Origin of the sequence: Gilliamella sp. Choc6-1 (genome assembly GCF_001690385.1) — a bacterium.
GTDB classification, from domain to species: domain Bacteria; phylum Pseudomonadota; class Gammaproteobacteria; order Enterobacterales; family Orbaceae; genus Gilliamella; species Gilliamella apicola_A.
The window spans coordinates 1-91,863 of sequence record NZ_LZHI01000015.1; the positions used below are offsets into that span (position 1 = coordinate 1).

The window sequence follows — 91,863 nt, forward strand, 5'->3', positions numbered from 1 at the left end:
TTGCTTGCGCTAGGTTGTTAAAAAGATATAAATCTAACACTTCAGTTCGATAAGTCCGGTTAAATCGTTCAATGTAACCATTTTGATAAGGGCTACCGGGCTTTATATAATCAATGGCTATATCATGTGATTTAGCCCAGTTTATAAAGGTTTTTCCTGTAAATTCTGGTCCATTATCTACTCGTATTTTTAATGGATATCCATGATATTCGGCCAGTTTATCTAAGTAACGGGTAATCCTTCCTGCTGGTAAGCTTACTGCAATATCAATCCCTAACGCCTCACGATTAAAGTCATCGATGACATTGAATGTTCTAAAGCGACGTTGATTACGACTACTGTCACTCATAAAATCCATTGACCAACATTCACCTTGTTTATTGGGGGCTAATAACCTTTCCGGGCATCGTAGAGGAATACGTTTTTTACGCTTTACCCTGAGGTTAAGCTTTAATTCACAATACACCCGATATACCCGTTTATGATTCCATTTATAGCCGAGCTTTCTGATACGATTAAAACATTTAGGAAAATCCCAGCGTAAATGCCTTTCCGTGATAGCATTCAACACCGAAATAATCACTGAATCATCCGGTAACTTAGGTTTATAATAGTAAGCACAAAGGCTTAAGCCAACAATGGCACAACTCATAGTAATAGTAACTGAATGATTTTGTTGTAGTTGCTGTGCCCACGTTTTACGTGCCTTTGTGGGCACTAAAGCTTTTTTATGATTTCTTCCTGAAGCTGGGATTTTAAGCTCAGTTCGGCAAACATCTGCTTAAGCTTGCGATTTTCAGCCTCCAGCTCCTTTAAGCGTTTGATATCCGAAGTTTCCATTCCGCCGTATTTTTCTCGCCATTTATAGAAAGTTGAATTACCTATGCCATATTTACGGCACAGTTCTTTAACCGGAATACCCGCTTCAGCTTCTTTTAAAATAGCGACAATTTGATGTTCAGTCATTTTTTTCATAATTAAATCCTCTTTTACTTTTATCATAGAGAATTTTCTACTTTTTTGCTGTACTATTTTAGGGGATAGTTACATTCTATATTAAACAATCGATAGTAATTCAGTGGATAATAAACCTTGTATGATAGTGAACGTGTGTAAAAAATATACCATAAATCAGTAGGGCAAAGCTCACGCTAATACGAGAGTAAAAGATAATATTTTTTGTTTAGGTACATTCGAATATTTATATCTTTTTGAATTTAAATTAAAAATTGGTATTTCTTGGTGGAACGATAGAAATTGGAAAAAGCCTACTTACGACTTATTAAAAATCAATAAGTTAAAAATCTTTAAAAATTTAAAAAATCTGGTAGAATTTGTTGGTCGCTATAACTGTAAATAAAACAAATAGCTACAATTAGAGTGTTCCCTGTATACACAGGGATAAACCGCTCGTGTAACGCCGTGAACTTCTTTTGCCCACGTGTTCCCTGTATACACAGGGATAAACCGAGAAATGAAACAAATTCAATTAGCTCATTTATGTGTTCCCTGTATACACAGGGATAAACCGAAAAGCTGATGGCAGCGTGGGATAAAATGTATGTGTTCCCTGTATACACAGGGATAAACCGTTGCAATCTCAAAAGGGGATGTAGTATTTGTACGTGTTCCCTGTATACACAGGGATAAACCGACTACCTCCCGACAAGGATACGATGGAGATAGGTGTTCCCTGTATACACAGGGATAAACCGCAAAATGCGGTAAAATAAGCAAAATAGAAATTGTGTTCCCTGTATACACAGGGATAAACCGATTATTGAGCGATTAACACTGCAAGATTGGTAGTGTTCCCTGTATACACAGGGATAAACCCCTATACAGGTACTCGAGACATAACTGGACGGCGTGTTCCCTGTATACACAGGGTTTCTCAATCCATAAAATCCTTAATACCTATCTATAAAATATCGCATAATGCGGTTATCTACCGTTAACTCAGGGTGAAATGAACAAACCAAGATATTATCTTGTTGTGCCATTACACAATGATCATTAACGAAAGCAAGTTGTTTGACTTGTTTACTTGCTTTTATAATATACGGTGCCCGTATAAAAACAGCAGGAATTTGTTGACCGATTAGTTCAATATTTAAAAGTGTTTCAAAGCTGTTAATTTGTCGCCCAAAGCCATTGCGCTCAACACTAATATCGATTAAGCCAAGCTGTTCTACTTCATTATGTGTTGTGGTTTTACCGCAAAGCACAAGCCCTGCACAAGTTCCTAAAACTCCTTTACCTTGTTTAGCTAATTGTTTTATTGGCTCTATTAATCCATTTTGTTTTATTAAGCGACTAATAGTGGTTGACTCTCCGCCGGGAATAATTAAGCCATCTAAATTAGCTAATTGTTCGGGTTTTTGAACGAGTGTTGCTTGTACATTATCGATACTATTTAGCATCGAAATATGCTCACTAACCGCTCCTTGTAAGTTGAGCACACCAATGTATTTAACTTTGCTTAGTTTGGATGATTTTGCCATTACCAACCTCGATCTTGCATTCTTTCTGATTGAGTAAGTGTGCTGATTTCAATGCCTTTCATGGCTTCGCCTAATCCTTTTGATAATTCGGCTAATCGTGGATAATCATCAAAATAAGTAGTAGCTTGTACAATGGCTTTGGCAAACTTTTCTGGATTTTGAGATTTAAAAATGCCTGAACCCACAAATACGCCATCTGCACCCAGTTGCATCATAAGTGCCGCATCGGCAGGGATCGCAACGCCACCTGCGGCAAAATTGACAACGGGTAACTTACCTAGTTGTTTTACTTGTAATACAAGCTCATAAGGTGCGCCAATTTCTTTAGCAAAAGTCATTAGCTCATCTTTTGATTTTCCTGTTACCAAACGGATTTGTTCATTTACTTTACGCATATGGCGAACAGCTTCAACAATATTCCCTGTTCCTGGCTCGCCTTTGGTACGTAACATTGATGCTCCTTCACCAATTCGACGTAATGCTTCACCTAAATCACGACAACCACAAACAAAAGGCACGGTAAATTCATCTTTTAGAAGATGGTACTGTTCATCGGCTGGGGTTAGTACTTCGCTTTCGTCAATATAATCAACCCCCATTGATTCTAAAATACGTGCTTTAGCCATAACAGGTATGCTAACAGCATTCATGACTTGTTCAACAATAGTAGGATCTGCCATTCGAGCGACACCGCCAGCAGCTCGAATATCTGACGGTACTCGCTCTAAAGCCATTACCGCAACTGCACCAGCTTGTTCGGCAATTTTAGCTTGTTCAGCATTAACAACATCCATAATTACGCCGCCTTTTTGCATTTGTGCCATACCACGTTTAACGGTCTGTGTTCCTGTAATTTGATTCATTTTATACTCCTGATTAAAGTTGGTTTTGCTATGTATTATTCAAGAGTATAGGGCTAGAAGAAACGGCCAATTGGATTATAATAAAGCCATCCAATTTGGGATTTTTAATGCGCTGTATTTAGTGTTATAACATAGAGAAAATGTTTAGATTTATTGATGTTAAAGAGGTAGCCCAACTATCAAGCTTCAATAAGCCATTTTAGTTTGGGAATATCAATAATGATAGATTTAAATAGGTCTAAAATATTCAAAATTTAACTGTAATTCTTTAATAAAAGAGAAAATAATGTGGCAAAAACAAAAATTAACCCAATTTGAAGGACCTCTTTTTAAAAAAATAATTCATTTGATCGAATATTATATCGAGCAAGGTATTTTGATTATTGGTGAGCGGTTACTTTCAGAACGTGAACTGGCTAAAAAATTACAGGTAAATCGCTCGACTGTTGTACATGCATTGGATATTTTAACTGAGCGTGGTGTATTAATTCGCCGCCAAGGTAGTGGCACTTATATTAATAACCAAAAATGGGGAGTACAGGCTTATTCGTCAATTAATTGGCATTTTCCTGCCCACTTTTATCAAAATAAAAAATCATTTTATCATCAAAAAGCTGAACAAATTCGCAAACAGCAAAAAAGGATTTGTGATTTGGCTAATGGTGACTTACCAACTGCAATGATTCCTAAATTGCTGTTACCTGATATTTCATTAAATGAGTTGATAATGTACGAAAAAGACAGCGATGAGATTCAACTAGGGTTGCCTTCTCTTAAACTGCAAATTGCTCGCTATATGCAAATCCAATTTGCCATGCAGTTGGATGTTAACCAGATTTTAATTACTTCAGGCACGCAACAATCTTTATTTCTTATTACTCAAGGTTTATTAAAACCTGGCGATGCGATAGGAATTGAATCACCTTCTTATTTTTATTCACTCCCTTTGTTTCAGGCAGCTGGATTACGTTTATATGGCATTGAATGTGATAAAGAAGGGATCATCCTTGAAAGTTTAAAAAAATTAGTGGAACAACACAAAATTAAATGGATTTTTCTTAACCCGATTTTTCAAAACCCTATGGGATTTGTTATGAGCGATATAAGGAAAAGAGCAGTACTTGCTTTTTGCCGATCTCAATGTATAGGGATAGTTGAGGATGATGCTTACAGTAGTTTAGCATTTAATGATAATTTGACCACGTTACCAATCAAAAAATTTGATTGCTACAATCAAGTGATCTATTTAGGGTCATTGTCTAAATATATTGGACGAAATATTCGAATAGGATGGATGGTTGCACCGCGTGAAATTATTGAAAATTTAGCTAAGATTCGTCAACATATTGATTCAGGTTTAAGCATTTTACCACAATTGTTAGCACAGGAATATTTACAAAGCCATTATAGGACACATCAGCAGTGGCTACGTAATCAATTACAGGTCAAAGCTAATCAGTTAATGCATTGGCTTGATAATCGTTTTGTTGGCAAAGTGAGTTATCACCCCCCATTAGGTGGCTTTCACTTATACGTATCTTTACCCGTAGATACCGCTGTTCAAGAGTTAGTAATACTTAATCAGTTATTATCACAAGGTATTATTGTGTCACAAGGTACAGATTTTGGTGATAACCTTGGTAAGGTGAGATTAAGCTATGGACATTTTGATCAGAATTTGATTTGATACTTTACCTATTTTGTTATTCTGCTTTCACTATGCAAAGTTTTAAAAAATCTTCATTATCGTTTAATAGAATTTTATGGCTAGCTGGTACAGGTTGGCTTTTTGATGCTATGGATGTAGGATTATTATCCTTTATATTAGCAGCATTAAAGCAAGACTGGGGACTTACACCAGCTCAACTAGGATGGATTGGTAGTGTTAATTCTATTGGTATGGCAATTGGTGCTTTTGTTTTTGGTATTTATGCTGATAAAAAAGGTCGTAAAGCTGCTCTCATTTTCACCTTATTTATGTTTAGTATTGCAAGTGGTTTAAGCGCTTTTGCTTGGGGGCTTGGTAGCTTGCTTATTTTACGGTTTTTTATTGGAATGGGGTTAGGTGGTGAGTTGCCTGTCGCTTCTACTTTGGTAAGTGAAATTGTGGAGCCAAAAGTGAGAGGTAAAATTGTTGTACTGCTTGAAAGCTTTTGGGCAATAGGTTGGATTTTTGCAGCATTGATTGCATACTTTATTATTCCCATTTCTGTTGTTGGTTGGCGTGGTGCCATGATTTTATGTGCGATTCCTGCTTTTTATGCGTTGTATTTACGATCTAACCTGCCTGATTCGCCATCTTATAGACAGTTAAATTCTGATTCAAAAAAAGAGTCGGTAATCAAAAAAATTAAGACACTGTTATCGAAAGAATTTCGTTGGCAAACATTAATGTTATGGATTGTTTGGTTTTGCGTGGTCTTTTCTTATTATGGTATGTTTTTATGGTTACCAAGTGTCATGATGATAAAAGGTTTTGATATGGTAAAGAGTTTTGAATATATTCTATTTATGACCATTGCTCAATTACCTGGTTATTTTAGTGTTGCTTGGTTAATTGAGCGAGTAGGGCGTAAATGGGTGTTGGTGATGTATTTATTTGGAACATTAGTTAGTGCTTACCTGTTTGGTATGGCTGAATCAGCTAATCAATTATTATTATATGGTGCATTATTGTCCTTTTTTAATCTTGGTGCTTGGGGAGCAATGTATGCTTACACGCCAGAGCAATATACAACAAACATTCGTGCAACGGGCTCTGGTATGGCAGCAGCAGTAGGACGAGTCGGAGGAATATTAGGTCCATTAATGGTGGGAGTATTGATGAATAATAAATATTCAATTAGTACGATTTTCACATTTTTCAGTTTATCTGTTTTAATTGCAATAATTTCGATAGTTGCATTTGGTAAAGAAACCAAACAACTTCAATTAAGATGATTACTTTATAAATTGGTTGTTGTATCAATTTAGTAAAACTTATACTTTTATCAATGAATCGCTTTATATTGATTGAGTTGCTTAATATATGAAGTGATGATTTAAAATACGTCATTGATGAGACTGTTTATCAAATCATTTTCTTGACGTATTATAAGTAAGGTAGGTTATAAATATTTATTTTTTTATCGCTCAGATTACTGATAATAAATGTTACTCGTGCTTGTAGTTCAATCCATCGATTCGGTTTTTTAATCAGGAGGTAATTTTGCATCTTTCCGCAAGGGCTTTTCATTATTTGGGTATTATTGCAACTATTGCTTCTTTAGGCTTGTATTTTTCTTATATTCCGCAAATAATAGATAATTTACATGGCATTAAATCAAATCCGACTCAGCCGCTGGCGGCCGCTATTAATTGTGCATTGTGAGTGAGTTATGGTCTTTTACGAGAAAAAAAGGATTGGCCAATTGCAATAGCTAATTTCCCAGGGGTTATTTTTGGTTTAATGGCTTTTATTACGGCTTTATAGTTGTCGAATTGTTTAAAATTAAAATGGTAATCTTTTTCCTACTTTATTCGCTTTTGATTTTGTTTTAAATATTTTTAATTATTTACTTTAGTTATTTTTTATCAATTTAATACTTGATTTTTTCTAAAGAATAAGATTGCTTTGATGGAAGCTCATTATTTGACCTCATTATTAACTTATTGATAGTGAAAGTAATATTGAGTTATCAACAGGTTTGTTAAATACTTATCAAATAGTAAAGTGAATAATTTATGAAGTTAAATACAGTGGGAATTATCATCTGTAATGATATTTGAAACAACTCAGTATTGTGTAATATAGATTTGCTTAAATGGCGCATAAAATTAGTTCAATATGGTTTTAAGTAGAGATGAAAAAATTCAAATAGTTAAAATGCAGCATTCTCCCGCCTTAGCTTAAGGTAGGAGAAGTAAATATACATATTTATAATAAGTTAGTATAATTTTGATGTGTTGATTTGTTCCAAACACTTGCTTGCACTTGACCTATATGTTTTTGCTGCAAAAGTAACATAACCAAACGAGATTGCCCAATTCCTCCCCCAATCGTTTGCAGTAGATCACCATTGATTAAAGCTTTGTGCCAAGTATATTTTAATAGTGATTCGTCATTAGTAATTTTTAATTGACGTTTTAAGGCTTCTGGATTAACACGAATGCCCATTGATGAAATTTCAAATGCACTATTTAATGCAGGATTCCAAACCAAAATATCACCGTTTAAGCCTTTAGAACCCATTTCGTTATCGGAACTCCAATCATCATAATCAGGAGCCCTGACATCGTGCCTTTCATTATTAGATAATTTACCACCAATTCCAATTAAAAAAACGGCTCCTAATTCTTTGGTGATTGCATTCTCTCGTTCTTTCGGCGAAAGGTTAGGATAACGTTTTAACAGTTGCTCACTCTCCATAAATGTAATGGATTCAGGTAAAAATTGTGATGAATGATACCTTTCAGATACTGTTTTTTCAGTGGTTTTGATAGCTGAATAAATTTTTTCAACAGTTTGTTTTAAATAGGCCAATGTACGATCTTCAGGCCGTATTACTTTTTCCCAATCCCATTGATCAACATAGACAGAATGTATTGGTGTAAGTTGATCTTCATCAGGTCTTAACGCTTTCATATCTGTGTATAAACCTTGGCCAACTTGAAAATGGTGATCACTTAAAACTTTACGTTTCCATTTGGCAAGAGAATGAATAACTTCGAATTGAGCATTAGGAATAGCTTTGACTTTGACTTTTACTGCTTTTTCCGTTCCGGCTAAATTGTCTTGGATGCCATCACCAACTAGACTTAATATAGGAGCTTGTACTTCAATAAGTGATAAATTTTCTGCTAATTGCTTAGCAAAAAATTGTTTTATAAAACTTATGCGCTGTTGCTGATCTATAAATGATGTCGTCATGTCCACTCTTTAATTATTCATTAATTAGTACTTCTAAATTAAACTAGAAAACAAAAATATGCAAGTTAGAACAATCAGTGCTTATATGGAGTTTTTTTGATCGACAAAGCCCAAGGTAAGCTAAAATTATTTTGCTTTAATATTGAATCATATTAGGGATTATTTATCGTATAACATAATTAAACTGTGATATTTTTTTAGATTAATTTTTGTTTGTATAGGTAGTAATAATATTGGTTAAATTTGAGTTTTACCATAGCAACAAAATTGGGCACTTTAAATGTCAATTTTTTATTATTAAGGATAAATTCAACTTTTACTTTTTGCCCAACTTTTCTTAAATTTTAAATATTATATCATTGATATTTGAGTAATAATGTGTGTTAGCATTTCCTAATGCAGTTAAACCAATTAGAATCATTTCATTGTGATTAAAATAAGTAATAATATGTCTAATATTAAAAGCTGCTATAGTGCTAAATAATGATATTGCTACATTTTTGTATCAATTGAACCATATCTTATTGAGTAGTCATCAAATTTTGATTTCACGAAACGAAATCTAATTTTTTCTATTTTAAAAACTCAATCATTTGTGTAAATTTATTTTAATGACCTATAATAAAAAACCGTTCAATAAGAACGGTTTTTTATTTGTTGATAAAATCGCAATAGCTTATTAAGCTTTGTATTTTTTCATGACAATGGATGCATTTGTACCACCAAAGCCAAAGCTATTTGACATGACTGTTGTTAGTTCTCGTTCAGTAGGTTCAGTAATAATGTTCATTCCAATTGCAACTTCATCAAGCTCATCAATATTGATACTTGGTGCAATAAAGCCATGTTCTAACATTAATAATGAATAGATAAGTTCTTGCGCACCAGTTGCACTTAATGAGTGGCCAGTCATTGATTTTGTTGATGAAATAGCAGGAATGTTATCACCAAATACTTGTTTGATTGCCCATAATTCTTTTACATCACCAACTGGAGTTGATGTGCCGTGGGTGTTTATATAATCAACAGGTACATCTAAATCTTGAATGGCAAGTTGCATACAGCGCATTGCACCTTCGCCCGATGGAGCAACCATGTCATGACCGTCTGATGTTGCTCCATAACCAACTAGTTCACCATAAATATGAGCACCTCGTGCAAGAGCATGTTCTAGTTCTTCAACAACAACCATACCAGCACCACCAGCGATAACAAAACCATCACGATTTGCATCATAAGCACGTGACGCTTTTTCTGGAGTGTCGTTATATTTTGTTGATAAAGCACCCATGGCGTCAAATTCGCAAGACATTTCCCAGCATAATTCTTCCCCACCACCTGCAAATACAATATCTTGCTTGCCAAGTTGAATTAGCTCTGCTGCGTGACCGATACAATGTACCGAAGTTGCACAAGCTGATGTCATTGAGTAGCTAATACCTTTGATTTTAAATGGAGTCGCTAAACAAGCCGAAATTGCCGATGACATTGATTTTGTTACAGCATAAGGACCAACTCCACGTAATCCTTTTTCTTTCATTCCAGCAACGACATTGTATTGAGTTTTGGTTGAACCGCCATAACCAGCAATTAAACCTGTACGTGGATTAGAGATTTGTTCTGGGGTTAATTTAGCATCTTCGATCGCTTGTTGTAATGCCAGATAGCCATAGATAGAAGCATCATTCATAAAGCGAACTACTTTGCGATCAATTAAACCTGTAGTATCTAATTTGACATTTCCGCATACATGGCTACGCATTCCGCTATCTTTCATTTCTTGTGAAAAAGTAATTCCACTGCGACCTACTTTTAATGATTCTAAAACTTCTTTAGTATTATTCCCAATGCTTGAAAGAATACCTAACCCTGTAATAACAACGCGTTTCATTTAATGTTCAGCTCCTAAATTAAATGCTTTATAAAGACCTTGGTAATTATAGCGTACACTTGTAAGCTGAACAATACCTTAATAATCTTTTTATTTTACCAATTGAATAATATATTGATCGTTTAATTAAAGAGCGTTATTAATATTTTATAGTTTTTAGCTAGTCATGCTTTTAACTGACTTCACTTCTATTATTTACTTGCAGAAAAGAATAATATTATAGTATACTGTATAAATACACAGTATTGGTAGATTCAAAATGAATGAAAAAATAATAGCTAAACTAGAAATATTAGCCGAATCGGCAAAATATGACATTTCTTGCGCTTCAAGTGGATCTTCCCGAAGCAATCGAAATAAAGGTATAGGTAATGCACGTCATTGTGGTATCTGCCATACTTTTACTGCTGATGGAAGATGCGTTTCATTATTAAAAGTTATGCTGACTAATTATTGTATGTTTGATTGTGCTTATTGCATTAATCGACAAAGTAACGATATTCCTAGAGCTGGATTTACGACTAAAGAACTGGCTGACTTAACTATCGAATTTTATCGCCGCAATTATATTGAAGGCTTATTTATTAGTTCCGGAATTGTGAGAAGTCCAGATCATACCATGGAAAGAATGATTCGAGTGGTAAAGATTTTGCGTAATGAGCATGGCTTTAATGGTTATATACATATGAAAGCGATTCCAGGCGCAAGTAACGAGTTAATTAATCAAGCTGGTTTATTAGTTGATAGGATGAGTGTTAATTTAGAAATTCCAACTGAGCAAAATCTCAAATTATTAGCACCAGATAAAGATCACCAAAGCATATACCAACCTATGCGTCAAATTCATCAAAATTTGTTAGAAAATATCGAAGATCGCAAAAAAATTCGATCAACCCCTAAATTTGTGCCTGCAGGGCAAAGTACTCAAGTTATTATCGGTGCAACTGATGAATCGGATAAACAGATTTTGCAATTAACTGCTAAACTTTACAAACGGCCTAGCATGAAGCGGGTTTATTATTCGGGATTTATTCCTGTAAATAGTTATGATAAAAGATTGCCTGTTGTGAAAGAAGTTCCAAGAGTACGTGAAAACCGATTATATCAAGCAGATTGGTTATTGCGTTTTTACGCTTTTGATGTCGATGAAATTGTTAATGATAAATATCCTAACCTTGATTTAGCCGTTGATCCTAAACTTTCTTGGGCTATACGTAATCTGCAGTTTTTTCCTGTCGATATTAATCGCGATAGTTATCAAAAGATCCTGCGTGTACCAGGAATTGGCGTTAAATCAGCTAAATTAATTGTTATGGCAAGAAGACATCGTAAATTAACTCTTGATGCTTTGAAATGTATTGGTGTAGTACTTAAACGTGCACAATTTTTTATTATTTGCCACGAAATGAAAAAATTTAAATTATTAGATTCATCGGCTGAATATATTCGGCTATCTTTACAGGAACCCTCTTTGCTTGAAGATAAATCAACTAATGTACCTACTCAGTTAGTGATGGGATGGTGATATGTTAGCATTTTATTATGATAAAAGTTTTGAAGGACTGCTTTGTGCTGTTTTTGATGCTTTTAAATTAAAAAAAATGCCAGAATGTTTATTAACAGAAGGGCAAGTTGAGCCACTTTTAGTTACTGAGTCTCATTTTGTCGAATTTCGCAATAGTAAATTTGAGCGTGTGCAAACAGCGTTGGAAAAAAAAATAAGCACTACTTCCCTTAATCAGCTAATTTATGTTTGGTTATCGGAATTGCCCGAAAGTGATTTAATTATTTTCCGTTATATTTGTAAAGTTTTTAAGGCTAAGCACTCAATTGAAACAGATTTTGCCGATCCTGATGTACTTTTTGTGCGAGATATAGCAAAAAAAGTGAGTAGGGAAAGGCACTATTTGATGCAATTTGTTCGTTTTACAACTATTGAAAATCCCATTAAATATTCTGGTAATAATCAACCTGACAAAATTTATTTTTCTGTTGTCGCTCCTGTTTATAATGCATTACCTTTAGTAGTGAATTTTTTTAAAGATCGTTTTGCTGATCAGCAATGGGCAATTTATGATGAAAAAAGACAGTATGGATATTTTTATAATTTAGAAAGCATTGAAAAAATATCCCTTGCTGATCCAGATGATCTTATTGTTAATGGTCAAGTTAGGCAAAAATATTTATCGCCTAATGAAACACTTTTTCAAAATATGTGGCTTCGCTATTGTAATGCATTAACAATTAAAGAAAGAGAAAATCCTAAATTACAACGCCGACAAATGCCGAAGCGATTTTGGCATTATTTACCTGAAATGAAAGGCAAATAAAAAAACCGTCAATTATTAGTCGGTTTTTTTTACGATTATTACTATCACAGGTCATTCTGAATCAATATCGTTGATAAAACTATTAATGGACTCTTGGCGTTGTTGCTGTTTTCCTTCATCCACTTTGCCACCAGATACAATAAAATCATGACGTTGGAAGTAGGCATTACGCATAAAATTATATGGATCATCACTATTTTTAATCAGATCTTCAAATTCAATGGCAACAGCTCGTGCCTCTATTCCATCAAAGACACCTCGTACTAATGCCCATTGCCAATCAAGCCAAACTAACGGAGGGTAAAGAGTATCGATCATACTACCTCCTTCATCTCTTAACGTTGCTGAACCATAAAATGGTAAAACAGCGTATGGTCCATAAGGAACTTTGTAATGCCCTAGTACGTCACCGAAAGAATGCCTATTACCTTTTTGTAACTGAGGATCTGCAATGCTTGCGACATCAAACAATCCGGCAAGTCCAAAGACTGTATTTAGAAAGAATCGTGCAAAATGTTTACCAGCTTGTTGAGTTTCACCCTGTAATAAACTATTGACCATTGAAGCGGGTTCAGAAAGGTTAGAAGAAAAATTAACTACACCTTTACGCAATGGTGTTGGAACATAATCTTTCCAAACAACGGCTGCTGGACGTAAAATATACGGATCAAGTGCATAATAGTTGACATTAAACATGACTTTATTGAACCCAGATAGAGGATCACTATATGTGTTCGTTTCTGGTTCATAAGAAGCACAGCTAGTGAGAGCCATTATAGAAAACATAATACCAATTATTCTTTTTTTCATAGTATCTTCAATTAAAAATAATGAGGTCTAAGTTTAAGTAATTGTATCATGTTTACTCAAAATGCAAAATTTTTCGTTATTTAATTGGCATTGTTATTTTAAATTTATTAAAATAAGCAATCTTATGACCTCATAGTTAAATGGATATAACAAGCCCCTCCTAAGGGCTAGTTGCAGGTTCGATTCCTGCTGGGGTCAAAATTTATTGTATTTATCTGATGTCTTACCTTTGAATAATCTTTTGAGTACAGTTCCTAAATAATATTTCTTTCTAAAAAGAAAGTATTATTGCAGCTATAGTGTAAATTAAATTACTTATTGTTTAGTTTGTCGTTATTCATAAGTTTTTATAACTTACGAAAACCAAGAGTGGTTGGTATTAGTAAATCATTTTTATTAATTAATTTTTTTAATAAACTTCCATTATAAAAATAATGAAAGTTTATTCTTAATAGGGAATTGTAAAATATTATATTTGTTGGTAATCAAATTTATATTTAGATTGATTTTATAGTAACCGTTTGATAATTCTGTCTATTTTAACTCGGCTTAACCGTTTTATTAATTTATGTACATGATTAGGATAAAATTGACTGGCTTGAATTTGTTGAAAATGGTTAACTAAAATTGTCTTTTCCCGAATAGTATTGAGCTCTTTAATGAACTGATCCTTTAATTCCTGTTTAGGATCGTGGACTAAAATTCCATTTTCCAGATCTAAACGCCATGCACGAGGATTAAGGTTATTACCGGTAATTAAAACCCATTGATTATCTACCCAAATGCCTTTAAGATGATAAGTTTGATCTGCATCTTTCCATAATCGTATAATAAGTTGTTCTTTATCAATAAATGTCTGTAAACGCTCAATAAAATTTCTTAAATTGATTTCGTACAAATAAGGTAATCCACCAGAAATATTAAAAGGTTTTTCTTCGGGAATGTAAAAGTCATTTGCTACTTTATCCCCTACAATGATTTCAACTTGACGTCCTTTTCGGAGTAGTCGAATAATATCACGCACCAAAATGTTAGGTAAATTGAAATAAGGAGTACAAAAAATCACTTTTTGTTGCGTAGAATTAATCAAATGGCGAATAATTTTATTGAGTGAGTTATTTCGTCCAAGCCCCGAAATAGGTGAGACTGAAAGTGTTTGATTATTTACCTCATTAGTGTATTGATAACTAATATTCGTAAGATGCTGGCGTAAAGCTCTAATTTCAGGCTTAATCTGTTTCCGTGATTTGTGTTTTTCCACATCCAATCGTTGGATTGCTTCAAACGGTAAAAAATTGCTATTAATATATTCTACCATACTATTGGCAAGTACTTTATTGGTAATTAAATGATAGCGATCGTATCGATATTTATTAAATTTATGTAAGTATACATTGTTGATGCTTGCACCACTATAGATCACTGTGTCATCAATAATAAACCCTTTAAGATGAAGCACACCAAGAACCTCACGGCGATTTACTGGCACGCCAAAAATTGGAATGTCAATATTTGGGTTTTCTTTTTTTAATTGATAATAATATCTAGCATTGGTCTTAGTTTTTTCTTCGCCAATTCGTCCTCGTTGTGCTCTGTGCCAATCAACGAACACTTTAATATCTAAATTCGGACGTTGTTTTTTAATTTGATAGAGTGCGGCAAGTATTTCACTTCCTGCTTCGTCTTGTTCTAAATATAATGCAACGATATAAATACGGTATTGCGCATTATTGATCGCATCAAGCAATGCAAGATGATAAGCTTTAGGATCAAATAAAATGCGATATTTATCGGCATCCTGTGAAATTTTTGGTAGCTCATCAAGCTGTTTTTGGTGATTATACTTTATAAATGGTATTTGCATAATTCTTATATCATTATGACTGGTTTAATTTGTAGAATAACATAAATTACACCAGAAAAATAATTCTCCTTTTAATATCAATGTAGAGATATATCTATTGTTGTCAACGAATTAAATTTTATAGTAATTGTTAAAAACTTTAGTTGATGATAATTTTTTTAAGATTGCTCATCAACCCATGTTTGAATTATTTTATAAGTTAATGCCAATACAACAGGTCCTATAAATAACCCCATAATACCAAAGCCAAGCAGACCGCCAATCACCCCAAATAAGATTAATAAAAATGGCAGATCAGCTCCTTTTTTAATTAAATAAGCACGCATTACACTATCTAATGTAGTTAAGATAATGGCAACTATAATTAGTATTATGCCTGAGATTGTATGTCCATTCCAAAATTGCCAGATGATACAGCCAAGCATAACTACTACAGGGCCAATTTGGGCTACACAACAAATAAATAATATTAAAGTTAGTATTCCAGCTATCGGTATTTTTGTTAGAACGAAACTTAATCCACCAATTAAAGCCAAAGTTATAGCAGTCACTACGACGCCTAATGCTACTGCCCTAATTGATTGTCCCGCTAAAGTAATAGTGATTTCGCCATATTGCTTAGATAGGCGGTTAGCAAATAAATAAACATACTTTGCTATATTCTCGCCTTTTAAAAAAAGCAAAAGACTAAATATAATCATTACTCCTGCATGAAAGATAAAAATACCAATATTTGTGGCTTGTTCAATGAGCCATTTTATCATTGTTCCAATATAAGGTTGTGCTTTGGTAATGAGATCTGAACCATCAGTCTTAATGAGATCTAACCATTTTTGATGTAACTCACTTCCAAATGTCGGTACATTTTCCAACCAATCAAAAGTCGGCAGCTCTTGGTGGGAAAGTGTCCTTACCCATTCGATAAGATAGTGCCCATTTTTAGCAACGCTGCTAATAATCAAAAGAAAAGGTATTACACAAACAATGGCTAAAATTAATGCCATTACTAATAGCGACAACCATCGTTTATTGAAAAGTTTTTGTTGAATCTTTATCATTAATGGCCAAGTAGTAATTACGACCATTACAGCCCAGAAAAAACCAAATAAAAAGGCTTCAACAATGCGGTAAGTGATTATAATAAATAATCCTATTAATAAGAGATTTAAGATTAATTTCAATAAATCGTATGTTTTTTTTTCGGTTGACATTTTTTTTCCATAATATTTAATCTATACAGTGCTATTATACGCATTGTAGTTATAAAATCATATGGGACTATATTAATGAAATATAATATTATTGGGAGTAATAAAATGAAAAAATTAGCGTTAATTATGTTTATGGGGATAGCTTTATCAGCCTGCTCAAACACTTCTAAATTACCACAAACAGTGCAAAGTATTAATGATGTTGCACCTTATCCAGAAGCTTCAACAGGTTATACGCGTTATGCTATTCATCTGCCAAAGTTAACAGATGAAAATAGTGCTAAAGTTGAAGTTTTAGTCGGTAAAGAAATGAATGTTGATTGTAATTTTTCGCATTTAGCAACAACCTTAAAGCAGGAGGAGTTAAAAGGTTGGGGGTATAATTATTATGTTGTTGATAAAGTCTATGGTGAAATTTCGACCTTAATGGCTTGCCCAGTATCAACGAATAAAAATCAATTTGTTACTGCTAATCTTAGTTGGTTAGATTACAATAGCCGTCTACCTATTGTGCTTTATGTGCCAAATGATTTGCAAGTTAAATATCGTATTTGGCATCCAAATGCAAAAATTTTGCAAGCTAATGCCGAATAAAATATGAAAATTTATTGTTAATAGACTACTAAATAAGAGTTGAGAGACTAAAATATAGTCAATCAACTCTAAATTTTAAGATTTTTTATATTTTATGTAGACATCTTTGAAAAAGAAGGTATTTTATCCCACGTAATGCAAGGTTAATTCTAATTATTTTTGATTTAATTAATAACTAGTAATTGCTTGCTTACCTAGGTTTCACCATACTATATTTTTTCATAAACTATATTGATATTGGTAAAATTTGGGGGGGTTCATTGTGTCTTTTCAATGGGCTTGTGTTTGACATGTAATATCCCTATAACAATAGGAGAAGTGGTGAGCATGTTTACTCAACGTAAAACAATTCTTTCAATTCTTGCTGGTGTTTCATTAGCATTATCTCAATCAGCTATAGCTAAAGATCGTGTTGTACATTTTTACAATTGGGCAGGTCAAATCGGTTCTAATACTATTTCTGATTTCGAAAAATCAACAGGCATCAAACTTGTTTATGATGTGTATGATTCAAACGAAATCCTTGAAGGTAAATTGATGGCGGGCCATTCTGGGTTTGATGTGGTTTCACCTTCTGATAGTTTTTTAGCCAAACAAATTAAATCAGATGTTTATTTACCGTTAGATAAAAGCAAGTTACCAAATTGGAAAAATCTTGATCCAAATTTAATGAAGTTAATGGCAACGCATGATCCTGATAATAAGTATGCTATCCCTTATGTATGGATGACAACAGGTATCGGTTATAACATTGATAAAGTTAAAGAACGTTTAGGCGAAGACGCACCAGTTGATAGTTGGGATTTAGTCTTTAAACCAGAAAATATGGAAAAATTAAAAGATTGTGGTGTGGCATTTTTAGATGCGCCAACTGAAATCTTTGCAAGTGCACTTCGATATTTAGGTAAAAATCCAAACAGTACTGATGTTAAAGATTATACTGGTGCTGCTTATGAGTTGTTAGAAAAAGTGAGACCAAATATTCGTTATTTCCATTCTTCACAATATATTACTGATTTAGCAAATGGTGATATTTGTGTCATTTTAGGTTGGTCTGGCGATATTTTACAGTCACGAGATAGAGCTAACGAAGCAAAAAATGGTGTGCATATTGGTTATCAAATTCCAAAAGAGGGCGCATTAGTCTTCTTTGATACCTTTGCTATTCCAAAAGATTCAGAAAATCCTGATGAAGCGCATGAGTTTTTAAATTTTGTCATGAAACCTGAAATTGCCGCACAAGTCACCAACGATGTGAATTTTGCTAGCGCCAATAAAGAAGCAAATGACAAATTTGTAAAACTAGAGGTGAAAAACGATCCTGCTGTTTATCCAAAACCAGAAGTGATGGAAAAACTATTCACTTTGCAGGTTAAAGATCCTAAACTTGAACGCGTAATTACTCGTACATGGACTAAACTTAAAACTGGTAAATAGTCGATATTTTGTATATCGAATTTAGATAATAATTCTAGACGGATAGGTTATTTAGCCTTTCCGTCTCGTTTTTTTGGCTTGTTGTTATGAGGGAAATAGAGTGAACAATAAAACAACAAATCAGGTGCAGCCTAAAAAAAAGATGGTAACTCCACTGTTGGAGATCAAAAATTTAACTAAAGTTTTTAATGATGATTATTATGCTGTTGATGATGTCAACTTGACTATCTACGCTGGTGAAATTTTTGCTTTATTAGGTGCGTCAGGTAGTGGTAAATCTACATTGTTACGAATGCTTGCTGGCTTTGAACAGCCTACATCAGGGCAAATTATTCTTGATGGTAAGGATTTATCACAAGTTCCGCCTTATGATCGTCCAATTAATATGATGTTTCAATCGTACGCTTTATTTCCTCACATGACGGTTGAGCAGAATATTGCCTTTGGTTTAGAACAAGATGAATTAGATGAGGATGAAATAAAACAACGTGTTGATGAAATGTTAGCCCTTGTGCATATGGAGCAATTTGGTAAACGTAAACCGCATCAATTATCTGGTGGGCAAAGACAACGTGTGGCACTAGCTCGTAGTTTGGCTAAACGTCCAAAATTGTTATTACTTGATGAACCTATGGGGGCACTTGATAAACAGCTTCGAGATCGAATGCAACTTGAAGTGGTTAGCATTTTAGAGCAAGTGGGCGCAACGTGTGTGATGGTAACTCATGATCAAGAAGAGGCCATGACCATGGCAGGGCGTATTGCCATTATGAATAAAGGCCAATTTGTACAAATCGGTGAGCCTGAAGAGATTTATGAACACCCAAATTGCCGTTATAGTGCTGAGTTTATTGGTTCGGTAAATGTTTTTGATGGTATTTTGCAAGAAACGCAAGAAGATGGTTTGATCATTAGCTGCCCTATGATTAAGCGTCCATTAAAAGTCGATTATGATTCGCCAGCGGTTGAAGGTGTGCCAATACAAGTTGCACTACGCCCTGAAAAAATTAAATTATGCGACGAAATTCCAGAAGACGGCTACAATCTGGCAACTGGTGAAGTGGTCGAAATTGCTTATCTTGGGGATCTATCTATTTATCATGTTAAATTACCAAGCGGGCAAATTATCATCGCTCAGCTACAAAATGAACATCGTTATCGTAAAGGCATGCCAACTTGGGGTGACATAGTTAACTTAAGTTGGGAAGTTGATAGTTGTGTTGTGCTTACTGAATAAACAAAAAAGGATATCATAATGCGATCCATTGTATTAGGATTGTTGTTAAATGCATTTGTGTTGCTCAATGTTTATTGGCGTTTTGTAACAACAGGTGCCTTTGACAATTTATTTTTAGATGCGCTATTTACCGCAATGACATTGAGCTTTTTATTGTCATGCTTGGGGTTATATTTAGCAAATTATAAACCTTCTAAGTTTGCTTATCGGCTGATTATTGCTGGTAGTATATTGTTTGTTCCTGCTGGGCTTGTGGCAATTTATTTTGCCTATAAAAAAATGCAGCAACAACGTTCAGATACTGACCTGATGACACTTTATGGGCGTTTAATTGTTATTGCCATTCCTTATTTATGGATGTTATTGTTATTTTTATTACCATTTTTAATTGTCTTTAGAATTAGTTTTTCTGAAAAAATCTTTGCCATTCCTCCTTATACTGATTTATTTAGTTATGATGATGGGTTACTAAATATTGCTTTGAACTTTGGTTATTATATTAACTTAGTTAATGACAATATTTATTTTGATTCTTATTTAGAATCATTAAAAATTGCGGCTATTTCAACCATATTATGTATTTTAATTGGTTATCCATTAGCATGGGCAATTTCAAAATGTAAACAATCGACACGTAATATTCTGTTATTATTAATTATTTTACCATCTTGGACATCATTTTTAATTAAAGTTTATGCGTGGATCGGTATTTTAAATCAAGAAGGTTTGTTAAATCACTTTTTAATGTGGTTAGGGGTTATTGATCAGCCACTTGTGATTATAAAAACCTATTTGGCTGTTTATATTGGTATTGTGTATTCTTATTTACCGTTTGTGGTATTACCGATTTATACTTCATTAAGTAAAGTCGATTCGACATTAATTGAAGCCGCATTAGACTTAGGTTGTAAGCCAATTAAAACCTTTTTTAAGATTATTGTACCACTCACCAAAAATGGCATTATTGCTGGCGGTATGCTAGTGTTTATTCCAGCTGTTGGTGAATATGTGATACCTGAATTGTTAGGGCCTTCTCGAAGTATTATGATTGGTACGCAAATTTGGACTATATTCTCTCGAGATACTGATTGGCCTGCAGCAGCTGCAGTTGCGACAGTTATGTTGTTGATTTTGATAGTGCCAATTTACTATTTCAATAAATTTCAAAACCGGCAAATGGAGGGTAAATAGATGAATGATTTACCTGTTATTTTGCGATCTTCTGTGATTGTATTTATCTCATTTTTATTAGGCTCGTTATTACTATCGGTACTGATTAGTTCGGCTGGGTTAGATTTACTTACCAATACAAGCTTATATGTCAACAGTTTAATGTTTAGCCTGATTGTGACAGTGGTTGTGACATTAGCACTCATTTTCCGATGCCTTAAAGGGCTTATTTTATTGGTGGCATTTTCGTTTTTATATATCCCAATGATTATTCTAATTGTTTATTCATTTAATAGTTCTCGCTTAGTTACAGTATGGGCTGAATTTTCAACTAAATGGTACTTTGTGCTAATGCATAATGAAGAATTATTTAAAGCTGTAGGTTTGAGTTTAGCAATTGCCGTGTGTGCTGCGACTTTTGCAACAGTATTAGGTACTCTTGCCTCTTATGCTATTGTTCGCTTCAAACAATTTAAAGGCGCAAATCTGTTTTCATTTATGACAACAGCCCCACTGGTTATGCCTGATATTATTACGGGCTTGGCATTATTGCTTTTATTTGTCGGTATGGGGCAGATTCTTGGGTGGCCAAAAGATCGTGGTGCAATTACTATTTGGATGGCACATACTACATTCTGTATGGCTTATGTGACCGTAGTTATTAGTGCAAGGCTCCGCGAACTTGACAAATCAATTGAGGAAGCTGCTTTAGATTTAGGTGCTAATCCATTAAAAGTGTTTTTTATTATTACATTGCCTATGATTGCGCCCGCATTAGTTTCTGGTTGGTTATTAGCTTTTACTTTATCACTTGATGATGTAGTGATTGCTAATTTTGTAACGGGGCCTGGAGCAATGACATTACCGAAATTAATCTTCTCTAAAGTAAAATTAGGGGTCGATCCGCAAGTTAATGCGCTTGCAACAATTATTTTATTGATCGTTGGAATTATTGGGTTTATTTCATGGTTATGGATGCGTAAAACGGAACGACGTAAAATAAATGAAACTGGTATGCATTAACAAGTTGCGCTTTCTATTTTTGCCGCACTTTGCGGCAATATTTCGTTTAAAAATCCCCGTGTTTTTTTTATCATTTTGTATTATAGTGTGATTTGCCAATTTTTTGGCAAAATTCTCAGGGCGGGGTGTAAATCCCCACCGGTGGTATAGCCCACGAGCGCTTAATTTGTCTTGTTAACAATGATGATTTATTTATTGTTCGGTTAGTTTTGATAGGTTAAGGTCAAGCAGATTTTGTGAAATTCCAAAGCCGACAGTTAAAGTCTGGATAAAAGAGAGTTGCTTATCTTTCCAATATTTGCTGAAAGGCAAAGCCATGCTGGTCAAGCACTGCCCTGATTCTGGTATTTTATTTATTTGTACTTAATTAATTTAATAGCTAAATAGTATCACTGCTAAACGGTTAATTAAGTAAATAATGAAATGGGCAAGTTAAAAAAATATAGGTATTTACCATGAATCAGTTTAATTTAAATGAATTTGGAACGCCGATTGAGCGTGTCAAAAAAGCGATTGCCTCTATTAAAGCAGGTCAAGGTGTGCTCGTGTTAGACGACGAAGATCGCGAAAACGAAGGTGACATTATTTGGGCTGCTGAGTCAATTACCCCCGAACAAATGGCTATCACTATTCGTTATGGTAGTGGCATTGTTTGCTTATGTTTGCTACCAAAACATTGCAAACAATTAGATTTGCCTATGATGGTTGCTAATAATACGAGTAAAAATAATACAGCATTTACCATTTCCATTGAAGCTGCTGAAGGAGTAACGACCGGGGTATCGGCCACAGACCGTGTAACAACAATTAAAGCGGCTATAGCTGATAATGCTAAGCCAAGTGATTTAAATCACCCTGGACATGTGTTTCCATTAGTCGCTAAAGAAGGGGGGGTATTGGTTCGGCGTGGTCATACTGAGGCATCGATTGATTTGGTCACATTAGCCGACTTAAAACCTGCTGCCGTATTGTGTGAGTTAACTAATGATGATGGAACAATGGCAAGGGCACCAGAGGTCGTTCAATTTGCTAAAAGATATCATATGCCAGTAGTGACTATTGAAGATATTGTTGAATATCGGAAATTACAACTAAAATAGTAATTTTAGTCATATTTTGCAGATAATGAGTGAAATATGGCTAAATTAATTAACTTATTTAACATAATTGATTTTATAAATTTAGCTAAAATTTCAATTAGCTATTATTCTATTAGCAAATACAATGAAATCACATACTAACAAATATGAAAGTCAAATGGCAGGAACTAGCCTAATCAATATATGGCAAAGCGGTTAAGTTAATACGTGATATATTGATTAATAAAGATTTTAATCTTGTCATTTATACTTCTCCATTATAGAATTGTTCAAGTAGTGGATAAATAAAAATAATACAGTGTAAAGATATTTTAGATAGTATTGGTGTCTTAATATAAAAAGAGCTGTCTTTTCTACACATAAACATTTAGATCTTACGGTGGCAAATAATTTGTTTGCGAACCATCTTCCTTTTATATAGGTTAATATCGCTAAAAGAGCATAATCAAATAATAAATGTAAAAAAATAAATATAGTGGGGTAGCAATGTTTAATATAAATAAGATTTTTAGCATAAATAAAGAATGGGCATTTGTGATCCTAACTTGCTTTTTTGAGTTGTGTTGGATTTTGGGGTTTAGCACTGCAACGGAACTTTGGCATTGGATTATTATTGTGATCCTAATCATTATTGATTTCACACTTCTTACGAATGCTTGTAAAACAATTCCAACTGGTACCGTTTATGCCATATTTTCTGGTGTTGGGGCTGTTGGTTCAGTGGTCATCGATATGTTACTTTTTGGAAAAGAAATAAAATTGATGCAGATTTTCTTTATTGCTTTAATCATTATTGGTTTAGTGCAACTTAAACGCACAGATAGCTGATGAACGATAATAGAGGTAAAAATGGGGTGGTTATTAATATTGACAGCATCTATTTTTGAAGTAACTGGTGCTGTTGGGCTGAAACTATATGCACAGAAAAAAAATTTTTATAAACTAGTTTTATATTGGGGAGGTTTTTTTGTTTCTTTTATATTATTTTACTTATCACTTCATTATCTTGAGTTGAGCATTGCCTATCCGGTATGGGTTGGTCTTGGAACGTCGGGAGCCGTACTGGCCAATATGCTATTATTTAATGAACCTAAAAATCCTTCACGTTTATTTGGGCTTGGCATTATTATTGTTGGTGTTGTTGGCTTGCATATGACAATGTAATTTATTATTGCATTTAAGAAACTAATTCTACTGTAGGTTTAACTATATAATTGAAATAAAAAACCCTAAAATTAAATTTAAAGTTTTGTTAACTTAATTAGTAAAATATTGCAGTTAATTTATAAAAAAACCGGAAAATATCCGGTCATTAATAGGCTATGTGGTAAAATGATTTTTAAACTTTAAATTAATTTAATTATTTGTTTATTTATAAATCATTCGCATGTTGCTTAAGGAAGTTCGCCACGCCGTTAGGATTGCCTTGCATTCCTTGTTTACCTTTATTCCATTGTGCTGGGCAAACTTCACCGTGTTCTTCATGAAATTGGTATGCATCGACGATACGAATCATTTCATCAATGTTACGACCAATTGGTAAATCATTGATGGTTTCGTGACGAACAATACCTGACTTATCAATAAAGAAGGATGCGCGTAATGCAACACCAGCTTCTGGGTGTTCAATTCCATATGCTTGCATAATTGAATGTTTAACATCTGCTACAATTGGGAATTTTACTTCACCAATTCCACCTTTATCTTGTGGTGTGTTACGCCATGCGTTATGCACATATTCAGAATCCATTGAAATACCAATAACCTCAACCCCACGCTTTTTAAATTCTTCTAAACGATGATCAAAAGCGATAATTTCTGATGGGCAAACAAATGTAAAGTCCATAGGCCAAAAGAAAACAACAGCATATTTTCCTTTAATATGTGTTGCTAAATTAAAATTATTAACAATTTCACCAGAACCTAAAACAGCTGCTGAAGTAAAATCTGGGGCTTTACGAGTGACTAATGTCATGGTATTTCTCCTAAAAAATCTATAAAATAATACTAACAAAATTGCAAGATTATTATAACAATTAAAAACAATAGTCCAATTCATTATGAACAATCAATTGTATAAGTTTAAACTATTAAGAAAACAATTATTCTTCGGAATTAATTATTAATTCTTCGTTTCCCTTTATTTTTTTTATCTCGCAAGCGCTCTTTTACTTTTTTCTTATTCGCATCAGATTGCTTGTTTGCTTTATTTTTTAGTTTCGCCTTTTGTGATAGTTTTTTCTTAGTGACTAGTTTTGGGGCTTTAGTTTTTGGTTTCAATCCCTCAATAGTGCGTAATTTAATTGGCTCTTGAATGTAACGTTCAATTTTTTGTAATAATGGATTATCATGTGCTTCAACAAGCATTATTGCTGTACCCTTTTTTCCTGCGCGTGCTGTTCGACCTATGCGATGTAAATAGACATCAGCAGTTCTAGGAGCATCAAAATTAATGACATGACTAATATCATCAATATCTATTCCTCGAGCTGCTACATCTGTGGCAATTAAAACATTAACTACATTGTTTTTAATTCTTTTTATTGCTTCATTACGTTTAGCCTGAACCATTTCACCCTCTAGGTAACAGCTATGTATCCCTGCTTGATGAAGTAAAGTTACTAGCTCATGTACACGTTCCCGCTTACGTACAAAAACAATGGTTCTCTTTACCTCTTCTTGTTTTAGCAAATGGCTTAACAGTGCAACTTTATGTGTTAGATCATCAGCACGATAATAAAATTGTAAAATTTTTTTTCGTTCTTTACGTGATGGCTCAGCTTTAATTTCAATAGGATCGTTCAAAATGCGTCGAGCAAAATTTTCTAAACCTTCACCTTCAAGAGTGGCTGAAAATAACATTGTCTGTTTACGCCAGCGAGTTTCAGCAGATATTGTTTCTACATCTTGCGAAAAGCCCATATCTAACATGCGATCAGCTTCATCTAAAATGAGTATTTCAACAGCTCGACAGTCGAAGTTTTCTTCTTTTATATATTGTAATAACCTACCGGTTGTTGCAATAACGATATCTTGGTTTTTACTAAACACCTCTGCATGATTCATATAAGCTACGCCGCCAGTAATAGTTGCTATGCTTAAATGTGTCGATTTAGTCAATAATTTAGCTTGTTCAGCAATTTGCATAGCAAGCTCACGAGTTGGAGTTAAAATCAAAATACGGGGAGGACCAGGTTTACGGCGTGGAAAATCTAATAAATGTTGAACAGCCGGAATTAAAAAAGCTAACGTTTTGCCTGTACCTGTTGGTGCTGAACCTAAAATATCTTTATCATCTAAAGCAGCAGGAATGGTTTGTGCTTGAATAACGGTTGGTATCTTAATGTTTTGTAGTTGAAGATTTTGAATTAAAATATCATCTAATTCTAAGTCAGAAAAAGTTTGTTTTGTCATAGTAATCTTATTGTCAAAAATTATTTGACACATTATAACCACAAAGGCTATAACTACAATCATTATCCCTGCAACTACTATCACTTTGATTCATTAAATATCGTCGTATTGTTATTATTAGAACTACTGTAATGCCTATTGCCTATTTAAATATTTTTGTGAAATTAAAAACTTTTTAAATTACTTTTAAACAATCAATATATTTTTTATTAATTTATTATCTAAATTATATTTTTCATTAATCATTAATATATGTATGAATAACACTTTAATATAGTGTCTGGACTTATCATCATTCTATGTTTGTGATAGAATCAATTGAAGCCAAGCGCTAGTGAATGATATATTATCTATTCCATCTTTGAGTTGTTTGGATTATCCACAAAATATTCTAATACAAATTTTTATTAGATATTGGTTAGATTTTTATATTTGACTATTTTCCCTTTTATATTAACAATCATATAATTAAAATGACTGAATATTTCTTGAGCAATAAGTATAACCAACAATTAGAAGATAAAAAAAATTATTTAATAGCATTATTATCGGAGTTTAATCTGCCTGATTTAACAATATTTTCATCTCCGATTAATCATTATCGCATGCGCGCTGAGTTTAGAATTTGGCATAATGGTGAAGATATATATCATATAATGTATGATAAAAACACGAAAAAGCGTGTAAGAATTAACAATTTTCCAATTGGGACTAAACTGATTAATCGTGCTATGCAAGCAATTTTACCACTTTTAAAACATAATCAATTACTTCGTCATTTACTTTTTCAGATAGATTATTTTTCCACTTTAAGTGGTCAGCTATTAATTACACTTTTGTATCACAAGAAATTAAATGATGACTGGATTGTTGAAGCGAATAAATTGAAAAGTCAATTGGCTTCAAAAGGAATCGATGCAAATATTGTTGGGCGAGCTAACAAACAAAAAATTGCAATTGATGTAGATTATATTGATGAAGTTTTACCTGTAATGGGTAAAAATTTGATGTATCGGCAAGTTGAAAATAGTTTTACTCAGCCTAATGCTATTGTAAATATTAAAATGTTAGAATGGGCGATATCAGTGACGAAAAATTCAACAGGAGATCTGCTTGAATTTTATTGTGGTAATGGTAACTTTTCTATTGCGTTAGCCCAAAACTTTCGTAAAGTATTGGCTACCGAAATTGCTAAAGCATCGGTTTATTCTGCTCAATATAATATTGTTTCTAATAATATTGATAATCTTATTATTGTGCGTTTATCTGCGGAAGAATTTACTAGTGCAATTAAAAAAGAAAGAAAATTTAAACGGTTAAATGGTATTAATTTGGATGATTACCAATGTAATACAGTACTAGTTGATCCACCTCGTGGAGGATTAGATTTAAATACTATTAATATATTAAAAGATTATCAAACAATCATTTATGTTTCTTGTAATCCTCATTCTTTATATGAAAATTTACATTATCTAACCCAAACACATGTTATTAAGCATTTTGCATTGTTTGATCAGTTCCCTTATACAGAACATATGGAAATAGGGATAGTATTATATAAAAAGTAATTTAACATCATATTTAAATTGAAATGCTTTTATTAAATAGGGATAGTTAGGAAATAATTAATATTGTTTCATGTATATTTGCGATTTTAAGTAAAAAAAAACCCTAGATAAACTAGGGCTGCATTAAATTGCAAGGAATGGATGAAAGGAAATAAAACAATGAAACAATAATGTCTAGCCTCATGAATCATTGTGTGGATACTATAACAAATAAATCTAAACTAATTAATGACCAAAACATTACAAAATAGTCATTAAATTATCATGAATGAATTTGTTCTCTTCGTATATCATATAACAGTGTTATATCAGTTCGATAATCTGATAGGTCAGCAAAGGGAATATTCAAAATGAAATTATTAGTTGTTGAAGACGAGCAAAAAACAGGAGAGTATCTTCGTCAAGGGTTAGTTGAATCTGGTTTTATTGTCGATCTGACTAAAAATGGTTTAGATGGTTATCATCGGGCCATGACTGAAGATTATGATTTAATTATTTTAGATGTAATGCTACCTGATATTGTTGGTTGGAAAATTGTAAAATCGTTACGTGAAGCAGGTAAAGATACCCCAATCATGCTCCTAACTGCTATGGGGAGCGTTGAGGACAAAGTGAAGGGGCTTAATCTTGGTGCGGATGATTATTTAGTTAAACCTTTTTCATTTGCCGAGCTATTAGCTAGGGTAAAATCATTATTAAGGCGAAATGTTCCACAAGTAAATAATTATCAATTAAGTATTGCAGATTTGGTAATGGACTTACCTAAACGAACTGTAATACGTTCTGACAAAAGAATTGATTTGACTAATAAAGAATTTTTATTGTTAGAATATTTTTTACGTTATCCAGGTGAAGTTTTACCACGCTCTTTAATCGCTTCGCAAGTTTGGGATATGAACTTTGATAGTGATACCAATGTTATTGATGTGGCGATTAGAAGATTACGCAACAAAATTGATGCTGGATTTGAACCAAAACTTATCCATACTGTTCGTGGTATGGGCTATAAAATAGATGTATTGGATGAAGCAGAGTAAAATAATTTCATTTCGTTTACCCCTTATTGTTTGCCTACTAACATGTGGGCTACTTTACTGTTTTAGCTATTTAATTGAAAGATCATTTGAAAAATTTTCGATTAGGCAGAATGTCACAGAGTTAAATTCTGTGATTACCTCAATTGAACGTGAGTTATCTTATTATTCTCCCGATGAAAACCATGATGAATTTATACAAAATCTTCTATTAATTCTGACTGGTCATCATCAATTATTTGCCTATATTCTTGATGACCTTGACAAGGTTGTATACCGAACTCGTGGTCCTAACCTATCGATAGCATTAACAAAAGATCAGTTAGAACATTTAATTACGAATAAAAGTAGTGAGATACAGAATATTGATAAATCCTCTTATCGTATAGCTGCATCGAGAGTAATGATTGAAAAAGGTAAACAATTTACCCTGATAGTTGCTGTTCGCCGTGATCTACAAATTGAGTTTATTGGACGATTAAGAAACGGTCTAGGCTTACTTATTATTATATCTTGCTTCATGGCATTAATTGGTTCATTTATCAGTATCTATTTTACGCAAAAACCTATTAATCATTTGATTAAAAAAATTGAACGTATAAACTTAAAAAGTCTTAATTATCGCATTTCTACTTCATCTGTTCCTGTAAAATACGTAAGTTTAGTTGGGGCATTTAACGATATGCTTAATCGCGTAGAGGATGTGTTTCATCGTCAGCGTAATTTTACGGCTGATATTGCTCATGAAATGCGAACACCAATCACTAATCTAACTACCCAAACGCAAATAGTGCTTAGTAATGCTAGAACGACAAACGAATATAGAGAAATTTTATATTCTAATCTAGAAGAATATGAAAGAATGTCACAAATGATATCTGATATGCTTTTTTTGGCACAAGCTGATAATCGTCAATTAATGCCTAATTTAATCGATATTAATTTACCTAATATGATCATGATGGTCTGTGACTATTTTGAGCCACTAACCGATGAAAAAAATATCCTATTTAATATTGAAGGCACATGTTCACATATTCAGGGTGATAAATTGATGTTAGGAAGAGCAATTAGTAATATCTTATCAAATGCGATTCGTTATACACCAATTAATCAAATTATAACTATAACTTTAGGTCAAGCAACCGAAAATCGCGTTAAATTGATCATATCTAATCCGGGTGAAAAAATTGATAGCAAACATTTACCTCACCTATTTGATCGTTTTTATCGTGTTGATAAATCCAGAAATCGTAATGACAGTTCAGGTGCAGGGATAGGGCTTGCGATTGTTAAATCAATTATTGAAACGCATAAAGGCTCAATTACAGTTGAGTCTGATGATAAGTCTACACGTTTCATTATCATTTTGCCTACAGTTATTTAACCTCATAGTCACTAATTAATAGATTAGCTGCCGCATAAGCAGCTTTATTTTTTATCTCTTGTGGAATTTGTTCGTTGCGAACGACTTCATCTAAAATTTGTAGAACCACGCCTAAGGCATCATCAATATAACCCAATTCATTATTACTAATTTGAGCATATTTCTCGCAAATAAGAGCACTATATTTATTCATTAAGTCGATTCCTTTTTATTTTAAAAATGATTTTAACTTATAAAAAATTAGCCAACTGATGATAAACTTGTTCGGCCTGAATTGTTTGCATACTTTTTTGTGGTGAAACAATCTTAAACTGATTTTTCCCATAACTGCCAATTAATTTAGGATCAGTTTTACCAAATAAAGTAATATTAGGGCGGTCTAAGGCCGCAGTTAAATGACTTAACCCAGTATCAACCGATACAACAGCTTTTGCTCCTACAATAACAGATGCAATTTCATAAAGTGAAAGCTTAGGTAATACTTCAACATGGTTAAATCCCTGAGCAAGGCGAATTGAACGTTGTTGTTCATGCATTGAACCCCAAGGTAATTTTATTTTTAAACCTGTTGGCTCAATTAATTTAATTAATTTTCTCCAAGCTTCTTCTGTCCAATGCTTATCATCTCGTGTTGTAGAGTGTAAAAAAATTAAATATTGTTGATTATCGCTAGGTGGTGAAGACAGAAAATGATGAGCAATTGCATAATTTCCTATTGAATCAGGTACAACATATTGCAGGCTTTTTGCAAATAACAGCCTAATACGTTCAATCGCATGCATTTGTTTAGAAACATTATGCTTTACATCATAAAACCAACTAGCAATTGGCTCTTTAATGCTTTTACGATCCAAACCATGTTTAATGCCACGTGCTTTTCGTGTAATTAAAAAAGAACTTTTAATTAATCCTTGTGCATCAATTATGCAATCATATTTTTTCTGACTAAGATTTTGAATAAATTCATAATGTTCTTGGCGAACATTTTTAGCAAACCAATTTTTTCTCCAGCGTCTTATTGCAACAGGAATTACTCTATCGACGGCAAAATGCCAGCTAGGTATTTGAGCAAAATTTTCTTCAACTACCCAATCAAAGGTAATGCTAGGTAAGTTATTGGCTGCATCGGTTAAAGCTGGCAATGTATGCAGTACATCACCCATTGAAGATGTTTTAACAACTAATACACGCATTATTCATTACTCTTTTGGCAACGTACAATAAGATTCATCAATGTTTCAAATACGTTATCTGGTTTAATATTGATTAAACTTTGATCATAGCCTTGTTCGGTATCACCTTTGCGGACACGATGATGGTACCCAGTAATTAAACGAATAATTTCAGCCTTGTCTGATAGTGGAGGTGTAAAGTCAGGACTACTTGGTCCATAAAGTGCTACCAATGGTTTATTTAACGCGGCTGCCACATGCATTAATCCTGAATCGTTAGTTACAATCGCTTTACAAGCGGATATTAAACTAACGACTTGTTCTAATTGAGTTTCACCTGCTAAGTTAATACACATATCAGAATGGGACATTTTGGCAATAATCTGTTCGCCTATTTTTTTATCATTTGCTGAACCAAAAATAAGAATTTTAGCATGTTGCTTAGCTAGCATATCAGCAAGTGCTGCGTAATGATAATCGGGCCAACGTTTTGCAGGGCCAAATTCAGCACCAGGACAAAAGCCAATTAATGGTTCATCTTGTGTTATAGCAAAGGTTGATAGAGTTTGGGTTATTTCATCTTGTTCGACATTGAGTTTTGGCCATAGTAGTGGTTGTGGCAAATCGGAAGCCGAATGAATCTGATTAGGATAAGCAAGCGCAATATAGCGTTCAACCATTAACGGAAATGCTTGCTTATCAAGTTTACGAAGATCGTTTAATAAACCATAACGCATCTCACCTTTCCAACCTGTACGTTTAGGAATTTTGGCAAAAAATGGAATCAATGCTGATTTGAATGAATTAGGTAATACAATAGCCTGATCATAATGGTTATTACGTAGTGATTTACCTATTTCACGACGTTTTTTAAAAGCAAACTCACCATGGCCTAATGGCATTGCAATTGCTTGATTCACTTCTGGCATTTTATTTAATAGTGCTCGACACCAAGCCGGAGCTAAAACATCAATTTCGTTATTAGAATCAAGTTGTTTTAATGTACGATAAATGCTTTGCGACATCATCATATCGCCAACCCATGAAGGACCAATAATGAGTGTTTTCATTTAATCAATTCCATCTTATTGTTCATTAAGCCATTTCATATATTCAGCAGTCCCTTCTGCAACATTTTTAAATTCAATTGGGCATTTAGTTTGTCTAAATTTAGTCAGATCAGCTTGAGTATAGCTTTGATAGCGTCCTTTTAGATGTTCAGGGAAGGGAATATAATCAATTTCATCTTTTTTATGATAAGTAAGAACCGCATCAGCAACAGCTTGGAACGATTCTGCTCGACCTGTTCCACAGTTATAAATTCCTGATATTTTATTTTTCCAAAACCATAAATTGACTTCAACGACATCACCAACATAAATAAAGTCACGTTTAAAATTATCGCTACCAGTAAATAATTTGGGTGTTTCACCTTTATTTATTTGTTCATTTAAATGAAACGCAACACTAGCCATACTGCCTTTGTGTGATTCGCGTGGTCCATAGACATTAAAATAACGGAATCCACAAATTGGTGAATTAGCTTTGGGTAGTAATTGTCTTACATATTGGTCAAATAAGAATTTAGAATATCCATATACGTTTAATGGCTTTTCGTAAGTGCGATCTTCAATAAAGTTATCACTGCGCCCACCATAAGTAGCGGCTGATGAAGCATATAAAAATGGAATGTTGAAATCGAGACAGTAATGCAATAAGTCTTTTGAATAGTCATAGTTATTTTCCATCATAAACTTGCCATCCCATTCTGTGGTTGATGAGCAAGCGCCTTGATGAAAAATAGCATCGATATCAAGGTTTTCACCAGCAACAATCAATGATATAAATTCATCTTTATTCATATAATCAGCAATATCTAAATCAACTAAATTGGCAAATTTAGTACCATCAGTTAAATCATCAACAACCAAAATATTTTTATGTCCTTGGTCATTTAATCCTTTAACAATATTACTACCAATAAATCCTGCGCCACCAGTTACAACGATCATACTCATTTTCCTTAACTGTAAAATTTATCTGCTTATGATAACGAGTTATGACAAAATTTTCGAGTAATCATTTTAAAAAGCTTAAGCTAAAGTGGTTTAATTTATGATTCATCTTATTTTAGCTGTAACCAAAATATATCTTGCTAAATCAATATATGGCTCTGTTTGGCAATACTTTTTTTCAAGTTCAAGTAGCTGATCAAAATGTGTTTCGGCTTTAGATTTATTTATAAGATAATCGTGGAAAATGCGAATTCCCGTTTTTTGTAAAATATTAAAATCTAATTGAATTAACCATGTATATACTTCATTTGGGTATCGAGGAAAATCAGGAGAAAGGGTCTTTTTTTTACGTTTAGCTAATCCTGATTTAGTATAACCAAAGTTACCAAGTGTAACCGTTTTGAATAATAGTGCGTGATAGTTATAAAACATTAATGATAAATAACCATCAGGCTTAATAAATTTTTTTAATGTTTGGATTAGTTCAACAGGCTCAGTAACCCATTCTAATACAGCATGACAAATAACTAAATCAAATTGTTTGTCAATTACACTGCTAAGCTGTTGAATGGAACAACAAATACAATCTAAATGGACCTGTTCTGATAGGAATTTTTGTTGAGCAAGTTCAAGCATTTGTTTAGAAATATCACATAAAATTACTTGATGGCCAAGTTTGGCAAGCCTACAAGCAATTTGACCTTGACCACCACCGGCATCAAGGATAGTTAATGTTTTATTTTTAGCATAGGTTGCTAATATTTGTTCGAGCTCATGCCAAACTATTGCTTCTCTAATTCTACCTTTTGTTGTGCCGTAAATATTTTGGGCAAATTTATTACTGATATCATCAAAATTACGATCTTGCTTGTTCATATTATTTTTGATTGTTGAGTTGTTCTACTTCATTATTTATTTGCGTTATTTTACTCGCCATTTGTTGATAGCACTGCTCCATTAATAATCTGGCATCTTCTTTGCGTAAATTTTTAGTTTCGATTGGATCGAGCATTTCAACAATCATATGTCCGTTATTTAAACGGTTTAAGTTAATATTATTGGTATCTGATACACAAATTGGCACAATGGGCACACCAGCTGCTATTGCTGCTTTAAAGGCACCTGTTTTAAATGGTAATAACCCTCGACCATGGCTACGAGTACCTTCTGGAAACATCCATATAGAAATATCATGCTTTTTAATTTCATTAACTACTTGCCTAATAGTATCATGCGCTTTTGATTTATTGTTTCGATCAATTAGAATATTGCCCGTAAGGTAGTAGAGCTGCCCAAAAAATGGAATCCAAGCCAAGCTTTTTTTACCAACTGTCACCGTTTTAGGTTGCACAACATCTGCTGCAACCACCATATCATAATTATTTTGATGATTAGCAACATAAACGTAGCTGCCTAATTTGTTGATATTAGCATTAATGCGAGTATAAACTTTGATGCCTAATATAGGTTTGAAAAAAAAACTAAATAAATGAGCAAATCTTGCCACATTTTTAGGGTTATGTGGGTTAAATATGCAAAATATTATTCCTAATACACAAGTCACAATTCCTATTAACACAACACTAATTAGACGAAAAAGAAAAACCATAGTTTACCTCATAAATTAACTTAGCGTATTATATACATAATCGGCATTAATATACAGTTTGATTGAATATTGCTGTTTTAAGGAGGTTTATGCAAAAATCGACAATTATTTGGGATGAAAATCAAAACCCAATTTCCACCCATTTTCAGGATGTTTATTTTAATACAAAAGGAGCGATTGATGAAACTACTTATGTATTTATTGACGGCAATGATTTACAGCAACGTTTTTATAATCATAATAAAGAAACGTTTATTGTTGCAGAAACCGGCTTTGGTTCTGGTTTGAATTTTTTGCTGCTATGGCAGACATTTTTGAATTTTACAAAAAAATTTCCCAATCATAAGCTCAAAAAACTTAAATTTTTTAGTGTAGAAAAATTCCCGTTATCAGCTGAACAGTTGGTTAAAATTCATAACAATATAATTAATAAGCACAGTCCTTTAGCATTATTAGCGGAACAACTACAAATAAGCTTAATTGATTCGACTATCCACTTTAATAATGTTACTTTAACTATATGTTATAACGATATAAGCTACTTTGGTGAATTTTTAATGAAACAAAAAGTAATGGTTAATGCATGGTTTTTTGATGGCTTTTCTCCCGCTAAAAATCCAGATATGTGGTCAAAATCATTATTCCAAAATTGTTATAAATTAACCGCTCTAAATGGCACTTTTGCTACGTTTACTGCGGCAGGATTTGTGCGAAGAAATTTACTTGAAGCTGGTTTCAAAGTCTATAAACGCAAGGGGTTTGGCATTAAACGCGAAATGCTGATTGGATTTAAAAGCGAGTAACTTTGGCTGCATTTAATAACTAAGTTAAAATGAGAAATTGAAATTTTATTTGATTTAAAATTCAAATTGATAAATCAGATCCAATGTTTGTGCAATCCCAGATGTTGCCTCTAAATATAGACTTGGAATTAGTCTATAACGTAAAGTAAAGGTAGCAAGAGAATCAAAAATACCCACACCATATTTAAGTTGTAGATTAGGTAAAATATAACCACTAACCACGACTTTAGAATTATTACCTGCACCTTGTGTATCGAGTGTGAGGTTTTTAATACCAAAAACATTACCAATGTCCCCAATATATTTTCCTGTTTTTGCAGTTCCTATACCAACAAGCAGAGAAGTCATCATATCGTTTTCACTTTGATCCGTGTTATCAAGACCTTCCCCTCTTATTAAATAGGATAGGGCCTCTTGCTGAGACATGGCGGGATCTGAGAATATCTCAATTTTAGGATCTTCTGATGTTCCTATGACTTTAATCCCCGCGGTGATATTATTGTTATCAATAGATTCTGGATTGCGGATTGCTTCAATATCTAATCTTGCTTGATCGGTAGGTCCAGAAAAAGTAATGATACCTTTACGAATAACTAAATCTTGTCCATAAGCATGAAATCTTCCTGTCGGAATGAGTACTTGTCCATGAAGATCTAAACCTTTGTTAGTTTGTGTAGCAATTAAATTTCCTTTTAAAGCTGCATTTAAACCAAAAGCATCGACAGTAACTTTATCGCCGATATCGATTTCAATATGACTATTGATCTTCATTCCAATTTTTTGTTTTTCAATTACCTTATAATTTTCATCTAACATAACTTCATCAGATGAAATATCAACACTTGATGTAGGTAAAGATTCAACTGTAATTTTACCTTTAGGAATGCTTACTCTACCTAATAGAGTAAGTTCATCTTGAGTTGCATTAATTCTAAGATCAGGAATAATCGACATAACAACCATTGGAGGAACGGTTACTTCCATTGCAGCACCATTTATAGTAAGTTCTGCTTGCCACTTATCAAAAGTATTCCAATTAGCTTGACCATTAATATTAACATCACCAGATTGCGTAGTTAACACTCCTTTTAATGTTGAAGATTTACCGTTGAAATTTATATCCAATATTGCTGATTTAACATCAACAGGAAGTTGTCTTGCTTTTATTTCGCTGTGCCTTAAGTTAATGACGCCATTCAAATAAGGATCCATTAGCGAGCCTGAAAATTTAATAATTCCATCAATAAAACCGTTTGCATAATCGTTTTTATCTAATAATGGGTTAATAATTGCTAATGCAAGATGATCAACAACTAATTGTCCTCTTAATTTTTTCTGATGAGTTGGATCTGTAATGGATAAGGCACCAGTAATTTTACCCAATTGATTTAATGAAAAATCCCAATTTAATTTAGTTATTTGTTCATTTAATTCAACATTTAACTTAAATAAATCAAAAGGTATAGTTAATGTTTCCGATACGATTATTTGTTGAATATATACCTTGGTACCAGTGATATTGGCTTTTATAGAAGGTATTTTATTCAAAGTAGTAAATTTAATATCAGCTTTTCCATCAATACTACCAACTAACTTAGTTTCGCTGTCATTAGGAATAGGTAACTTAGCGAGATCAATGTTTTTTAATGTCACGCTTGTATCTGTATTAGGCGCTAATGATAGAGGTTTATCTAAACAAATACTTGAGCTATTATTCAGCCAACAATGAGCTCCAATGGTAGGCATGTGTGAAATAAAATCAAAAGATAATGGCAATGTTTTAGCTAATTGCCAATGGTTCTTATTACCTAAACTTAATAAAATGTGAGAGATATTTCCAGACCATTTAGTCCTATCTTTAGTAATTTGCCCTGTTAATGATGTAATAATTGAAGCTGGGCTCCCTTCAATATCCACCGATAGGTTATGATGATCCTCATTTCCAGAAAGTTCGATATTGGCTTTTTTAACGGATTCATTTTCAAACTTAATACCTTGCCCAATTAGTTTTAATTGCCCACTAATTTGCTTTTGGTATTGTAATTTACCTGAAAGGTTTGCTGACTCAACAGTGAATTCGTGAAGATTTAAATCACTAACTGTTAGATTAGTATCCATTGTTTGATCGTTGATTGTACCATTTATTTTTACATTTCCAATAATTCTACCTTTCATGCCATTAATAAATAGTGACAGCGATTCTAAACTTATTTTTCCGTTTAAATTGCCTTTATCAGTTGAACCATTAACATTGATTTGATTATTTCCCCAAGCAATAGCAAGATTATTTGTAGTAATTGAATGTTTAGAATCAATTTGCAAGCTTCCGTTAGCCAAAAAATCGGCTTGTTTAATGTCACCTTTTAACTGTAATTCAGAAAGACTTAATTGCCAATGATTGCCCTCTAATATTCCTGTTGTTTTAAATTGACCATTTAAACGAATAGGGAAATTAGGCACTTCTTTACTAATATCTACATTGGTCAATTTTATTTTAGAATCCCATTTTAATGCTTTTCCCCAATCTATATTTCCAGATGCATTGACTTGTCCTTGAGGTAACTGAATCATGCCATGAACAAATGAGATACCTTGATATGTACCATTTCCAACGATATCAAACGTTGCATTCGGAATATTGTTAGCTTTTGTTGTCCCAATCATTGCTAATTTATATTTTTGAACATTGCCATTTAATGATAAATCAAAATTATTTAATTGATATTGTGCATTGCCTTCAATAGGCCATTGAATGTGCTTTCCGCTAATACTTGCCATAACAGGCATATAATTTTTAATAAAATTAATATTCCCTTCTATTTTAGCCTTATTTAATCCTTCAACTGCAATATTGGTAGCTATTTCGCCAAGTAATTTACCTGTAATTTTACCGCTAAGTTGATTATTTTCTGTATTTACTATTACAGATGCCGTAATAGGCCAACAATCACCTAATGTAATATCGCCTGAAACCAAAGCATGGCCATTAGCATGAGGTGTTTTGAAATCGGTTTCGACACGTTTAACCAGAATATAGTTATTGATTATATCGGTTTGAATTGAGGCTTGATTAAACCAATAATCTTGTCCACCAATATGTAATAACCAGTTATCACCGCTTAAACGGCTAACATTGATATCTATAGGAATATGAACTTGCGGAAGTGCTTTAATAATAGGTTTATTAAACCATTGATTAATTTTTTCATTAAATGGTACAGTATTCTTTATTTCTTGATTTACTGAACTTTGTGGTTCATCAGCAAAAATAGCAGTTAAGTCTTGAGCAACAGTAGGGTAAACATAAATCTTATGGTTTATCCAAGTTGCTTTTCCGACAAAGTCTGACATACTAAATGTCATATCATTGATATTAGCTTTAACATTGGTTACGTGTGTATTATAAAGTTCAATTGGTAATGGTGTATTTAAAACAATTTGGTTTTTAGATTCCGGTTTATTAGGATCAGTATTGGTTTTACTGGTAATAATATTAACAGTTACACCATTAGCACCGAAATATTTGATGCATATTTTTGTTTGCATTAAACATGCACTAGATAATTCTAAAAATGCTTCATTAACTTGAATATCAACACCAGGCAATTCAAGCGATAGTCCTTTAATATGCAAATTATGAAATGAGCCTTCAACTTGTGCAATTTTTAATTCTGGTAAAAATTTATCTAAAACAACTGTTGTGAGCTTGACCCCTAAACTAGTAAAAATCATAACAAAAATAAATACAATTAGAAAAATAAAAATAGATAGAATAACAAAACTTCGTCTTTTCCATTTTCTGATCTTGTTTATTTTTTTATCTCTAATTGTTTTTTTCGTCATGTTATAATTCAGTCCCTAAACCGATATAGATATGAATAGAACCAGTATCTTTTCGATTTAGCGGTGTGGCTAAATCAAATTTTATTGGTCCAACTGGTGAAGCCCAACGAACACCAATCCCCGTACCTGTATAAAATTTACTTTTATCGACTTTATCAATTGCCTCGCCGGTATCGGCAAAAAAAGCCATCCACCAAGGTCCTGTTAAATTATATTGGTATTCCAGCGAGCCAGTAATCAACTTAGATGCACCTTTTAATTTTCCTTTCTTATCTTCAGGCGAGATAGATTGGTAACTGTAACCACGAATGCTGCGATCGCCACCAGCAAAAAACCTAAATGATGGTGGAACGCGGTTAAAATTGCTTGCTTGTATTATGCCGAAATTACCACGGGCAATAAATCTATGGCTATTTTTAATCGAGCGGATCCAAGCTTGTTGTGCTTCAAAACGAACAAGGTTAATGCTCGAACCTAAAGATTTACTTGCTACCTCAATTGAATAACGTTGAGAGTCACCCCACATTGATAGTAAATTACCATCGCTACGAAGCCTAGCAAAACTGATGGAAGGATAATAAAGAAAAGTATTGAAACTGGAATCAGCTTGTGTAAAATCGTCTCGTAAAACATTAAAACCGAGTGCGCTTTGCCATCCTTCAAAATTGTCCCAATTTCGGACAATGCCAAATGTAACAGAGCGTGATTTTGTATCATTATTATCAATCTTTTTAAAGCCAGCTTGGATATTATAATAGTATTCAAGTGGTGATTTCTTCATCGGAACTTTATAGCTCAAAGTAACAAATTTTTCAGGAGAGGAAAGTGATAAATTACTTTGAAAGCTTTGCCCTCGGCTATTAATCCATGGTTTACTCCAACCTATTTTGCTATGAATACCATTATCGGTTGAAAACCCAAGCCCTAAATCCATACTATTTTTTTTTCTTGGTGTGGTGATAACATCGATTGGAAGTGATTTATCTGCAGTAACATGAGGAAAGTCGGGAACAACAACAATAGAATTAAACCAGTTAGTTGATGCAAGACGTCGATTTAATATTGATAGCTTTTCTGCGGTATATTTATCACCTTCTTGAAAAGGCACAATATTTGCTAGGTAATCATCACGGATTTTTGAGTTATGAAAATTAACTTTACTAAATTTATACCGTTGACCTGTATCAAAATCAATATTCCAAAAAGCTTGATGATAAAAATTTGAAATAGCTAATTGGTGTACAGTCATATTTGCGTCAAAATACCCTTTTTTTAGGGCTAAATTTTGCAAACTTTTTTTGAAATTTTCATATGTTCCATGATTCAAAACATCCCCAATTTTGGGTAAGCCGATTTTAAGTAAATTATTGTAATCTTTGTCTTTTTTTCCTTCACCGATAATGTTGATATTAAGTTGCTCTATTTTGGTTGGCTCGCCAGCAGAAATATTGACTACCAATGTTTTCGGGTCTGAAACATCGTATTGAAAAGTAGGTGAATAATAACCTAAAGCTTGGAGAGCTTTTTTAGCTTCACTTTCAAAATAACGTTTAAAATTTGGTGTGTTATCAATTCTATTCGGTGATATCAATGAAGTACGTGCATCAACATTATCTGCAAGTTTCCCTGATAAACCTTGAATAGATAACTTCATATCAGCAAAACTTGATGCTGAAGCTATTATTAACAGTAAACACAGTGAACAGGAATATCGTAACACATATACCTCGTGTATTATTTAGGATTCAAGTAATGTGACATGTCCAATATAAGGTAAGTGACGATAATGTTGTGCATAATCAATGCCATAGCCAACAACAAATTCATCAGGGATTGAAAATCCAATATATTTAACATGTACATCGACTTCACGTCGAGATGGCTTATCAAGCAAAGTACAAATTTCAATACTACGCGGATGTCGTAATTTTAAAATAGCCATGATTTTGCTAAGTGTATTACCTGTATCTATAATATCTTCAACGATTAATACGTCTTTACCACAGATATCTTCATCCAAATCTTTAAGGATTTTAACATCACGATTACTTATTACTGTATTACCATAACTTGATGCTGTTATAAAATCAACTTCATGCCCAACGGAAATCGCGCGACTTAAATCTGCCATAAAAATAAAGGAACCACGTAAAAGCCCAACTAAAATTAGTTCATTTTGACTGTTTTTATAATTTTGGCTAATTTCTTGACCAAGTTGTATAACTCGTTTTTGGATATCATCCGTCGATATCATCATTTTTAATATGTGTTTTTTCATTAATAATGCTCAAACTAACTTTTAAAAAATTAAACTAGATTTTAACAATTTTTGCTGATAAAAAGAATAAGTGAAGAAGTTTTTTATCTTATGTTTTAATAATTTGATTAGAATAATCCTGTTTTAGAACAGGCATTCAGTTTAATATATTTTCATTATTGATGCTAAAAGCTAACTTTTTTTGTAAACGCCTTTTTTTAAAAAAGTTACTTAAAAGCACACTACATTCATCAGCAAGTATACCGCCTGTGACATCAGCATAATGATTAATACCTTGATAAGCTAAAATATCAATGAATGAGCCTGCTGCACCTGTTTTAAAATCACTTGCGCCGTACACTATACGTTTGATGCGACCATGAATAATCGCTCCAGCACACATAATACAAGGTTCAAGTGTGACATATAACGTAGTATTAACTAAACGGTAATTGTTAAGATATTTACCAGCCTGCTCAATTGCCATTATCTCAGCGTGAGCGGTTGGGTTATGTGTTGATATCGATTGATTGAACCCTTCACCAATAATTTGATTATTTTCATCGATGATTACCGCTCCAACAGGAATCTCATTTTCTAACTCAGCACGTTTTGCTAACATTAATGCATGGCGCATCCAAAATTCATCTAACATGTCTTTAAAATCATAAGCTCTTTAAATCTAACACATCACGCATATCGTATAAACCGATAGATTGTGAACGAAGCCATAACGCAGCTCGCACGGCACCATTAGCAAATGTCATACGGCTTGATGCTTTATGACTAATTTCAACTCGTTCGCCAATATCGGCAAAAATAGCGGTATGTTCGCCAACAATGTCACCTGCTCGAATCGTTGCAAATCCGATAGCGCCATTAGGACGTTCACCTGTATGACCTTCTCGGCAGTAAACAGCACGGTCTTTTAAATTACAATTAAGTGCATCTGCAATGGCTTCACCCATCGCAAGTGCGGTGCCAGAAGGGGCATCTACCTTATGGCGGTGATGTGCTTCAATAATTTCGATATCGGTATAATCGCCCATGACTTTAGTGGCTTTTTCTAATAATTTTAACACTAGGTTAACCCCCACACTAAAGTTGGCAGCAAACACAATACCAATTTTTTTTGCTGCATCGGCAATGGCTTGTTTACCTGCATCATCAAAGCCGGTTGTGCCAATAATCATCATTTTTTTATTTTCAATACAAAAAGCTAAGTAGGCGAGCGTGCCTTCAGGTCGCGTAAAATCGATTAATACGTCAAATTGATCTTTAGTTTGTTCTAGATTATTGGTAACTTTAATGCCACAAATACCGATCCCAGCAATCTCACCGGCGTCACTACCAATTAGTGATGAGCCAGTTCGTTCAAATGCTGCTCCTAAGGTAACTCCTTCGATTTGCGAAACAGCTTGGATAAGCTGCCGTCCCATTTTGCCACCAGCGCCAGCGATTGCGATACGAACCATATTTGTTGACATATAACTTTCCTTAACTTTTTTATGACTATAGATAAACAAATATTATAGCGGAAAATAAATAACTTATACATGCTTGTTACAGGTAATATTTAATACTTTCTTTCTAAACCGAAAATAACTAAGTCAAAAAAATGGACGCTAATTGCGTCCACTATGATCTTTTAATCACTCTATAGTACTTTTAATAATTCAACATCAAAAATTAATGCACTATATGGTGGAATTGATGCACCAGCACCTTGAGCACCATAGGCTAATTCTTGAGGAATATATAAACGCCATTTTGAACCTTCAGGCATAAGTTGTAACGCTTCCACCCAGCCTTTAATCACTCCATTGACTGGAAATTCAGCAGGTTGTCCACGTTCAACAGAACTATCAAATACGGTACCATCAATTAGTTGCCCCGTATAATGAACTTGTACGCTATCGGTTGCTTTCGGTAATGTGCCATTGCCTTGTTTGATGATTTCGTATTGTAAACCTGATTCAGTCGATTTAATGCCATCTTTTTTGATATTTTCTGCTAGAAAATCTTTACCTGTTTGAGCAATTTTTTCTGCTTGCTTGGCCTTTTCTTTGGTAGCTTGTTCATGCACATGGCGTAATGCTTCATGTAATTCTTGTAATGGCAGAGCCGGTTGATTACCCGATAATACGTCTTCTATCGCTAATTTTAACGCATTAAGTTCTAAATTGTTTAATCCAGATTCTTTTAATTGCTGTCCAATTTGTAAGCCGATAGCATAACTTGCTTTTTGTTCTATTGTTTCTAGTTTCATTTTGTGCCTTTTTTGTTAATGGTAATGTTAATCATAATATAATTAAGGTCGTAGATATATAAATAAATGTCAAGCAGTAATTGTAAATTAAAGCTCATGAATGTTGTTTTATTAAATAATTTTTAAGAATTGATTATTTTGTGTGGCACTTAAAAAAAATATCAGCGATAATACAACTTTACATGATTTTTGAATGGGTTAAATTAATGCAATTTCGTAAATTTGCTGTGCTTTCAATTGTAGCTAGTATTTTATTAAATGGTTGTTCAATGGTTGATACTTTTGTTTACAGGCCAGATATCAATCAAGGTAATTATGTAACTCAAGAGTCTATAGATCTGTTAAAAGTTGGTCAAAATAGAGAACAGGTGTTATTTATTATGGGTACACCAATGTTAACTTCTGATTTTGGTGATAAAGTTTGGTATTATGTATTTCGTCAACAGCCACAGTATGGTGAAATTAGCCAAATAACTTATGCAGTTTATTTTAACGAAAGGGGTATTGTAACTGACATAAAAAATCACACACTTGATGGCTCAAAATCATTAGAAGAAATGAATAAATAGGAAATCTCTGATTTATAAAAATGAATTACATTATCACTGAAAAGGTTTTATGTTCTGATTTTTAACTAACAAAAAATTTAACTGAATAAACTGAAAAACCTCACTATATTACGAGGTTTTTCATATTTTATAGTCAAAAATAAATAAATCATAAAGGAATATTTTCAAATTAATTTGTGAATATCCAAACAGATTCATTATAGGTAATAACCCAAAATATAAGATTTTAACGATAGAAAAATATATTATTAATATCCATATTAACTTCTAATATTTCTACTTATTGTATAATAAAAAAGCGGTAGCTAGAATAACTTAATTAAATTAATTCTTGAGGTATTTTTTTCTTGTGAAATCAACATTAAATCGTTTTTCAATAGCCCCAATGCTTGATTGGACTGATAAGCATTGCCGTTATTTCCATCGTATCTTAACCAAACAAACTTTACTTTATACCGAAATGGTGACGACTGGCGCTATATTATATGGCAAAGGCGATTATTTAGCGTTCAATTTCGAAGAGCAACCAATCAGCTTACAGCTAGGAGGTAGCGATCCTAACGGGCTTGCTCAGTGTGCAAAATTGGCACAGGAGCGTGGTTATAATGAAATCAACCTAAATATTGGTTGTCCGTCAGATCGAGTACAAAACGGCATGTTTGGTGCATGTTTAATGAGTAAAGCAGATTTAGTTGCAAAGTGTATTGAACAAATGCAAAACCAAGTTGAAATTCCAGTTACAGTCAAAACACGAATTGGTATTGACGATTTGGACAGCTATGAGTTTTTGTGTGGTTTTATCGACAAAGTAAAACCCTATACCCAAACCTTTATTGTTCATGCTCGTAAAGCGTGGTTATCTGGCTTAAGTCCTAAAGAAAATCGTGAGGTACCGCTACTTAATTATGAACGAGTATACCAGCTCAAGCGCGATTACCCTGAATTAACTATTGCTATAAACGGTGGAATTAAAACCATTGATGAAATAAAGCGTCATCTACAACATGTTGACGGCGTAATGGTTGGTCGCGAAGCTTATCAAAATCCACTTTTACTCACCCAAATAGATTCACGAATTTTTGGTTTAAATACACCAATCATTGACCCTATATCTGCAATTCATGCTCTTTATCCTTATATCGAACAACAGTTAACGCAAGGTGCACAATTAAACCATATTATGCGCCATACTTTAGGCATGTTTAATGGATGCAAAGGTGCAAGGCAATGGCGGCGTTCTATTAGCGAAAATGCTCATAAAAAAGGAGCAGGGATTGAAGTGGTTGAACAGGCTTTAACGTTCATCCAATAATAACTTATAAAATAGTAATTATTTTCACTTAATAGTCGTGATAATTGCAGGTGGTTAATTTGTCGTTATATACTAGTCTACAATTTTCTTAATGGTTTTTATCCAGTGCGTTTAAACTCAAGTCAACAAAAAGCCGTAGAGTATGTATCAGGACCTTGCCTTGTCTTAGCTGGTGCAGGTTCAGGAAAAACTCGCGTTATTATTAACAAAATTACTTACTTAATTCGGGTAAAAGAATACTTACCTAGGCATATTTTTGCGGTAACTTTTACCAACAAAGCTGCGCGCGAAATGAAAGAACGTATTGCTCACTCATTAAGCAAACAAGAGACAAGAGGGCTAAAAATATCAACCTTTCATACATTAGGGCTGGATATTGTTCGAAAAGAATATAAACACCTTGGTATTAAATCTAATTTTTCATTATTTGATGATCACGACCAAACGGCATTACTAAAAGAATTAACACAACAATGGTTAGATGGCGATAAAGACCTTATTAACCAACTGCGTGCAACCATATCTAATTGGAAAAACGATATAGTTGATGCAACTATTGCTATGGCAAGGGCACAAACCAACAAGGAAAAGCTCTTTGCACACTGCTATCAACTTTATGAAAAACAGTTAAAAGCTTGCAGCATATTAGATTTTGATGATCTTATATTATTGCCAACACTCTTGCTAAAAAATAACGAAGAAGTCCGCGAAAAATGGCAAAATCGCGTACGTTATTTGTTGGTTGACGAATACCAAGACACCAACACCAGCCAATATGAATTCATTAAATTATTAGTTGGAAACCGTTCTAAATTCACCGTAGTAGGGGACGACGATCAGTCCATTTACTCGTGGCGAGGGGCACGCCCACAAAATTTAGTTCACTTAAAACAAGACTTCCCGAAATTAGAAGTGATCAAACTTGAACAAAATTATCGATCATCGGGTCGGATTTTAAAAGTGGCGAATATTTTAATCGAAAATAACCCTCACATCTTTGAGAAAAAACTTTTTTCCGAATTGGGTTATGGTGAAACAATAAGAGTAATATCAGCTGATAACGAAGAGCATGAAGCCGAAAAAGTGGTGAATGATCTAATTGGTCACCATTTTGCGAATAACAGCCAATATGGTCAATACGCAATATTATATCGTGGCAATCATCAAGCTCGATTAATTGAAAAAATGTTAATGCAATACCGCATTCCTTATCGAATTTCTGGCGGTACCTCATTTTTTTCGCGGATTGAAATTAAGGTTCTCATGGCTTACTTACGTTTATTAACCAATCCTGATGATGATAATGCTTTTATCCGTATTATCAACACTCCAAAACGCGAAATAGGTCCTGCAACAATTCAAAAATTAGGTCAATGGGCAAATCATCGAAGTGTTAGTTTATATCAAGCTAGTCATGACATGGGGTTAACTGAATTCCTTTCAGGAAAACGTATGGAAACTTTGCACACGTTTATCCATTGGTTTGATACACTAATCCAAAAATCCCACAGTGAACCAATGGAAGCTATTCATCAACTTCTGCATGGCATACACTATGAAAGTTGGATTTATGAAACATCCCCATCTCCAACGGCAGGGCAAATGTGTATGCGTAATGTTGAACAAATGGTCAGTTGGTTAAATGACATGTTACAAGGTGATGATATTGATGAGGCTATGAACTTAGAACAAGCAGTAGCGAGATTTACCTTACGTGATATGTTAGAGCGCAACGAAACCGAAGAAGAATTTGATCAAGTACAACTTATGACTTTACACGCATCAAAAGGGTTAGAATTTCCTTATGTATACCTAGTTGGCATGTCTGAAGGGCTATTACCACACCAAAACAGTATTGATGAAGACAATATTGAAGAAGAAAGACGTCTAGCTTACGTAGGCATCACCCGCGCACAGCGTGAGCTAACATTTTCATTTAGTCGTCAACGCAAGCAATTTGGCGAAACTATACATGTTGAACCAAGTCGATTTTTGTTAGAACTTCCACAAGACGACTTAGAATGGCAAAATCAAAGAAACGAATTATCCCCTGAAAAGAAAATGCAACAAGGACAAAGCCGACTAGCCATGCTAAAAGCGCAAATTGCTAATGCCAAATAAGTTACAATATTTCAAATAATAGTAGTAATAGCATTTTTATTATAAAAAACTAACTAAAATACGAAAAAATAAGGTATATTGATGATATTTTGTTAATACAAACTGATAAATTATCAAAAATCATTGACGGATCAAAATAGCTTTATATAATACTCGGCGTATAGTCAACAAATCATATCTATCATGTCTCCTTAGCTCAGCTGGATAGAGCAACGGCCTTCTAAGCCGTAGGTCACAGGTTCGAATCCTGTAGGGGACACCATTAAAACCCAAGGTAATCAATTATTTACAGTTGTAGAATTCAATGCTTGATATTATTTTTATATTCTTCAGTTAATTCTTTGTTATACATTTTTAATCCCCAATTTGTTTTATCTATTTCAATGACGACAATATAACTCTCATCAAAAAAGTTAGTTTTTTACTAGCTACTTTATTAAATTTTCACAATAAAAACGCATAATGATGCAAAATCTCAAATTCTAGATTTATCAGCTGAATTACGAGGTTAAACAATTAAATTAATTGAAAAACTGGAGCAGTTTGGGAAAATGCAAATGCTACATAGTAAATCATTAGGTGGTGGGTTATTTGAATTACGAGCGTTAGAGAGCAATAATATAGCTAGAACTATTTATATATATCAAAAAAAGTAATTTTTATTTTACATGCTTTTGTTAAAAAAACACTAGCTGGCGCATTACAAATAGCACGTAAACGACTATAGGAGATGATTAACGATAAGTAAAAAAGTACAACATTTAGTTAAATCAAACAGCATGCGCTCGCAGATCCAGTTGCACAGGCTGCGTATGATGAAGCAGAAAATGAGTGGAAATTAAGTGAATTATTGCTGGCAGCGAGAGAATATGCATAACTACCTCAAACTGAGCTAGCACCACTAAATACAAATATAAAAACGATTTTAAAATATTTAAGCGGGTGTAATGTAAAAATGAATATGAATTTATCTACACTATAAACTATATAAAAAATAATCACACAGTAGTAAAAAAGCTTTTAATTTATTTTGCGAGCAATTGATTATTATTTTTCCTGCATCATCCGCAGTTTTGAAAGATGAAAACTCAAGGAAAACGGAATAACTAAACTGGAATATTTGCGAGCGGGGCTAAAAGTGGCTAGAGCGCAAAATAACGACTTTTTACCGTCTACAGGTAAATTTATTGGGTGGTGTAAGCAAGGAATATCTGAACAGATAAGACCACACCAGCGGAACTAATTAGGATGTTAATGGGTTTTAGCGCTCAAAGGGGAATTATAGAGGCTGAGAATTACCCGTTTTCAAATAACGCTTGTTATTGGCTAGTTACAGATTTGATGAGTGAATCGAGAGAGTATTTTATTTAAAAAGATTTATTGGAACAAACTCGTATAGCGTTATCAGAAATGACAAAAAATTATTAATGGGGGAGAAATATCGAAACAAGTTAAACGAATTAGTAGTGAGCCAATTTCTATAACGCTAACGCGAAAAGAATCATTTAATTGAATACAAGAAATTAAGCGCAAGTGTTGATTTGCATATAATCATTAGTAGCTAGATACAAACAGCGGTAAGTTTATCTAGACGTTATCTGATAACTATATCAAAATTAAAATTAAAATGATTTTACCTTATAACAAGATTTTATTGCGAAACAGCATAGCGATGAATATGTGATTATTAGCTAATATGGGACAATTAGTAAAAAAATTACTATTGTTAAAGAAAATCATTAATCATTTGATATGACCAGAATTTTAATGTTAATCTAACAATTAGTAAGCTTATGGTATTGGTTTTATCCATTAATATAGGTGAGATAATTCTATACTTGAGTTTTAATTTTACTGTATATTTGCTATATATGTTGAGTTATTTCATCTATTAGGAATCAGGTCATATGATTTTAGGTAATATCAATCATTTAGCTTTAATCCCTTATTTGCCAGCTAAAATAAAACAATCTATTGAATATATAAAAGATAATGTAAACCATAACACGCCTGTTGGACGATATGATATTGATGGTGATAATATCTTTTTTATACTGTCTGATAGTACATCACGTGATATTGATGAAGCCAATCCTGAATATCATAAAAAATATATTGATGTACAAATTGTTTTAGAAGGGCAAGAGGGGATGGCCGTTAATACATTACCGCCTTATACCAAAGTAATTGATGATCAAATCGAAACAAATGACATTGCTTTTGTTGAAACGCCTGAAGAAGAAAAATTAATAATTATGCAACAAAATGATTTTATTGTTTTTTTTCCTTATGAGGTACATAAGCCTTTATGTTCAATAAAAAAAAATGTTGCAATTGTTCGTAAAGTTGTGGTAAAAATAGCAACTGAAAATTTTGTTTGATGTTTGTTGTCAGCATAACAAAAGTTATATTGTACTACTGTGACTGAATGTTATGCTGAGTCTTTTTTACTTTCCTTTTCCACTTAGTGTTTAATAATAATTTAGTTAATTATTATTAAACTTATTATAATCAATCTAGTCTATTCTAATATCGCCAAAGTTATTCGTTAACTTTTATCGAACTTTATTAATTTTTATCTTTTTCATGACTTGTATTTACCTATTTTTATGACCATATTAGCTTAATCAGGACTAATAGTTAGACTAAAGGCTTTCTGATAATATATTCTTATTGAAGAGTACTTTTGTACTATATTTCATCAGCTATCACTGGTATAATGTACAGTTGGTTTTCACTTTAATTGTTTAAAAAACAAACTTAAGAAGAGATCTATGTCAATTAAAGATATCGATATTCGCGGCGCAAGAACGCACAATTTAAAAAATATTAATGTGATTATTCCTCGAAATAAGCTAGTTGTAATTACTGGACTTTCTGGATCAGGTAAATCTTCATTAGCATTTGATACCCTTTATGCTGAAGGGCAACGGCGCTATGTTGAATCACTGTCGGCTTATGCACGCCAGTTTTTATCCTTAATGGAAAAACCTGATGTTGATCATATTGAAGGGCTATCACCGGCAATTTCAATTGAACAAAAGTCTACCTCACATAATCCTCGCTCTACTGTCGGAACCATTACTGAAATTTACGATTATCTTCGCTTGCTGTTTGCTCGAATTGGAGAGCCACGTTGTCCGAACCATAATTTACCATTAGCTGCACAAACTGTATCGCAAATGGTTGACAGTATTATGGTTTTACCACCTGAAAACCGTTATATGCTACTTGCTCCCGTCGTTACCGAGCGTAAAGGTGAATTTGTTAAACTTTTTGAACAACTTGCTGCCAGTGGTTATATTCGGGTAAGAGTAGATGGCGATGTATATGATTTATCTGATCCGCCTCAACTTGAATTGCAAAAGAAACATAGTATAGAGGTTGTTGTTGACCGTTTTCGAATTCGTGATGATCTAAAATTACGTCTTGCTGAGTCTATAGAGACAGCATTAGCTATTACTAATGGCATCATTAAAGTAGCAAATTTGGATGATCCTAAAGCCAAAGAGCAGTTATTTTCTGCTAATTTTGCTTGCCCAATTTGTGGCTATAGTATTTCGGAATTAGAGCCTCGGTTATTTTCATTTAATAATCCTGTAGGCGCTTGTCCTGAGTGTGATGGCTTAGGTGTTCAACAATATTTTGATCCTAAACGAATTGTTTTAATGCCAGAAGTATCCTTGGCTGCAGGGGCGATTAAAGGTTGGGATCGTCGAAATTTTTATTATTTTCAAATGCTAAAATCATTAGCAAATCACTATAAATTTGATATTGATAAACCTTTTGAACAATTGCCTGAAAAAATTAAAGATATTTTATTAAATGGCTCAGGAAGTACCGAAATACAATTCGTTTATACTAATGATCGCGGTGATGTGATTAAGCGTAAGCATGTTTTTGAAGGTATTGTTAATAATTTAACACGCCGTTACAAAGAAACGGAATCACAAACTATTCGTGAAGAACTTGCGAAATTTATCAGTAACCGATCTTGCCCAAGTTGTAAAGGCTCAAGATTATGTGCCACAGCTAGACATGTTTTTATTAATGATACTAATTTACCAACAATTAGTGATTTAAGTACTCAGCAGGCAAAAGAGTTTTTCGATAAATTATCTTTAAAAGGGCAAAGAGCACAAATAGCAGAAAAGATCTTAAAAGAGATTAATGATCGTTTGCAGTTTTTGATTAATGTCGGGCTTAATTATTTAACTCTTTCTCGTTCTGCTGAGACATTATCGGGCGGTGAAGCTCAACGTATTCGTTTGGCTAGTCAAATTGGTGCAGGGCTTGTTGGTGTGATGTATGTGTTGGATGAGCCCTCTATCGGATTGCACCAGCGTGATAATACCCGTTTAATTAGTACGTTGACACATTTGCGTGATTTAGGTAATACCGTTATTGTGGTTGAACATGATGAAGAAGCTATTTTGGCTGCTGATTATGTGATTGATATTGGTCCTGGTGCTGGTGTCCATGGTGGTGAGGTAGTGGCACAAGGCACGCCAAAACAAATTATGGCATCGAAAACATCACTAACAGGAAAATATTTATCTGGTAAAGAAAAGATTGAGATTCCTGCTGAGCGCACTAAAGTGGATAAAAAAAGGGTGTTGTCGCTTATTGGTGCCACTGGTAATAATCTTAAAAATGTTACATTAAATATTCCTGTTGGATTATTTACTTGTATTACTGGTGTGTCAGGTTCGGGCAAATCAACTTTAATTAATGATACTTTATATCCGTTAGCCCAAAATGAGTTAAATGGCGCTGAAAAAAGTGATATTGCTCCTTATAAGTCAATTAAAGGACTTAACTTTTTTGATAAAGTGATCGCAATTGATCAGAGTCCGATAGGACGTACACCTCGTTCAAACCCTGCAACTTATACTGGATTTTTTACCTCTATTCGTGAGCTTTATGCAGGTGTGCCAGAATCACGTGCAAGGGGGTATAACCCTGGTCGCTTTAGCTTTAATGTTAAGGGTGGTCGTTGTGAGGCATGCCAAGGCGATGGTCTAATTAAGGTTGAAATGCACTTTCTACCGGATATTTATGTACCTTGTGATCAGTGCCATGGCGCACGTTATAACCGCGAAACGCTTGAGATCAAATATAAAGGTAAGTCTATCAACGAGATCTTAAATATGACAGTAGAAGAAGGAAGAGAGTTTTTCGATGCAGTACCAATGATCTCCCGTAAGTTACAAACATTAATTGATGTTGGGCTTGCTTATATTACTATTGGGCAATCAGCCACAACTTTATCAGGCGGCGAGGCACAAAGGGTAAAACTTGCAAAAGAGTTATCTAAACGTGATACAGGCAGTACTTTATACATATTAGATGAGCCAACAACTGGATTACATTTTGCTGATGTTAAACAATTGCTTGCGCAATTACATACATTACGTGATAAAGGTAATACTATTGTTGTTATCGAACATAATTTAGATGTGGTAAAAACAGCTGATTGGATTGTCGATTTAGGGCCAGAAGGTGGTAATGGTGGTGGTGAAATTATTGCTGAAGGTACGCCAGAAGAAGTAGCTAAATCGAAATTATCTTACACTGGTCAATATTTAAAACCATTATTAGATAAACAAAAAAGAAAGTAAAATGTATTTAATTTTTGATTAAAGAGTTAAGCAAGAAAGGGAGGCAACTCCCCAGCTTTTATTCATTCTTTAATGAATAAATGAATATCGATAATAAGTTTGTAAATAAAATTATTTTGGTTATTTAAGTTTTTAATCGATATTTTAATCAGAAAATGGGTATAACTAAGGAGGGTATTTTGACATTACAAGTTACATTGATGATCATCATCGCCTACCTTTGTGGCTCATTGTCTGGCGCAATGATTATCAGTCAAGTTATGAAATTGCCTAATCCTTTAACTCATGGATCGCACAATCCAGGTACAACAAATATTCTTCGAATCAACGGTAAATTACCAGCAATTATTGTATTATTTTTTGATATGTTTAAGGGTACAATACCTGTATATATTGCTTATCGATTTGGTATTTCGCCTTTCTTTTTAGGCATTATTGGTATTGCCGCTTGTCTTGGTCATATTTTTCCTTGTTTTTTTCATTTTAAAGGTGGAAAAGGTGTTGCCACAGCTTTGGGAATAATGGCGCCTATTGGGCTTGATTTTACTGGGTGTTTTATTTTAACTTGGCTGGCTGCGTTATTGATAACTCGATATTCTTCTGTTGCTGCAATTATAGGTTTTTTGTTAGCGCCACTTTATGTTTGGTTGTTTAAACCTGAATTGACTTTACCAGTAACAATGCTTTCTTGCCTTATTATTATTCGCCATAGTAGTAATATTATGCGTTTATTGAAAGGAGAAGAACCTAAAAGCTTAAGGCGATGAAATGGTAATTTAGTTATATAAGTTAGATTCCAATCTGGCTATAAATTGTTTTGTGAAAATTTTCTAATTGCTGTGAATTTGTCATCATCTCGATTTGATTTTTATTTGCTAATAACGCTGGCTACTTCATCTTTTTGCTGTGGTAGGAAAGTAAAGGTGTCGAGCATGATAAATTGAAGATCAGTGATATTCTGTTTTGTTTAAATTCTTTATTTTAGTATGCCAAAAGAATAGGCTTTCATAAAATAAAACGAACAAAGTCAGAGCCATTCTGAAAATTTATTGTTCTTTGCCATAAATTCTTATTAATTTATCGAGTTATCTAAAAATTTTATTTTTAACTTGATGATCCTGAATATCTTGTTTATAAGATTCTTCATTCACTAAAAATAGAGTTGTATCGCTTGCTAAAACAGCCTTTTGTAAGCGTAATTTATCTTGCTCATTAAGATGCTTAATGCAAGCAACAATATAACTACAATTTTTACTTTGTAATGCCTTTTCAATTGTTGAAACTAAATTTTCATTTTTCAAGTTGGCTATATGGATTACTTTTTGTTTATCGAGTCCAGCAGTGTTAATCCATGAACGTTTTAACATTGGTTTTTCAGAAAGCCATAATTGCCATTTTTTTTCTTTATTGAATGTCCTTAATAATATGCGTTGTTGTTGTAATACTTGTTGAAAAGGCGATTCAAAATGGATAGCCAAAAGTTGTTGTGTGGAATGTTCAATAAGCATAATAAATCCAATACTGTGTTTGCATACAGTGTATATTAGTACAGTATTTTAGGGTTGTAAACTCTATTTATGATTATTTTTTATGTAATTTATTAATTGAATTATTTTAAGATCTCAAATATTGATACGATAAAATACCTAAATATGTCATTAAAACTGAACCAATCACATGAATCAATATTGTTGCTAACCCCCAAAATATTCGATCTTCTAGTAAAAAGTTAACGACCTCGGCAGAAAAGGTTGAAAAAGTTGATAAGCCACCACAAAAACCTGTTATTACCAATAACCGCCATTCAGGAGAAAGGTTAGAGTGATTAAAAAAGGCAATTGCAAAGCCGATAATATAGCCAGCAACTAAATTAGATAGCAATGTACCTAGTGGAATAGTAAAAGCAATAATATTGAGTTTAAGAGATAAGAACCAACGCATTAATCCCCCAGCTACTGAACCGACTGAAATGGCTAAAATCAGTTTTAACATAATGATATATCCTTGACTATACTCTGAAATATGAATTTGTTATCGCTATAGATAATAAGTGATTGGAAAATATGTAAAAGATCATACCAGTAGAAAATAGAAATAGGAAATCTTAATCAAATTGAGGTAGAATATTCAATATTAAGAAAAATTGAGGTATCTCTATGTTTACAGGTATTGTTCAGGGCGTTGCTCAAATTATTGATATTTTAGATCAAGATAAATTGCGAACTTACAAAATAAAATTACCTTGTCATTTAACCCAAGATTTACAAATTGGTGCTTCTATAGCTAATGACGGCTGTTGTTTGACGGTAACTGGATTTGATCAGGATTGGGTTTCCTTTGATATTATGCAAGAAACGCTTGCTTTAACAACTTTAGGCAATAAAAAGCTTAATGATTTTGTCAATATTGAACGTAGTGCAAAATATGGCGATGAAGTGGGTGGACATATTATGTCTGGTCATATTTCATGTATGGCAACAATTGCCAATATTAAAAAAACAGCAACTAACTGTCAAATAACTTTAGAACTTCCTAGGCAATTTATGAAATATGTTTTATATAAAGGATTTATTGGTGTTGATGGTGCAAGTTTGACTGTTGGCGAAGTTAATAACAACGGCTTTAATATTCATTTAATTCCTGAAACATTAGCAATTACAACCTTGGGTACCAAAAAAGTAGGGGATAGAGTTAATATCGAAATTGATTCGCAAACTCAAGCTATCGTTGATACAGTTGAACGTATTCTTGCAGCAAAAGGTAATAAAATTCAGTAAACTTTATTTAAATAAAGTGTGCTGATTGTTTTTAATTTGATTTAGTATAATAGGTTTAATGAAAATCAATCAGTACAGTTTAACTATTTTATTCTAAAAATAATAACGCTAGTTTAGCTTTTTTGAATGCATGAGAATAATCTTTATTATTTCCTTTTAGGAAAGGGGGGGGATCCTAGTCATTTTCAATAACTTTCATTTCTTTGAGCGTTTTAGGTTTTCATTAAAATTTTTATAAATTAAAATAGTATATTACATTACTTTGTTATTAGAGTGTATTGTTTGCCCGATAAAGGCTCAATGATGATTTTAATATCATTTTAATTTTTTAAATGTTTATAGATTAATGATAGTAAAAAGCCTATACCATTTAGGCTGTAATGATATAGGCGATGATTAATTTCATTTGAATAAATTAATAATAACCAAAGAAATTTTTGAAGAATTCTTTTTTAGTCATTGTGTTACCATTAATGTAGGTTTCTTCACGATCTCTTGAGTAGTCAATGTCAGTAAAAATTCCTTTAACATTATCTTTTTTTAACGTAATAAATGGTATATTGTTATTTGCGTATAAAGATGCCATCAATTCAAGGTGTTTACTTGTTTTGTTAACTTCCTCTGATGTTACTGTAGTATCAGACGGTTTTTCAATTTGTGCAAGAAAATGAGCAATGATTCTGAATGGAGCATCAATTTTTAATTTTATTGATTTAACTTGATCGATGTCCTCTAACAACAGTGAACCAGTGCTACCAAGTATATCGATATCACCACTAACGTTGATATCGCCTTCTTCATTATGCCAGTTTAAGCTTTTAATTGAAAATTTCATATTTGTTTGTGTATTTTCATCTAATTCAGGCATATCTTGATTAGAATATAAAGGATAGTTAATGAATTTCGGAACAATGCCTTCATAATTAAAATCAAATACACCTGAACCTAAATTTTGCTTACCAAATATAATAGAATTAATATTTGTACTCAATGATCCATTTGCCATTTTTATATTGTTTAATTGACCATTTTGTTTTATTGATAATTGATTTATTTGAATTAATGGTAATTCTTGTTTTAGTGTGTTTTCTTTTCTTATTTTTATTTTTTGAAAGCTGGTGTCATTTTTATAACTTGAAATAGTAAAATTTCCATTTCTGTTGATATTAAATGTATAGTTTCCTTGATTTTCAATATTATCAGAATCCAAGTTTATCAATTCATTTGTATTTTCAGTATTAATATGAAGATTGCCGATATTTATTTTATAATCAACATTAGAGCTATTATTAGAGGTTGCTGATATGTTTAATTTTTCCATGGAAAAAAAATTATTTTTATCTAATGCGTAATTCAATTTAGCAAATTGCGCGGTTGATGATATGCAACTTAGGCTTTCATCTCCTTCAAAAGATAATTGACCTTTAGAGATATCTAATTGACCATCTAATGAATCTATTTCATTATTGGTTAAAGTGATAGCTTTATTAATAAGTTTGAATGTTAAATATTTACCATAACTTATTCCTAGATGTGCATTGATTAAAGAACTATTACCAGCAATTTTCCAAAGTTTTGGCGATGTTTCTTCATTCATTTCATATTCAATCCAAGCCATTTGTGGTTTTAAAATACCATTTTTAATTGCAGAAAGGGGGAATGGACCATGATGAATGGTAATATCATCATCAAACACTTTTAAAGGCTTTTCGTTTGGTTCTGTTTTATCTTTCGGTAAGAGGGTAATAATAAGATGTAATTTTGTAGAAAAGATATTTCTTTCATAGTTGCTTTTGGTAATATTAAGGTTATAAAGATCCTGATTTTTATTCGCTATATCAGTAATTTTCGAAAGATTATTATCGATATCACTTTCAATAGCTTTACCTGTGTGCCATGAGGTAAAAATAGTTCCAACTCCTAATACTGCAATAATGCCAACAGCTAAAATACTTTTTTTCATTGTGATTCTCTACTAGTTCATAATATTTTAAAGGTTATTTCATATTGAGGAATATCAGTAGTCAACAAATTATATATACTTTATAAGCGAAATAGATGATTTGTATTTATTCTGATTTCATTAATTTTAATCGATCTTCGTCTGTTTATCGACTATTTTGTCCTTTTAGCATATATTTTTATGGTTGTCTTTCTATTATTTGATTAATGATATTATTTTAGTATTCATTTTTAAGTAGAATAGGGTAATAAAAACTTGCGGTTGTAATGGCTCTATTAAAAAATTTCGTAGAGAAATATTTGTTATCACAGGCCTTTGTATTACTTTTTATAAATTATGGGATATACGCAAGCCTCCAAAGTTTGAATTATGTTTTTTGCAATTTGACATTCAAATCATGCTATTTGTGCACAAAATATCCTTTTGTTAGTCCAACAATGAGAATTGTTCATGGTGAATAGTCATTATCATCAAATACAAAGGTTAGCTTAGTAGTTTATTATAAAGTGACAATGTAACTTTTGATGTTGATATTCATTTAACCACAATTAATTTGCTTAACCACTTAATTTAGTTTACTATCGATATCATTTTTTGTAGTATTTTATTTATGTCACATTGTTCCAATATATCTAATCTCTCATATAGCAATGGTGCCAAAAGCTAATGTATCCTTTTTACTCATCACATTTTATATTTTTTAAACTTCATAAGTTATACTTGATGCTGAGAAAAATCAGTCAACAATTGTTTAATATATTCAATACGATCAGTTCTTTGTAGTTCAGATTTTTGCAATTTCAATCGATTTGAACTCTCTAAACGATAATATTTTGGTTGTTTTTGAATAATTTCAATCAAGTAATCAACTGACACTTTATTATCACTGCCGAATTCAATATAACCGCCTTTTTCGCCAAATTCGATTTTAGTAATACCTAATTGGGTTGCGTGATAACGGATTTTGGTGGTTTCTAGTAAAAAAAGCACTGCATCGGGCAATTTACCAAAACGATCTCGCATTTCAACTTGAATATCGGTGAGTTCGGTAAGATCGGTGATACTCGCAATACGTTTATACAGTGATAAACGCGTATTAACATCGGGAATAAAATCATCAGGAATAAGTGTTGGTAAGCGTAACTCAATTTCTGTTTGTTGATTATTGAGTAATGATTCAAGTGTTGGCTCTTTACCTTCTTTTAGTGATTTAACGGCCTCATCAAGTAGCTCAATATAAAGGTTAAAGCCAATTGTCTCAATTTGACCGCTTTGATCGCTGCCTAATAACTCACCAGCACCTCGAATTTCAAGATCGTGTGTGGCTAGAGCAAAACCTGCACCTAAATCTTCAAGTGAGGCAATTGCTTCTAGGCGTTTTTTGGCATCTTTAGTGAGTAATTTAGGATGTGGGGTTAATAGATAAGCATAAGCCTGATGATAAGAACGTCCAACTCGTCCTCTGAGCTGATGTAATTGGGCTAAACCAAATTTATCGGCACGATCAATGATAATGGTATTGGCATTAGGAATGTCGATACCAGTTTCAACAATGGTTGTACAAACAAGTATGTTAAAACGTTGATGATGAAAGTCATTCATTACGCGCTCTAAGTCGCGTTCATGCATTTGTCCATGACCAATGGTAATTCGTGCTTCGGGCACCAGTTCTGCCAGTTTTTCGCTTACTTTTTTGATATCAGAAATATCATTGTGTAAATAATAAATCTGACCACCACGTAAAATTTCACGCAAAATGGCTTCTCTAATCACGAGATCATCATATTCTCGAACAAAGGTTTTCACTGCTAATCGGCGAGCTGGAGGGGTCGCAATAATAGAGAGATCCCGCATACCACTCATTGCCATGTTGAGGGTTCTTGGAATTGGCGTTGCGGTTAGTGTTAGAATATCAATGTTTGCTCGCATTGCTTTAATTCGTTCTTTTTGGCGGACGCCAAAACGATGTTCTTCATCAACAATCAACAAGCCTAAATCTTTCCATTTGATATCTTCTTGTAACAATTTATGTGTGCCAATTACAATATCAATTTTGCCTTCACCAAGAGCTTCTATAATACTTTTTTGTTGTTTGGCGGTTTTGAATCGAGACAGGCTTTCTATGCGAACTGGCCAGTTTGCAAAGCGATTACAAAAGCTTTCGTAATGTTGTTCTGCAAGTAAAGTTGTAGGAACTAAAACTGCTGTTTGTTTATGATTAATAACGGCTAAAAAAGCAGCGCGGATCGCTACTTCTGTTTTACCAAATCCAACATCACCACAGACTAATCTATCCATGGCATAAGGAGAGCACATATCGCCAATTACTGCCCCAATAGCATTTTGTTGATCATCAGTTTCTTGATAAGGAAACCCTTGGTAAAATAGTTCATACTGCTCTCGGTCTTGTTTAAATTCAAACCCGGGTTTACTTTCACGTTCAGCGTAAATATCGAGTAATTCAGCAGCAACATCTCGTACTTTTTCGGCCGCTTTTTGCCGTGCTTTACTCCAAGCATCAGTACCTAATTTATTCAATGGTGCGTTTTCTTCATCGCCACCAGAATAACGGCTAATTAGATTTAATGATGAAACAGGAACATAAAGCTTGGTGTCATTGGCATATAATAGAATAAGATATTCAGCCGTAATCCCGCCTGTTTCTAATGTGGTAAGTCCTGCATATCGACCAACGCCATGTTCTAAATGGACAACGGGTTTGCCGGGTGTTAGCTCAGCTAAACTACGAATAAGTGAATCAGTATTGATAGCTTGTTTATTTTCTTTTTTGCGACGAACTACTCGCCGTCCTAATAGCTCATTTTCAGTAATAAAGGCAAAATTATCTTGCTGATTGATAAAGCCTTGTTCACTAGCTCCAACAATTAAATAAAATCGGCTATCACTGTTTTTTCGTTCATCAAGTAAATCGATAGTAGTGGGATGAATACGAATTCGTCCAAGAATTTCTTGTAAAGCCTCTTTGCGTCCTTCTGATTCAACCGAAAAGATGATTGTTCCTGCAAAATTTTCAACAAATTTTTGAAATTGCAAATAAGGATCTTTTTGTTGGATCTCAATAGCAATATTAGGTAATGCTACATAAGGCAAATTAACGTTTTTATTTGATTCTGTCGTTATTGCATGCGATAAAACCATTCTTGGGTAGTTTTTGAAATTGGCAAAAATCTCGTCAGTTTTAGACCAAATAACATTTGGTGCAAGTAATGGTCGCATAGGATCGACTTTGCGGCTTTCATAACGTTGGGTAATATCTTGCCAATATTTATTAGCATATTGTTCAATATTAACTGTATTGATAATTAAGCTATTTGCTAAAAAATAAGAGAATAGAGATGTCAATGGTTCGTTAAAAAATAGCGCTTGCCAATATTCAATACCGGTTGGCAAAATATTTTTACTAACTTGTTGATAGATGCTTTCTGAGTCTAATCTAACCTCAAATTGTTCTCGCCATTGACTACGAAACAACTCAATAGCTGTTTTATCAAAAGGAAACTCATGGGCTGGTAGCAATTGTATTTCAGCAATTTCATCAAAGGTACGTTGAGTTTCGACATCAAAAGTACGGATACTGTCGATTTCATCATCAAAAAAATCAATGCGATAAGGCTTATCACTGCCCATGGGGTAGATATCAAAAAGCGCTCCACGAGTAGCATATTCACCATGCTCCATAACTTGGCTGACTGAACGATAGCCAGCATTTTCAAGTTGAAGACGTAAATGTTCTCGGCTAATTTGTAAGCCTTTTTTCATCATAAAAACATGTCCACCCAAATAACTTTGTGGGCAGACTTTTTGCATTAAGGTATTAATGGGTAAAATTAACGCCCCTTTGGTTAAATGTCCAAGATGATAAAGGCAAGATAAGCGTTCTGATACGATATCTTGATGAGGAGAAAAACTGTCATAAGGCAATGTTTCCCAATCTGGAAAGATAATAGAAGGAAAGGATGTAAACTGCTTTACTTCTTCATGAATGCGCGAGGTTTGTTGCATATCATCAGTGACAATCACAACGATACCCTCATGTGCATTTATAGCTTGAGCGCAAAATTGTGATAAGGAAGAGCCAACTAGCTGCCCAATTTGCTTTACTTCGCCTGATTTTTGAGGAATTAAGTTTGAAATATTAACTTTTTTAGACATGATGAGTTCGTTGATGTCGCTGAAAATTTATCATCAGATTATAACGTAAATATATGGTTGTTTTCTAGAACAGATTAATCCTGTATGATAAACATCTTGCGTTTAACAGACAGACTTTGTAAAAAAGTTTTAGGTACTAATATTACGTTTATGTCAAAAATATTTCGCCCCTTAGTTTTTTATATTGGTTTGCGCTATGTCTATGGGCAAAAAATGGATGGTTTTGGTCGTTTTGTTTCATGGCTATCAATGATCGGAATTATGCTTGGTTCACTAGGGTTGATCTTGGTTTTGTCGGTTATGAATGGTCTTGAAGATCAAATGCAAGGTAGCATTTTAAAATTTTTACCACAGGCACAAATAACATCCTCTTATGGCAGAATTGATTCAACTATGATTGTTAATCAGCAATTCAAAACGCTTAAAGGTGTTAATCGTATTACGCCTTTAGTTACCAGTGATGTGATATTGCAAAGCGAACAAAGTATTACGGTAAGTACGTTAATGGGGATTACCGCAGAAGATAACGATCCTATTAATAGCTATATTTACAGTGGTTCGGTGTTTGATCTTCAAGCTGGTAAATATAATGTGATTCTTGGGCAAAGTTTAGCCAATCAACTTGGTGTGACGATTGGAGATAAAATTCGCTTAATGGTCACCGATGCAAGCCAAATTACTCCTGTTGGACGCATACCTTCACAACGTTTGTTTAATATTTCAGGTTTATTTTCGGTGAATCATGATATTAATCAATCTTTAATTTATGTTAATCAAAACGATGCTAAAAATTTATTACGTTATCCGGCTAACAATATTACTAGTTGGCGGCTTTTTTTAGATCAACCATTAAATATTACATCGGTTGTTAACGAGCCATTACCAGAAGGGTTAATATTTAAAGATTGGCGTACGAAACGAGGCGAATTGTTTCAAGCCATAAAAATGGAAAAAACTGTTATGAGCTTGCTAATTAGCCTGATTGTGATTGTGGCTGCTTTTAATATTATAACGTCATTAAGTTTATTGGTTATGGAGAAACAAGGCGAAGTTGCAATTTTTAAAACGCAAGGCTTATCGCGTTTTAAAATTATGTTAATTTTTATTATTCAAGGCGCAAGCTCAGGTGTGATTGGTACGCTATTAGGTAGTACTATTGGGCTTTTATTGGCGTTTAATTTAAATGAATTTATGCAAGCATTTGGGCTATCCTTTACTGGTATTTTATTACCTTCATTGGTTGAACCTATACAAATTGTTTTTATTATTGTTGGACTACTTACGTTATCGTTAGTTTCTACCGTTTACCCTGCCTATCGCGCAGCTAATATTCAACCTGCTGAGGCATTACGTTATGAATAATCTTGAAATACTTCTTTCTGCCAGAAATCTTTGTAAAACATATAAAGAAGGCAAAATGATAACTGAAGTTTTGAAAAATGTATCATTTGATATTTACTCAAAATCATTGTTAGCAATTATTGGCAGTTCTGGATCAGGTAAGAGTACATTATTGCATCTTCTTGGAGGGTTGGATAAACCTACATCAGGTGAGATTGTATTTAAAACACAATATTTAAATCGATTGTCTGAACAAGAAAAAGCTCAACTACGCAATCAAGAAATTGGTTTTGTTTATCAATTTCACCACCTATTGCCTGACTTTACCGCACTTGAAAATGTAGCGATGCCACTATTAATTGGCGGTATTTTACCTAACGAAGCTAAAAAACGGGCTATGGCAATGCTAGAGTCGGTTAATTTAGTCAAACGAGCAAATCATCGCCCTTCCGAGCTGTCTGGCGGAGAACGCCAACGGGTGGCAATAGGGCGTGCATTAATTAATAACCCCGCTTTAGTAATGGCTGATGAGCCAACAGGTAACCTTGATAAATCAACAGCGGATTCTATTTTTGAGCTACTGATTAAATTAAATCGTGAACATGGCACTGCGTTTTTGGTTGTTACACATGATCTTGAATTAGCTAATAAACTTGATAAGCAATGGGTGATGAGAGATGGTCAACTTACTGATGATAGCGCATCATCAAATAACAATTAATGGATAATTAATATGAATTTATCTTTAATTACCGCCATAAAATTTCGAAAAGGGCGTCGCAAAAGTGGTATGGTGTCATTAATTTCGATTATCTCAACACTCAGCATTGCTATTGGTATTGCGGCATTAATTATTGGTTTAAGTGCTATGAATGGTTTTGAACGTGAATTACACAATCGAGTGTTATCGGTAGTGCCACATGGACAATTCTATCCAAAATACGGCAATTTAGATAATTGGCAACATGTTCAACAAGAACTTAAAAACAATAGTAATATTGTATCAGCCTTGCCATTTGTTAATTTTACTGGATTAATTGAAAACGGTAGCAAACTTGGTGCAGTGCAAGTACAAGGCCTTGACCCTGAACAAGAAATGCAAGTAAGTTCACTACCGAATTATGTGCTGAATAATAAATGGCAAAATTTTAAGGCAGAAAATCAACAAGTGATTATTGGTGCTGGCTTGGCTAAATCATTGTCTGTTCAAGAAGGGGGATGGGTTTCATTATTAATTCCTGTGTCAAGTAATCAAAATCAGCTCAAACCTCCTAAAAGAGTGCGTTTGCAAGTTGTTGGTATTTTGGAATTGAGTGGTAGTTTAAGTAATAATCTTGTTTTAATTCCATTAACTGATGCACAAAAACTTCTTGACATTGGTGACAGTGTCACTGGGATAATGGTTAATGTTGATCAGGTTTATAATGCTAATCAAATTTTAAACCACGTAGCTTTAAATCTTGATGAAAATTTGATAGTTAATAGTTGGGAAAAATCCTATGGTTTTATGTACCATGATATCCAAATGATAAGGAAAATTATGTATTTAGCGATGATTGTTGTTATTGGTGTAGCTTGTTTTAATATTGTGTCTACCTTAGTTATTGCAGTAAAAGATAAACAACGGGATATCGCAATATTAAAAACATTAGGTGCCACAAATCAATTAATTAAACATATCTTTATTTGGTACGGCGTGATCTCTGGTGTAATTGGTAGTCTAATCGGCGTGATTTTAGGCGTGGTAATTGCGTGGCAACTTTCAAATATTATTGAGATCTTTGAGTCATTAATTGGACACAAATTTTTAAATAGTAATATTTATTTTGTCGATTTCTTGCCTTCTGAGATCCATATGATGGATATTGTAATTGTTTTTATAACAGCGTTGTTGTTAAGTTTAATTGCCAGCTATTACCCGGCAAGAAGAGCATGTAAAATCGATCCTGCACGAATTTTAAATAGTTTTTAGTTTTTCTATACTAAAAACTATTTAAACATAATGTATTGTGTACGTTTAATTGTTAATGTGATTATGCTGTTAATAGTATAATTGGAAATTGTCAGGAAGTTTAAAATGCATGTAACCCATATATAACCCCAATGCCGTAATAAAGTATAAAATGCTAATTAATACAAAGGTGAGTCTATTTGGATAGTGAAACACTTTAATACAAAAAGATATTAATAAACCTAAAATAAATCCTGAAATTGCCCCTCCTAAATGAGCCATATTATTTATGGATGGCAGCATACCTAACCCAGCAGTAAGAATTAAAGAGGCGATTATTGCTTTAATAGGCATATTTTCTAAATTCGTCCGATTAACCAAGCTGTAACCGAGTAAAGCAGTAATTAAACCTAAAATTGCTCCTGATGCGCCACAACTAATGACAGCATTTTGTATCGTTGCTATGTCGCTTGTTAAGCTACTAATTAAACCTGTAAGGAAATAAATACCAATAAAGACAAATTTTGGTATATGTTTTTCTAACACTGTACCAACACTTAGCAATGCCAGCATATTCATTACTAAATGCGAGATATTGGTATGCATGAATATGCTAGTTAACATCCGCCAATATTGGCCAGAAAAGGTTAATAGTGATACATCGGCCCCCCAATCAATAAGAAATATGCCTTCTAAAGTATCGTTAAAACTACGACTATCGAACAATCTTGATATAGTAAACCATATAATGTTGATAATTATTAATGTGCTAGTTACTTTTGCTTGGCGTCCTAAATAAAATAAATTTTGTAGAATGTTCATCTAGGTAAGGATCCTTATCAATGAATCAAAATGCGGTTAATATATTTGGCCGTTAGTCAAATTGTTTTCCTAGGATATACATAACTTGAAACAGCTTCGTTCCCAACATTTCTTGCAAATTGTTCAATCTCGTTAATAGTAAATTTTCCAATTTTTTACCACGAAAATCTTTAGGAATGTACAAGCTGATTTCAGTCGTTTTATTATAAGAATGATTGAATTATATATCTCAACAATAAACGGTAAATTTTCTAATGTGGCATTACTGTATTTAATCATGGAGTTAGAAATTAAAGGTTGATAAAGTTAATTGTAATTAGATTATCGATATGAAGCAACAAATGAATTATGGCTAAACTTTGGCACTTAAGATTGTAGCTAATATATTAATTTTTAGTTTAGCAAAACGATTCAAATCGTTAGTAATTTTAGAACTAAATAAACGATTTTTATGGAAAAATTAATTGTTTTAACTATATGATAAAAATAATCTTATTTTATAAATTGGATTGTTTCTTTTATAATCATTTTTTCTTATAAAAATAAAATTATGTGTAGGAAAATATGATGAAAGGATATATGAAAGAACTTTATTATTCTTTTAAGCCAGAACAGGTATCATTTTTATTTGATCATCATTTAAAATTAGTATCAAAAGAGCCCGAGTTGTCTTAGAAGCCTAAAGAAGAATAATGACATTGGTTAACCTGTTAATTGTTTTACCATTATCAATCTATTTATATGGTTTTATTTTTGGAATAAATAAACTGTTAGAGCAAAATATTATTATATTAATGTTTGTCAATATCGCACTGATATATTTGATTATAAGTCATTACATAACAATCTTTATTGAGATAAGGAGATTGAAAAAATTTTATAGTAAATTCAAATGACCAGTTGAAAACTACTATGCATTTTTTAGGAAAGTATCTTGTTTAAGTATGCTAAAATGGAAGGAATATTCTGCTTAGATGGTTTTATGTGCATTAGGGCAAACTCAAATATTCTTTCTTTTAATTTTTGTCTAGCGGGAACACCAAAAGGCAACATGTTAAAATAATATTATCCGTGTTTAGGTACTTTTTATGTTTTGATTAATGGCGATGAGCAAATACAAGTATTGATAAAGGCTGTAAGTAAGAAGATTGGGGATCCAATTAAACTTAGATGATTCTTGTATCTTGGTATCTGTATTGATATGTTATTTTTAATAGGAAGTTTTCTACAGTAGTCAATTTTTGATGTTTGCATCTCGTCAATGTAATATAATATGTCCAAAGCTCATATAGAAATCTTTATTTTAAGACTTTCAACCTAAATTTATTAGTTTATAGATAAGATGACAGCACTGTTATAACGCTTAACTTATTATGTAAATATCATTTATTTTATATATCTATTTTCAAGCTTGCTGCATAACTGACTATTTTATAAAATGAATTAGCAGTAGATTAATCATTTAACTCTTTGTTTAAATGACTAATCGAAAATAGGTGTTAGCTTAGTGACAAGTTACAATTCAATAACCACTCGTCCACGCGTAATATCACAGATGTTTTTCTTTAAAATTAGTGAGTTATCTGGGGTAATTGCAATGCTTACTTTTACTCCTTCAACATCAAAATCCTGATTTTCAATAATGGCATTGAGTTCTTTAAGTCGATTTTCGATAATAGACCACTCATTGTAATAGCAATGAAATTGCAATGGAATGCGGGTGATTAGCTTTATTAGTTCTGCTTGTTGCAGACAGTGGCTAGCTGAACCACCATAAGCTCGAATCAAACCGCCAGTACCTAATTTTATGCCTCCAAAATAGCGTGTTATCACCACTACAATTTGATCACAGTCTTGCCCTTCAATGGCGGATAAAATAGGTCTCCCTGCAGTACTGGTTGGCTCGCCATCGTCATTAAAACGATATTGTTGACCAATTTTCCATGCCCAGCAGTTGTGAGTGGCGTTAGGGTCGCTAATTTGATTAATAAAGTCAAAAGCTTGCTCTGCTGATATAACAGGTGCAGCGTTAACAATAAAACGGCTTTTTTTAATTTCTTCTGTCAGTTCTGTGGGATTAGCTAATGTATATGACATACTTATTCTGGTAAAATCGATTTATTGTAAGTAATAATACTGAACAGAATTAAAATGTCTATTAATTTACAACAATTAAAACAAACCCAACAGTCATTAGCCAAACAGGTGATACTGAAAGATGACTTTAATAAGTCTGTAAAATTTATTGGTGGTGCCGATGTGGGATTTGAGGATAAAGGTAACACTACACGAGCTGCAATTGTTGTGTTAAGTTACCCTGATTTTACAGTGATTGAGTATTATGTTGCTCGTTTAAAAACTGAGTTTCCTTATATTTCTGGTTATTTGTCTTTTCGAGAATATCCTGCTTTACTTGCTGCTTGGCAACAAATTCAGCAGAAACCCGATTTACTTTTGGTCGATGGACAAGGCATTGCTCACCCAAGGCGATTGGGTGTTGCAAGTCACATTGGTTTGTTGTTGGATATGCCAACTATTGGCGTGGCAAAAAAAAGGCTTTACGGACAATATGATCCTCAGTTGCAACAAGTAGGACAGGCAACACAATTATTAGATAAACAAGATCAAATCGGTTGGGTATTACAAAGTAAAAATAATTGTAACCCATTATTTATTTCATCAGGACACCGTGTTAGCCAAGAAAGCGCATTAAAATGGGTAAACTTTTGTTTGCGTGGCTATCGTTTACCTGAACCAACACGTTGGGCTGATGCGATTGCGTCGAATAAACCATTATTTAAGAAATTTTTATATGACAAATAATCATCAAAAGCCTTTAAAAAAAGGAGGTTTTACTTTTAAACGTTTTTTTGTTGCACACGACAAAAGCCCTATGCAAGTAACTACTGATAGTTGTTTACTCGGCGCTTGGGCGCCAATTCCCTCTGAATTGCACCGTGTGCTCGATATTGGTAGTGGTTGTGGTGTAATCGCTTTGATGCTGGCACAGCGTTTAGAAAACCAGATTTGCCAAATTGATGCAATTGATATTGATAAAGCCGCTGTAAAACAATGTCAGAAAAATATAAAGCGAGCAGGATTTCAATCGATCATTGTACAACAAGCAGATATCAATCAATTTCAAGTCGGTATTACCTCTTTTTATGATTTGATTGTGACCAATCCACCTTATTTTGCATCAGCAGTTGAATGTAGGAATGCTTCAAGGCAGTTAGCCCGCTATACAGAAAGTTTGAATTTTCATCAACTCATTGATACAGTTAAAAGATTATTGAAACCTCAAGGGGTATTTTGTTTGGTTTTGCCATTTAATTTATCTAATCAGTTCAGGTTGCAGAGTGAATCAAACCAACTATATTTACAACAAGTAATGAATGTAAAGTACAATGCTAACAAGGATTTTTCATTGTCATTAATGGCATTTTCATTAAGTAAAAAGGATAATATTTTAATACAGCAACTTTGTATGCGTGATGATAATGGATGTTATTCCCAAGAATTTAGAAAATTATTAGCCAAATTTTATTTGTTTCGAAAATAACAGCTATTTAGAAGTTTAACTAGGTATAACATAAAAATAGAATATTGCTATAATGCCTAATAGGATTATTACGGTGGCATAGATTTTATCGTATATAAAGCTAAAAGCAGGGAGCGATCGTTGTTTTCTGGCATATAAATAAAATATTAAACCAACACTATATAAAATCATCGATAATAATAGGTAAGAGACTCCACCTGCATAAATAAGCCATGTGCTATAAATTGAACCGGCCGTTCCTAAGAAAATTAGGAAAGTATTACCACGATTAATTGCTAATTTTAATACAAAAAATGCAGAAAGTAGATAGGGAATAAGTACCATGGAAGTTGATAGTTGAATTAAAATGTTATAACCAGATTGATAAAAATGTGCAAGAATCATCAATATACTGATTAATGCTGAGGTTAAGCATAAAGCATTGGCTGGTGTTCCTGTTTTATTAAGTTTTCCAAAGCAGCTTGGTACAGTATGATTGTTGCCTTTACCGGTTAAAAATAGCATTTCAGTAGCTAGCATCAACCATGATAATAAGCCGCCACTAACAGATACAATTAGTCCGATGTTAATAAAGGTAGCTCCCCAATTGCCTACGACGTGTTCAATCACCAATGCCATGGAGGGGTTCTTCATTTGTGCCAGCTCATGCTGTGGCACTATGCCTAAAGAGAGTACCGATACGCAAATCAATAATAAACTGGTGATTGCAAAGCCGAAAAAAGTGGCTCTGCTAATGCTTAAAATACTTTTGGCGCGTGATGCATAAACTGTGGCACTTTCGATTCCCAAATAAACCCAAACGGTATAAAGCATGGTGTGTTTTATTTGATCGGCAACCGATCCTAATTGCGGGGTCCCCCAAAAATTGGTTTTAAAAGTATCCACTTTAAAAGCTAAAATGATGCAGATAATAAATAAACAAATAGGCACAATTTTAGCTAATGTTACCACGCAATTTAATAAAAATGCTTGGTTAATACCTTTTAAAATAGATAAATTAACTATCCATAAAAAGATGATTGCACTGATAACTGAAGGTAGAGTGGTACCGTTACCAAAATAACTAAAATAATCAAATGATCCTAATGCACTAAATAAAATGACTAAATAGCTGGTGCATGACATCCAAGCAGAGATCCAATACCCCCAAGCAGCATTAAAACCAATATAATCACCGAAACCTTTACGTACGTATCCATATAATCCATCATTGATTTTATAAAATCGTATGGATAAATATTGAAATATTCTGGTTAGCATTAGCATGCCAAATAGGGTAATGACCCAAGCAATTAATATAGCTCCAGGACCTGATGCTTCAGCCATGTTTTGTGGTAAGCTAAAAATACCACTGCCAACAATACTGCCTACAACTAATAAAGTCAGTGGTAATATGCCTAGTTTGATTTGGGTTTTTATATTCATAATATAATCTTGTTATTGGTTTTTATTAATCAAGCACAATTTGGATTGATTCAAAATCGTAATGACATGCAGCTAACACCGCCGTCAACTTTGCGATATTCAGACGTATCTACTTCAATCACATGATAACCCAATGCGATAATTTTGTTTTTGGTTGTTGGGTAACCTGCAGGCATAATTACCTTACCATTAACCCAAATGCAGTTGGCTGCATAACTTTCTTGCTCAGGAATTTCAATGATATTAAGATGTTGAAGTTCAGGTTTCTTAATAAATTCCCCTGCTGCTAATAAATTGTTGTTTTCTAAATAAGCAAGACCTGTTTTTAGATGTAAGACTTTTTCGAGCTTAATTACTGAGCCACATAATCCATATTTTTCTAATATTGCAATGGTTTGATCAGCGCCAGCTTGATTAGTTCGTGCTGATAAACCAATATAATAATGATCACCAACCATCATTATATCGCCTGCTTCAACTGTGCCAGGTGCTGTAATACGTTCAATTTTATTAGGGTAAAATCTTTCAATGGTGTCAGTAATGATTTTGGTTTCATCGCGTCGACTTTTTACACCTGGTCTGGTAATGATGGCACAATGTGGAGTGCAAAGCACTGGATCCTCAACAAATATTGAATCAGGAAAACGTTCATCTGGTGGTAAAATGGTAATATCAACATCACATTGCTGTAATGCCTGAATATATTTATTGTGCTGCTCTAAGGCTCTTTGATAATCAGGCTTTCCTAAGTTAACCGATGTTAGTCCATTTATAAGCGATTTGGCAGGTGTTCTGGTGATAATGTGGCTAATTTTTTTCATTTCAATTTACCTATTTTAATAATTATGCTTTATTTATGAATAATAATTCATATTAAAGTGAATTTCAAGATTAAAATTGATTTTTTATGCATCTTGTGATTTGGTTAATAGGAAATCTAAACAGAGAAATTTATTTTTTTGCTTGTCATAATTGAGGTAGTAAGAAGAGGGGGATTTAAGAGTTAATTAGATAAATTAATGAAGGCATATTTAAAAATAGGGCGATATTTCGCCCTAAATAATGTTTTTATTCGCCTGAAAAATCAACTAATGTAAAACAATTAATTCCCATATTGATTAATTTAGTTTTACCTTGTAGATGAGGTAAGTTAATAACAAAAGCAGCATCTTGAGCGATGCCACCTGCTTTTTGAATTAATTTTGCTGTTGCTGCAACAGTACCCCCAGTTGCAAGTAAATCGTCGATAATTAAAACTCTTTCACCTTTTTTAATCGCATCTGTATGTATTTCTAGTGTATCGGTACCATATTCAAGTTGATACTCTTCTTTAAATACGTTACGCGGTAACTTATTTGGTTTGCGTACAGGGACAAATCCAACCCCTAAGGCGAGAGCGATTGGTGCAGCAAAGATAAATCCTCGTGCTTCAGTGCCAACGACTTTATCAATGTTTTTATCTTTATAATGTTCGATAAAAAGTTCAACCGATGTTTTAAATGCGATAGGGTTTTCAAGTAGGCTTGTTATGTCACGGAATAAAATCCCTTCTTTAGGGTAATTTGGAATAGTGATGATACTATTTTTTATAAGTGCAAGTTTTTCTTGTAATTGAGTCATATTCAATGCTCTCTAAATATTCTCTATAAGAATGGCTAATTTTTTATTATATACCTTTGCTCTTTATGCTTGCAATAAACAAGGATCACATCGTTGTAAAAAATAAAATTAATTTTTTATCAGGATTTTGTCTTTTGAAAATTTTTAATATTGTTATTAATTTTCATTTAATATTTAGGAAATAGCTGCATCTAACATTATGCATAAATAATAAGAAATAAATTAATACAATTAAATAAGTATTATTTTGCCATAGTAAGCAAATATTTTTATTCATATAAGTATTATTCATTACATTTTTCCAGATTGTAGCTATTGGAATGTATTATTAATTCGATATATTACTTTGCTAAGTATGAAAGGTTATTCCATGATGTTGTTTGAATTATATGTGTAATATGTCAGATTTAATGTGGTTATTTTTGAATAAATTATAGAATATTTTTATTTGAGTATTTTACTTATTAAACTTATAGCGTTGATAATTTATTGTGATGAAGAATTTATTTTTTCAGTAGATTAGGGTAATAACCTAATTTAAATCCAACATATTGTAAAAATCAAATATTTTCAAGTGATAAGGTTATTTCATTAATATAAAAATGTTTATGTAATGCGAATCTTTTTTCCAATAGGATTTGTCAATGTTTTGGTATTTTACAATTTTTTACAATTAGATACATCAATTAGACAATTTAATTGATAAAAATACGATAATTGGATAAATTATTCTATGAATGAGGAGTCAACAATGAAATTTATAAAAACATTAGCTGCTATCTGGCTTTCAATATTTACTCTTGGTTGCTATGCAAAATCAGTTGATGATATTCAAATCCGTTCTGAATTAGCATCACCAATTATTTTAGAAAATAATCAAGAAAAAAATTATTTAAAAATATCCCTAACAGGTAAAAAAGTAGATGCATCCGTTCGAGTGCCGATTAATTTGGCGATTGTTATCGATCGTTCAGGTTCTATGTCGGGGCAACGCATTGCAAAAGCGCGAGAAGCTGCAATTTTCGCTGTTAACATGCTTAATGAAGATGATACTTTATCAATTGTTGCTTATGATTATGATGCTAAGGTGATTGTGCCTTCAACTAAAGTTAAAGATAAGCAGAAACTGATTAATCTTATTAATGAAAATATTGTTGCTGGTGGTGGTACAGCTTTATTTGCTGGCTTAAGTAAAGGTATTAATCAAGTCGAAAAACAACTTTCTAAGGACAAAGTGAATCGTATTATTTTACTATCTGATGGACAGGCAAATATTGGACCAACTTCAGTCAGTGAGCTTTCAGATCTGGCAATTATTGCTGCTAAAAAGCATATAGCTATTAGTACGTTTGGTATTGGCGCAGACTATAATGAGTTGTTGATGTCGTCGATTGCTAGTTATAGTGACGGTAATCACGTATTTGTTAATAATTCTTTAGATCTTGAGAATGTGTTTGTACGTGAATTTAATGATGTAATGTCAGCTATTGCGCAAGATGTTATTATTACTATTCAACTAAAAGATGGTGTTAAACCTGTTCGTTTACTCGGTCGTGATGGGGTTATTAAAGATAACCAAGTTACTGTCAGAATGAATCAAATTTATTCAAATCAAGAAAAATATCTTTTATTGGAGGTTATTCCACCTAAAGGTAAAGTTGGTGAAAATAAAACATTAGCTGAAGTTTCTTTTGAATATGATAACTTGCGAACTAAGAAGACCGAAAAAAAGACAGATACCATTAAAATTGCTTATACTGACAGACAAGAGGTTGTTGATGATGCAATTCTTCAAGATGTGGTGGCTGAATCAGAAATACAAAAAGTTACACTTGAAAATGAAAAAGCATTAGAACTTTACAATCAAGGAAATTTAGATGCAGCCAAAAAAATATTGGATGATAATAGCAAAATGCTCGAATCACATGCTTTAAAGTTAAGCAATAGTGCGCCAGAAGCCAGTATAAGATTAAAAGAGCAAATGGAAAAAAATAAGATCATGGCAGATGCTGTTTATAAAGAAGATGAAAAAATTTACCGTAAACAAATGGCGGAAAAACAATACGAATCTAAGCAAAGTGTTATTAAAAAATAAAACGATGAAGAAATTAGCAGCGATTCTATCTATTTTTATATTAATTGCAGCTTTTATTTATTTAGGTTGGCGTAGCATTGAACATGAAGTCTTTATGCGTGAAAATCATGAAAAAATGTTAGCACAAAGCCGAGTCGATAATATAAAATCATCAATTGAATCGTTGTTTAATCAACGTTTGGTTTATCTTACTAGCTTGTTTCAACTTTTGGAAAAAAATGCCGATAGTTTTGATAATTTATTGGCATCACAACCAGATATCAAAAATGCATTCGAAATTCATCGTAATAAAATTATTTATTTAAGTAATAATACAGACTTGCAATGGATTAAAATTGTTGAGTCGATACAGTATGATAATTCTATTTTATTTAGTCCTAATACCTCAAGTGAACTATTTCAGCCAACTTCTGGTTGGTATCAATCTTATGGCTATCTTATTTTTTGGTCAAAGCAAAGGGATACTATTAGAGGTTTTGAGCTTTCACTAATTAACTTTTCATTAGATGTTATTTGTTTATTCGAAAATCAGCCAATTATAGATAATTTCAAATTGTTTGATGGGGATAAACAAATTTATGTTAATGGTGAGTTGCCTTCTGCTAACAATATCAATGTGATGCTTGATTATCCATTACAAAATTGGCAATTGACTTATTATTACTCATCACCAAAGATTGTTAATCTATATTGGTTAGGTGGTTGGGCTCTGGTTATATTTGTTACTTTCATTGTAGGAATTGTTTGGTATGCCTATCGAGATTATACTCGAACTGTTCGTTTAGCCAGACAACAAGTCAGCTTTGTTGGGCAGGTGTCTCATGAGTTTAAAACACCTTTAACCAATATCACGCTTTACTCTGAAATGTTAAAAGAACAGTTGGTTGATGAGCCCGAGCCAATTCCAACTTATCTAGATATCATTTTTAGTGAAAGTAAAAGACTTACAAGGCTTGTACAAAATGTGCTTAACTTTAATAAGCAGACTAAACTTAATGTCAAACTAGTTAACTTAGCTGGGTTAGTAGAGCGAATTTATCACACATTTAAGCCGATTTTAGATACAAAATCATTACAGCTTAATTTGATTATTAATTGTGATAAGGATTATGTTATTAATACTGATGAAGACAAGGTGATGCAAATTGTCAGTAATTTTTTAAGCAACGCTGAAAAATATGCAGCGGACGGTAAAAAAGTAGACTTGTTACTTAATAAGGAAGAAAAACAGACAGTTATTACAGTACGAGATTATGGAGATGGTATTCCAAATCATCTTTTAAAACAGATCTTTAAACCTTTTTATCGTATCGATTCTTCAATAACTGAAGGAGTTTCTGGAACCGGAATTGGGTTAACCATCGCGAACCAATTAGCATTGCAATTGCGTGGCACAATTGAGGTAACTAATGAGGAGCCTGGCATTGCCTTTTCATTAATTTTATCGGAGTAAAAATGAAAATTTTAATTGCCGAAGATGATCAAAATATCCGTAGGGGTATGTCTGATCTTTTAGAACAAGAAGGATACACTATTATTGAAGCTGAAAATGGTAAATTTGCGTTAGAATTATTTGAGCAGCATCAACCTGATTTTATTATTTTAGATATTATGATGCCTGAACTTGATGGTTACAGTGTTTGTCGTGAAATTCGTAAACAAAATGATGATGTGCCAATTCTGTTTTTATCAGCAAAAGATGAAGAAATTGATCGTGTCGTTGCGCTCGAGCTTGGTGCTGATGATTATATGAATAAACCATTTGGTATTCATGAACTTCGTGCCAGAATTAAAGCGATTGCAAAGCGTTATTTAAAGTCGCAATATCCACAACAAACAATAAATGAATTCTTTATTTTTGGGGATTTAATGATTGAACCTATGGAGTTATGTGCTAAACGTGGTGAACAAATTATAGAACTTTCTCTACGCCAAATTAAAATACTGGAGTGTTTTTATAAAAATAAAAATCAAGTTGTTACTCGTGATATGTTATTTGATTATGTCTGGGGATATGATTATTCACCAAATAGCCGAACTCTTGATCAGCATATTTCAAAGTTACGCAAACAAATTGAGGTAGATCCTTTAAATCCTATATTAATCAAAACAATTCATGGATTAGGTTATCGTTATTAAAATATTTAAATGTGTTTAAGAATTTTATATACATATAAGTTAAGAAGTTGTGTAATTCTTGTTTTATAGAGGCTTGAAAAAAGGTATTATTAGTGCTAACTCTATTTATTATGATAAATAAACAAATTTATGCAAATTAGTCCTTTATTAGAATCTCTCATGGAAGCTTTCCGTTGTTTACCGGGCGTTGGTCCCAAATCTGCACAGCGAATGGCTTTTCACTTATTACAACGTAATCGACAAGGTGGCATCAAATTAGCGCATGTGCTTCATGAAGCAATGATTAATATCGGTCATTGTCAGCAGTGTAGAACTTTTACAGAAAAAGATATTTGTACTATTTGTGCCAATGTTCGTCGCCAAAGTAGTGGACAACTTTGTGTGGTTGAAACACCTGCTGATATTGTTGCTATTGAACAAACAGGGCAATATAGTGGCCGTTATTTTGTGTTATTGGGACACTTATCGCCATTAGATGGTATTGGACCAAGCGATATTGGTTTGGATTTGCTTAAAAATAAATTGGCTTCTGAATCAATTAATGAAATCATATTGGCTACCAATCCGACCATAGAAGGTGATGCAACAGCAAATTATATTGCGCAAATGTGTTTCGAGTTTAATGTTATTGCAACCCGTATCGCTCATGGTGTGCCGGTCGGTGGTGAATTAGAAATGGTGGATGGAACAACGTTATCGCACTCGTTTGTAGGTCGCCAAAAAATTGAATTCTAATTTGAATTTTATTACTTTTGTTTGTTATAAATTTATCATTCAATGATTGAAGATATTAAATGTTTTATTGGTATATTGAGTTAGGAAACGAGGTCTGATATGAAGTATAAAGCTGTTGCCTTTGATATGGATGGTACGCTATTAGCCAGTAACCGTCTAGTTTTGCCTGAAACGATTGATATGATCGAAAAAATCAGTGCTAAAGGTGTTAAAGTTATTTTGGTATCAGGGCGTCATCATTCAGTGATTTATCCTTATTACTATCAACTTAAATTAACAACGCCTGCGATATGTTGTAATGGCTCATATTTATATGATTTTGAAAGGCAGAAAACTTTCTCTGCAAAACCAATGACTAAAGAACAAGCTAAAATATTGTTAAATTTAGTCAATAAGTTTGGCATTCATACTTTAATTTATACCGATAAAATGATGATTTATGAAGTGCTTGATGATCACCTTGAAGGGTTTTTCAAGTGGGTAAAATCCTTACCTTTATTTTTACAACCAGAGATCAAAAAAATTGACAACTTTGAGAAATTGATTGATGAAGCTGGTGCTATATTTAAATTTGCTACTAGTAGCCATGATATACCTGCTTTACAACAATTTTCAAATGCAGTTGATTCCTTAGGAGTGTTTTCGTGTGAATGGTCTTGGTCAAATCGAGCAGATGTAGCAGTTAAAGGAAATACCAAAGGAAATGGGTTAACTCACTGGGCAGAGCACGAAAATATTGATTTAAGCGAAATAGTCGCTTTTGGTGACAGTTATAATGACATAAGTATGTTATCTATTGCTGGATTAGGGATTGCGATGGGTAATGCTGATGATGAAGTGAAAGCCAAAGCAAATTATGCCATTGGCGATAATAATGGCCCTAGTATAGCTAAAGAGCTTGAAGAGCTCTTTTTATAATTGATATTTTAATAAATATTCTATGTTTGAAATTCTTTATCAAGATGATGACTTAATTGCCATTAACAAACCATCTGGTTGGCTTGTGCATCGCAGTTGGTTAGATAAAAATGAAACAGTTGTTGTGATGCAAACATTGCGTGATCAAATCGGTCAACATGTCTTTCCTATACATAGACTAGATAGACCAACCTCTGGTGTTTTGTTGTTTGCTCTTTCTAGTGATGTAGCAAGAATTATGTCAGAAGAATTTGCAAAAAAACAAATTGAAAAAACGTATCATGCGATTGTGCGCGGTTATGTTGAGGGGGAATCTGTGATTGATTACCCTTTAGTTGAAGAATTAGATAAAATTGCAGATAAATTTTCTAATAAGAATAAATCAGCACAAGATGCAGTCACATTTTACAAATCTATCAGCAAAATTGAAGTTCCGATTAAGGTTAGCAAATTTGAAACAGCAAGGTATAGTTTTGTTGAATTAAAACCACAAACAGGTCGTAAACATCAACTACGTCGCCATATGAAACATATTTTCCATCCGATATTGGGGGATAGCAAACATGGTGATTTACATCAAAATCGTGCATTTACAACTTATTTTAATATCAAACGATTGATGTTACACGCAAGCAAACTTGAAATCACACATCCAACCCAACATAAACCAATAGTTATTGAAGCTAAATTAGATCAAAGTTGGCAAGATATCCTTTTAAATTTTAAATAGTAGTCATTATTCCATATTACTTTGTAATTATTTGATTACCTAGTATTATTTAACTTATTTCCTTTGATATTGTTTATTTTACCAAAGGGAGTTTATGTAATATATTAATTATAATTTAAATTGATAATGAAATTTTTAAGTGTATTTTATTAGCGTTTATGGTAACTGCATGTTCCAATAATGATTCTCCTGAACAAGTAGCAAAAAAATTTACTACAGCAATCTACAAAGGTGATTCAGATACTTATGAATCTTATAAATTTTCCTAAAGATAATGATAATAAAGGTATGGATATGCGAATGTTCGTTAAAAGAAAAATACAAGAAGTACTACAGCGAGGTAAACAATTTGCTGATGAACATGGTGGACTTGATAAAGTCAAATCTGAACCCGTAAAATATACTAATGATGAAAAAAACATATCAGTGATTAAGGCTGATGGTAACTGGCTAATTAATCTTAAATAAAATAACTATGTTATAGCAAATATAGATTACTCTTTCAAAGAATCTAAAAAAGCTAATATTGTATCAACTTTAGCTGAGTTTATAACGCCTGAACTAGCCGAAACATATGCTATAGCGAAACCTAATTTTATATCTAATAAGCAACAGTAACAAATTGTTAGTGATTTTTTAACAAAACAAGGGGAAGCTTTCATATTAACCCCCTCGTGAAGAGCTGCATCTTTATTGTACAACGTTACTTTTTGATTCCATTATCAAATTTCAACCCGATTTTAATGTTAATTGGCAATCAATCAATTTTCCATTTCTAAGTGGTGTTTATTTATTTCCTAGTGATTTTGCGAATAACAATGATATTACATAGATTTATAGACATCCTTCAACACAATAAAATGTCGTTATTTTGTGTAAATTGAGGTGGCATATCATATTAACTGCAGTTAAAATTTTTTATCAATACTAAAATTAGTATGATTAATTACCATATAACCTTGGAATGATTAAATAAATTTCAACTTCAAATATGACTGATGTAATTATAATCTATTTTACCTTGACCTCTTAATAAGCCAATGCTAATATTTGCAACCTATTCATATAGATCGATCTATACGGCGCGTTGGCAGAGTGGTCATGCTGCGGATTGCAAATCCGTCTACCTCGGTTCGATTCCGGGACGCGCCTCCATTTTAATAATCTTTATTTAGAATAATCTTATAATCACTTTATGCGAATTTGTCATTAATCAAATATTGTATATTAACGATTTATATTAACTTTAAATATGTCAACATGTTTTTAATATTTATTTTTTAGTTTATTGAGATAGGCTATGAGCTATTTTAATTATCATGCGAAAGCAAAGAATCTAATAAAAAAAGGTTGTCTTATTCGGTATGAATTTGTAGATAATTGGAATAACATTAAACCGGCATTAGTTTTATATTTTAAAGGGGCTAAACCTATGCCTATTAGGGAATATCGCTGGAGTGAATATTTACCTTTACTTAATAATGCTGATTAAATTATTTGCAATAAATGTTTTATCTATAATTTAATTTTCTGTCTTTATACAATAAGATATTTATTAACTTTTAGTGCAGTAGGCTTATAAACATTTGCTATGCTGATAATAGCTGATTTATTTGCTTTGCTTTTAAATAAAGCTAAATATGGTGATACTTTGATTGCTTTGATAATATATATTTGCCAATCAAAATTCTAAAGCGTAAAATGCCCTCTATTTTGCTTAACCTATTACTTAATATGTAATACTGACTTGAAATCAAAGGCATTTTTGATGACACTTTTATATGCTAAACCAGAATTACTTTCTCCTGCCGGTTCTTTAAAAAATATGCGTTATGCGTTTGCCTATGGGGCTGATGCGGTATATGCAGGGCAACCTAGATATAGTTTGCGGGTTCGTAATAATGAATTTAATCATGAAAATTTAGCAATTGGTATTAACGAAGCCCATGCTCAAGGCAAAAAGTTTTATGTGGTAGTTAATATTGCTCCTCATAATTCTAAACTCAAAACTTTTATTCGTGATTTAGAACCCATTGTAAATATGAAACCTGATGCTTTCATCATGTCAGATCCAGGTTTAATCATGTTAGTTCGCGAACATTTTCCTGATATGGAAATTCACTTATCTGTACAATCGAACGCTGTTAACTGGGCAACAGTAAAATTTTGGCATCAAATGGGATTAACTCGAGTCGTTTTATCGCGTGAATTATCACTTGATGAAATTGCTGAAATCCGTGAAAAAGTTCCTGAAATGGAGTTAGAAGTGTTTATCCATGGCGCATTGTGTATGGCATATTCTGGGCGCTGCTTGCTTTCGGGCTATATTAATAAGCGTGATTCAAATCAAGGAACATGCACTAATGCCTGCCGTTGGGAATATAAAGTTGCTGAGGGTAAAGAAGACGAAGTGGGGCAAATTATACATAAATGTGAACCAATCTCGGTAAAACAAGTTGAACCAACATTAGGAATTGGTCAAACTACTAGTAAAGTATTTATGCTTGAAGAATCAGGTCGCCCAGGTGAATATATGCAAGCTTATGAAGATGAGCATGGTACATATATTATGAACTCAAAGGATTTAAGAGCAGTGGAACTAGTTGATGATTTAACAAAAATTGGTGTCCATTCGCTCAAGATTGAAGGAAGAACTAAATCTTTTTATTATTGTGCAAGAACAGCACAAGTGTATCGCCAAGCTATTGATTCTGCGAGTGAAGGTAAGCCTTTTGATCCTCGCTTGTTACAAGAGCTTAATGCACTTGCTCATCGAGGGTATACGGAAGGATTTTTACGTCGCCATAAGCATGAAGAAATGCAAAACTACGAACATAGCCATTCAGTTTCGGAAAGGCAGCAATTTGTTGGTGAGTTCTCTGGTAAACGATTAAATGGGTTGGCTGAAGTTATCGTAAAAAATAAATTCTCTGTTGGAGATAGCGTTGAAATTATGACACCGAAGGGTAATAAAACTTTCACGATTGAGCGAATGGAAAACAAAAAAGGACAACCTGTTCCTGCTGGTTTAGGTGATGGACATATTGTTTATATTCCAATTCCTGAAGAAATCGATTTAAATTATGCATTATTAATGCGTAATTTTGATTAGTTTGGTTAAGCATAAAAAACTGTTCGGAATGCTCGAACAGTTATATTAAACAGAATCTTATTATTGACGAATTAAATTGTCTCCATAACCTATCCATTTATAGGTAGTTAAAGCTTCGAGTCCCATTGGTCCGCGTGCATGTAGTTTTTGTGTACTAACTGCTACTTCTGCACCTAATCCAAATTGCCCACCATCAGTAAAACGTGTTGATGCATTGACATAAACTGCAGCTGCATCAACCTGATTTACGAACTGTTCTGCATTAAGCAAGTTACGCGTGAGAATGGACTCCGAATGACCCGTACCATACTCGCGGATATGTTCTACAGCCAATTCAAGTGAATCAACAATGATCACGTTTAAATCTTTTGATAACCATTCTTGTCGTAATTCTTCATTTTTTACTGGTAGGATAGTTGCATTACCTGTTTTTAATATGTCATAACAGTTTTGGTCAGTATGTAATACGACGTTATTATCTGCCATGACCTGACAAAGTTTTGGCAAAAACTGCTCCGCAATATTTCGGTGGACTAGTAACGTTTCAAGCGTATTACAAGTGCTTGGACGCTGAGTTTTGGCGTTGACAATAATTGGTAGAGCATTATCAATATCAGTACTTTCATCAACAAAAATGTGACAGACTCCAATACCACCTGTAATGACGGGTATTGTTGAATGTTCACGACATAATTTATGTAAAGATGCACCACCTCGGGGGATAATCATATCGATATACTTATCGAGTTTAAGTAACTCATGAATATATTTACGATCAGGATTATTAATATATTGAACAGCTGTCTGGGGTAAACCAACTTGTTTTAACGCTTTTTGAATAACAGAAATTGTGGCCATATTAGTATTGATTGTTTCTTTACCCCCGCGAAGTATTGCGGCATTGCCTGTTTTTAAACAAAGAGCTGTAATATCAATGGTTACATTTGGTCGAGCCTCGTAAATCGCACCAATAACGCCAAGTGGTACTCTGTGACGGTGTAACTTTAAACCGTTTTCTAAAGTAGAACCATCAATGATTTGACCAATAGGATCAGTTAATGAAATGATTTTACGGACATCATTGGTGATAGATGATAGTCGTTTGGGGGTTAACAATAATCGATCAAGAATTGCTTCATTTAACTCTTGCTCTTTTGCCAATTTAATATCTTCCTTATTAGCGGCAAGAATTGTTGCACTGTGTTCTTCTAATAAATCAGCAATAATAGTTAAAGCTTTATTTTTAGTTGAAGTAGGGCATTGTGCCAATTGATATGAAGCAAGCTTGGCCGCTTTACCTATTTGTTGTAACATTATTGTTGCCTCTAAAGTTTATTTTTTACAATTCTATTTGCTAAGTGGTATTTTTTATAAAATAATTTTTTGCATAACGTTAATATTATATTGAAATTTGCCAAAAAATTTTTATTTCATTATTTACTTGGTGTTTTTCTACATTTTATTCATCTCTTAATGCCGATGATAGATATCAAAAGTATACGTTTCTTGTAAAGAAATAAAATCTAAGTAGGATATAACAATAATATTTTTCTATTTAAGTATTACTGTATGAATAAAAATAAGAGCAAAGAACAGTACTTCTTTGCTCTAATAAGCATCAATTTATGACTCTTTATCTTTTAAAACTGTATGTAAAGTGTTTAAAAACTCTGTTTTTGTGTCATTATCTAAAACACTTAAAGATATCTTTAAAGTAGATTCCTGTTTAGTTATTTTATTACAGTATTCTATAAATACTTTTTTAGGCTCATATCTAATAGATTTGATTTCATCGAAAAGCACGTTTATATTGCTTCTTATTAGTGCTGGTCTGAATGTAATAAAATCTTCACCAATGGTAATATATACCATAAAATATTGCAAAATTGATATAACTAGTATAGATAGTAACGGTGCAATGTTATACCCGAATTTTGGAGATATGACTAACATTGCTATGATAGCAATGATACAAAAGACAATACCAAACATTGCCAAATGTCGTGCATAAAATTGTTTAATGGTTTGATTTTTTGATTCCATTTTTTTTATCCTATATGTTGTTGTAATATCTTTTTATGTTCTAAAAATGACGTCTTTCTTCTAAAGATTTTGCATTTTCTTGACTTATAATTTTTCTTCCACCGAGAACACCAATTAATCCTAACGGTACAAAAAGAATACTACCTATAATGATTAATATACCTCCAATTTTTTTATTATGTGTTGTAATAATTAATCCTATAGTAGCAACCAAAGCAAAAATAATAACCAATGGTAAAAGTATCTGAGATGCCTCATCATATTTTAATGAAACATTAATATAAAATACTGCCAACCAATTGGCAATTATACCAACAATAGCTAATTCCATAATTTTCTTTCCTTATTACTTAATTAATTAACATATCATCACGGTGAACAGCAACATGACCATATTCATAGCCAATAATTTTGCTAATTTCTTGCGAATGATGCCCTGCAATTTGCCTTAAAGCATCATTATTATAACGACTAACACCGCACGCAAAGGGTTTGCCAAATTTATCGCAAATATCAATAACTTCACCGCGAGAAAAATTTTTCTCTACGCTGATAATCCCTTTAGGTAATAGCGAGCTACCATTATTTAAAATTGCATTAACAGCACCATCATCTAATAACACTTTGCCTGCTTTTGGTGCACCAAACAACCAGTGTTTACGATGTTCTAGTGGTGTTTTTTGTGGTAAAAAATGTGTTCCAATAGGTTTATTATTGACAATATCAATAATAACATTTGGTTTATTTCCTGCAGCGATAATAACTTCTATACCTGCACTTCCAGCTACTTCAGCTGCTTGTAATTTTGTGCTCATCCCACCCGTACCTAACCCTGAAACACTACCTCCGGCGATACTTCGTAAATTATCGTCAATATGATCAATTTCATGAATTAACTTGGCACTTTTATCAGCTCTTGGATCGGCTGTATAAAGACCTTCAATATCAGTTAATAAAATCAACTTATCAGCTTCGGCTAAAATGGCAGCTAGCGCTGATAAGTTATCATTATCGCCAACTTTAATTTCTGCGGTTGCAACAGCATCATTTTCATTGATGATTGGAATGATATGATTAACTAACATTGCTTTTAAAACGTCTTGTGCATTTAAAAATCTTTCACGATCTTCAAGGTCTGCACGGGTAAGTAACATTTGACCAATATAGATCTTATAGATAGAAAATAGCTGTTCCCAAAGTTGAATAAGCTTACTTTGTCCAACAGAAGCGAGTAATTGCTTTGAAGCAACGGTATTAGGTAGAGAAGGGAAGTTAAGATATTCACGTCCTGCTGCAATTGCACCAGATGTAACAATGATAATTTTATGCCCATCTTGATGTAGGCTTGCGCATTGCCTTATCAACTCAACTATTTGTGCTCGATTAAGTTGTTTCGTTCCACCTGTTAGTACACTGGTACCTAATTTAACAACTAGGGTTTGTTGTTTTTTAATAGTCATAGCATATTCTTATTTTTTCACGTTATATAACAGACTTCATCCAATTTACTGATTGTGTTAACGCCTTATGCAAACTTTTTTGTAACTGTGTTTTAGGTACAGTTATTACTTTATTTTGTTTGATTGAATGAATTAATTTTGCTTCACAAAGATCACTTAACTTATCACCCTCAAAGAGGATATTCATAACAGGCTCATGACAAGAATGAGTTAAAAGTCCTTGATTTTTTAGTGAAAAATAATTTAATTCTGCTGCCAATTGTTGGTTGGATATTGAAGGTAATCCCAAACGGCTAGCTAACATATCTTTATAACTATTCGGTAGATTTTTTTGCAGATCTTTATCAACAAAGATTTGATGAATAAACGGAGTAAAATTAAATACGCCTTTTATTTTATTTGGCATCAAATAAGCTAAGCGTGTAGCAATATGCGAACCAAACCTAAATCCAGCAACAATAATCCGATGATCATCTATCCATGGAACAGAAGACAACTGCTCTAATATAGCTTGATGAATTTGGCTACTATTTTGTGATAAAGCAAAGTTACGGCTATAACCAACAGTTGGTAGATCAACAGTTAGCATGGCAAATCCATGCGGCGCTAAAAATTCACTAAAATAACGATAATAATCGATCTGCAAATTGCCTAACGCATTACAAATCAACACAACAGGGCAAGTCCCTTCGCATTTTGGTAAATGTAAAATTGTTTTGACACTACGATTATCGACTTTAAATTCCAGTTCTTTTATCAAAAATGGCGAAAATTGAAGAGCTTTTGCATAATATTGATAAGCGCATGTTTGGGCATACATTGCTAGCTGGTCATTTTTAAAATGAGGATAACTAGCAATACTTGCATATATGCTGGCTATAAGATAATAATTGTGTAAATTATTTTTATTTTCATCTATAAGATTTGCTTCATCAATTGATTCAGCTTTAGCTTGCCATACTGCCGCTTGATTTAAAAATTCATAGGTCCAGTTGCCAGATTGATAACCAACAACAGTGTCTAGCCAGGTATCATTTGTGTGGATTCGAGTTGAAGCGGCAATTTTTGATAAAACCGCTTCAGCCTCTAATTTGGGTAATCCACGCCAATGCCATAAAATGGGATTAATAATTCGATACCATCTGAAGTCAATTTCCCCATCTAAGGTGCTAATGCTACTACCATTACTATTATCAATGCGATTGATAAGTGTTGAAGTTTCAGGATAATCAAATTGTGGTTTAAATATCTGTTCAGTTAGATTTTCGGTAGTTGCCATAACAACCTTAACTTCCTTATCAATTATTTATGATCGCTAATAGGTTTAACAAACATGACTCCTGTATCCCATGGCTGTTCAATCCAAGTATCTTGTGCAATATCGACAACATAATCATCAACAAGTGGTTTGCCAGCAGGTTTTGCAAAAATAGTAACAAAGTGAGCTTTTGGGTATATTTCACGGATAGTATGAGCGGTATTACCAGTATCGACCAAATCATCAACAACAATAAAACCTTCACCATCGCCATTAGCTTGTTTTAATATTAATTTTTCTCTTTGGTGATCATGATCATAACTTGAAATGCAAACAGTATCGACATAGCGAATACTTAATTCTCGGGCTAAGATAGCAGCAGGCACTAATCCACCACGGCTAACGGCAATAATACCTTTCCATTGATTTGCAGGTAATAAGCGCTCAGAAAGTTGGCGACCATAGGATTGCAACATTTCCCAAGTAACATTGAATTTTTTCTTTTCAGCAATAAGCTCTGCCTTATGTTGTTTTTTGGCTTGTATTTCTTCTTCTGTTAATAAAATTTGATCTGTTGACATTGAGTAACCTGCAATTTTAATCGATTGTATGAATAAATAAATATTAATGAACTAAAAATAGATGTAAAATTGCACCTTATTATAATGTGATTCAATAAAAAAAACCACTCATTAATTTATTACATACTTAATATTGAGGTTATATTATGCTTTCTACCTTAACGCCTAAATTTGTTTGGCAGATTTTTAATGATATTTGTAAAATTCCGCACCCATCTCACCATGAACAAATGATAACTAAATATATCGTCGATTTTGCTAATACTCATGGTATTGATTGCAAACTTGATAAAGTAGGTAATATTTTGTTAAGTAAACCTGCTACCAAAGGTATGGAAGACTGCCCATCAATTGCATTACAGGCTCACATGGACATGGTGCCACAAAAAAATGAAGGTACTAGTCACGACTTTTTAACTGATCCAATTCAAGCTTATGTCGATGGCGAATGGGTAAAAGCCAAAGGAACGACATTAGGTGCTGATAATGGCGTTGGGTTAGCATCTGCGTTAGCCGTTTTAATCGATCCTGCTGTTGAACATGGACCGATTGAAGTATTGATAACAGTATCAGAAGAAACTGGGATGCACGGTGCCTTTGGTTTACAACCTAATTGGTTAAAAAGTCACTATCTAATTAATACTGATTCTGAAGATGAAGGCGAAATATTTACAGGATGTGCTGGCGGCGTTGACTTTACTACAACCTTTGCCGTTACTTATGCAGTAATGTCAGAAAAGCATGATTGTTATATGAATATTTCACTTAAAGGATTAAAAGGTGGACATTCAGGTTGTGATATTCATCTTGGTCGTGGTAATGCAATTAAATTGATGGCTCGCTTTTTAGCGCAATATGCACAAGATATCTCGTTTAGATTAGCTGATATAAAAGGTGGTTCACTACGTAATGCAATCCCAAGAGAAGCCTTTATTGAAATTACACTAAATAAACAAGATCTGCCAAAATTAGAAGCCATTGTTAAACAATATCAAACAATTTTACACAATGAGTTAGGTCATGTAGAGCCTGCTATCGAAATAACGTTATCGGAGGTTGAATCAAACAAAGTAAAACGCGTATTAACTACAGAACATCAAAATAAAATTATAAGCTGGTTAAATTCAGCGCCTAATGGTGTAGTTAGAATGAGTAATCAACTTCATGGAGTGGTTGAAACATCGCTCAATTTAGGTATTGTTAGTATTGAGGACAATCAACTTAATGCCCATTTTCTAATTCGTTCTCAAGTCGATAGTGCTAAAGATGCGGTTGTATCAACATTGACATCACTTAGTCAATTAGCAGATGCCAATTATGAAATAAGCGGTGGTTATTCAGGATGGGAACCTAATTTAGATTCACAACTACTAAAATTAGCCAAAGATAAATATCACGAAATTTTTTCTCAGCAAGCAAAAATAATGGTGATTCATGCAGGTCTTGAATGTGGTTTATTCAAACAAAGTTACCCAAATATGGATATGATATCAATTGGACCAACGATTGTTTCGCCGCATTCACCAGATGAAAAAGTTAACATTCAAAGTGTTTATCGTTATTGGGAATTATTGATAGCGATATTAAAATCAGCAAACCACCTAAAATAATCTAACGTGTACCTGCCGATCTTTATCGGTAGGTATTTTGAAGATATTGCTCGTGTTTATATTTACTAAAAAAACAATTCAAAGAAGAATTAGAGTTAATTAAAAATCCTAAAAAATGGGCTGAATATGCCTTTTCAAGCCTTAATCATCAACAATATTATGTGACAATCTTAGCAGGAGAAACTCCCTTAGCTTGTATAAATAATTCATTTTATGGAATAGACCTTAGCTTTTTAGAATAAATAAACGGATGTAAAGTCTGCACCGCCGCCGATAAAATCCCAATAACCAATATACCCGCATTTGGGATATGTCAAAAAACGCAACAACCTTGCGTACCGGTTCCGTTAGAATGGAAAGACACCTACAAAGTAAAAGTCAAAGGCAACCAAACCCTACTCTATAAAAGCACCTTACCGTGCAGTTTGGGCGGCAAAATAGAATTTATAACCAGCGGACAAATCCCCGTAAGCCGAGAAGACTTAGATAAACTGACCGAAGAAAACGCCGAAGACCCACCGCAAGAAGAAGAAGGCTTAAGTTGGTGGGATGCAGTAGAAATAGTACCCTTTGCAGGCGGTGTGGTCGGTATGGTACGTTCAGGAATTAAAGGAGACTGGGTAGGATTTGGATTGAGCGCAGCCTTTTTAGCACTAGATATAGGAGGTTTATTTTCATTTGGCGCAGGAAATGCCGCTTCAGCAGCAGTAAAAACAGCAAAACTGGCCAAAGCGGCCAGTAAAGTAGGTAAGGCAGCATCCAAAATAAGTAAAGCCGCCCTAACCGCAGGCGGAAAACTGCTAACCAAAGCAAGTGCTAAAGTAGCAGCCAAAGCCCTTGCCAAAAAAGCCGACGACATAGCCATACGATACGGCAAAGTATGCGTATTCGCCTGTTTCCCGGCCGGAACGCCTGTTCACACACAGCAAGACATAAAAAAAATAGAACAAATACGCGAGGGAGATCGGGTATGGTCGCAAAACCCAACCGGTGGCGAAATAAGCCTAAAAAAAGTAACCGCCATAATCCGCAAACAGATAGACACCACCGTACAAATAGAACTGGAAGGCGAAACCATAGAAACCACCGCCGAACACCCCTTCTACACCAAACAAGGCTGGAAAGATGCCGCCGACCTCACCGAACAAGACCACATACAAACCAAAAATAAAAAATGGTACCGCGTAAAAAGACAAAACTTTCTTTATACTAAGAAAAAAGTCTATAATTTTGAAGTTGAAGACTGGCACTGTAAATGCCCCAAACTTAGCACACAACTCACGTAGAAAATTAAGCTGCTTGTTTTAGTGTTTTATACTCAATCGGTGTCATGTTATTTAACGCCTCATGCGGTCTTTCGGTATTATAAATGGTGAGCCATTCTTCGGTTATTCTCCTTGCTTGCGCTAGGTTGTTAAAAAGATATAAATCTAACACTTCAGTTCGATAAGTCCGGTTAAATCGTTCAATGTAACCATTTTGATAAGGGCTACCGGGCTTTATATAATCAATGGCTATATCATGTGATTTAGCCCAGTTTATAAAGGTTTTTCCTGTAAATTCTGGTCCATTATCTACTCGTATTTTTAATGGATATCCATGATATTC

At 33.2% G+C, this 91,863-nt stretch carries 80 protein-coding genes, 3 tRNA genes, 2 pseudogenes, 1 CRISPR repeat array and 1 riboswitch; of the genes and pseudogenes, 45 read left to right on the top strand and 40 right to left on the bottom strand.

All coding sequences use genetic code 11. From position 1 onward, the window contains the following. The 4 genes from A9G36_RS01735 to pdxS form a co-directional block, all read right to left on the bottom strand. On the bottom strand, window positions 1-718 hold a 718-nt coding region (locus A9G36_RS01735; protein WP_065585320.1), incomplete at its 3' end, for a DDE-type integrase/transposase/recombinase. After that, on the bottom strand, window positions 718-975 hold the full coding sequence (locus A9G36_RS01740; RefSeq protein WP_065585343.1) for a transposase: 258 nt from the start codon (window positions 973-975) through the stop codon (window positions 718-720). The genes A9G36_RS01740 and A9G36_RS01735, both read right to left, overlap by 1 nt. Before the next feature lie 405 nt (window positions 976-1,380). Next, a CRISPR array of direct repeats spans window positions 1,381-1,837; the repeat unit is 29 nt; unit sequence GTGTTCCCTGTATACACAGGGATAAACCG. 73 nt (window positions 1,838-1,910) lie between these two features. Then, window positions 1,911-2,504, bottom strand: a complete 594-nt coding sequence (gene pdxT / locus A9G36_RS01745) for a pyridoxal 5'-phosphate synthase glutaminase subunit PdxT (protein ID WP_051825140.1) — start codon at window positions 2,502-2,504, stop codon at window positions 1,911-1,913. Then, entirely contained in the window at window positions 2,504-3,367 is an 864-nt protein-coding gene (gene pdxS / locus A9G36_RS01750) for a pyridoxal 5'-phosphate synthase lyase subunit PdxS (RefSeq protein WP_065585321.1), read from the bottom strand. Before pdxS ends, pdxT begins: the two co-directional genes overlap by 1 nt. A 286-nt stretch (window positions 3,368-3,653) precedes the next feature. On the opposite strand from pdxS, the gene A9G36_RS01755 reads away from it, so the two are divergent. The 3 genes and pseudogenes from A9G36_RS01755 (at window position 3,654) to A9G36_RS10460 (ending at window position 6,839) form a co-directional block, all read left to right on the top strand. Then, entirely contained in the window at window positions 3,654-5,054 is a 1,401-nt protein-coding gene (locus A9G36_RS01755; RefSeq protein WP_065568729.1) for an aminotransferase-like domain-containing protein, read from the top strand. Window positions 5,055-5,086: 32 nt separating this feature from the next. After that, complete coding sequence (locus A9G36_RS01760) at window positions 5,087-6,307, top strand: MFS transporter (RefSeq protein ID WP_065568730.1); 1,221 nt, start codon at window positions 5,087-5,089, stop codon at window positions 6,305-6,307. A gap of 298 nt (window positions 6,308-6,605) precedes the next feature. After that, window positions 6,606-6,839: pseudogene (locus A9G36_RS10460) on the top strand (ABC transporter permease). A gap of 444 nt (window positions 6,840-7,283) precedes the next feature. On the opposite strand, the gene asnA reads toward A9G36_RS10460, so the two are convergent. Both asnA and fabB read right to left on the bottom strand, forming a co-directional pair. Beyond that, window positions 7,284-8,276 (bottom strand): aspartate--ammonia ligase, encoded by a 993-nt coding sequence (gene asnA, locus A9G36_RS01770; RefSeq protein ID WP_065568731.1) that lies wholly within the window; start codon window positions 8,274-8,276, stop codon window positions 7,284-7,286. Window positions 8,277-8,955: 679 nt separating this feature from the next. Further along, the gene (gene fabB, locus A9G36_RS01775) at window positions 8,956-10,167 is read right to left on the bottom strand and encodes a beta-ketoacyl-ACP synthase I (RefSeq protein WP_034945116.1); all 1,212 of its coding nucleotides are present in this window, start codon (window positions 10,165-10,167) and stop codon (window positions 8,956-8,958) included. Window positions 10,168-10,426: 259 nt separating this feature from the next. Between fabB and A9G36_RS01780 the strand changes: the two genes are divergently transcribed. Together A9G36_RS01780 and A9G36_RS01785 are read left to right on the top strand one after the other, a co-directional pair. After that, the gene (locus A9G36_RS01780) at window positions 10,427-11,692 is read left to right on the top strand and encodes a putative DNA modification/repair radical SAM protein (RefSeq protein ID WP_065585322.1); all 1,266 of its coding nucleotides are present in this window, start codon (window positions 10,427-10,429) and stop codon (window positions 11,690-11,692) included. A gap of 1 nt (window position 11,693) precedes the next feature. Then, complete coding sequence (locus A9G36_RS01785; protein WP_065568733.1) at window positions 11,694-12,497, top strand: TIGR03915 family putative DNA repair protein; 804 nt, start codon at window positions 11,694-11,696, stop codon at window positions 12,495-12,497. 51 nt (window positions 12,498-12,548) lie between these two features. Here the strand turns inward: A9G36_RS01785 and A9G36_RS01790 are convergent, their stop codons facing one another. Further along, complete coding sequence (locus A9G36_RS01790) at window positions 12,549-13,307, bottom strand: MlaA family lipoprotein (RefSeq protein WP_034945126.1); 759 nt, start codon at window positions 13,305-13,307, stop codon at window positions 12,549-12,551. A gap of 126 nt (window positions 13,308-13,433) precedes the next feature. On the opposite strand from A9G36_RS01790, the gene A9G36_RS01795 reads away from it, so the two are divergent. Next, a tRNA-Arg gene (locus A9G36_RS01795) sits at window positions 13,434-13,505 on the top strand. Between the two features lie 310 nt (window positions 13,506-13,815). Here A9G36_RS01795 and pssA read toward each other — a convergent pair. Together pssA and ydiK are read right to left on the bottom strand one after the other, a co-directional pair. Continuing rightward, on the bottom strand, window positions 13,816-15,171 hold the full coding sequence (pssA, locus tag A9G36_RS01800; RefSeq protein WP_034945130.1) for a CDP-diacylglycerol--serine O-phosphatidyltransferase: 1,356 nt from the start codon (window positions 15,169-15,171) through the stop codon (window positions 13,816-13,818). A 158-nt stretch (window positions 15,172-15,329) separates the two neighbouring features. Next, window positions 15,330-16,382 (bottom strand): AI-2E family transporter YdiK, encoded by a 1,053-nt coding sequence (ydiK, locus tag A9G36_RS01805; protein WP_034945133.1) that lies wholly within the window; start codon window positions 16,380-16,382, stop codon window positions 15,330-15,332. A 105-nt stretch (window positions 16,383-16,487) separates the two neighbouring features. Here ydiK and eco point away from each other — a divergent pair, with 105 nt between their 5' ends. From eco to A9G36_RS01845, 8 genes are all read left to right on the top strand, one after another. Continuing rightward, entirely contained in the window at window positions 16,488-16,976 is a 489-nt protein-coding gene (eco, locus tag A9G36_RS01810; RefSeq protein WP_065585344.1) for a serine protease inhibitor ecotin, read from the top strand. Between the two features lie 327 nt (window positions 16,977-17,303). Beyond that, window positions 17,304-18,413: an extracellular solute-binding protein gene (locus A9G36_RS01815; protein ID WP_065585323.1), complete on the top strand. Its 1,110-nt coding sequence runs from the start codon at window positions 17,304-17,306 to the stop codon at window positions 18,411-18,413. A gap of 100 nt (window positions 18,414-18,513) precedes the next feature. Further along, on the top strand, window positions 18,514-19,650 hold the full coding sequence (gene potG / locus A9G36_RS01820; protein ID WP_218055674.1) for a putrescine ABC transporter ATP-binding subunit PotG: 1,137 nt from the start codon (window positions 18,514-18,516) through the stop codon (window positions 19,648-19,650). Between the two features lie 279 nt (window positions 19,651-19,929). Further along, a complete protein-coding gene (locus A9G36_RS01825) occupies window positions 19,930-20,841 on the top strand; it encodes an ABC transporter permease subunit (RefSeq protein ID WP_065569142.1) in 912 nt (303 codons plus the stop codon). Further along, window positions 20,842-21,843, top strand: a complete 1,002-nt coding sequence (locus tag A9G36_RS01830; RefSeq protein WP_218055675.1) for an ABC transporter permease subunit — start codon at window positions 20,842-20,844, stop codon at window positions 21,841-21,843. It begins immediately after the preceding gene. A gap of 107 nt (window positions 21,844-21,950) precedes the next feature. After that, window positions 21,951-22,127, top strand: a riboswitch (FMN riboswitch). Window positions 22,128-22,298: 171 nt separating this feature from the next. Further along, window positions 22,299-22,943 (top strand): 3,4-dihydroxy-2-butanone-4-phosphate synthase, encoded by a 645-nt coding sequence (gene ribB / locus A9G36_RS01835; protein WP_065585324.1) that lies wholly within the window; start codon window positions 22,299-22,301, stop codon window positions 22,941-22,943. Between the two features lie 486 nt (window positions 22,944-23,429). Continuing rightward, window positions 23,430-23,771: a DMT family transporter gene (locus A9G36_RS01840; protein WP_034945141.1), complete on the top strand. Its 342-nt coding sequence runs from the start codon at window positions 23,430-23,432 to the stop codon at window positions 23,769-23,771. Between the two features lie 21 nt (window positions 23,772-23,792). Beyond that, the gene (locus tag A9G36_RS01845) at window positions 23,793-24,107 is read left to right on the top strand and encodes a DMT family transporter (RefSeq protein ID WP_034945144.1); all 315 of its coding nucleotides are present in this window, start codon (window positions 23,793-23,795) and stop codon (window positions 24,105-24,107) included. Between the two features lie 208 nt (window positions 24,108-24,315). On the opposite strand, the gene A9G36_RS01850 is transcribed toward A9G36_RS01845, so the two are convergent. Continuing rightward, window positions 24,316-24,918, bottom strand: coding sequence for a peroxiredoxin C (locus A9G36_RS01850; RefSeq protein ID WP_065585325.1), 603 nt, complete (start codon window positions 24,916-24,918; stop codon window positions 24,316-24,318). Between the two features lie 140 nt (window positions 24,919-25,058). Then, a complete protein-coding gene (gene srmB, locus A9G36_RS01855; RefSeq protein WP_065569144.1) occupies window positions 25,059-26,357 on the bottom strand; it encodes an ATP-dependent RNA helicase SrmB in 1,299 nt (432 codons plus the stop codon). A gap of 473 nt (window positions 26,358-26,830) precedes the next feature. On the opposite strand from srmB, the gene trmA reads away from it, so the two are divergent. The 3 genes from trmA (at window position 26,831) to A9G36_RS01870 (ending at window position 30,349) form a co-directional block, all read left to right on the top strand. Further along, on the top strand, window positions 26,831-27,928 hold the full coding sequence (gene trmA, locus A9G36_RS01860) for a tRNA (uridine(54)-C5)-methyltransferase TrmA (RefSeq protein ID WP_065585326.1): 1,098 nt from the start codon (window positions 26,831-26,833) through the stop codon (window positions 27,926-27,928). A gap of 350 nt (window positions 27,929-28,278) precedes the next feature. Continuing rightward, window positions 28,279-28,965 carry a heavy metal response regulator transcription factor gene (locus tag A9G36_RS01865; RefSeq protein ID WP_034945150.1) on the top strand — a complete coding sequence of 229 codons (687 nt, stop codon included), beginning with the start codon at window positions 28,279-28,281 and terminating at the stop codon, window positions 28,963-28,965. After that, on the top strand, window positions 28,952-30,349 hold the full coding sequence (locus tag A9G36_RS01870; RefSeq protein WP_065569063.1) for a heavy metal sensor histidine kinase: 1,398 nt from the start codon (window positions 28,952-28,954) through the stop codon (window positions 30,347-30,349). Before A9G36_RS01865 ends, A9G36_RS01870 begins: the two co-directional genes overlap by 14 nt. Here the strand turns inward: A9G36_RS01870 and A9G36_RS01875 are convergent. From A9G36_RS01875 to A9G36_RS01900, 6 genes are all read right to left on the bottom strand, one after another. Continuing rightward, entirely contained in the window at window positions 30,342-30,542 is a 201-nt protein-coding gene (locus A9G36_RS01875; protein ID WP_034945155.1) for a YaeP family protein, read from the bottom strand. The genes A9G36_RS01870 and A9G36_RS01875 overlap by 8 nt on opposite strands. 37 nt (window positions 30,543-30,579) lie before the next feature. Next, entirely contained in the window at window positions 30,580-31,542 is a 963-nt protein-coding gene (gene rfaC / locus A9G36_RS01880) for a lipopolysaccharide heptosyltransferase RfaC (RefSeq protein WP_034945157.1), read from the bottom strand. Further along, a complete protein-coding gene (gene rfaF, locus A9G36_RS01885; protein WP_065585327.1) occupies window positions 31,542-32,591 on the bottom strand; it encodes an ADP-heptose--LPS heptosyltransferase RfaF in 1,050 nt (349 codons plus the stop codon). Before rfaF ends, rfaC begins: the two co-directional genes overlap by 1 nt. Window positions 32,592-32,606: 15 nt before the next feature. Continuing rightward, complete coding sequence (gene rfaD, locus A9G36_RS01890) at window positions 32,607-33,533, bottom strand: ADP-glyceromanno-heptose 6-epimerase (protein ID WP_065585328.1); 927 nt, start codon at window positions 33,531-33,533, stop codon at window positions 32,607-32,609. A 108-nt stretch (window positions 33,534-33,641) separates the two neighbouring features. After that, the gene (locus A9G36_RS01895; protein ID WP_065569067.1) at window positions 33,642-34,412 is read right to left on the bottom strand and encodes a methyltransferase domain-containing protein; all 771 of its coding nucleotides are present in this window, start codon (window positions 34,410-34,412) and stop codon (window positions 33,642-33,644) included. Window position 34,413: 1 nt separating this feature from the next. Continuing rightward, window positions 34,414-35,145 (bottom strand): 1-acylglycerol-3-phosphate O-acyltransferase, encoded by a 732-nt coding sequence (locus tag A9G36_RS01900; protein ID WP_034945167.1) that lies wholly within the window; start codon window positions 35,143-35,145, stop codon window positions 34,414-34,416. 89 nt (window positions 35,146-35,234) lie between these two features. Here A9G36_RS01900 and mnmD point away from each other — a divergent pair, with 89 nt between their 5' ends. After that, on the top strand, window positions 35,235-35,948 hold the full coding sequence (gene mnmD, locus A9G36_RS01905) for a tRNA (5-methylaminomethyl-2-thiouridine)(34)-methyltransferase MnmD (RefSeq protein WP_034946089.1): 714 nt from the start codon (window positions 35,235-35,237) through the stop codon (window positions 35,946-35,948). 54 nt (window positions 35,949-36,002) lie between these two features. Here mnmD and tamB read toward each other — a convergent pair whose 3' ends face one another. From tamB to A9G36_RS01935, 6 genes are all read right to left on the bottom strand, one after another. Next, window positions 36,003-39,791, bottom strand: coding sequence for an autotransporter assembly complex protein TamB (gene tamB / locus A9G36_RS01910; protein ID WP_065585329.1), 3,789 nt, complete (start codon window positions 39,789-39,791; stop codon window positions 36,003-36,005). 1 nt (window position 39,792) lies between these two features. Continuing rightward, window positions 39,793-41,511 (bottom strand): autotransporter assembly complex protein TamA, encoded by a 1,719-nt coding sequence (gene tamA / locus A9G36_RS01915; protein ID WP_065569069.1) that lies wholly within the window; start codon window positions 41,509-41,511, stop codon window positions 39,793-39,795. An 18-nt stretch (window positions 41,512-41,529) separates the two neighbouring features. Beyond that, window positions 41,530-42,069: a hypoxanthine phosphoribosyltransferase gene (gene hpt / locus A9G36_RS01920; RefSeq protein ID WP_034945176.1), complete on the bottom strand. Its 540-nt coding sequence runs from the start codon at window positions 42,067-42,069 to the stop codon at window positions 41,530-41,532. 136 nt (window positions 42,070-42,205) lie between these two features. Further along, complete coding sequence (tadA, locus tag A9G36_RS01925; protein ID WP_034945179.1) at window positions 42,206-42,703, bottom strand: tRNA adenosine(34) deaminase TadA; 498 nt, start codon at window positions 42,701-42,703, stop codon at window positions 42,206-42,208. A gap of 10 nt (window positions 42,704-42,713) precedes the next feature. Further along, window positions 42,714-43,535 (bottom strand): 4-hydroxy-tetrahydrodipicolinate reductase, encoded by an 822-nt coding sequence (dapB, locus tag A9G36_RS01930; RefSeq protein WP_065569070.1) that lies wholly within the window; start codon window positions 43,533-43,535, stop codon window positions 42,714-42,716. A 170-nt stretch (window positions 43,536-43,705) separates the two neighbouring features. Next, a complete protein-coding gene (locus A9G36_RS01935) occupies window positions 43,706-44,317 on the bottom strand; it encodes an FKBP-type peptidyl-prolyl cis-trans isomerase (protein ID WP_065569071.1) in 612 nt (203 codons plus the stop codon). A gap of 206 nt (window positions 44,318-44,523) precedes the next feature. On the opposite strand from A9G36_RS01935, the gene bamE reads away from it, so the two are divergent. From bamE to plsY, 10 genes and pseudogenes are all read left to right on the top strand, one after another. After that, window positions 44,524-44,886 carry an outer membrane protein assembly factor BamE gene (gene bamE, locus A9G36_RS01940; protein ID WP_034946092.1) on the top strand — a complete coding sequence of 121 codons (363 nt, stop codon included), beginning with the start codon at window positions 44,524-44,526 and terminating at the stop codon, window positions 44,884-44,886. 385 nt (window positions 44,887-45,271) lie between these two features. Continuing rightward, window positions 45,272-46,198 (top strand): tRNA dihydrouridine(20/20a) synthase DusA, encoded by a 927-nt coding sequence (gene dusA / locus A9G36_RS01945; RefSeq protein WP_081295275.1) that lies wholly within the window; start codon window positions 45,272-45,274, stop codon window positions 46,196-46,198. A gap of 105 nt (window positions 46,199-46,303) precedes the next feature. Continuing rightward, a complete protein-coding gene (gene rep / locus A9G36_RS01950) occupies window positions 46,304-48,319 on the top strand; it encodes a DNA helicase Rep (protein ID WP_065585331.1) in 2,016 nt (671 codons plus the stop codon). A 185-nt stretch (window positions 48,320-48,504) separates the two neighbouring features. Beyond that, window positions 48,505-48,581, top strand: a tRNA-Arg gene (locus A9G36_RS01955). A gap of 295 nt (window positions 48,582-48,876) precedes the next feature. Beyond that, the gene (locus A9G36_RS10350) at window positions 48,877-48,975 is read left to right on the top strand and encodes a type II toxin-antitoxin system RelE/ParE family toxin (protein WP_237745925.1); all 99 of its coding nucleotides are present in this window, start codon (window positions 48,877-48,879) and stop codon (window positions 48,973-48,975) included. Window positions 48,976-49,418: 443 nt separating this feature from the next. After that, window positions 49,419-49,562, top strand: a pseudogene (locus A9G36_RS10465) (replication protein P); the annotation flags it as partial. Further along, entirely contained in the window at window positions 49,562-49,690 is a 129-nt protein-coding gene (locus tag A9G36_RS10470) for a hypothetical protein (protein ID WP_442902648.1), read from the top strand. The pseudogene A9G36_RS10465 and the gene A9G36_RS10470, both read left to right, overlap by 1 nt. A 536-nt stretch (window positions 49,691-50,226) precedes the next feature. Next, window positions 50,227-50,700 (top strand): YhcH/YjgK/YiaL family protein, encoded by a 474-nt coding sequence (locus tag A9G36_RS01960; RefSeq protein ID WP_065569074.1) that lies wholly within the window; start codon window positions 50,227-50,229, stop codon window positions 50,698-50,700. A 399-nt stretch (window positions 50,701-51,099) separates the two neighbouring features. Beyond that, window positions 51,100-53,940: an excinuclease ABC subunit UvrA gene (gene uvrA / locus A9G36_RS01965; RefSeq protein WP_141670348.1), complete on the top strand. Its 2,841-nt coding sequence runs from the start codon at window positions 51,100-51,102 to the stop codon at window positions 53,938-53,940. A 179-nt stretch (window positions 53,941-54,119) separates the two neighbouring features. Beyond that, the gene (plsY, locus tag A9G36_RS01970; RefSeq protein WP_202807439.1) at window positions 54,120-54,707 is read left to right on the top strand and encodes a glycerol-3-phosphate 1-O-acyltransferase PlsY; all 588 of its coding nucleotides are present in this window, start codon (window positions 54,120-54,122) and stop codon (window positions 54,705-54,707) included. 318 nt (window positions 54,708-55,025) lie between these two features. On the opposite strand, the gene A9G36_RS01975 is transcribed toward plsY, so the two are convergent. Both A9G36_RS01975 and crcB read right to left on the bottom strand, forming a co-directional pair. Further along, window positions 55,026-55,448: a SulA-like leucine-rich domain-containing protein gene (locus A9G36_RS01975; RefSeq protein WP_034945363.1), complete on the bottom strand. Its 423-nt coding sequence runs from the start codon at window positions 55,446-55,448 to the stop codon at window positions 55,026-55,028. Between the two features lie 106 nt (window positions 55,449-55,554). Then, window positions 55,555-55,932: a fluoride efflux transporter CrcB gene (gene crcB / locus A9G36_RS01980; RefSeq protein ID WP_034945366.1), complete on the bottom strand. Its 378-nt coding sequence runs from the start codon at window positions 55,930-55,932 to the stop codon at window positions 55,555-55,557. 164 nt (window positions 55,933-56,096) lie between these two features. Here crcB and A9G36_RS01985 point away from each other — a divergent pair, with 164 nt between their 5' ends. Beyond that, window positions 56,097-56,717 (top strand): riboflavin synthase, encoded by a 621-nt coding sequence (locus A9G36_RS01985; protein ID WP_034945369.1) that lies wholly within the window; start codon window positions 56,097-56,099, stop codon window positions 56,715-56,717. 415 nt (window positions 56,718-57,132) lie between these two features. On the opposite strand, the gene A9G36_RS01990 is transcribed toward A9G36_RS01985, so the two are convergent. Both A9G36_RS01990 and mfd read right to left on the bottom strand, forming a co-directional pair. Then, complete coding sequence (locus A9G36_RS01990) at window positions 57,133-58,680, bottom strand: DUF945 family protein (protein WP_065575783.1); 1,548 nt, start codon at window positions 58,678-58,680, stop codon at window positions 57,133-57,135. A gap of 714 nt (window positions 58,681-59,394) precedes the next feature. Further along, entirely contained in the window at window positions 59,395-62,853 is a 3,459-nt protein-coding gene (gene mfd, locus A9G36_RS01995; protein WP_065585332.1) for a transcription-repair coupling factor, read from the bottom strand. Between the two features lie 159 nt (window positions 62,854-63,012). Between mfd and lolC the strand changes: the two genes are divergently transcribed. From lolC to lolE, 3 genes are read left to right on the top strand one after another with little or no spacing between them, the layout of a single operon-like run. Beyond that, window positions 63,013-64,215, top strand: coding sequence for a lipoprotein-releasing ABC transporter permease subunit LolC (lolC, locus tag A9G36_RS02000; RefSeq protein WP_065585345.1), 1,203 nt, complete (start codon window positions 63,013-63,015; stop codon window positions 64,213-64,215). Continuing rightward, the gene (lolD, locus tag A9G36_RS02005; RefSeq protein WP_065573943.1) at window positions 64,208-64,915 is read left to right on the top strand and encodes a lipoprotein-releasing ABC transporter ATP-binding protein LolD; all 708 of its coding nucleotides are present in this window, start codon (window positions 64,208-64,210) and stop codon (window positions 64,913-64,915) included. Before lolC ends, lolD begins: the two co-directional genes overlap by 8 nt. 12 nt (window positions 64,916-64,927) lie before the next feature. Beyond that, on the top strand, window positions 64,928-66,166 hold the full coding sequence (gene lolE, locus A9G36_RS02010; RefSeq protein ID WP_065585333.1) for a lipoprotein-releasing ABC transporter permease subunit LolE: 1,239 nt from the start codon (window positions 64,928-64,930) through the stop codon (window positions 66,164-66,166). A 69-nt stretch (window positions 66,167-66,235) separates the two neighbouring features. Here lolE and A9G36_RS02015 read toward each other — a convergent pair whose 3' ends face one another. Both A9G36_RS02015 and A9G36_RS02020 read right to left on the bottom strand, forming a co-directional pair. Next, entirely contained in the window at window positions 66,236-66,967 is a 732-nt protein-coding gene (locus tag A9G36_RS02015; RefSeq protein WP_065569120.1) for a rhomboid family intramembrane serine protease, read from the bottom strand. A gap of 1,515 nt (window positions 66,968-68,482) precedes the next feature. Beyond that, window positions 68,483-69,064 (bottom strand): IMPACT family protein, encoded by a 582-nt coding sequence (locus tag A9G36_RS02020; protein ID WP_065569121.1) that lies wholly within the window; start codon window positions 69,062-69,064, stop codon window positions 68,483-68,485. A gap of 54 nt (window positions 69,065-69,118) precedes the next feature. Here A9G36_RS02020 and nfi point away from each other — a divergent pair, with 54 nt between their 5' ends. Both nfi and A9G36_RS02030 read left to right on the top strand, forming a co-directional pair. Beyond that, on the top strand, window positions 69,119-69,790 hold the full coding sequence (gene nfi / locus A9G36_RS02025) for a deoxyribonuclease V (protein ID WP_065569122.1): 672 nt from the start codon (window positions 69,119-69,121) through the stop codon (window positions 69,788-69,790). After that, window positions 69,780-70,529 (top strand): tRNA1(Val) (adenine(37)-N6)-methyltransferase, encoded by a 750-nt coding sequence (locus tag A9G36_RS02030; RefSeq protein ID WP_065585334.1) that lies wholly within the window; start codon window positions 69,780-69,782, stop codon window positions 70,527-70,529. The genes nfi and A9G36_RS02030 overlap by 11 nt, the downstream gene beginning before the upstream one ends. Before the next feature lie 15 nt (window positions 70,530-70,544). Here the strand turns inward: A9G36_RS02030 and A9G36_RS02035 are convergent, their stop codons facing one another. The 3 genes from A9G36_RS02035 to apt all read right to left on the bottom strand — a co-directional run bounded on the left by A9G36_RS02035 (window position 70,545) and on the right by apt (window position 73,574). Continuing rightward, window positions 70,545-71,954 (bottom strand): basic amino acid/polyamine antiporter, encoded by a 1,410-nt coding sequence (locus tag A9G36_RS02035; protein WP_065573942.1) that lies wholly within the window; start codon window positions 71,952-71,954, stop codon window positions 70,545-70,547. 50 nt (window positions 71,955-72,004) lie between these two features. After that, the gene (ddaH, locus tag A9G36_RS02040) at window positions 72,005-72,775 is read right to left on the bottom strand and encodes a dimethylargininase (RefSeq protein WP_065585335.1); all 771 of its coding nucleotides are present in this window, start codon (window positions 72,773-72,775) and stop codon (window positions 72,005-72,007) included. Window positions 72,776-73,022: 247 nt separating this feature from the next. After that, window positions 73,023-73,574, bottom strand: a complete 552-nt coding sequence (gene apt / locus A9G36_RS02045; protein WP_034945403.1) for an adenine phosphoribosyltransferase — start codon at window positions 73,572-73,574, stop codon at window positions 73,023-73,025. 751 nt (window positions 73,575-74,325) lie between these two features. Between apt and A9G36_RS02050 the strand changes: the two genes are divergently transcribed. From A9G36_RS02050 to A9G36_RS02080, 7 genes are all read left to right on the top strand, one after another. Further along, window positions 74,326-75,669 (top strand): vWA domain-containing protein, encoded by a 1,344-nt coding sequence (locus A9G36_RS02050; RefSeq protein WP_065569126.1) that lies wholly within the window; start codon window positions 74,326-74,328, stop codon window positions 75,667-75,669. A 4-nt stretch (window positions 75,670-75,673) separates the two neighbouring features. Continuing rightward, window positions 75,674-77,122 (top strand): sensor histidine kinase, encoded by a 1,449-nt coding sequence (locus A9G36_RS09975; RefSeq protein WP_065585346.1) that lies wholly within the window; start codon window positions 75,674-75,676, stop codon window positions 77,120-77,122. A gap of 2 nt (window positions 77,123-77,124) precedes the next feature. Next, a complete protein-coding gene (locus tag A9G36_RS02060) occupies window positions 77,125-77,808 on the top strand; it encodes a response regulator transcription factor (RefSeq protein WP_034945419.1) in 684 nt (227 codons plus the stop codon). A gap of 129 nt (window positions 77,809-77,937) precedes the next feature. Next, window positions 77,938-78,543: a recombination mediator RecR gene (gene recR, locus A9G36_RS02065; protein WP_065569127.1), complete on the top strand. Its 606-nt coding sequence runs from the start codon at window positions 77,938-77,940 to the stop codon at window positions 78,541-78,543. A gap of 99 nt (window positions 78,544-78,642) precedes the next feature. Next, on the top strand, window positions 78,643-79,461 hold the full coding sequence (locus A9G36_RS02070; RefSeq protein WP_065585336.1) for a pyridoxal phosphatase: 819 nt from the start codon (window positions 78,643-78,645) through the stop codon (window positions 79,459-79,461). Between the two features lie 22 nt (window positions 79,462-79,483). Beyond that, window positions 79,484-80,191: a tRNA pseudouridine(65) synthase TruC gene (truC, locus tag A9G36_RS02075; RefSeq protein WP_065585337.1), complete on the top strand. Its 708-nt coding sequence runs from the start codon at window positions 79,484-79,486 to the stop codon at window positions 80,189-80,191. 246 nt (window positions 80,192-80,437) lie between these two features. Further along, the gene (locus A9G36_RS02080) at window positions 80,438-80,659 is read left to right on the top strand and encodes a hypothetical protein (protein ID WP_034945428.1); all 222 of its coding nucleotides are present in this window, start codon (window positions 80,438-80,440) and stop codon (window positions 80,657-80,659) included. 26 nt (window positions 80,660-80,685) lie between these two features. Here A9G36_RS02080 and A9G36_RS10090 read toward each other — a convergent pair whose 3' ends face one another. Continuing rightward, the gene (locus A9G36_RS10090) at window positions 80,686-80,853 is read right to left on the bottom strand and encodes a hypothetical protein (RefSeq protein WP_176701001.1); all 168 of its coding nucleotides are present in this window, start codon (window positions 80,851-80,853) and stop codon (window positions 80,686-80,688) included. Window positions 80,854-81,272: 419 nt separating this feature from the next. Here A9G36_RS10090 and A9G36_RS02085 point away from each other — a divergent pair. Together A9G36_RS02085 and trhP are read left to right on the top strand one after the other, a co-directional pair. Next, a tRNA-Cys gene (locus tag A9G36_RS02085) sits at window positions 81,273-81,346 on the top strand. A gap of 613 nt (window positions 81,347-81,959) precedes the next feature. Beyond that, window positions 81,960-83,303, top strand: coding sequence for a prephenate-dependent tRNA uridine(34) hydroxylase TrhP (gene trhP, locus A9G36_RS02095; protein WP_065569130.1), 1,344 nt, complete (start codon window positions 81,960-81,962; stop codon window positions 83,301-83,303). A 60-nt stretch (window positions 83,304-83,363) separates the two neighbouring features. Here trhP and proA read toward each other — a convergent pair whose 3' ends face one another. From proA to gpt, 6 genes are all read right to left on the bottom strand, one after another. Next, entirely contained in the window at window positions 83,364-84,617 is a 1,254-nt protein-coding gene (proA, locus tag A9G36_RS02100; RefSeq protein WP_065585339.1) for a glutamate-5-semialdehyde dehydrogenase, read from the bottom strand. A gap of 309 nt (window positions 84,618-84,926) precedes the next feature. Beyond that, on the bottom strand, window positions 84,927-85,346 hold the full coding sequence (locus A9G36_RS02105) for a hypothetical protein (protein ID WP_065569132.1): 420 nt from the start codon (window positions 85,344-85,346) through the stop codon (window positions 84,927-84,929). A 40-nt stretch (window positions 85,347-85,386) separates the two neighbouring features. Continuing rightward, window positions 85,387-85,677 carry a hypothetical protein gene (locus A9G36_RS02110; protein WP_065569133.1) on the bottom strand — a complete coding sequence of 97 codons (291 nt, stop codon included), beginning with the start codon at window positions 85,675-85,677 and terminating at the stop codon, window positions 85,387-85,389. Window positions 85,678-85,696: 19 nt separating this feature from the next. Next, window positions 85,697-86,800, bottom strand: coding sequence for a glutamate 5-kinase (proB, locus tag A9G36_RS02115; RefSeq protein ID WP_065569148.1), 1,104 nt, complete (start codon window positions 86,798-86,800; stop codon window positions 85,697-85,699). 28 nt (window positions 86,801-86,828) lie between these two features. Continuing rightward, window positions 86,829-88,085, bottom strand: coding sequence for an alpha/beta hydrolase (locus A9G36_RS02120; protein ID WP_065585340.1), 1,257 nt, complete (start codon window positions 88,083-88,085; stop codon window positions 86,829-86,831). A gap of 23 nt (window positions 88,086-88,108) precedes the next feature. Next, window positions 88,109-88,645 (bottom strand): xanthine phosphoribosyltransferase, encoded by a 537-nt coding sequence (gpt, locus tag A9G36_RS02125; protein ID WP_080715877.1) that lies wholly within the window; start codon window positions 88,643-88,645, stop codon window positions 88,109-88,111. A gap of 146 nt (window positions 88,646-88,791) precedes the next feature. Here gpt and A9G36_RS02130 point away from each other — a divergent pair, with 146 nt between their 5' ends. Together A9G36_RS02130 and A9G36_RS10255 are read left to right on the top strand one after the other, a co-directional pair. After that, window positions 88,792-90,255: an aminoacyl-histidine dipeptidase gene (locus A9G36_RS02130; RefSeq protein ID WP_065585341.1), complete on the top strand. Its 1,464-nt coding sequence runs from the start codon at window positions 88,792-88,794 to the stop codon at window positions 90,253-90,255. Between the two features lie 242 nt (window positions 90,256-90,497). Further along, complete coding sequence (locus tag A9G36_RS10255) at window positions 90,498-91,541, top strand: polymorphic toxin-type HINT domain-containing protein (RefSeq protein WP_255305614.1); 1,044 nt, start codon at window positions 90,498-90,500, stop codon at window positions 91,539-91,541. Window positions 91,542-91,545: 4 nt separating this feature from the next. Here A9G36_RS10255 and A9G36_RS02140 read toward each other — a convergent pair. Further along, the coding region (locus A9G36_RS02140) for an integrase core domain-containing protein (protein ID WP_141670325.1) at window positions 91,546-91,863 on the bottom strand (318 nt) is incomplete at its 5' end.

Excerpts from the sequence above, each read along its gene's own strand:
- A9G36_RS01740 (WP_065585343.1), bottom strand. The coding sequence starts at position 975 with ATGAAAAAAATGACTGAACATCAAATTGTCGCTATTTTAAAAGAAGCT.
- pdxT (WP_051825140.1), bottom strand. The coding sequence starts at position 2,504 with ATGGCAAAATCATCCAAACTAAGCAAAGTTAAATACATTGGTGTGCTC.
- pdxS (WP_065585321.1), bottom strand. The coding sequence starts at position 3,367 with ATGAATCAAATTACAGGAACACAGACCGTTAAACGTGGTATGGCACAA.
- A9G36_RS01755 (WP_065568729.1), top strand. The coding sequence starts at position 3,654 with ATGTGGCAAAAACAAAAATTAACCCAATTTGAAGGACCTCTTTTTAAA.
- A9G36_RS01760 (WP_065568730.1), top strand. The coding sequence starts at position 5,087 with ATGCAAAGTTTTAAAAAATCTTCATTATCGTTTAATAGAATTTTATGG.
- asnA (WP_065568731.1), bottom strand. The coding sequence starts at position 8,276 with ATGACGACATCATTTATAGATCAGCAACAGCGCATAAGTTTTATAAAA.
- fabB (WP_034945116.1), bottom strand. The coding sequence starts at position 10,167 with ATGAAACGCGTTGTTATTACAGGGTTAGGTATTCTTTCAAGCATTGGG.
- A9G36_RS01780 (WP_065585322.1), top strand. The coding sequence starts at position 10,427 with ATGAATGAAAAAATAATAGCTAAACTAGAAATATTAGCCGAATCGGCA.
- A9G36_RS01785 (WP_065568733.1), top strand. The coding sequence starts at position 11,694 with ATGTTAGCATTTTATTATGATAAAAGTTTTGAAGGACTGCTTTGTGCT.
- A9G36_RS01790 (WP_034945126.1), bottom strand. The coding sequence starts at position 13,307 with ATGAAAAAAAGAATAATTGGTATTATGTTTTCTATAATGGCTCTCACT.
- pssA (WP_034945130.1), bottom strand. The coding sequence starts at position 15,171 with ATGCAAATACCATTTATAAAGTATAATCACCAAAAACAGCTTGATGAG.
- ydiK (WP_034945133.1), bottom strand. The coding sequence starts at position 16,382 with ATGTCAACCGAAAAAAAAACATACGATTTATTGAAATTAATCTTAAAT.
- eco (WP_065585344.1), top strand. The coding sequence starts at position 16,488 with ATGAAAAAATTAGCGTTAATTATGTTTATGGGGATAGCTTTATCAGCC.
- A9G36_RS01815 (WP_065585323.1), top strand. The coding sequence starts at position 17,304 with ATGTTTACTCAACGTAAAACAATTCTTTCAATTCTTGCTGGTGTTTCA.
- A9G36_RS01825 (WP_065569142.1), top strand. The coding sequence starts at position 19,930 with ATGCAGCAACAACGTTCAGATACTGACCTGATGACACTTTATGGGCGT.
- A9G36_RS01830 (WP_218055675.1), top strand. The coding sequence starts at position 20,842 with ATGAATGATTTACCTGTTATTTTGCGATCTTCTGTGATTGTATTTATC.
- ribB (WP_065585324.1), top strand. The coding sequence starts at position 22,299 with ATGAATCAGTTTAATTTAAATGAATTTGGAACGCCGATTGAGCGTGTC.
- A9G36_RS01840 (WP_034945141.1), top strand. The coding sequence starts at position 23,430 with ATGTTTAATATAAATAAGATTTTTAGCATAAATAAAGAATGGGCATTT.
- A9G36_RS01845 (WP_034945144.1), top strand. The coding sequence starts at position 23,793 with ATGGGGTGGTTATTAATATTGACAGCATCTATTTTTGAAGTAACTGGT.
- A9G36_RS01850 (WP_065585325.1), bottom strand. The coding sequence starts at position 24,918 with ATGACATTAGTCACTCGTAAAGCCCCAGATTTTACTTCAGCAGCTGTT.
- srmB (WP_065569144.1), bottom strand. The coding sequence starts at position 26,357 with ATGACAAAACAAACTTTTTCTGACTTAGAATTAGATGATATTTTAATT.
- trmA (WP_065585326.1), top strand. The coding sequence starts at position 26,831 with ATGACTGAATATTTCTTGAGCAATAAGTATAACCAACAATTAGAAGAT.
- A9G36_RS01865 (WP_034945150.1), top strand. The coding sequence starts at position 28,279 with ATGAAATTATTAGTTGTTGAAGACGAGCAAAAAACAGGAGAGTATCTT.
- A9G36_RS01870 (WP_065569063.1), top strand. The coding sequence starts at position 28,952 with ATGAAGCAGAGTAAAATAATTTCATTTCGTTTACCCCTTATTGTTTGC.
- A9G36_RS01875 (WP_034945155.1), bottom strand. The coding sequence starts at position 30,542 with ATGAATAAATATAGTGCTCTTATTTGCGAGAAATATGCTCAAATTAGT.
- rfaC (WP_034945157.1), bottom strand. The coding sequence starts at position 31,542 with ATGCGTGTATTAGTTGTTAAAACATCTTCAATGGGTGATGTACTGCAT.
- rfaF (WP_065585327.1), bottom strand. The coding sequence starts at position 32,591 with ATGAAAACACTCATTATTGGTCCTTCATGGGTTGGCGATATGATGATG.
- rfaD (WP_065585328.1), bottom strand. The coding sequence starts at position 33,533 with ATGATCGTTGTAACTGGTGGCGCAGGATTTATTGGTAGTAATATTGTT.
- A9G36_RS01895 (WP_065569067.1), bottom strand. The coding sequence starts at position 34,412 with ATGAACAAGCAAGATCGTAATTTTGATGATATCAGTAATAAATTTGCC.
- A9G36_RS01900 (WP_034945167.1), bottom strand. The coding sequence starts at position 35,145 with ATGGTTTTTCTTTTTCGTCTAATTAGTGTTGTGTTAATAGGAATTGTG.
- mnmD (WP_034946089.1), top strand. The coding sequence starts at position 35,235 with ATGCAAAAATCGACAATTATTTGGGATGAAAATCAAAACCCAATTTCC.
- tamB (WP_065585329.1), bottom strand. The coding sequence starts at position 39,791 with ATGACGAAAAAAACAATTAGAGATAAAAAAATAAACAAGATCAGAAAA.
- hpt (WP_034945176.1), bottom strand. The coding sequence starts at position 42,069 with ATGAAAAAACACATATTAAAAATGATGATATCGACGGATGATATCCAA.
- tadA (WP_034945179.1), bottom strand. The coding sequence starts at position 42,703 with ATGTTAGATGAATTTTGGATGCGCCATGCATTAATGTTAGCAAAACGT.
- dapB (WP_065569070.1), bottom strand. The coding sequence starts at position 43,535 with ATGTCAACAAATATGGTTCGTATCGCAATCGCTGGCGCTGGTGGCAAA.
- A9G36_RS01935 (WP_065569071.1), bottom strand. The coding sequence starts at position 44,317 with ATGAAACTAGAAACAATAGAACAAAAAGCAAGTTATGCTATCGGCTTA.
- bamE (WP_034946092.1), top strand. The coding sequence starts at position 44,524 with ATGCAATTTCGTAAATTTGCTGTGCTTTCAATTGTAGCTAGTATTTTA.
- dusA (WP_081295275.1), top strand. The coding sequence starts at position 45,272 with ATGCTTGATTGGACTGATAAGCATTGCCGTTATTTCCATCGTATCTTA.
- A9G36_RS10350 (WP_237745925.1), top strand. The coding sequence starts at position 48,877 with ATGCTACATAGTAAATCATTAGGTGGTGGGTTATTTGAATTACGAGCG.
- A9G36_RS01960 (WP_065569074.1), top strand. The coding sequence starts at position 50,227 with ATGATTTTAGGTAATATCAATCATTTAGCTTTAATCCCTTATTTGCCA.
- A9G36_RS01975 (WP_034945363.1), bottom strand. The coding sequence starts at position 55,448 with ATGCTTATTGAACATTCCACACAACAACTTTTGGCTATCCATTTTGAA.
- crcB (WP_034945366.1), bottom strand. The coding sequence starts at position 55,932 with ATGTTAAAACTGATTTTAGCCATTTCAGTCGGTTCAGTAGCTGGGGGA.
- A9G36_RS01985 (WP_034945369.1), top strand. The coding sequence starts at position 56,097 with ATGTTTACAGGTATTGTTCAGGGCGTTGCTCAAATTATTGATATTTTA.
- A9G36_RS01990 (WP_065575783.1), bottom strand. The coding sequence starts at position 58,680 with ATGAAAAAAAGTATTTTAGCTGTTGGCATTATTGCAGTATTAGGAGTT.
- mfd (WP_065585332.1), bottom strand. The coding sequence starts at position 62,853 with ATGTCTAAAAAAGTTAATATTTCAAACTTAATTCCTCAAAAATCAGGC.
- lolD (WP_065573943.1), top strand. The coding sequence starts at position 64,208 with ATGAATAATCTTGAAATACTTCTTTCTGCCAGAAATCTTTGTAAAACA.
- lolE (WP_065585333.1), top strand. The coding sequence starts at position 64,928 with ATGAATTTATCTTTAATTACCGCCATAAAATTTCGAAAAGGGCGTCGC.
- A9G36_RS02015 (WP_065569120.1), bottom strand. The coding sequence starts at position 66,967 with ATGAACATTCTACAAAATTTATTTTATTTAGGACGCCAAGCAAAAGTA.
- A9G36_RS02020 (WP_065569121.1), bottom strand. The coding sequence starts at position 69,064 with ATGTCATATACATTAGCTAATCCCACAGAACTGACAGAAGAAATTAAA.
- nfi (WP_065569122.1), top strand. The coding sequence starts at position 69,119 with ATGTCTATTAATTTACAACAATTAAAACAAACCCAACAGTCATTAGCC.
- A9G36_RS02030 (WP_065585334.1), top strand. The coding sequence starts at position 69,780 with ATGACAAATAATCATCAAAAGCCTTTAAAAAAAGGAGGTTTTACTTTT.
- A9G36_RS02035 (WP_065573942.1), bottom strand. The coding sequence starts at position 71,954 with ATGAATATAAAAACCCAAATCAAACTAGGCATATTACCACTGACTTTA.
- ddaH (WP_065585335.1), bottom strand. The coding sequence starts at position 72,775 with ATGAAAAAAATTAGCCACATTATCACCAGAACACCTGCCAAATCGCTT.
- apt (WP_034945403.1), bottom strand. The coding sequence starts at position 73,574 with ATGACTCAATTACAAGAAAAACTTGCACTTATAAAAAATAGTATCATC.
- A9G36_RS02050 (WP_065569126.1), top strand. The coding sequence starts at position 74,326 with ATGAAATTTATAAAAACATTAGCTGCTATCTGGCTTTCAATATTTACT.
- A9G36_RS09975 (WP_065585346.1), top strand. The coding sequence starts at position 75,674 with ATGAAGAAATTAGCAGCGATTCTATCTATTTTTATATTAATTGCAGCT.
- A9G36_RS02060 (WP_034945419.1), top strand. The coding sequence starts at position 77,125 with ATGAAAATTTTAATTGCCGAAGATGATCAAAATATCCGTAGGGGTATG.
- recR (WP_065569127.1), top strand. The coding sequence starts at position 77,938 with ATGCAAATTAGTCCTTTATTAGAATCTCTCATGGAAGCTTTCCGTTGT.
- A9G36_RS02070 (WP_065585336.1), top strand. The coding sequence starts at position 78,643 with ATGAAGTATAAAGCTGTTGCCTTTGATATGGATGGTACGCTATTAGCC.
- truC (WP_065585337.1), top strand. The coding sequence starts at position 79,484 with ATGTTTGAAATTCTTTATCAAGATGATGACTTAATTGCCATTAACAAA.
- A9G36_RS02080 (WP_034945428.1), top strand. The coding sequence starts at position 80,438 with ATGAATCTTATAAATTTTCCTAAAGATAATGATAATAAAGGTATGGAT.
- A9G36_RS10090 (WP_176701001.1), bottom strand. The coding sequence starts at position 80,853 with ATGAAAGCTTCCCCTTGTTTTGTTAAAAAATCACTAACAATTTGTTAC.
- trhP (WP_065569130.1), top strand. The coding sequence starts at position 81,960 with ATGACACTTTTATATGCTAAACCAGAATTACTTTCTCCTGCCGGTTCT.
- proA (WP_065585339.1), bottom strand. The coding sequence starts at position 84,617 with ATGTTACAACAAATAGGTAAAGCGGCCAAGCTTGCTTCATATCAATTG.
- A9G36_RS02105 (WP_065569132.1), bottom strand. The coding sequence starts at position 85,346 with ATGGAATCAAAAAATCAAACCATTAAACAATTTTATGCACGACATTTG.
- A9G36_RS02110 (WP_065569133.1), bottom strand. The coding sequence starts at position 85,677 with ATGGAATTAGCTATTGTTGGTATAATTGCCAATTGGTTGGCAGTATTT.
- A9G36_RS02120 (WP_065585340.1), bottom strand. The coding sequence starts at position 88,085 with ATGGCAACTACCGAAAATCTAACTGAACAGATATTTAAACCACAATTT.
- gpt (WP_080715877.1), bottom strand. The coding sequence starts at position 88,645 with ATGTCAACAGATCAAATTTTATTAACAGAAGAAGAAATACAAGCCAAA.
- A9G36_RS02130 (WP_065585341.1), top strand. The coding sequence starts at position 88,792 with ATGCTTTCTACCTTAACGCCTAAATTTGTTTGGCAGATTTTTAATGAT.